The sequence below is a fragment of the Fructilactobacillus sp. X2R1C3 genome (genome assembly GCF_059901425.1).
In genome coordinates this window covers 1-115,343 of the sequence record NZ_JBWXUW010000001.1, presented here as the reverse complement: position 1 = coordinate 115,343, position 115,343 = coordinate 1, and the positions used below count along the sequence as shown (strand labels likewise).

Sequence of the window (115,343 nt, the reverse complement as noted above, 5' to 3'; positions counted from 1 at the left end):
GATTGGAATGTACACAGCGTCGTTAAACGCCTTATACAAAAAAGACTTTAAGTTCAAATCTATTTCTCACTTTCGTTTTGAATACAACTTAATGTAAGTCTTGGGCATCATGAAGGCCAAAATAATTGCAATGACGTACTTTTTGCTCAATTCACTTAAAGCTGACGCATTAATTAGGGGCCGCAGGATCAACCGCTGCGATTGAGCGTCCCAACTAGGATTATTCAAAATATTTCGATGAACGTAAAACAAGTCAATTCGCGACTTAAAGCTTCTGAAGTATCTCACCAATTCGGGGTGATTTGCAATTAATTTATCGACCTTATCAATGTACTCATTACACTTCTTAAGCAACTCAGGATCATATGTATTCGTGGTTGATCCCTCATGCTTATTCAACAGATACATTGGTTGATTGATGTAACCAATCTGTTCCCAATTAATTGACAACAGGTACTGCAGTACAAACAAACTGTCCTCAAAAAAGTTTTTGTTGCTCATCTTAATCTGATTTTTATCAATAATGGCTTTAACAAAAATCTTATTCCAAAGTCCAACGTCCATTTCCTGATTTTTAGTCAGGTAGTCTCCAAGCAACTGTGCGTCACTAGTGGCGGATTCCATTACAGAATGATCCTCAACCTCGACCCGACCGTTCGGAAATTTTTTCTCGATTCCGGCAATCACTAGTTGCATGTCTTGAATTTTCTCACCCATGGCCTGAATGTATCCAGGTAAATATTCGTCATCATCATCAGAAAACATGATGTATTTGCCCGTCGCGTGCTTAAGCCCCTTATTTCTGGCTTCAGCCTGATACTGATGGTCGGTATAAAAAAGATGGATGCTCTCATGATGGAGCATCCGTGACTTGATAATATTTACAGTGTCGTCGGAGGATCCATCATCAATAACTAAAAGTTCAAAGCTAAAATCGGTTTCCTGATTGAAAATCGAATCAATCGCGTTCCCAATTGATTTTTCCGAATTAAAGCTTGGCATGATGATACTAATGTCATAGTCAGTCATTAACGACTCCTCTTTCTAGTAGTGTGTTTCGTCTTTTCCGACGTTACTGGAGAACTTCCGTTTTACAAAGCCCCACGCCTTTTTCACCAGGTGCCGGTCACCGATCTGAATCCAGTTACACTCGGTGTACTTAATGTGGTTCTTCTTAATCCAAACGTCCATCAAGACCTCAGATAGATAACCAAAGACCCGGGCTTCTTGAACCGAATAGTTTGAGATATCGATTCGTTTTTCGACGTTAAACAAAATGTTAAAGAGCCACTCACAATAGTCGTCAAAGTAGTTTGTTTTCATGATAAACATGTTGAACATGTGGGCTGAACGACTGTGCATGACATGGTCAAAACTGGCTAAATAATCAGGATCGATTTCTGAAATGACCTTACGAGTCTCCTCTAATGGCTCTTTGTAGTGAGAGTGGACATAATGCGAATAAATGGTTTCAACGACGTAGTAACGTTTTCGTGGCAACACAACCGGAGCCTTTTCTAGCATCTTTTCGGCCTGCTCCTTAGTAAGTACCTTATCAAGCGAACGCTTAAGGTACTTACTGAAAAGACGACGATAGTGAACTAATCCAATCGCGTCAACGTCATGTAAGTTCTTCCATGCCCAGTAAATGGCAGTTAATTCATTGTAATTGGGATTTTTGGCCGAGATGTTTTCACCCTGATTATCCAGTTGAAAACCCCTTTGGCCCTTGTAATTTTTGTCAGCACCAACTAAAACCGGTCGGTACAAATCATGATCTTTTGGCATCGGCGCGTCTTTATGGGACGCTACCAAAATCGCAATTTTCATCCTTTAACCTCTTTAATAAGCAGCATTTGGCACTACCATAATCTGAACCGTCTTGCATATGATCTTCAGATCAAACCAGAAGCCACTGTTCATAATGTAGACGATGTCTAAATAAACCATGTCATCAAAACCGACGTTGTTTCGTCCCGTCACCTGCCATAGACCAGTACAGCCAGGCTTGACTAACAGTCTTTGGCGGTCATATTCCGTGTATTCGGCAACTTCTTTTGGAAGCGGTGGACGTGGTCCAACAAGTGACATTTCACCAATTAAGACGTTCACTAACTGGGGCAGTTCATCCAAACTATATTTTCGAATGAAACGTCCGACCTTGGTGACGCGGGGGTCATCCTTCATCTTAAACATGGCCCCGTCCACTTCATTAAATTTTTTAAGTTCAGCTAATTTTTTGTCAGCGTTAGGGATCATCGACCGAAACTTATACATGTTGAAGACGTCCCCGTTACAACCAACTCGTTCTTGCGTGTAAAAAACCTTACCGTGCGACCCATCACACTTGATTAAGATGCTAAGCACTAAGAATAAGGGACTTAATAAGATAAGCCCAATTAGACTGGCAGTGATGTCAAATATTCTTTTACACGTAAAGTAGACTGGGCGATCCTGGACTTTTTTGGGATCAAGCCAGATCGTCTTTCTCTTTATGTTCTCTTCCATTCATCATGACTCCCTCATACTTAGTTCTAATTACCCTTTACGCTAAAATGTTCTCCTCATAAACTTAGGAGAACATCTCGTTGCTATTTAAATCTAGTGATAAGCTGCGGTTCCAGTCTTGGCGGCAGGCAACCCTAGATTCTTCCGAATGAAGTTGGTAGTCTGTTGCAGTTGACTTTCCGTTGGAACTTGCATTGCCGAGTTCTCAATCATCTGGTTCTCACCCTGGAGATGATTATCAACAAAGTCACCATGTTCACGGTAACTAGTAGCAAGTTTCGTCAAATCACTTGAGTCCAAATCAGTCTGACTGGACTTGGCAATTGAACTAATGAAGTCGTTGTTCATTAGATGGGAGACTGAACCACCCTTGGCCGCAATCGCTTGAAGAACTTGACGTTGACGCATCGTTCTTCCGTAGTCTCCAGCTGGGTCAGAGTATCTCATTCGAGAGTAAGCCAAGGCTTCTTTTCCATCCATCTTAGTTGGTTGACCCTTCTTAAAGGTATAGCCTTCATAGCTAAAGGACAACGTTGGTGTGATAGTAACTCCGCCAACTTGGTCAACGATTTCTTTTAAGCCACCCATATTAATGAGGACATAGAAATCAATTGGGACGTTTAGCAGTTTCTCAACGGTCTGAATGGCAGTCCCAGCACTTCCATAGGTGTATGCAGCGTTGATCTTAGATGGTGAATACTGTGGATAGCCAGGAATGTTAACGGCAGTATCACGAGGGATACTGGTAAGTGTCATCTTCTTGGTCTCCGGATTAAGGGTAGCAACCATTAAAGTATCGGTTCTACCCTTATAATTACGGTCAAGTGCACCAGTATCAGTTCCAAGTAAGAGAATTGAGATTGGTTTCTTGTGATTTAACAGCGCGTCAGTATCTCGTTGTTTCTTGATCCCTGCACTCTTGTAAGCTTTGTTAATTTCATTTGATGCAGATTTATACTTGTAAGCACCATACCCTAAAAACGCTAAAACAATCGCTACGATCACGATTACAACTAGAATAATGATGTTACGAGTCTTATGAGATTTCTTCTCCATGTGACGGCTTCTCATATTATTTCTCCTTAGAATAAAATCGATTTTGAATTAATCATAGTGTAATAATATCATAAGCTGCTAACGATGAAAACTTTATACGGCGATAAGTTACCTTTTGTTACCATTATTTAAACTATATTATGTTAAAATTTGGGCGAAAAAAAGACTGAGGTGAACTAAGTTGGCTACATACTTTAATAAAATGACACGCAACGGGTACAAGCAGATTCAAGATGAAATCAAAAAGCTGCAAAAAAATCGTCCGGGCAAAATTCAAGCCTTACACGATGCCGCTGCTCTGGGTGACCGTTCTGAAAACGCGGAGTACAGCACGTCTAAAAGAGAACTCCACCACTTAGAGAATCGCTTGCGCTACTTTAAGAAGCAAGAACAGTACGCTGAGGTGGTAAAAAAACCAAGTGACGACCAAGTTGGCATTGGTAGTACGGTTCGGGTGAAATTTTTAGAGGATGGCGATTCTGATTCCTACATTATTGTAGGAAAACAGGAAGCTGAATTTTCTAAGTTAGATGAAAATAAGATTTTTTATAATTCTCCGCTGGGAAAATCATTACTAGGTCATCATGTTAATGAAATAATTTCGGTAAAAGCTCCTGAAGTAAACTATAAATTAAAAATCTTGCAAATCGGCACCAGCCTAGGAAAATAGTTTGACCAACGTTGACCAAACCCGGTAGATATGAGCAAATTACTATGCATTCGATTCAAAACTGGTATAATTAGAATTGGAACTTGAGATATGTTCCTATTATTTATCTTACGTAGTTATAAACTCACCAAGTGGTGAAAATAGGAAAGAGGGAAATTGCACATGGCAGACAATTTTGGAAATGATCCATTCGGAAACGGAATGGACGATTTATTTAATAGTCTAATGAATGGAGGAATGGGTCAAAACCCTAATGCTCGTTATGTTGTTAACGGTCACGAACTTACTCCTGAAGAAGTTGAAGCAATGAGAAAATCAGGTCAAATTCCTGGTCGACGTGGTAGAAACGGCGGAGGCAACAACGCCAAGCAACAAAAGAAAGCTGAAAGTTACTTGGATAAAGTTGGTCGAAACCTAACTGATGAAGCTAAACAAGGTTTACTTGACCCAGTTATTGGACGTGACAAAGAAATCCAAGAAACCGCTGAAATTTTGAGTCGTCGTATCAAAAACAACCCTATTTTAGTCGGTGACGCTGGTGTTGGTAAGACTGCCATCGTTGAAGGTTTAGCTCAAAAGATCGTTAAGGGTGATGTCCCTGGCGCAATCAAAGACAAGCAAATCATTTCAATCGATTTATCTTCTCTTGAAGCCGGTACCCAGTACCGTGGTTCATACGAAGAAAACATTCAAAAGTTAATCAAAGAAGTTGAAGAACGTAAAAACGTTATCCTATTCTTTGATGAAATTCATCAAATCGTTGGCGCCGGTGCTTCTGGTGATGAATCAGGAAGCAAAGGTTTAGCCGACATGATTAAACCCGCTTTGAGTCGTGGTGAGATTTCAGTAATCGGTGCTACTACTCAAGACGAATACAGAAACACCATCATGAAAGACTCTGCTCTTGCACGTCGTTTCAATGATGTTACCGTTGACGCCCCAAGTAAGGCTACTACCCTTGAAATCTTGAAGGGCATCAAGAAGGCTTACGAAGATCATCACCAAGTTACTTTACCTGACGATGTTCTAAAAGCTGCCGTTGACTACTCAGTTCAATATATCCCTCAACGTTCATTACCTGACAAGGCAATTGACCTGATCGATATGACCGCTGCTCACTTGGCCGCAAAGCACCCTGTTACTGACAAGGTTACCCTTGAAAGTGAATTAAAGGATGCTAAGAAGGAAAAAGAAGACGCAGCTAAAGCTGAAAAGTATGAAGATGCAGCTAAAGCTAAGACTAAGATCGAAGATATCGAAAAGAAACTCAAGAGTGACGACACTAACACTGACCGTCCTGTTGCAAAGGTATCTGACATTGCCGACTCAGTTGAAAGATTAACTGGTATTCCAGTTTCACAAATGAGTGCTAACGACCTTGAAAGATTGAAAGGCATGGACACTCGACTTAAGGGCCGTGTCATTGGCCAAGACCAAGCTGTTGACCTAGTTGTTAACGCTATCCGTAGAAACCGTGCCGGATTTGACGAAGGTAACCGTCCAATCGGTTCATTCTTATTCGTTGGACCTACTGGTGTTGGTAAGACTGAATTAGTTAAGCAATTGGCCAAAGACATGTTCAACGATGAAAACTCAATCATCAGACTTGATATGTCAGAATACCAAGATGTAACTGCTGTATCCAAGATGATTGGTACTTCAGCTGGTTATGTTGGTTACGGTGACAATGGTAATACCCTTACTGAACAAGTAAGAAGAAACCCATACTCAATCGTATTGCTTGATGAAATTGAAAAGGCTAACCCACAAGTAATTACCCTATTACTTCAAGTTATGGATGATGGTCGTTTGACTGATGGTCAAGGTAACGTGGTCGACTTTAAGAACACTGTTATCATCGCTACTTCAAATGCCGGATTCGGAAACGATTCAATGAGCAAGAACAACAAGAAGGACATGTCAATCATGGACCGTTTGGCTCCATACTTCAGACCTGAATTCTTGAACCGATTCAATGCCATTGTTGAATTCTCACACTTGACTAAGGATGACTTAAGCAAGATCGTTGACCTGATGATCGGTAACTTAAACGACACCTTAGCTCAAAAGGGCATGGAACTTTACGTAACTCCAGATGCTAAGAAATGGTTGATGGACCAAGGTTACGATGAAGCCATGGGTGCTCGTCCATTACGTCGAGTAATCGAACAACAATTAAGAGATAAGATTGCGATGTACTACTTAGATCACCAAGATGTAAAACACCTCAAGGCTGATCTTAGAAAAGACACCATCGAAATCACTAAGAATACTGACAAGACTAAACTTGCTAGTGGTGACTAATTAAGTTAGTTGCATTTTTAAAAACATCTACCAGTTCTGGTAGATGTTTTTTTGTGCCCAAAATCTTTTTCTTAAGATTTGCTGAAACCCGTATACAGTGCGGCTTTTGCGTGCTAGACTTGCTATTATACAAACTAATAATTAGGGATCCAATAATATGAATAATAATACAACAAAACGTCGGTTTATTACCGGCTTCACCGGCTTACGGGCACTTGCCGTTATCTGTGTCATCTTATATCACCTGTCACCTAGTGTATTTACCGGAGGATACCTAGGGGTTCCGGTGTTTTTGACGTTGTCAGGATATTTGGTTACCGATCATCTGATTACCGAGTACCATGAAACGAACCATTTCCGCTACGGCTACTTTTGGTCAAAACGATTAAAGCGGCTGTATCCCACCCTCATTACGATGTTATTTGCGACAGCTGCATACATAACATTGTTTCAACGTAATCTACTCGCAAATCTATGGCAAAGCGTCGTATCTAACTTAGCTTACGTATATAACTGGTGGGAGATCATGAATGGTCAATCATACTTCCAGAACTTTGCCGGAAGTGCTTCTCCATTTACCCACCTTTGGACCCTTGCAATTGAAGGTCAATTCTACCTAATTTGGCCCCTCATTGCCTACTTCTTACTTAAGAAATTTCACGGAAACAAACATTCCATCTTCTACACCGCTATTCTACTATCAGTCCTTTCAGTCATTTTAATGGCCGTTCTGTACCATCCTGGTAGTGATCCTAGTCGGGTTTACTACGGGACTGATACCCGGATGTTCTCAATTCTTTTTGGCGCTGCCCTCGCCGTCTTTTGGCCAAGTACCCAGAAACGCGATAATGACAACCAAAAGTCATTTCTACTGGACGTCTTTGGTCTAATTGGAATGGTGGGAATGGGTTGGATCATCATTACCACCGGTTCACAATCACCGTTTTTGTATCGTGGTGGCATGGCACTATTCTCAGTCTTCACCGTGATGACCATGATGGCGGTTGTTCATCCTAATAGTCACTGGAACCGTATCCTAACCAACAAGTTATTTGATTGGATTGGTTCTAGAAGTTATGAAATCTATGTTTACCAGTTCCCCGTTTTTGTCTTCTTTACCGACAAATTCAAGGACGTGGCCGATCATCAATGGTTGTATGCAATTATCGAAATTGCGATTATCATCGTCATTTCTGAATTATCGTACCGTTTCATCGAGGTCCCCCTCGCCAAATACGATTACCACAGCGTCCCAGAATTCTTTAAGACCCTCTTCAACGTTTACAAGATGAGTCTTGACCAGGTTAAGGATTGGATTACCTCGTGCTTTAAGCATCACATGGTCCTAAAGGTTTTAGCAATCATTGTCCTAACCGTTGGTACGGTTGGCATCTTCCAATCAACCACGGTTAATCCAAAGGCTGCAAATCACACGCAACTGGCTAACCGAATTCAAAAGAACTCTAAGGCCCAGGATAAACATAACGAAAAACTAGCCAAAGAAATCAAATCCGGTAAAAAATCCAAAAACACGAAGGTCAATAAGAAGCTGGAAAAAGACGGATTAACCAAGCAACAGTTACAGGAAGCGCAGAACCTTTCTGGAAGTGCGATCGGTGACTCAGTTATGCTGTCTGGACGCGATAATCTCCAAAAGATCTTTCCAAAACTGTACATTGACGCTGCTACTTCGCGTCACCCTCAAGATGGAGTTGCCATCATGAAGAGTATGCAACAACAAGGTTTGTTGGGTAAAAACGTCATTATCGGCCTTGGAACTAACGGTGACATCAGTGACGAGACGATGAAGCAATATATGGAGATTGCGGGAAAGAATCGGCACGTCTTCTGGATTAATACTTACGTTCCGACCCAGCCATGGCAGAATCAAGTTAACTCATTTCTAAATAAGGCTCAGAAGAAGTATAAGAACCTGTATGTGATTGACTGGTATGATTATGCCAAGTCGCATCCACAGTACCTCTATCAGGATCAGACGCACCCTAACGTGCAAGGAACCCCGAAGTATGCTTCCTTCATTGCCCAAAACGTTTTAAAACACGCTGAAAAATAATTAATAAACCAACCGTTTAAGGGTTGGTTTATTTTTTTCGAAAGAATAGACGTGGCCCAGATTTTCTTATAAGATATAGCTATAACATTTGGAGGAGTCTTTTATCATCGTAGAATTCATTAAAGAACATCGCATGGACATTTTAAAATACCTTGGCATTGTCATCGCCGTCCTCTTCTTTTACATCCTATTCATGGATTACTGGCCAGAGATTAAGATGATGTTCAATCCCGCTACTCGTGGCACCGCGATTCAAGAAATCCGTGACCACGGTCTTATTGATGCTGTCTTATTGATCTTCTTGTTGTACATCTTGACCATGATTCCAGGAGCACCAGTTGCAGTTGTCGGCGTTATCACGGGGATTTGTTTTGGCAAATGGATTGGCATTATCATCAACGTGATTGGGCTTTCGGCCGGTAACTTTGGGACGACTAAGATTGTTTCATCATTTAAAGGGATCGCCAAAAAATACGAAAATAACAAGTACGCCAAACACTTTAAACACCTAAAACATCCCCTCCTCGGTCTGATCATCGGCTATTCGATTCCCCTCATTCCAACGTTTCTGGTCAGTTTTCAGGCCAACCAGGATAAGAAGCGGTTTCCAGACAAGAAAGTGAAGATTGCGACGATTTTGGGAAGCATTCCCATCTCAGTCATTTACTCGCTTGGTGGTGACACGATTCTGCAAGGGAGTTTTAAGAAGCTGATGGTGTTAATCGGTATCATCGTCGTTTTTGCCCTCGTGGTGTTCTTTTTAATTAAGCGACTGGTAACCGATAAACTCTAATCAAGGTACCCGTTTCAAATTGTTTTTAAAAATGGTAATATAGTAGAGTATAGTAACAATTTATTAATGGAGGTTTTACCATGGCTAAGCATGACAAAAAGGATCAAATTAAAAACTTGCTTGACTTGGAATCCGATAACGGTCCAGTTTTAACAATCACTGTACCCTTGGATCCTAAGGAAGACAATACTCGTAGAGACAACACCCAAATCAACAGTTTGGTTGACACTGCTAAAAAAGCATTTCAAAAGCAATACAAACCAGAACTTTGGAACGCCTACGATTTTCAAATTAAGAACTACTTAAAGACTTTACAACCAAAGGCAACTATCGCTAAGGGTATCATCATGTACGTAACTAACGATTCCATCGAAGTTGCTCAATTGAACTACGCTCCACAAACAGCATTCTCATTCTCAGACAAATTGCAAATCTTACCAATCGTAAGACAATACCAATTCGTTCCTGATTTTGACATGTTGTTCTTACAACGTGATGACTTCAAAGTGTTTCACGTTAACGACTTGAGCGTTGTTGATGACGATACCGACACTCCAGATCCATTTGACTCAGACAAAACCGAGACTGAGACCCAAGACGATCCTAGAAAGAACGGAGCTAAGTGGGACACTCACGAATACTACGAATTGGTTGACAAATATGTTCAAAAGCATGTTTCAAACAAAGACCACAATCCATTAGTAGTTGTTGCAAACGCCGAAGACGAAGGTCGTTTCAACCGTGCTACTCACAACCCATACGTAGTTGAAGACAAGCACGTTGAAATGGATGCTGCCGTTAAAAACGCTGGCGAAAACGTCCAAGAAGTTGCTCAAACCATTCACGATAACTTCGTCTCAGATGGTGAGAAGTCAATGAAGGACGTCTACGACAAAGCCGACGGTGCTAAAAAGACCACTGACGACTACGATGAAATCTTGAAGGCTGCCATTGACGACCGCATTGCTAACCTAATCATCCAACAAGATGCTTACGTTCAAAGTAAGGACAATGGTGAAGACATTGAAGTTAACGCCGAAGGTTCACGTCCATCTAATGAATTAAACTCATTAGCATTGACGGTTCTTGGCCTTGATGGTGACGTTACTGTATTGCCTGCTGACGATATGCCAACTGACAAGAAAGTTTCAGCTATCTTAAGATGGTAATTAAAAAAAGGGCTTGGTAATCAAGCTCTTTTTTTATGCGCAAATTTAACGTATTTTTAGCGCACTTATATTAAGGAAATTTAAATATGTCAATAGACGATCAGTTAAATCGGGAATTACCTCAAGCTTTAATAATTACAAATTATCAAAACAGTAAAACAGAACAGATTAATGAGTACAAAAAGTTATTAAAAAAAACACTTAACATAAAAGAAATAACAAAAATTAATCTTCATTTTTACAAATCAATAACCAATGAAAAAATCGCACTTAAATTATCACTTTTTAATGTCCATAATCATTTAACCGATAGGTCAGTTCTAACTTTGCCACAATTTAATTTATGTATACATGAAATGAAAAACATCAATAAACAAGCCGAAACCCTAATTAAAGAAAAAACTATCTACGGTTTAAAGGATCGGGCAGGCTTAGAACGAGTTTTAGGACAGATCAATCAATATTTATTTAATAAAGATCTCCACCCTACTATCATTGATAAAGCAACTTATATTTGGTATTCCATAGCTACTTACCAATTTTTTACAAATGGTAACAAGAGAACCGCCATGTTAGCTGCTCTCACTTTTCTTAGTAATAATTATTATACATTTGATATACATGATGACATGATTCTCTATAAAATTTCCGTTGCAATTGCTCAAAAAAGTTTGTCACAAACTGAATTAAAAGAATACATTACCTCCCATTGTTATTTAAACTTAGATTTAATGCAATCTACGCTTGGCGTTTGACAAAACTAAATTTATAAAATAACATACATCGAAAGTATAGATAGTGGTTTAAGAAAGGAGAAATTAACGTGAATATAACCGATAAAGAACTAAATCAATTATTCGATAAATTAATGGATCCCAAAAACCGTAAAAGAATTAACGAAGAAGCCAATAAAAAAGTAACAGATAACCCCAAGGTAATAAGGGCACTAAAGATGCTTTCTAAAATATAAAGTCCAATATAAAGTTAGATATTTATCCAAATTTATAATTTTAAAGATTCATACCGATATTCAATCGGCGTGAGTCTTTTTTCTTACTCGAAATTCGTTTGGTATTAATATATTCTTGAACCATTAATTTAACATAGTTAAAAACAATAATTTAGTTCGATTCAAACACTCTCGTTTTAAGAGATTAAAATAACTTTATGTGGGAACATTATCTGAAGTGCTCCCATAATTATCAGACATAATCTAATAATTATGGGTATTCATCTCGTATGAGGTTTCTTTTACTAGCACTCTTCAACATTAAGTGCTAAACTAAATGTGTTAAATAGTTAGCGCTTTCATTATTTTATACGTAAAATAATTGAAACTAATAATACTTTTATAAGGAGAATACAACATGTTTGATAAAGAAGAACTTAAAGGCACATTAATGAATGGACCAACTGTAGGTGCTCAATCATATAGTGATTTAAAGGAAAAAGATGAACCAAACATCAAATGGGCCAATTGGGGTAATAACATCCATGTTTGTTATTCTCATAGTCTTTCCAGAACACAAATGGAAAATAAGATAATTAGTGATAATGGATGGGAAAACAAGCTGATCCAAAAAAGTTAAACAAATTTTCACTTATGGAAGTAAATGTTGATGTAGGAAAATCTACTGAATTTAATGTCATCATTCTTATTAATGGTGATATTACACTTAATGACACACCACTTATAAATAACATAATTATAAAACAGATAAAATTAATTTAGACCGCACAAAAAGGCCTTGAACTCCACAGTTCAAGGCCTTTATTTTTACTTTTTTTCAAAGAAATCGTTCGCAATATCCTGATAAGCATTAATCGTATCGAGATAACTCGAAAGTGTCGTGTACTCGTTAATCTGGTGTGACGTGTTGTTCTTGTCAGGACCCAACAAGATGACTGCCATCTTGTCGTTTTCCTGAACGTAAACACTGGCATCAGTTGCCCCGTTATTTACGATTAACTCGGGCTTGCGATTCTGATAATCCTTTTTGGTAACCTCATAGGCATCCTGAACGAACTGATTATCCTTATCAGTCTCAATTGGATAGAAGTTATGAACCAACTTAAATTCCAGATGATAGGGGGTCTCATCATTAATTTTATCAACGGCTGTTTGAATCAATTCAATCACGTTGTCGTTATTAAATGAGGGCGTCGGGCGGACATTTCCAAGCAAACTAGCCGATCCAGGGATGATGTTGACCTGTTCTCCACCGTTAATGACTGTAATACTGTGCTGGACCTTGCCTAACACTGGATCAACCGGAAGGTCTTTAAACAGTTCGGGCTCAGCCTGAATGTATTTAACCAAACCAGTGATGGCGTTCAACCCTAAGTCAGGAGTCGAACTGTGCGCCGGTTTCCCGGTACTCGTGATCTGATAGTTCAAACTACCGGAGTGAGCGTAGGTGACATCCCCATCGGATGGCTCACCCACAATCATAGCGTCCACATCGTCAATGTACTTTGGTTCAATCTTATAGGCACCAGGAGCACCGAACTCTTCGCCAGAAGTCGCAATCAAACGAATCTCACCGTCAGGAACCTCGCCCTTATCAGCCAGTTCGCAGAGGGCAATTACTTCAGCGGCTAGCCCACTCTTCATGTCAGCGGCACCGCGACCATAGATTTTGTCACCCACGATTTCACCTTTAAAGGGATCGTGTTTCCAATTTTCCGGATGAGCAACTGCCACCGTGTCTTGATGTCCCTCTAAAGCCAGCACCTTATCAGATTCACCAGTTCCAAGTTCAGCAATCAGGTTGGAGCGGCCGTCGCCAAACGGAAAAATCTTACTGTCAATGCCATGCTTTTTCAGCAACTTTGACAAGTACTCTGAGATCTCAATTTCATTACCATTGACGGACTTAATCTGAATTAAATCCTGTAAAATTTTGATTTTCTCTGCTTTTTCCATTCTTAAACACCCTTCTTTAAATTCTTATTTGTTAACCTTGATCAGCGTGGTTAGCGAACTTGGCCCAGACATCACCAACGACTTGAATAATCAGAACCATGATGACAACTAAGATCGTTGCGACCAAGGTCGTGTCGTTTGCGAACCGGTTGTACCCGTATGAGATGGCCATGTTACCAAGACCACCAGCACCAATGGCACCAGCCATTGCGGTTAAACCAACTAAACTAATCAAAGTTACGGTTGATACTCGAATCAACTCTGAACGCGCTTCACTGAGGTACACGCCGAAAATTAAGTCCCAGTTCGTGGCCCCTAGTGATTCCGCCGACTCGATGATACCATGATCGACACTCTCAAGTGCGACTTGGACCTGCCGCGCATAGAACGGAAAGACCCCGACTGATAGAGGAACTAAAGCAGCCGTCGTCCCGATTTGGGTTCCAACAATCTTCTGCGTCACTGGCGCAATGAAGGCCAGCAAGATGATAAATGGAACGGCCCGGAACAGTGAAACGACTTTGTCGATGATCCAGAACAGTGGGTGACACGGCATAATCCCGTTATCCGCAAATATTACTAAACAAACTCCGAAAATGATCCCCGCAATGCCACCAAAGATTGCGGACCAAAACGTCATATAAATCGTCTGATTAACGGCTGTAATCCAGCCTTCTTCACCATTTAATCCCTGTGATACCACGTTAGGAAAATGAGTTGCAAACCAAGCTCCCATTATTCTGCCTCCTTCAATTCAGTCACCTTGATGTTTTGATCTCCAAGGTACTTGACCGCTGCCTCTTGGTCCTCTTGACTTCCAAGCAAGTCAACAATCAACGTTCCAACAACCTGCTCACCGAGTTTTTCGATATTACTGTAGATGATACTTGCCGAAATATGGAACTTCTCGTACAGGCTCACAATGATTGGATCGCTAATGTCATCAGAGAGATACGTCAACTGAACCAGATTTCGTTTATTAACGTCAATGTTCATCGACTTCAAGATTTCAAGCGCATTGAAACTGTTCCCGACAATCTTTCTCGTGGTTGGATTCTTTGAATCAACGAAGATGTCGAGCAGATTCCCAACGTCAACGACTTTTCCTTGACTCATGATGGCAACTTCCTGACAAATCCGTTTGATGGCTTCCATCTCATGGGTAATCAAGATAATCGTTAAGCCGTACTTCTCGTTTAGTTCCTTTAGTAAATCCAGGATTTGATCGGTGTTCTTGGGGTCGAGTGCGGAAGTAGCTTCATCAGAAATCAAAATCTTGGGATCGTTTGCGAGCGCTCTAGCAATCGCTACTCGTTGTTGTTGACCACCAGAGAGTTGGGATGGATAGGCTTTTAGGTAGTCGCCTAACCCAACAATGTCAAGCATCTTCTTGGCCTTGGCTTCACGCTCTTTTTCCTTTAAACCACTGTGCTTCAATCCGAATTCAACGTTTCGTTGGACGTTTTGTTCCTCAAGTAAGTTGAAGTGTTGAAAAATCATCCCAATTTGACGACGCTCGTCACGTAACTCTTTCGTACTAATTGAAGAAACTTGGTCCCCTTCTTTTTTATAGAAGGTTTTCCCAAATACATCGACTTCTCCGTCGGTTGGTTTTTGAAGCAGGTTAATGGTTCGAACTAACGTTGATTTACCGGCACCGGAGTAGCCAGCAATTCCGAAGATTTCACCCTTGGGGATGCCAAGTGATACGTCTGAAACGGCGTGAATCACATTCTTTTTTTGTTTGAACGTAACTGAAACGTCCTTGAATTGAACAATATTATTACTCATTAGTTCCTCCTAAAATTTACGATTCCAAGCAGGAATTTCGGTGTTTCCATAATACTTCTTGACCAGTTGCTCGGTCTTCTTGGTCTGGAATGATTTTACAACGTCTTTGTAGTTCTTGTTGTTCTTTTGGTCCTTGTTAGCAGCAATCAAATTAATCCACTGTTTCGAATCATTGTTGAGTGGTTCGGTAAAAATCGTTTCCTTATCACCTAGGTGAGCGGGGACGGCGTAGGTGTTATTAATAACGGCACCATCAACACTGTTTAGTACTCGTGGGGTTTGTGATGCGTCAACTTCTTTGAAATTCAAGTGCTTGGGATTACTCTGAATGGCGTTTAATCCTAAAAAGCCCTTCTGGTTTTTCAAGGTGATGAGTCTCGCGTTCTTCAGTAGGTAGAGCGAACGGCTCTCATTAGAAGTATCGTTTGGAACGGCAATCGTCCCACCAGCTGGAATGTCCTTAACGTTCTTGTACTTCTTTGAATAAAGTCTGATAGGAGCGATGTAGGTGTTACCAACGGAAACAATGTCAGAATGATTTTGCTTATTCCAATTATCTAAGAAGGCATAATGTTGAAATGAGTTCAAATCAATCTCGTGCTGAGTCAAAGCCTTGTTTGGTTGCGTGTAATCAGTGAAGTGGGTGAACTTAATGTTAACCCCATATTTCTTCTTAGCGGTCTCAGCGACGGACTTCCAAATCTCATCGTCTGATTTAGATCCACTCATTAACCCAACGTTAACGGTCTTCTTACTCTCAGCCGAGTGTCTGGCAAAACTAAACCAGCCTAACCCGACGATCACAACCACAATGACAATTCCAATAATCCACTTTGTACTTCTCTTCATGATGTCCACTTCCTAATTTCTATTTGATTGCTTAATCCATTAAATTAAATAAAAAAAGCATCCACCCTTTAATTAAAAAGGACGAATGCTTTCGTGTTACCACCTTAGTTTACAGCTACTCTTACAAATAACTGCCTCAAAGACTGCTCTAGTCGACGTCTGAACTAGAAGAGCCTTGCGATGATATCGGTAGCAACCCCGTCACTGGTTTGAAAATCTCGCCAGCAAATGATTAAAAGTCCATATTCCCCGAATGCATCTCATCTCTTCACACCAACCAGAGACTCTCTTCGAAAATTCAACGGGTACTCAGCTTTTCCATCTCGTTTATTTAATTTGTTGTAAGTATACTAATCCGTCGACCAATATCTGTCAATACTAATTTTAATTATTTTTTAAAGTTAGCAAGTGAGCCCATTGGGTCCCAAGGTTCTAGCATCTTAGGGGCCTGTTTTTGTTCCTCCAGTTGCTTGTCTGACATGTACTTCTTGTTGATAACGGTTTGGTAAACAAATTCGTTGAACCAGTCGTCACTCATAACAAAGTAACCCTTCTCACCGACTTTTTCACCCCAGCTGTTTTCAACCTTCCACTTGGTTGGTTGATCGTCAACTAGGTCAACGCCGGTAATAACCATGGCGTGCGTCATCATGCTTTCCTTGTAGTCAAGCCGATCACCCTTACTCATCTTTAAGTCAGTGCTAAAGAGGGCGTCCTTGTGGTACAAGTGCGTATCCATGATTCCCTTTTTTCTGTCGGAATCTTGGACAACGTCACAACCGAACCAAACGGCTTCACCGTTCTTTAGCTGTTTTACGGCTAAGTCTTTCAATTCATCGATTTTCAGGTTTAAATGCTTTACCTGTCTGCCACCAACGACGTTCCCTAACATTTCAATCGTGTAAGTCTTGTCAAAGGGCTTGTCACCGGTTGGCGAATTAATCAATGAAACGTAGTCTTCCAGGTTGATGTTGACGTATTTATCAAAGAACTCTTTCGGAGTCAGATCCTTGTCAATGTGGTACTTGTTGTCAGTGTCGCGATACTCGAAATCAAAGCGCTTCGTTGGGCGACCCAAAGAGTATGCCAAGATGCGGTAAACATCATTTAGCATCTCACTCTTAGTGGACTCAAGTTTTTCTTCCGTCGCACCGTCTTTCACCATCTTACGCAATTCTTCTGCGTCCCGCCGTAATTTCAGGTTTAAAGTCTGATTCAATTCGTCAGAGCGATTACTATTGTAAGTTTCGACCATGGTTGAACTTGGAACCACCCCATACTTTTCGATGATGGCACACAGCATGTCCCATTGGCCCCCGTCTTGTTGTGGGGTTTCCATTAAGAAGTCGATCTTGCGTGAACCTAATGGTTGATCAGCGGTGTTAATCACGTTTTCTAAGAAATAGTTGGACTTTTCAAACTTGTCCCAGAAGTTAACGTAGTTCTGCGATAACTCAAATTTTGGTGAAACCTTGTAGTTTTCGGCAATCTTAAAACGCATGGTGTTAAGTGCTGAAAACATCCAACATCTTCCACTTTGCTTCTGATCAGCAACGTGTTGTTCGGGAACTTCGACTGAGAAAACTCGTTTCATTTTTTCATCGGCCTTGTAATCAGCAGCACTGTTGTTAATTCCGTTATGAGAAACGGCTCGTTCTAAGATCAAACTATCGTCTTTGTCTTCATAACTTTTCTCGTACCATTCCAGGTCTTGCGGATTAATTGCTTTCTTATCCAAAATGATCACTCCTTAATATTTTTCTTGTCAGTATTGTATCACTTGTCATCGCGATTGAGACATTTTTAACTTGACCAATCCTAATCAAATCCCAATTTCATTCTTTAATCAAAAACTTGCATAACTAAATCCCATCACAAAGGGATTCTCATCCACTAAAAGTTACACAATCAAAAATGTGTATCATTTTCATTATTGAGCCACCATTGCCCATGTCACAAGTTTTGTAACGTCAAGTAAAAACGTTGATATAACGTCACTTGCTTTAAAGATTTATTAAGGTTCTTAAGAAAAATATAAAAAACATATTTACTTTTAAAGAACACGCGCGTATATTCGACAAAAAGCAAAACAGCAAACATGGAGGTGTTTCATTTGAACCATAAGAAGATATTTTCAGTAGCATTTATTGGTGCCGCTTTGGCACTGATGCTTACTGGTTGTTCTTCTGGAAGTAGTAAATCGGGGAGTAAGGACATGGCAGTCAACTCCAGCGATATTATTTCTACGATGGACTCAAGTATGGTAACGGATAGTATTGGAGCGCAAAACCTAAACAACACGATGGAAGGTCTTTACCGCTACAATAACCGCAAGATTGAACCTGGCATTGCGACCAAGGTCGTTACCCCAACCAAGGGTGGAACTCAGTATAATTTCGATCTGAGAAACGCCAAATGGTCAAATGGAGACCCCGTGACCGCGTATGACTTTGTCTACGCATGGAGAAGAATCGTCGATCCTAAGACGGCTTCTCAGTACTCCTACATTTTTGAAGGAGTCAAAAACGCTGACAAGATCACCAACGGAAAGGCCTCACCCAAGACTTTAGGTGTTAAAGCCATTGGCCCCCACAAGTTGCAGGTCAATTTGTCGCAACCAATTCCCTACTTCAATTCTCTACTGACTGGTGCATCGTACTTACCACTTAATCAGAAGGTCGTTGAAAAAGCGGGTAGTCAATACGGGCTGAACAGTAAAGACATGGTATTCGACGGACCATTCAAGTTAGACAAATGGCAGGTTGGAAACACCGCCTGGACTGAAAGCAAGAACAACTCGTACTGGAACAAGAAAAACATCCGGTTAAACGCCGTTAAGTACTACGTTGTTAAGGATCCTAACACCGGCTTGAACCTATACTCTAGTCACGTAATTGACCAGTACAACGGCCTAACTGGTGATTCAGCTAACCAACTGAAAAACGAAAAAGACTTCTCAACGAAACCAACCTCAAGTACTTTCTACATTGAGATGAACGAGAAGAAGGATCCGTTCTTCAAGAATACCAAGATTAGACAGGCCATTGGCCACTCCATCAATCGTCAACTCCTTTCTAATCAAGTGTTAGGTAAAACCGCCACACCAGATTCAAGTGTTGTTCCTTCTAAGATGACCTGGAACAAACAAACGGGAGTTGACTTTAAAGACGAGGCTCAAAGTAAACAGGACGCAAGTTATAACGACTACAATCCTAAGTTAGCTAAAAAGCTTTGGACTGAGGGTCTAAAGGAGACCGGGAAGAAGAACCTCAACTTAACCCTGTTGGGTGACGATACGGATTCATCCTTAAAGCAATCCGAATTCCTGCAAGCTGAACTGCAGAAACTACCAGGATTGAAGGTCACCCTTTCAAACGTTCCGTTTAAGAACCGACTTCAACGTTCATCTAGTGGTGACTTCGACATGGTTGTCTCAGCTTGGAACGCCGACTTTCCAGATCCAGTAACATTCTTGAACCTCTTTGAAACCGGTGGCGCCATGAACGATGGTCACTGGTCTAACAAAGCGTTCGACCAACAGATCAAACAAGCATCTGATAAAAACGCCGGTAACTATCAGGCCCGTTGGCAGAACCTCCTGAACGCTCAGACCATCTTGACTAAGCAAGAGGGAGTCGTTCCACTTTATCAACAAAACACCGCAGCTCTTACCAGAAGCGACGTTCACAATTACAACCTGTCACCAAACGGGAATTTCAATCTCGCGGCTACCTACAAGAAATAAAGAGAGGTAAATCAAAATGACAAAATACATCATCCGTCGAATTTTCTACCTAATCCTCACTTTATTCATTGTTGCTTCGGTTACCTTCTTCCTGATGAAATTTTTACCTGGAACGCCTTACTCAAACCAGGCAAAACTCCAGCCAAGTCAAATCGCAATAATGAACCAAAAGTACGGATTAAACAAACCACTCTGGGATCAGTACCTGATCTACATGGGAAATCTACTCCACGGAAATCTGGGAACTTCATTTCAATTTAACAACCAACCAGTAACCCAGTTGATTGCCCATGACATTGGTCCTTCAATGCAGATTGGTACCCAAGCCATGATCGTTGGTTCAGTCCTTGGAATCCTACTTGGTGCCGTTGCCGCCATCAAGAAGAACACCTGGGTTGATTCCGGTGCAACCTTCATCTCAATCCTTGGAATCTCAATCCCAAGTTTCGTTTTAGCCGTTTTACTTCAGTACTACTTCGGCTACAAACTGCAATGGTTCCCAGTTGCCCTCTGGCAAAACTTCAGTTCCAGCATCCTACCGACGCTAGCACTTGCGGCCTTCCCGCTCGCAAATGTCGCCCGGTTCATGAGAACTGAAATGGTCGATGTCTTAGACAGTGACTACATTGAACTAGCGAAAGCCAAGGGTGATTCGGAAAGAAAGACGATTACGCACCACGCCCTAAGAAACTCATTGATTCCGGTCATCACCATCGTTGGTCCCATGGCCGTCTCAATCATGACCGGTTCACTGGTAGTTGAAAACATCTTCTCAATTCCCGGAATCGGTAATCAATTCGTTCAGTCCATTCTGACGAACGATTACCCCACCATCATGGGACTCACAATTTTCTACTCATTCTTATTAGTTGTCATTATCTTGGTTGTCGATATCCTCTACGGAATCATCGATCCACGAATCAGACTAGGAAACGGAGGTAAAGAATAATGGCCGAAAACTTACCACCACTTGAAGATCAGTTCCAGTTCGCAAGTGACGACCTTTCAAACTTGGACACTGAATCCGAATCAATCAACACCCCTTCTCTAACGTACTTTCAAGACGTTAAACGAAGATTAGTTAGAAACAAGGTTGCCATGACTTCTTTGATTCTGTTAGTAATAATCGCCCTAGTCGCAATCTTCGCACCGATCCTTTCACCACACGATCCAAACGCTCAAAACGTCCTGTACGCGAACTTACCACCAAAATGGGGCTCACTTAACATCCCCGGTCTAAACGGAATTCACGAAGCCGGTGGCCACATGGTCAACGCATATCAAGCAGAACACGTTCCAAAGGGAACCTACTACATCATGGGAACCGATTACTTAGGACGTGACCTCTTCTCAAGAATTCTCTACGGGACCCGGTTATCACTGTTTATCGCGGTCGTTGCGACAGCCGTTGACCTCCTAGTCGGTGTTCCTTACGGTTTAATCTCTGGTTGGGTCGGCGGTGCCGTTGACACCTTCATGCAGAGAATCGTTGAAATCCTCTCATCAATTCCTAACCTAATCGTCGTAGTCTTATTACTACTAATCTTAAAACCCGGAATCACTTCAATCATCATCGCCATTGCCTTTACCGGATGGATCACCATGTCACGTTTGGTTCGTGCTCAGACCTTTAAACTAAAGGAGTCCGAATACGTCTTAGCCGCTCGGACGCTTGGTGAATCACCATTCAAGATTGCGATGAAACACCTGATTCCAAACCTCAGTTCCACCATTATTATTCAAACCATGTTCACCATTCCATCGGCCATCTTCTTTGAAGCCTTCCTAAGTTTCATTGGAATCGGGATCCCAGCACCAAACGCATCCCTTGGTACACTTCTAAACGATGGTCAGAAGGCCTTTCATTTCTTGCCATATCAAATGTGGGTTCCAGCAATCGTACTGTCTGTCATTATGATTACAACCAACCTGCTTGGAGATGGATTAAGAGATGCGTTCGATCCAAAATCTAAGTAAAGGAGACAGATAAGATGGCTCAAAAAGTATTAGACGTTAAAAACCTGTCAATTGATTTTGCTACGCTAAACGGAACCGTGAAAGCCATTCGTGACGTTAGCTTTCACCTTGACAAGGGAGAAACGTTAGCGCTCGTTGGTGAATCTGGCTCAGGTAAGTCAATCACCGTGAGAACGATCATGCGTCTCCTAGCTGATAACGAAACCATCACCAACGGTACAATTGATTTTGAAGGCAAAGATATTTTAAAAGAATCCAAAAAACAAATGGATAAGATTCGGGGCGGCAAGATTGCCATGATTTCTCAGGATCCAATGACCTCACTGGACCCCACCATGAACATCGGTAATCAGGTGGCAGAACCACTCCGAGTTCACGAGGGAATGTCTAAGAGTAAGGCCCTCGAACAGGCCGCTGAAGTCTTAGAAGAAGTTGGAATTCCCAACGCTAGGGAACGAATGCGTGACTATCCTCACCAATTCTCCGGTGGGCAACGACAAAGAATCGTAATTGCGATGGCAATCATCGATAAACCCGATATTCTGATTGCCGACGAACCGACTACCGCCCTGGACGTTACGGTTCAAGCCCAAATCATCAAGTTATTAAGAGACTTAAAGGATAAGATTGGAACTTCCATCATCTTCATCACCCATGATTTAGGGGTGGTTGCCAACATCGCCGATCGCGTAGCCGTCATGTATGCCGGCAAGATTGTCGAGTACGGAAACGTTGACGATATCTTCTACAATCCGCAACATCCTTACACCTGGGGATTGCTTGACTCCATGCCGACCCTCTCAATGAAGAGTGACCGCTTGAACACGATCCCAGGAACGCCACCCAACCTGATTAACCCACCAAAGGGCGACGCTTTCTACGCCCGAAACAAGTACGCTTTAAAGATTGACCACGAAAAACAACCACCCTTCTTTAAGGTAAGTGACAGCCACTACGCCGCCACCTGGTTGTTAGACAAGCGCGCTCCAAAGGTTACCCCACCGGAATCAATTCAAAAGCGCCAGGCTGAATTTAAGAAACGAGGTGAAAACGACCATGACTAAAAAAGATCCCATTGTTTCAGTTAAACATTTAAAACAATACTTTAACGTCGGAAAGCCTGACGAGGTTAAGGCCGTTGACGACATCTCATTTAACATTTATCCTGGTGAAACACTGGGTCTGGTTGGTGAATCCGGTTCGGGTAAAAGTACAACCGGAAGAGACATCATTCGTCTCTACGACCCAACTGAGGGTGAAATCGACTTTGAAGGACAAAACATCTCGAAGTTAAAACGCAAACAAATGAAGAACCTGCGTAGTCAGATGCAAATGATCTTTCAGGATCCATATGCCTCACTGAATCCCCGAATGAAAGTAGAAGACATCATTGCTGAAGGACTTGACATCAACCATTTAGTTAAAAACGCTGATGAAAGAGATAACCGAGTGCGAAAACTCCTTCACCTCGTCAACCTAAACGAAGAACATGCCAGTCGATACCCATATGAGTTCTCTGGTGGTCAGAGACAACGAATTGGGATCGCCCGTGCCCTAGCGGTTAAACCGAAGTTCATCATTGCCGACGAACCCATCTCCGCCCTTGATGTTTCCGTTCAAGCTCAGGTCGTAAACCTGATGCAGGATATCCAGGAAAAAGAAGGCTTGACCTACCTGTTTATCGCCCACGACCTTTCAATGGTGAAGTATATTAGTGACCGAATCGCCGTTATGTACGCTGGTAAGATTGTGGAGATGGCTGATACCGACGAGTTATACAACCACCCTCTTCACAAGTACACCCAGAGCTTATTATCAGCTGTGCCAGTCCCTGACCCTCACTCAGAAAAACAGCACAAGATTATCAAGTTCGACCACAGTCAACCATTTAAAGAGGACCAATACCTTCAAGAAGTGCGTCCCGGTCACTGGCTGTACTGCAGTGATGAGGAAGCTAAACAATACAAATAACCGTTTCAAAAACGTTCGATTGAAAACAAATTCAGTCGAACGTTTTTTATTTCTCTTAATTCAGCCCTAGATTGCGGGAGTAGTAAGGGAATGGTATTATTAATGTGAATAATGAATTCAATCACAAGATGGAGGTTTATCTCAATGAATAACACTAACGAAAAATTCTGCGTTAAATGCGGCAAGAAGATTCCTAAAGAAACGAAGTTTTGTCAATATTGTGGTGCCAAACAACCAGAAATCAATTCGACCCCGCATACTAATTCACAACCAAGTCCAGCAAGTATGCGACCTCAGACTGCTAGCAATCAGGGCAATCCTGAAACCATCAGTACCCTATTACTGGTATTTGGTTGGATTTCCGCCGTTTTGTCGACCCTCTTTGTCCCCATCGTGTTTGGAATTATCGGAATTGTTCTTGGCGCAATCGAACTTAAGTATCACCAAAATGCTGGAATTATTTTGATAATTGCGTCGGTCGTTTTGATGATCATTGGAATTATTTTCGGGATGGTCATGGGTTCACAAGTATTCTGAAGGTAGGATGAAGTCTAATGAATAATACAAAATTTTGTGTCAACTGTGGCAAAAAGATTAAAAAAGACGCGCGCTTTTGTCCGTATTGTGGGGCTGAACAACCCCAAACGACCAAGCAACAACCCAAAACCAGTCCAACTGAGAATCATCCCCAAAATAATAAAAGTAACTTGAAAAAACTGCTGGGTGGGATTGGAACGGTCGTGCTTGCCGTTATTTTCGGTTTGAACTTCTACTTTAGGGCACGTCACGTTTTCCCTAATCAGGATACAAATGCTAGTAGCGTGATTAAGTCGATTAATCACACAGCCCGTCCCGACAACGATGCACCTAATGGATTTTCATTAAGTGATGAACTTAATGAAGCACATGCCACGTTAATGTATAATACGAAAGACAAATCATATAAATTTTACATAAAGCATCCAAACGATAAAAAGAATGCAAATTACGGCAGCTTTTATCTGATCAAAGCCAAACTACCACACCAAAATCAGTCATTTTACATGTATAAAGTTCTAAACAATGACGATTCTAACGAAGACCCTAAGAAACTCCCATTACAATTAGCTGGTAGTCTCACTGATACTTTCCACCTGACCAAGACCGCTATTAATGTCAATTGGGGAGACAATATGAAACCGGGAAAACAATTTATTATGGGTCCACAACAATAATAATCTGTATACAAAAAACACTGCCGATTAAGCAGTGTTTTTTTACTGACTATTTTAATTTTTTCAAATAACTAACATCTGGTCCGCCAAAACGATTGCCCTCGTCCACAGAGCTAAACAGCATGAAGATGAAAACAATGATGCTTCCAACAAATGGAATCAGTTGTAACCACCAGAAACCAGCTGAATAATTGATGTCATGAAATCTACGACACATGGAAGTGATGTTACCGATATATAAAAAGATATACAAAATGATAAATATTATGGCAAATAATCCTGCAATCATATTCCCAGCGGAAGTATTTGTAGAACTAAAAATCGCAATAAGTCCCCAAGTAACAAAAACAATTAAAGCAACATCCAAGCTTGACCACCAATATGATGCCCTACTCATTCTTCCAGAAATATGAAACATGTTCCCAAAGTAATCTTTAAACGAGGTAATCATGTTAGGTGATGAATATTCAGAACGAATATCCGCTCCAGTATTGGATTCTGGCCGATAAGTCTGCTGCTCATTATTAGTTTCTTGATAACCATAATTAGCCTGTTGACTATCAGTACCTTGACTACTTTGTGCATCAGCCATCTCTGGTTGAGCTTGACCACAATAAGGACAGAATTTCACATCCGCCTTTAACAATTTACCACAATTAGGACAGTGCTTGGTGTCATCCATCGTAAAACCTCCATAGTATGTATTTAAATCGATGTTAATGTAACATCTACTTTTATTTTACACTATTTGCCATGTCAAAATAGGCGAAAATGAACATTTTTGAACTATCTCCGTCAATTTGAGTCTGAATTGCCAGATTAAAGGCACCATCACAATTATTTTCTTTCACAATATCTCTCATTTTATTAAAAGCTTCCTGTTGAAATTCACGCAAAATCTGGTCATCATCTGGAATATAGTGGCCGCTTAACGCCACTGACCCATTTTGATTGAATTCATATCCATCAGGAATGGCACCAGCTGAAACAGGAATCAAAATTTCAGGTTGGCCTTCGTCTTGTTTTTCATTTGGATCAACCTCAACCGTAGTTGTCTCCTCTTCCTGATTCATTTCCTCTAATTCATCAATACTGGGTTGTTTATATCCACATTTCGTACAGAACTTTACGTCAACTGGAATCTCAGCTCCACAGTTAGGACAAAATCTTGTTTTTAATGCCATTTTTCTTTCTCCTTTTCGTATGTATTAAAAGAACTCCAAATAGGACCAGAATTCAAGTTAATTTTATCACATAAAAATCTTAATTAGCTACACAAAATGAGAAGCCATCTCACGGCTTCTCATTCATTAATTATTCTTCATTTTGCAATCGAGAATGGTGAATCCCGTAAACAAAGTAGATCACAATTCCCAGTGCTAACCAACCAATTACCGCAATTTTGGTCACGTTCGGTAACATGATGATGAAGTAGATACTCATCAGTCCGGCTAGAATTGGCAGGTACGGGTAAAGTGGCATCTTGTAACCAGTATTCTTGATGTCCTTTCTTCGTCTCAATGGAATAATCCCAAATGAGATAAAGGCAAACGCAACCAAAGTTCCAGCGTTAATCAATGAAACTAGTTGGGTTAAAGGAACGACCCCGGCAAAGATGGCCTGAATGATGACGGCTAACCAAACTGCGTAAGTCGGAATTCCGGTCTTGTGGTTAATCTTTCCCATTTTCTTAGAAATTAGTCCGTCACGTCCAAGTGAGTAAACCAGTCGTGAACTTCCGATGACCATGGTGACCATGGCGGTGAAAATCCCAAACAGTGCTCCGATCGTGATGGCCTTGTTCATGAAGTTTAAGTGCACCATGGAGAATGCCAAAGCGGCTGGATCGTCAACGTTTAGTAGTGAGTAATGAACCATTCCGGTCAGGACCAAGGAGAATCCAACATACAGTACGGCCGCAATCAGAACGGTTCCAAGAATTCCCTTGGCCATATTCTTATTAGGATTAATGGTTTCAGCCGAATTTGATGCCAACGCGTCAAAGCCCATGAAAGCAAAAAAGACGGTGGCAGCGGCGGTCGAAATCCCACCTAAACCAAACGGTGGAGTGTGAAACTGCTTGGGGTAAAACGGAACGTAGTTGCTTGACTTGATGTAAAAAACACCCACAACGATAAACAAGACGATGATGCCAATTTTGACCAGCACGGCAACGTTCTCAATCTTCTTGGAAAAATTAGTTCCCATTAAAGCGAGTAATCCAACTAACAGGGTAATGACAACGGCACTGATGTTGACTACGCCACCCTCCATCGGGCCACTTTGAAGAAACTTCGGAATGTTAATCCCAATGGCAGCTAAAATGTTGTTATTAAAGTACGAAGCAAATCCGGTGGCCTCAGCAGAAACCGCCAAGAAGTACTCTAGGATTAGTCCCCAACCAAGAATCCACCCGATGATCTCGCCGTAAACGACGCTTCCAAAGGAGTATGCTGAACCAGCAACGGGCATCGCCGACGAAAACTCGGCATACGCCATACCCACGACCCCAGCTAAGATGGCAGCAAGCAAGAATGCCAGTGCAACCGCTGGTCCTGCGTGTAAAGCTGCTTCGTGTCCTGGAAGAATAAAGATCCCAGTTCCGACAACGGCTCCGACGCCAAGACCAATTAAGTCTTTAGCGGTCAGCGTTCGCTTTAAGCCGGCATCGGCTTTGACGAAACTAGCAACCGATTCTTTCTTGAACATATTATGCATATGCATCCCTCCTTTTCATTTGTATTGCATTGAATTGTACCGTGAAAAAAAGATGATGACAATTACTTTTTTAAGATTTCCTTAAACAAAAAAGAACTGGGACCATTTCATCCCAGTTCTTAGTTAATTTTTTTTACTTTTTAACCGCCCACTGTGGTTGTTCACCATTTAGGACCTTCACGATCTCACTGGCGGCATCGTGAGCCATCCGGTTCATGCATTCCACCGTGTTAGAGGCAATGTGCGGTGTCAACAAGACGTTATCCAGCTTGTATAGTGGACTGTCCATTGGTAGTGGTTCAGAATCAAACACATCCAGGGCAGCGGCCTTGATTTCGTGACTCTTTAACGCGTCGATTAAATCATTCGTATTAACGAGCGCACCCCGAGCTAAATTAATGAGAACCGCCGAGTTATCCATCATCTCAAACTCACGTTTACCAACGCTTTGCTTAGTCGAAGGTAGCACTGGCATGTGTAAAGTGACGATGTCTGAATCAGTAAAGATAGCATCGCGATTAACCGCTTTACCGTATTCAGAGTCTTCAGCATGTGGTGAATTGTAGATGACATTCATCCCCAGTCCGCTCACCTTCTTAGCTACCATCTTGCCGATTCGGCCGTAACCGAGAATGCCGAGGACCTTGCCCTCTAAATCAAAACCCATGTGATCCTTCTTGTAGTTCCAGTTACCGTCACGCATCTCGTGCGAATCATTGGTAACGTTCTTTGATACATCAAAGATTTCGGCTAACGTCGTCTCAGCAACCGTTGAGGCATTGGCGAGCGGCGTAATTGTTACATATATGCCATGTTGTACCATAAAGGGAACGTCGATGTTGTCATAACCCACACCGTTTCTAGCGATGATCTTTAAGTTCGGCATCTTTTCAATGGTGTCATTTGGAAATGGAGTCGTCCCAATCAGGATGCCATAAGCATCGGCGGCCATATCAAGCAACGTTGAAATCTTCTTGTCAGGTAATTCCACAACATCAAAGCCACTGTCTTTCAGTAGCTGTTTTCCATCTGGAGCCAAACTTGCTTGTACTGCAACTTTTTTAGCCATCATAATCTCTCCCATCTACTTACGATTCACTAACGTGTTCTTTTTTATAAAAATCTTTTAACTCGCTTGGAGTAGGATAGCCATCGTTATCACCGGGCGTCTGAACTTGAAGCGCCCCAACGGCATTTCCCCGCATGACCGCACTCTTTAGATTTTTGCCCTCTAATAGTGCGGTAATTACCCCAAGCGCAAACCCATCACCGGCACCAACCGTGTCGACGACGTGATCGACCTTAAAACCGGAGACTGTGTACGAATCTCCATCTTTAGTCTTCACATACGCACCATCCGGGCCCAACTTAATGAGCACTGCGTTCGTGCGTTCACCATTCTGGAGGTAAAAGTCAGCAATTTTTTTCGGGTCATCACTTCCCATGAGGACCTTGCCCTCGTTTACACCTGGCATCACAATGTCAGCGTTTTTAGCTAATTCGTTAATCGTTTTAATCATTCGATCATGATCACCCCACAGTCCGGGACGCAGGTTTGGATCAAACGTTATCTTGATTTCATTATTAATCAATCGGTCCATTAATGCACGATATGAGTCTTCTGCTTCTGCTGACAAAGCCGGGAAGATCCCCGTTAGATGAGCCATTTTGACGTCATCAAGATTAATCTCGTCAATGACCCCCCGCTTTAGATGTGAAGCAGCCGATCCCGTGCGATAGTTGAACGTCTGGGGATCACCGTGCGTCACCATCTGTTTTAATTGATGACCCGTCCAATGATCGGGATCGTCTTTAACGTAGTCAATCCCAACGCCGTGGTCGATAATCACTTCCTTGGCGTATTTACCCAGCGGATCAGTTCCCACTTGAGAAACGTACTGGGCGGAATGTCCCAGTCGTTTTGCACCAATGGCCACGTTTAGCTCCGCCCCTCCGAGGATTTTTAGATAGTGGGTCGAATCAGCTAAAGTAGCGTCAGGATCGGTTGAGGCGAACGTCACCACCGGTTCACCAATTGTCAGAAATTCACTCATAATTTTCACCTTTCTTTAATCATCTATCCGAAGAATAAGTACACTAATATTTCGTTTAAAATGGAGACAATCCACATGACCGGAACTCCCAGTTTCAGTAGTTGCTGAGGACGAACCTTCATGTAGTCAAGACCCCAGACGTTCCATGACTGAGTAATATCAGTTGAAACCGCCATCAGGGTTGGAACGTACATTAATGGTAAGAGGAACATGTCGTTAAACATCCCAGTAGCGGAAAGGACGGCGGCCGTCGCAGCTCCAGCACCCCAGACCTGAAGTGGTCCTCTAAACAATGCCAACGGAGCAAGAACTCCGATTCCAAGTGCTAAAAGTAAATGACTGTTTGGCAGGATGGCACTGAAGATTCCCTTGAAACGACCAGCGTTTAACTGAGCCGCACCGGCAAACATAACTAGTGCCATAAGGAACATGATTAAGCCCGAAATATCGTTAATGGACTGTTTAATCGTGGTATTAAGAAATTCCTTGAATTTTTTGTAGCCCTTCATCTTACCGGTCACAAGCATCGCTAGGATACTAGAAAGGATCAATGCTGGAATGGCATCCCAGCCAAGCGCCATGTTCAAAATAACGGGAACAACTGGGATAGCGTACGCAATGTACGGGATCTTGTCAACGTCCCCGGGATCAGTCGCACCAATCTCTTTCAGGTTGGCCTCGGCATTCTTTGGATTAAACGTGTGGCGTTTCATTACCAGAAACAAGATGACTGCGATTAGTTGCACCGCCATGGCGGCCCAACCAAACTCAAGATAGTGCAGATTGTACTCAGCTTTTGGGAAGAACGCCTTAATCTGATTAAATAACACGACGTTGACGTACATGGCTGAACCAATCGACAAGGCAAACGTCGTTAGGGCCACGTCTCGAGGAATTCCCAATGACAAGAGGATTGGTAACAAAATGACACCGATGGCAATGACCGAACCCACTCCGTAGGAACTGACAAACAACAGCGCTGTAACTAAGACAATCAAAATAGCGGCCAGTAAGGGATGCGATTTCCCAACCTTATTCGTTTTCTGCGAAATTGATGGCGCAATGCCACTGTCAACCAACACTCGTCCGAACCACGAACCAAAGACGATGTAGATAATCGTCGAACCGTACTTCAAAGCGGGCGTTGAGAAGACCGCCGTCAAAGCGGTGTGATATGGGATCAGGCCGATGACGGTCCAAAGAATCGCCATGACGAAGAACCCAATGGTCAGGTCTCCACCTTTAATAATGTAAAAGATAAAGCCAGCAAAGGTAACTAGTAACAGAATCGCAATAATGGTATTCATCAACTACATCACCTCATCTCTCAGCAACTTGATCTGCCGTTCAACGTGTTCGTCGTCTTCCATCGGAAATTCAAGCGCTAAATCCGCTGTTTTCGGTAACTCGTTCAGGATGTTTTTCCAATCAAACATGCCGTCGTTTAGATCGTCCGCAGTCTGTAAGTCATCCTCGTCAAACTGGTTGACGTTCTTTAAATGAATGTAATCGGTATACTGTCCAAGGGAATCAGCCGCATAGTCCGCACTTTGATGGGTAAACGCCCAGTTACCAAGGTCGTACACGTACTTAATGGGAAGACCATTCTTTTTGGCTTGGTTTAAAAAGTGCTTGATGTTGGCAATCTTGCCACTCACCTTGGTTTGATCATTTTCCACGTTTAATTGAATCCGATCGAGGGGCAATCCGTCAAAGGCATGGGACAAATCACCGTCAAACGCCCGAAAGTTTCCCACGTTAAACTTGATTTTGGTAATTCCCATTTGTTGACCCTCATCAAAGTATTGCTTCAACTTGGGATTAACTGAACCGTCCTTTAAAAACAGCTCATCGGGAACACTATAATTGACCAGTAATCCCGTTCTCAATCTGGCATTATCAATCTCATCAAGTTCTTTAGAAAAATCCTTGATGTATTCGCGTCGAACCTCAATCCCGTCAACGTTCATCTGCTTCACGCGCGGAAATAACGCTGCCTGACTCGTACCGGCTTCGATGTCATTTACAAAGATCCATGTATTTAAAAACAATCGCATCAGTATTCACTCCTTTTTTAATTTGATACCGCTTTCATATTTATGATTATGGTAATCGTTTACATAAAAGTAGTCAATACTGTTTGGCAATCTTTTTTCTAAAAACATGTAATCGTTTTCCATGATGCCATAAAAAAAGACCAGCCGCACTGGCTCGTCTTACTCTTTTAAAATTGGGCTGGAATCTCAATTTTTTTCGCAATCGGTTGGGAATCACTCTCAATCCCTTCAATCAGGATCTGAGCGGCATTCACGCCAATCTGAAATGGGTCCTGATTAATCACCTTAATTCCCGGATCAATATTATCAATCAGTGAAGTGTCAGAGAAACCCGTCATGTGAACTCCATCGGACTTCCGAATGACCCCATCCCGAATCAACTTGGGCAAAAACTTCAAGAGCCATCGTTCCTTTAAAGCAAAAATCAGACCCCCGTTCGTTTCACCGATGTCATTTTTCAGTTTGGCGTATGCCTGACGAAACGAACGCTCATCGTTTCCAGGAGAAATGACAGTGACGTCGTCCCCATAGACCGCTTTAATCCCGTTCAGTCGTTGTTCTCGGGTAGAAACGTTTTTCACGTTATTTGTAATCACAAAGACGTGGCTTAATCCCTGATCTTTAAAGTATTGAGCCGCCTTCTTACTGACTTCGTAGTTATTGGTAACCACACTCGGCCAGGGACTGCCCTTAATCTGCCGGTCTAACATGACCACTGGCACGTTTTGGGGAATCGAACTTTGAAAGGCGTCCAGGTCGTTACTTAACGGCTGAATCAAGACGCCACCAAACATCTGCTGGTTAAGTGACGATAACGTATCAAGTTCCCGCCGTTCATCACTATCGGAGTCCATTAAGACCGCGATGAAGCTGTTCTTTTTTAAAACCGAATTAACACCCTTAAAAATCTCCGTAGAAAAATAGTCGTCAACATCCGCCGCAATGACAGCCACCAACCGACTTTGCTTGGTAATGAGCTGTCTAGCAGATTCGTTTGGCACGTAGTTCAACTTCTTGATTGCTTCGGTGACCCGCTTGGCAGTAGCATCGGACATGTGGTTGGTTTTTCCGTTTAAGTAGCGTGAGATGGTGGCGGTTGACACCCCTGCTTCTGACGCAACGTCTCTAATCGTAGCTACTGAACCCATTTGGACCCCTCCCATCGTTTTTTTCATTCTACCATTTATTGAACTTTTGTTTCTAGTCAAAAAAGAATTCATCAATTAATTGATGAATTCCATTCTAGCTATTTAAATTTAAGGTTCCAAGCCGCCTGCTGGTTAATCCCGGACTCTTTTTTAATTAGTTTAGCGGTCTTTTCGGTCTGATATGCCTTCACTAATTCTTTGATTTTCTTACTATGCTCGTCGCGCTTCTTTGCGGCAATGAAGTTGACCCACTTATGAGAATCCTTGGTAAATGGTGCCGTATAAATGGCTTTCTTGGGGCTCAGGTTCGAACTTTCAGCGAAGTTCCCGTTAACGACGGAAGCTCCAGCCGAATTCAAAAGCCGTGGAGTCTGAGAAGCGTCCACTTCTTTAATCTTCAGGTTCTTCGGATTACTGGTGATGTCCTTGACGGTGGTAAAAGCCTTTTTCGGATTTAACTTAATCAATCCTGCACTCTGGAGGACGTGTAAAGCCCGGGACTCGTTGTTAGTGTCGTTTGGCACCGCAATGGAAGTTCCACTGGAAATTTCATTAACCGACTTAAATTGATTGGAGTAAATCCTCATCGGTTCAATCACGGTATCCCCAACCGGCACGATGTCCGTGTGGTGAACGTCATTCCAATTGTCCAAAAATGGGTAGTTTTGGTAGGCATTCACGTCAATGTCCCCGTTGGTTAAAGCGTTGTTAGGCTGTGAATAGTCGGTAAACGTCTGAAACTGAACGTTTAGGCCATACTTATCCTTGGCGTCTTTAGCTACCTCGTTCCAGATGGCCTGTTCCTGTTTGGATCCGGCCATGATGCCAACGGTAATGGTGTTCGCTTCAGCCTCTGATTGGTGGAAAAAGCTGAAGTATCCGGCGATTCCAATAAACAATATAATTCCAATCCAAATTAAGTATTTAACCCATCTTCTCATTTGCGTTCCTCCCATTATTAACCAAACAAAAAAGCATCCATCCTGTAAAAAGGACGAATGCTTCCGCGGTACCACCTTAGTTCATAGTCGTCTCACAACGACTACCTCAACAGTTACTTGTAAAAATAACCGGGCCATGATATCGGCGGCATCCCGTCACCAGCTCACGATTCACTGGTGAAAACTCCAAGTCCATCTTCAACAGCGTTAACTCATCTCATCGCACCAACCTGAGACTCTCTTTGAGTTTCTTCTGCCTACTCAACTTTTCTGTTTAGTTAATTTATTGTTTTTAATGGTCGTTACTTTACATGCTTTAAAACGGAATGTCAATCATTTTTGAGAAAAAATAGAATAACTTTTAAAGTTATTCTATAATAACGGTATTAACTCACAAGGGGGAATTACTATCTCGAAGTTTATACATAAACATTTCACGTTACTTTCACTGCTTCTGTTTTTAATTTTAAGCGTAGCAGTCGTCAGTCCCTATTTCTTTGGCAATCCAGTCCTACCACGCGAAGACATGCGGTTTCATCTGGCCCGGGCGTACGAGAGTTACATCCAGGTTCAACACGGTGGCATCTTACATATGATACCGGGAATGATGACGAAAACTTTCGTCAAAGTTGGTTACCCGCTAAATGGGTTCTATCCGATTTTTGCCGTATTACCTGAGGCCATAATTCATTTAGTCATTAAGAATCCATACACATCCTACTTACTTTACCTCATCCTAATCAACTTTCTGGTGTTTATCTCCATGTATCTAGCAACCTGGAAAATCACCAATCGAAAACTGACCGGACTCGTATCCGCCATCATCTACGGTTTATCGACGTATCTAACGTTTGACCTCTTTGTCCGCTTTGATGTGGCGGAAGGAATGGCGTTTGTCTTTCTACCAGTTATTCTCTACGGAATTTATCAGGTATGTATCAAAAACGATCGCCAGTGGTGGGTCTTAAGCGTTGGATTAACCCTGCTGGTATTAACCCACCTACTGTCGTTTTTGATTGCCGGTGCCTTTTCTGCCATGACGATCATTATTATCATGTTAAACCATGATTCATTGAAACTTAAAGTAAAGCGGATCTTAGCGCTAATCGCCGCTGCCGTCGGGACTTTCTTCTTATCGGCTTTCTTTTTACTGCCATTAATTCAGAATTACCATTACGACCAAGAAATTTCCATCATGAAGTGTCGCCTCCAAGACATGAGCATCCCGGTCACCAATCTGTTTTTTGGCCCCACTCCAAATGGACCTTGGCAGTACGGTGCTAGCATTGGCATTATCGGACTAATGATCATCATCTTGCTGTTCGTCTTCTGGCATCGACTTGACCTATTCTCCAAATCAATGACAGTCCTCTCACTGCTCTTTCTGCTTTTTAGTTCCAATCTCTTTCCGTGGGACCTTTTGCAAAAATGGGTGGGAATGATCCAATTCCCATTCCGTTTTCTGATCATCACTACTGTCCTACTAGCGTTTTTAGGCGGAGAAATCATTACCAAGATTTTTGCCAAAAACAATTCTACGGGAACCCTCTTGCTTTTAGGCGTCTTAGTACTTAGCCTCTGTTCATCACTTGCTACCAATTTGCAGCTCAAATCCTGGGAACCCCAGGCTTCTTCACCACAGGCGTTTGAAAAAGTGGGGAAATCAGCCGTTTATTGGGACTACCTCCCTCACGCTTCCGATTCTTTAGAGCCCTTACTCAAAAAGCATTCTACCTTAAAAATGAATCCAGGTCAGAAGGGTTTAAAACAAACGAAACGGACTACCTCGTACAATCAAATTGAGTACCAATTAGACGCTGAAAGTACCACCAGGGTTCGTTTGCCAAACGTTTACTTCCCTGGCTACGCCGTGACCGTTAACAATCAACCAGTTCCCATCAAGGTTGACCAAGAGCGTGCCATCAATATTCCCGTTAAAAAAGGTACAAACACCATCAAATTGACGTATCACCGCACCCGCGTTCACATCATTGGCATTTGGATCAGTGTCATCTCCTGGTTACTTTTACTGGGATACCTTGGGCTAGCATTTTATAAAAAACATTTTAAATAAACGAAAATGGGACTCACGTGACGTGAATCCCATTTTTTAATAAAAAAGAACCGAAGCAATTACTCCGGTTCTCCCCTGGCTTATTAATCTCTTATTCTATTTTTCAACCTGGTTGTTGGTCGTAACTTGACCATCAATCATTTCACCATCATCTTTTAACTGCAAGAAGTTATTCTTGAAATCAAGCTTTAGACCTGGTCCAAAGAAAGTCATATCATTCTTACTGGTTAAAACGTCAGCGTCTTGATTGTTTTCGAGCTTAACATCGTAGTCTGATGGTGCTTTTGAAACACCAACAACTTGAAAGGCATCTCCAACAGTGCAAGCACCACCGGCACCTTCAGAGAAGTTATTTGATCCGTCATTTGCGGCCAACAGGTATGCGTTAGCACCTGCTAATCTTTTCTTCATGTAGGCCATTGCGTCATCAGTAATTGTTAATTTCATATTTATAACCTCCTATAAGTGATCCATAAATGAACCTCTTCAAATCTTCACTATTTATGATAGCAGGAATTCACCATAACGCAAGTAAAATGTACACAATTTAATTTTAAATGGTCAATAAGTTTTTTCACTTTATATTAGGGACTAGATAGGTTATTATAAAGTCACAAACAAGTTTAATCCGCTTAACAGGATTAGAAATATAGAGGTGTATTTTATGGTTATGTATAAAGATCTTGAAGGTAAGACAGCCGTAATCACTGGAGGAGACTCCGGGATCGGTGCTGCCATTGCTGAACGTCTAGGTCAGGAACACATGAACGTGGTTATTAACTACCACAAAAACGAAGAAGCAGCTAACCAAGTTGTTGAAGTCGTTGAAAAAAACGGTGGACACGCTGTTACTAAACAGGGTGACATCGGTGATGATGCTGGTGCCGAATCATTAGTACAAACTGCCGTTGACTCATTCGGTGATTTGGACGTTTGGTTCAATAACGCCGGAATGGAAAAGAAGACTCCTACAAATGAAATCTCCCTTGAAGAGTGGCAAGGAGTTGTAAACGTTGACTTAACTGGTACTTTCTTAGGTACTAAAGCCGCATTGAACTACTTCTTAAAGCACAACAAAAAGGGTAGTATCGTTCAAACTTCATCAGTTCACCAACAGATTCCATGGCCTACATTTGCTAGCTACGCCGCAAGTAAGGGTGGAGTTAAATTATTCACCGAAACTGCCGCAATGGAATTCGCTAAGCAAGACATTCGGGTTAACTCGATCTGTCCAGGTGCCATTAACACCCCAATTAACGCCAAGAAATTCGCTGATCCAAAGACCTACGAATCAACGGTTAACATGGTTCCAATGCACCGAATTGGTAAACCTTCAGAAGTTGCAGCTGCCGCTGTTTGGTTAGCTTCTGATCAATCCAGTTACGTTACTGGAATTTCACTTTACGTTGATGGTGGGATGACATTATACCCATCATTTCAAAATGGTAACGGTTAAAATTACCAACCAAAAAGACTACGAATTTAAATTCGTAGTCTTTTTTTTATTGCCTAAAACACCTTTAAAATTCTTCTGATTAATTCTTTTAGACCGTGCCAACCAAACAGGACGCAGGCGGTCACTAGTAAAACTCCCTCAAAAAAGAGGACCAGCTGTTCTTTTTGGTCCAGGATAAAATACGCGGCAATTACCCCGATTACGAGTAAATACGCAACCGTTAGTCTAATTTTGGCTTTGATTGGTCTTCATCTCCTCAGCAGTACTGTTTTAATTCTACCAATCATTTTACCAAATTCAACTACTTAAAATACTGTTGCGAAAAGCTTACGACTTTTTGCGTATACGTATCAGGATCCTGACTTCGACCCTCAATGTGACCGGCACCCTTAATGATCCACAACTGCTTCGGTCCCGCATCATTTCTGTAATTCTCATAGGCATTCTTAACGGGAACAAACTTATCGACGTCACCGTGAATGACAAACAACGGAATCTGGTTGTGCTTTAAGGTCTTCTTCGTATTGCCGTCGTTCATGTTATACTTCGCAAACATCCGCACGTAAAGATTAACGGTCGGAACCAGTGGAAAACTGGGAATGTTAAACAACCGTTTTAGTTGGCCACCTAATTCCCCTTCGACACTAGCATAGCCACTGTCCTCAATCGCAAACTTCACGTTACTTGGCATTTTTGGTAGAGAGTACATGACGGCCGAAGCCCCCATACTCGTCCCAAACAGGCCTAATTCACCGTCGGGGTGGTCATAATTGAGCACTCTGGCCCATTTTTCCAGGTTAGTGGCGTCTTTGACACCGTACCCGATGTACTTACCACCACTGCCACCAAACGACTGGTTATCGGGTGCGAGGACGTTATAACCGGCATCATGAAAGATTTTAATGAATGACTCCATCTCTTCACTATTACTACCGTAGCCATGAACAACAATCATCGTCTTGTTGGTCGGCTTTTCGGACGGAACGTATCTAGCAACTAGATTGGTGCCATCACTCGCTTTTTCGTGTAAGAACTGAGTGTGATTGTCACTAAACCACTCGGTGTCGGGTGTTCCAGCATTCTCGTTGTACAAACTGGCCAGCCCGGTCTTTCCAAAAGCAAAGTTAAACAGCAGGTATCCAACCGCTAAATCAAGGATGACTGCGAAAATGACAAAGAAGAAAGCCGTCACCCCGGTCCATTTCAGTATTCTTTTCATTGGCCTTGCTCCTTTCTAATTAATTTTAACTTTTAAAAATTGTTTTAATGCGTCTACGTACTATCTTAGTGGATGTTAGATACAATGACACAAAAAAAGTTAGTTTTAGCGAAAAATTAACGAAAACAAATACACTTATGAAAATTCATAAGTGTATTTGTGCTTGTATAAAGATAAAATTATTAATTAGCTAATATGTTTATTTATTAGAATTGCTATCTGAACCTTGCTGGCTCGAATTCTGCTTCTCAGAATCTGGGGTAACATCTTTCCAATCACCCTTAGCTCCATCATCGTTAATCAAATTTGTCTTAAGCGTACTGATGTTAGTAAACACCTGCCACATGATAATAGCCATCACAATGTGTGAGATCCAACCCACAATTGGAATTACCGCGATTATCGACAAGACAATTCCGACGATGAACTTGGGTTTGATGTTATCAATTTCGGCCTTAACTTTACCATCACTTAGGGAACTCACCATCTGAGAACTGATGATAAAACAAGTAATGTAGAGACCTAATAGTACCAAGAGTGGAACCCACAGCATGCTAACAATGATGATGCCACCAAGGATTGGAAACAACAGAACCGTTTCAATGATTGAAATTACCAGGGTTAGAACATACAAGAAGTCTAACTTTTGAACAATATCTGATTTCTTCATAAATTCCTCCAATTAAATCTTTTCTATACTATTATTTTACCCTAAAATCGAATTTATTTGGGAAAAATAAACGTGATACAATTAATGTAATTGCTTAATGGAGATGAAGAACTTGGCGAAACGCACACACCACATTGATTTTTCAGACATTCGATACGTTCTCTTTGCGACCATTATTGGAACGCTGACGGGCGCCGTAATTGCGTCCTTTCGTTACCTAATCCAGGTCGCCTTAAAATGGTCGCTTACAATTTATCATGGACTTGACCACAATCTCAACCTTCTGTGGTTGGTAATTCCAACCTTCTTACTCATCTCAATCGTGACTGGTCTCATCATGAAGGGCGATCCTGACGTTAAGGGTTCAGGAATTCCACAGGTCGAAGCTCAACTAGCTGGAAACATTGAAACCAACTGGGTCTCTGTCTTGTGGCGCAAGTTTGTCACCGGTGTCCTAACCGTCGGGACCGGAATCTTCGTCGGACGAGAAGGTCCCTCGGTTCAGTTAGGGGGTGCCATTGGTCAAGGAGTTGCCCAGGGCTTTAAAGAAGGTGGTTCCGAGCGGCGATTGATGATTGCAACCGGAGCTGCTTCTGGACTATCGGCTACCTTTAGTGCGCCATTAGCGGGCACGTTCTTCGTCATGGAAGGTGTTTATCGCAATTTCTCTCCCGCCGTCTGGCTTTCGTCTCTCACGGGGTCAATCTGTGCAAACTTTGTTTCCCTCAAGGTTTTTGGCCTAAAACCCATTCTGCCCATTTTCTACAGTCACATTTTTCAACTGCAGAACTACTGGCAACTGATTATCCTGGGCATTATTCTGGGTGTCCTAGGCTATGTCTACAACTTAGGTCTACTGGACCTGCCAAAGTGGTTCGCTAAAATTAAAATTATTCCATGGTACTTCATGTGTGCAATCCCGATTTTACTGGTTATTCCCGTTGGAATGTTCTTCCCGACCACCATCGGAAGTGGTAGTCGAGTCATCATGACCGTCGCCACTCACAACGTGCCATTAACCGCCATCTTTGTCTTTCTAATCGTCCGGTTTGTCTTCGGGTTAATCACGTATGGTGCCGGAATTCCTGGTGGTTTCTTCATGCCAGTCTTAGCCGTTGGATCACTGATTGGTGCGGCCTACGGTGGTTTTATGTCACAGATTGGACTACTCGGTACCGGATACGTTAACAACTTGTTGATTTTCGGGATGGCCGGCTACTTTGCGGCCGTCAGTAAGGCGCCTTTCACCTCAATCATGCTAATCACCGAACTGGTTGGCAACACCAAGAACTTCATGGCGTTAGCGCTCGTGGTCCTTATCTCCTACGTCGTGGTCGACATGCTGGGTGGTCAACCAATCTATCAAGCCTTAGCCGAACGATTAACTGCCATCAAGACATACTTCAACGCTGACAGTAAGACGGACAAAATTCAAGTCCCAGTCTATGAATTCAGTTCGATTGAAAACAAGTTAGTCAAAAACATCCATTGGCCGAACCACTCTATTCTCATCACGATTAGCCGGGGTAATCTCCACATCATTCCCAATGGAAACACCCAGATTAAAGCCGGTGACACGCTGATTGTCCTTGCCCATCGTGATAACATTGGACCAGTTAAGAAACAGCTGGTGAAAATGGCGATGGAAATTGATGAATAATATTAATCTTTAACAACTAACCATTCTGGTTAGTTGTTTTTTCTTTGCAATCATTAAATTAATATTCATTGAAAACGATTACATAACCTGCTAACCTTAAATTAAGAGACGTAACTACAAGGAACATTTATGAAAGTTGGTGCACACATGGAAAAGAACGTTTTAGGAATCGACCTCGGCACGGGATCGGTCAAGGTCACGGCTGTCAACAAGCTTGGTGACATCGTGGGACAAGAGTCAACGTCATATCCAAATCCCCAACCAAAACCTGGTTGGAGTGAACAAAATCCCAATGATTGGGTCAATGGCACGATTGCGGCGATCAGAAAATTAGTCAACGATGATAATGTTGATCCAGAGTCCATAAGTGGAGCTAGTTTCTCGGGTCAAATGCATGGACTGGTACTATTAGACAAAGATAACAAGGTCATCAGACCAGCCATCTTGTGGAACGACACCAGAACCACGAAGCAACGCAAAGAAATTGAGGATAAACTGGGCAAGCGGTTCGTCGAAATCACCGGTAATCAACCACTAGAGGGCTTTACCATTACCAAACTCCTCTGGGTCAAAGAAAACGAACCAGAAAACTGGGCCAAAGTGAAGACCTTCCTCTTACCAAAGGATTACCTCCGTTTCAAAATGACCGGTAACATCGCGGTCGACTTTTCTGATGCTACCGGAACCACCCTCTTAGACATCCACGACAACAAGTGGAGCCTTGAAATCTGTAAGGCACTCGGAATTCCCGAAAAAATTCTGCCGCCACTAATTCAGTCCATTGACTACGTGGGAAATGTCATCCCCGACTTCGCCGATCAAGCCGACATGTCAACCATTACCAAAGTCTACGGTGGGGCCGCCGATAACTCAGCTGGTGCGGTTGGTGCTGGCATCATGTCACCCAATAACGCCCTGGTCAGCGTCGGAACCTCTGGCGTGGTCCTACATCACGAGGTCGACCTCTCCACCGACTACGGTGGTCGCCTACAAATGGAGGACCATTCCATTCCCAACACCTACTATTCAATGGGCGTCACGCTTGCTGCTGGTGATTCTTTGACCTGGTACAAAAACACCTTCGTTAAAGATGAGGACTTTACCGAGATGACTAATGAAGCCGGTAAATCTCCGATTGGAGCCAACGGCCTCTTATTCACGCCGTACATTGCCGGGGAACGAATGCCCCACGCTGATTCGCAAATTCGCGGGAGTTTCATTGGGATTGACCGCACCCAGGTCCGACGTGACTTTACCAGAGCCGTGATGGAAGGGATCACCTTTAGTCTCAATGATATCTTAGCCATCTACGACCAAATGGGAGCCACCATCGACCACGTCACTTCCATTGGTGGCGGCGCTAAGAGTTCCGTCTGGACCCAAATGCAGGCGGACATCTTCAATAAACCCGTCATCACCCTCGCAAACGAACAGGGACCTGGCATTGGAGCGGCCATGATTGCCGCCGTCGGTCTTGGCTGGTTTACCGGCTTTCCGGCCTGTGCCGATCAGTTCATCAAGTTTGGTAAGACCTACGAACCGATTGCCGCTAACGCAGCTAAATACGCCAAGATTTTTAAAATTTATCAACAAATTTATCCCCAAACGAAAAAGATTAGTCACGAATTACAGGATTTACGTTAACTACAACGCCAAAATAAAAGGACGAAACCTAAGCTTCGTCCTTTTTGCTAGTAAAACGAGTTTTAATTAATCCGATCAGAGCCGGAAGTAAGGTAATTAAGATAATTGATAAAATCACGGCCGAGAAGTGTTCTTTAACGAACGGGATGTTGCCAAAGAAGTATCCGCCACCACAGCACAGGACGACCCATGCCACGCACGCGGTAACGTCATACTTCACGAATTTTTGGTAGCTGTAGTCACTACTGGCAGCAACAAATGGAACGAACGTCCGCACAATCGGCATAAACCGTCCCAGTAGGATGGCCCATGACCCGTACTTATCAAAGAACTGATGGGCTTTTTCAAAATCCTTGGGCTTAATGAATCGACTCAAATATTTATTGTCAGTAATGGCCAGGCCAACTTTTCTTCCCAAGAAGAAATCCAGTGAGTCCCCCAAAGCGGACGCCATAAAGAACAAAATCACAAAAATCCAGATGTTTAAATCATTGGTACTAGCGGCGGCCAGGGCTGCGGCCGCAAACAAAAGTGAATCACCCGGCAGAAATGGCATGATTACGGCGCCGGTTTCAATGAAGATAACCGCAAACAGGATCAGATAGGTCCAATTGCCAAACATGTTGACGAGTGTGACTAGGTGGTGGTCAATGTGAAGCACAAAATCGACTAAAAAACTCATATAATTAATCCCCACTTAAATTTAGTTATTTTACAATTTTACCAAAATGCCGCTAGCAAGGATAGTCGCAGAACCCTAGGAGTCCTTGATTTAAACTAAAATTAATGAATATAAAAAAGACGATTGAACTAATTTCAGCTCAATCGTCTTTTAGTTTTTCTAAATTTAATTACAGTTTCGGTTGAATCAGTAAGATGACCCCAATGACGGCCACCACTAGAATGGCAATGGCAAAGTAACGCTCGTACTTCCCAAAGATTGGCTGTCCTGGTGCGTACTGTTTTCGAGCGTACATAAACAGTGGAATTCCCAAAGCATAGATCACAAAGGCAATCGTCAGGTATTCCAGTCCAGCGGCGTAGCCCATGAACAGGGTGCCAAGGATTGCCAAGACTGACACGAAGTAGGCACTCTTTCTTGAGACCGACAGCTTGTTGCCATCCGGATTGAACGTCTTCTCGTTGCGACTAATCTTGAACAGATACATCATCGAAATCAGGTACGGTGGCACCGTCATCGTTCCCACGATGGTCAGCGTGAAATTGAAGGCCCGCCCCGCAAAGTGAGTAAAGATAATGATTAATTGAATAACGATAACCGTCATGAACAACGAGTGAATCGGAACGTTGTTCTTGCCCATCTTTCTAAAGAACTTCGGGAAGGTTCCGTCCATCGAAGCTGCTCGGGGCATCTCAGACAAAACTAAGACCCACGTCAACCAACTGGATAAGACGGCGACAATGACACCAAAGGTGATGATTAATCGTCCTAGTGGTCCCAAAACAATCTGCATCAAGGCCCCAGTTGAAGGACTTTGTAGGTTCGCCAGTTGACCGTAACTGCGTAAGCCCAGTGGCAAAATTGACACCAGCGCGTACAGTACCAAACAGATTAAGAAGCCGTATTTAGTCGCCTGACGCACGTCCTTTTGACTCTTGGCGTTACTTGACAAGACGACGGCCCCTTCAACTCCAGAAAAGACCCACATCGTGGTCATCATGGCATTTCGGACCTGGGAGAACAAACCGCCCATGGCCTTGTCATCAACCTTTGGTAACGTCTGGGACGCAAACATATTGGTAGTAAAGGCGTGCCAGTTGAAGACCACAATCATGGTAATGATGAAGATCGCTACAATCGTCAACATGCAGATGGTCCCAAACACATCGACGTGACTGGTAACCCGGATGCCTTTTAAAATCAGGTAGGTCATGAGCCACAACACGATGGTTCCACCAATAATCGAGATCCAGTTATTGCCACCCGTAAACGTCCCGGGCCAAAACGCGTTTAACGTCGACATCAACAGGACTGAATATGCGGCAACGGCGAACGACTGACAGATCCAGTACCCCCAACTTACAAAGAAGGCGGTAAAGTTACCAAACCCGGCGTGCGCATAGTGATACAAACCGGTGGTGTATTGTGGTCGAACCTCCGACAAGGTCATAAACGAACGCACAATAAACCAAATAATTAATCCGGATAGTGCCCAAGCGATGATTTGGGCAATTGCTCCGGCATGCAGTGCCATGTTTTGTGGCAAATCGTAGATTCCACCACCAACCATCGCTGATAGTACAAACGCGGTCAGACCAATGGTTCCGACCTTTTCTTTTTTACTACTCAAATCCTCACTTCTTTCATCTTGAATTAAAAGAAAAAGGCGATTTCATTCGCCCCATCTTTATAATTAATCCATTCGCATAATGTTTTTACTGTTTAATTTCTTGGCTTCTTTAATCTGACTCTTCATGCTTCGACTCTGAAAATTGACTTCAACGGAATTCCCGTCGTTACGCAAGTCTTCAGCGGTCTTCAGGGCCTTATCAAGGATCTGATTTTTAACGTCCGCTTCCTTATTTTTCACGTCGGTCGCAATGAAGTAGTCAATCGAGTTGCTGTCGTCGTTAGTGTTCACGATCGTTGCCAACCGTTCTTCACCAAAGGCAAAGCCTACGCCACCAGTATCTTCTGGTCCACCAAACTCTTCTACCATGTGGTTGTAACGACCACCGGCACAGATGGTGGTGTAATCGTCTCCGAAGCTTGGATCCTTGGCCATGATTTCAAATACCGTATCGGTGTAGTAATCAAGGCCGCGAACCAGACGATCATCAACAGTGTACGGAATGTCTAAAGCATCAAGGGCGGACAAGACATCATTAAAGTACTGTTTCGATTCATCAGTCAGACTGTCTTCTAATTTCGGAGCGTCAGCAACCAGCTGCTGGTCCCCCTTGTCCTTACTGTCCAAAATCCGGAGTGGATTCTGTTTTAAGCGCCGTTTGGAGTCTTCACTTAATTGGTCCTCATACTTTGAGAAGTAGGCTACTAGGACGTCATGGTAACGCTTCCGACTCTCTTCGTCACCCAACGTGTTGATTTCAACCTTTAAGTCGTTGATGTCGACACCCTTGAAGATGTCCAGGGCTAACGCAATCGTTTCGGCATCAATCTGGGGACTGGTAGCTCCGATTGATTCACACCCAATCTGATGGAACTCCCGGTTATGAGTCGCACCCGGACGTTCGTATCTAAACATCGCCCCCATGTAGAAGACCTTAACGGGCTTGGGATGCTCTGGTCCAAACAGCTTATTTTCAACGAAGGAACGTACTACTCCAGCGGTTCCCTCTGGTCGTAGTGAGATGTCTCGCCCACTTTTGTCCTGAAAACTGTACATCTGCTTGGTGACGATATCCGAACTATCACCAGAGGTTCTGGTAAAGACGGGGGTCTTCTCAACTAGCGGAGTGCGCATCTCATGAAAGTCGTATCGAGCGAAAACGTCGCGCGCCGTATCTTCGATTCGTTGCCAAACACTGGTCTCATCAGGCAAAATGTCTGACATCCCTCGCACTTTCTTAAATTTGTCATCCATAATATTCCCATCTTTCTATTAATTTAATTGTTTAATTAAAATTCTGTCAAAGATATATACGTAGATTTTACCATTATTGAATTCGCCTGTCTTGTCCGTCTTTATAAATCAGTCAAGCGTAAACCACATATGATTAAAGTTAACCAAAGAAAAATTGTTCGAGTTGTCATTGATGTTACAACGTTTTTTATGGTATTCTATTAACAATTTATATAAAACTGAACAATAGGAGGAGTACGATGAAGGATTGGAATTATAAATTCGGGAAACAAGGATTAACATTTGATGATGTTCTCTTAATTCCTGCAGCAAGTGACGTGTTACCAAACCAAGTTGACTTAAGAACGACCTTAGGCAAGAACTTAAAGTTAAACTTACCCGTTCTAAGCGCAAGTATGGACACTGTCACAGAGGCACCTTTAGCGATTGCGATGGCTCAAAACGGTGGACTCGGCGTAGTTCACAAAAACATGAGCGCCAAAAAGCAAGCAGCTGAAGTTAAAACGGTTAAAAATGCTGAAGTTACCGGTGCCAATGCTGCGGTTGATGACAATGGTCATTTATTAGTAGCGGGGGCCGTTGGGGTAACTAACGATACCTTCGATCGAACTCAATTATTATTTGATGCCGGAGCAGACGCCGTCATCATCGATACTGCCCACGGTCACTCCAAGGGTGTACTAGAAAAAATCGCTAAAATCAGAGATAAATTTCCGGACAAGACTTTGATTGCGGGAAACATTGCCACTGGTGCTGGTGCCAAAGCTCTCTTTGACGCTGGTGTTGACATTGCCAAAGTCGGCATTGGTCCTGGTTCCATCTGTACCACTCGGATCGTGGCCGGCGTGGGTGTTCCCCAAATCACCGCTGCCTTTGACGCTGCCCGAGTTGCCGCTGACTACGGCAAGCAAATCATCGTTGACGGTGGGATGCAGTACACCGGAGACATCGTTAAGGCGCTCGCAGCGGGCGGGAGTGCCGTCATGCTAGGAAGTATGCTGGCAGGTACGACGGAGGCCCCTGGAGACGTTTATACGGGTGCTGACGGCAAGAAGTACAAGGCATACCGTGGTATGGGTTCACTGGCAGCCATGGAAAATGGTTCCTCTGACCGATACTTTCAGGGCAAGGTCAAAGAAGAAAAGAAACTCGTCCCAGAAGGAATTGAGGGGCAAACCCCGTACAAGGGTGACGTCTCAACCGTTCTCTTCCAGATTGCGGGTGGTCTTCGTTCCGGGATGGGTTACACCGGCTCTCACACCATTTCCGACTTAATTAATAACGCTCAATTTGTTAGAATTACTAATGCAGGACTACGCGAATCACATCCCCACGATGTGCAAATCACCAAATCCGCACCAAACTATTCAATCGATAAATAGGAGGAATTTGATGGCAACTGGTACAAAAAAACGTGATTATGATGAGATTTTAGTTCTCGACTTTGGGAGTCAATACAACCAACTAATCACCCGTCGCATTCGTGACATGGGCGTTTATTCAGAACTAAAACCACACACCATCACTGCCAAAGAAGTAAGGGAAATCGCACCAAAGGGCATCATCTTTTCTGGCGGTCCCAACAGTGTCAACGGCAAAGACGCCCTAGACGTCGACCCCGAAATCTTAAACATGGGCATACCGATTCTGGGAATCTGTTATGGCATGCAACTATTAGCACACGACCTAAAGGGTGGTCAAACCACCACCGCTGACGACAGTCAGTACGGTCCCGCTAAAATTAAGGTCACAAGTAATGACTCCGGTACCTTTAAGGGACTAGACCCCAATCAAACCGTCTTAATGAGTCACGGGGACTTTGTAACCAAGGTCCCAGACGGTTTCAAAGTAACTGCTACTAGCGAACAGTGTGCCATTTCTGCCATGGAAAACCACGACAAAGACATCTACGCCGTCCAATTCCATCCCGAGGTTAACCTCACCAAACAGGGGAACCAAATGCTGCATAACTTTGTCTTTGACATTGCCCACGCTAAGGACAACTGGTCCATGGACGACTTCATTGAAGATGCCATTGAAAACATCAAGGAAGAAGTTGGCGACAAACGTGTCTTACTGGGTCTCTCTGGTGGCGTTGATTCAAGTGTGGTTGCCGTCCTCTTACATCGGGCAATTGGCGACCAACTCATCTCCGTCTTCGTTGACCACGGTCTGTTGCGCAAGAATGAAGCTCAACAGGTCTTACACACTTTAGGCGATGAATTTGGCTTAAACATTGACTTTGTCGATGCCAGTGACGAATTCTTATCCAAACTAAAGGGCGTAACCGACCCCGAAAAGAAACGTAAAATCATCGGGAAAGAATTTGTCGACACCTTCTCAAAGGAAGCCCGGAAGTTCAAGGACGTTGATTTCCTGGCCCAGGGAACCTTGTACACCGACGTGATCGAATCCGGAACAGACACCGCGCAAACGATTAAGTCCCACCATAACGTTGGTGGACTGCCCAAGGACCTCAAGTTCAAGTTGATTGAACCCTTAAACAAACTCTTCAAGGATGAGGTCCGAGAAATCGGGGAAAAATTGGGAATGCCAGACGAGATGGTTTGGCGGCAACCATTCCCTGGTCCCGGTCTCGCCATCCGTATTATTGGTGACGTGACTCCTGAACGATTAAAGAAGGTTAGAGATTCTGATGCCATTCTGCGTGACGAGTTCAAAAAGGCCGGTCTGGACAAGAAGGTTTGGCAGTATTTCACTGCCCTACCTGGCATTCGGACCGTTGGTGTCATGGGTGATGAACGAACCTACGATGAAGCCATCAATATCCGAGCCGTTAATTCGGTTGATGGAATGACCGCTGAATTTGCCGAAATTCCATGGGACGTCTTGAGTAAGGTATCATCACGAATCGTCGATGAAGTGCCCGGGATTAACCGTGTACTTTACGACATTACTGGGAAGCCACCGGCAACGATTGAGTATCAATAAAAATAACTTTTAAAATAAAATGCTCTATAACTAATAGATAATCTAGTGGTTATAGAGCATTTTTTTGTGTTTGAAATTTAAAATTTTCAAATCAATTTAATTGTGTGTATAATGTAGTACGAAAGTAAACATTAATAACGATTGGAGGAATATTATAATGAGTAACGCAATAATTAAAGATAAAACCGTATCAACTAGGGTCACTACAAACGTTGGAAATCGCGCCAAAAAGAACTTAGCCAAGCAAGGATTAACTATTTCAGAATTTATGAGACTTGCTTTAGTTAAAGCGGCTAATAATGAAGTCCAATTAGTTAGTTTCCTTGATTCCCCTGAAGCTAAAAAAGCTAAAAAAGATGCTGAAAATAATAATGTAACAACAATTGGATCGTTAAGTGATTTTGATGCTTGGATAGATAAAATAAATGAGGATTAAGACGACCAAAAGCTTTGAAAGAGAAGTAAAAAAATTAGCTAAAAAACATTTCCCAATCAAACTTTTAAAACCTTGCCTAAAAGCAATAATAAATAATGATACTGTTACACTCAATAAAATAAAAGATCATTCTTTAAAGGGAAAATGGAGAGGATATCGAGAATTTCATCCATCACGATACAAAAGTTCCCAAAAAGCATCTGATAACTGGATTGTCATATATAAACTGAATAAAAATGAATTAATACTTTTACTAGTAGCAACAGGAAGACATAATATTTTAAACTAAATATTCCATTAAGGGAAAGACCTTTCACCTGAATAAACAACGTCAAGTGAAAGGTCTTTCCTTTAATTATAATAAGTTATGGTCTCAACACCGCATACGCCTTGCCGATGAAGTCTTCAATTGCTTGAGAATCTGGTAATACAAATGAAACTTTCGGATAAAATGCAAAATCAGTCAAAATATCAAAATGCCATTCATAGACATCGCTCGTCGTTCCATTGGTGGTCGTACTAGCACCACCGACCGCAAAGTTAATATTTTTAATTTGTAGTGGTATTGCTCCACCAACCGTGCCAGAGTTAGAAGTGGTCTGCGAACCAGTATGAACCCGCTCACGACTGACTTCTTTAATGTTATCTTTGTTGTAGATTACTAACAGGTCTTTATCCAATTCAAAATACATAAATCCCTTATCATAATAAATAATGGTCTGATTATCAGTTTTAAAGCTACGCCAAAAACCGTCATTCAATCCTAATTGATTTACCAAATTATTAATCAATTTATCCATATATTGATAGTAATAATCCAAATAAGTGTTTCTAGCATTGGCTAAGTTTTTTCTCACCATGTTAGGAAAGAGTCCCTTTTTACGCATTAAAAAGGCTAAAATCCAGAACAGAATTCCCAAACCATCTGCCACCAAAAAGAAGAATCCTAAAACAATCATTATCCATTTAACGAAGTTTAAAAGCACCAAGTAAGTGCCGTCTTGTGATTCAGTTTGAACATAATTCCTGGTGATTTCCTCGCCCTTTTTCAGAATGCGCAAAATCTGGAAGTCCGGTGAATTCAAATAACTTGTATTTGCCGGGTATTTTTATTTTTTTGTCCATTTCTCTCTTCCTTAGTTGCCACTCCGTCCATAAACCACCGTGTGATTGTTATTACTGGTCCAAATCACAATCATATCAGTGTCATTGGTTTTGCCGTTAGACGTGTAAGAAGTTGTGGTTCCCTTGGGAAAGAAACTGACTGACCAATTAATTGGTGTGTCTTCGTCTTGAAGCGAAGCAACCAACGAACCATTATTTTCCTTATAAGTTAATGAATGTGACCCACTATTGTCGGTTAACGAATTAGCGTTCATCTTGATATCACTGTTTGAAATTTCATCTTTAGTAACACTCAAGTTGTCAGTTCCACCAGGTTGAACAGTTGGTCCTTGAGTACCAGAACCACCCACATTATTTTCAATGTGACCGACTTCTTTCCACTGACCGGAAATGCTACTGTAATCACCGGACTGAATCTGACTCAGGTTCATTGCGGCCACTTTAGGAGCTGCAGTCTTAGTATCAGACTTACTGGTCGTTGCCTTTTTAGGCGCAGTCTCTTGCTTGTGTTTAACCACCCTGGAAGAACTCGACGATTCCTTTTTAGGACTGTCCTTTTTAGAAGCACCACATCCAGCAAGGGTTAGAACACTCAAGGCGGTGATACCCATTAACATAATTTTTTTAGTTTTCATCTTTTATATACGTCTCCCCCGAAACTTTAATTGATTTTTTATTGTTGAAAAGTCTTCCAGTTCCAGTAGTGCCTTCATTTTCAGAAAATTTAATCTTATTCCCATCAATAGTGTAGGTTCCAGTTCGACCGTTTTGTTCAGTAAAATTTGTTCCCTTAAACGTAAATCGCGGTCTAACTTTAACAGCCAAATTATTATTACGATCCGTGTAAGTACCACTTAGCTGAGGTATATGAGTTCTATAATAAGAATAGATGGCCAATCCGACCATTCCAGCTAATAACAATGCCGAAGTAATCCAAACGAACTCGATTTCATTTGTTTTTCTCTTAAACTTTTCAGAAGTAGCACCACTACTGGTTGAATTGGCTAACCGATAACCACAGTTAGGACAGAATTCAGCATCACCACTAATCGGCTTACCACAATTGGGACAAAATTTTTTATCATTATTCATCTTTGGTATATTTCATCCCCATCACATCTAACAACTTCCGATTATCAGATAACTTCCCTTCAACCGTACTGTTTTTGCCATTATTCTTTTCGGTCAACTCAATATTATTACCATCAATCTTATAAGTTCCCTTTTTGCCGTCATCTTCAGTAAAACCGTTGCCTTTAAAGGTAACTCTACTCTTCACGTTTGTAATTAGAAGATTAGTATTATGCGTATAAGTTCCGTTAAGATGAGTTCGTTTTAGTATTATGCGTATAAGTTCCGTTAAGATGAGTTCGTTGATGATGATAAATCCCGAATCCGAATCCAATTATCACAAGAGCAACCATTACAAAGGCCGGAATATAAATCCAGTTGTATTTGAGTTCATGTCCAGTGTCACCACTGACCTTTTTTGAGATGTTTTCAAAGGCATGGTTCACTGACTGAGAAACATTCTGAAAGGTCTGTTCTCCCTTAGTTTGATTTCCCTGATTACTGGAATTGGTCGAACCCGTCAGTTTACGCCCACAGTTTGGACAAAAGTCAGGATCACCCTCAATGGGCTTGCCACAATACGGGCAAAAATGATTGTGATTTTCCATAATATTTTTAAACTCCTAATCAGTAAAAAGGGCTAACGTCAGTTAGTCTTTTTTAATTAAATTAATTACTATTTAGCTTCATATTCGAGTGTGAATTCGGCATGTACCTGTCCATCCGAGCTAGAAACCGAAACACCTTGCAATGTAAGACCAGTAATACGACTTAAGGTGTTTTGAATCAAAGAAGCATTACTATTTTCCCACATCAAATCAGCTAATTGTTGATCAGAAGTAATCATTGATAATGAACCATCGACACTACCGTGAATTGTTCCGTGAGTAGATTCAAAATCATTATCAACTTGTGGCTTACCAAATGAAGCTACCTTAGCTTGTAAAGCAGCTCTGACACCAGCTTCATCAGGAGTGAAAGCTGGTTTTGGTGTATTGCTTCCATTATTTGTTGAGCCACCGTTGTTAGATGGATTAGTAGGCGTAGTTGAACCGCCATTGCCAGTACTTCCACTACCGTTGTTGTTAGCAGGTGGAGTCACTTGGCCGCCGTTGTTAGTGTTTCCACCGTTATTAACTGGATTGGATGGAGTTGTGCTTCCACCATTGCTGGTCGAACCACCATTACTTGTGGAACCTCCGTTTTGTGACGGTGTAGTTGTTCCACCATTATTAGTAGATGGAACTGGATTAGTGTTCGCGCCCTTTGATGGTGCTACCTGTCCACTGTTATTTGAGGGAGTATTTTGATTACCATTACTAGTACTTTCGCTATTTTGTGATGGTGTTACTGAACCACCGTTGTAAGTTGGAGTGGCTGAGGTACTTTGACTTGTTCCGTTATTCTTTTGTGATTGAGTTGGAATTTGTGCGTTAGAAACCGTTTTGCCAGCTGTTTTTGAACTAACTGCTGCTCCGTTACCAGTGGTTTGACCAGCATTTTTGGCTGGAGTTTTAGTAGTTGCCGCTGAATTTTGGCCATTAACTCCGGCTTTCTGACTAGCTCCGACAACTGGTCGAGCTTGGACGTTTCCAGCCCCATTTTGGAGGTTGTTCCAACCGGAATAAATGCTTTCGCCAGGTTTACGGGAGTTTACTGGAATCACAATCTTTGACCCAGCGTAAATCAGGTTAGCATTTTGTAAATGGTTGGCGTCGGCAATGTCCTTTACAGTACTGTTGTACTCTTGAGCGTAACCAGATACCGTATCTCCCCATTGAATGGTAATAACCTTTTTGTTACTAACTTTTGACGAACTAACTTGATTGTCAGTCGTGGTTGAGGCATTCGTTGAAGCGGTGTTAGCTGTTACAAATACTCCTAGTGCTAATGAACTAAGTAATAGTCCTTTAAGAACGTTCTTTTTATTAAATTCCATCGTTAATCTTCCTTTCAAAACTTATCTCTAACCATAAAGCAACTTTTAAGTGATTCGCTTATTTAAATACAACAGGGAAGCAAGCTTCTATCCCATTAACTTTTCACCATCTACCTTTACGTCAAAATTAGAATTGTTAATCAACATAAAACATCCCCCTCTTGTACCTCCCACTCTGTTTTAGAAAAAATAATTACAAAAAGCACGAGTGGCTTTATTAAAAATTAACAATTTGTTTTATTATTTACAAACTCCCAATTTTTGAACAAGGTGTCTAAGTATTGTCATAATCGGCTTTTAGGGTTGAACATTCGTCATAAAAGTGATTATCATTTAGACATAATGTATATTATTTAACAATAATATTCTTAACTAAATCTTAATATTTGAGGAGTCGGTACCGTGATTGCTTTAAACACGAAACACTTAATTGCACAAGCATTTCTAGAGTTATCTGTCACAAAGCCACTTTATGAAATCAGAATCACCGATGTAATCCAAAAGGCAGACTTGTCTAGAGGAACTTTCTATAATAATTTCAATAGTATCGACGACATCTTGGTTTATATCGAACGTGAAGTAGATAATCCTATTATCAGTGGCCTAAAGGCCATGGCTACCCCCCCCCAGCAATACCGAGCGTTCTCCATTTGAGTTGATTGCCGATTATTTACTACCTGCCTTATACGATAAAAGAGAGATTTTAAAAATTCTCTATAATCCCAATCTACGTGGTCATTGGACTGAATTTTTAAAAAAGCGTTACAAGGAATGGGCAATGAAAAATATTTTTAACAAATCGTCATCAAACAACAAAAATATTTCTACCAATCTTTCGTGTGAATTTTGCGTCAATATGTATCTCTCCATCATTGAAATTTGGATGACCCAACCCATTCCAGAAGACCCAGAGCATTTTAAAGTGACCTTTCTTTTCTTTGTGAATACCCCGATAACCTTAATGATTTAAAAAGGTAAGTAGCTTATGACTAAAAAAGAACTATTTCCACTAAAATTGGAAATAGTTCTTTTTTTCACTGTACTAGTTACCCCCCCCTATTTTGATGTATACTTATCCTTGGATTTTATATCAAAATACATAACGAGGATGGTTATTATGAATATCAAGAAAATCGCTCTTTCACTTCTAGTCGGTACTACCATGTTTGCCGGTGGACTGTTTGTAACCCATCCAAACATGGTTTACGCTGACTCAAATGTCGCGGCAGGTACTGTGCAAGGTCAAGTTGTCGTCCAGTACGTCAATGCTTTAACTGGTCAACCAATTCGTGCCAGTAAAGTTATCTATGGTGCTCCTAACAGTATGCTTGACCTATCAAACGACGTTCCAAACATTCCCGGATACGTTGCCGGAAGTAACCGAGCTGATAACGGTGGTAACACCTATCCTGCTGCCGGTCAGTCAATGACGGTCACCATTGCGTACCAACCACTCAATAAGCCACAACAGAGTGGGAATTATCAGGGTGGAAACGCAACATCTCCTTCAAACGGCACGACCACAAATGGACAGAATAACGGTTCAAGTGGCGGAAACGCAGCGATAAATAAAAACGGTAATTCTCAAGCAAATAATAACCAGGGACAAACCGCTGATAGTAACGAACCCAACCAAGCAAATAAAACCAAGCAACAAAATAAAGAACAAGCTACTAAAAATCGTAACAATCAAAATAAAACCAAAGACCAGCAAAAGCAGAAGAATAAGCATCATAATGACAAGAACCAAAAGACTAAAAGAGACAAGCGGAACCACAAATCAACCAAGAAAGATCACACTGGATGGATGATCAGTGGTATTATTGTCATTCTAATTGTCGGAATTGGAACTTTTGTCTGGTATCGCGTAAGAAAAGCACATCATTTTAGACACTAACAATTAAAAATTAAGATAACTAAAAAAGGAACCCCCAAATCTTTTGACTTGGGAGTCCCTTTTTGGATACCTAACGTTAGAGTGTCTTACATATAGTGTGACTTATTAGTTTTCGACTTATTTCGTTAGATACCACTATTCAATAGTAGAACTACGTAATCGTGACTTAATTTGCTTCTGACCACTTTCGTTTCTTCTTCTGCATACCAGCACCATTGACTAACCCGTCAATTCGCTCAAATGTCTCGCAGATTCCACCTGTTACTGGGAGTGTTATTGGCCGTGAAACCTGCTTAAGCAATGCATTTCCCACCACCCCGCGCAAAACGAAAAAACTCCAATAATCGCTACCAAACTAATCAGTGACAGCAATCCTACTATTAAAACAATCAGGCCATAAATGCCCAATTGTCGGTAATTGATACACATCTTCCACAAGTATTAATTCCGAAATGGCCCACCCGAAAATTAACTCATTTGATATTAAAGAAACCGCCAGGATCTTTTTATCATTATGTGTTTAATATTTATTTATGTTTATATCCCTCAATACTTGTGGCCTGACATGTATACATACGACAATCTAAGTTGTTGTTATTAGTTATTTTTGACTAATATGAAATACTTTTCTCACATTCAAAATTCCCGCAAACGAAACTTGATTTATCTTTAATTATAGAGATGAAACCACCTTCTCAATCTTTAATTCCACAAGTTATTTCATAAATAACGGCCTTTTATGGCGTAAAAATCTAATTAATTAAGTGGTTAAGCGTTTGCGCAAATTGTTTAAATTAAGTTGATCAATTACAGCTAAAGTCACTCAAACTTCTTGACCCCTTCTACAAGCGATACATGTTATTCAAACTGTAAACAATCCCACTAATCTTTAAGAACGGTTAAAAATAATGGCCCCGTTGCCTGTCATACCAGCCCTTCAATTGATTTCATGTTTATTTTTTAAAATAAACATGTTTCTCATTAATCCTCATACAGGCATGCTCGGTTAACCGTTTTCTCAATTTTATAACAACAATAACCTTAATTTCAATCTTAATTGAGATCGTTTTGCTTTTTATAATTTTATTAGATATGATAATTCCATGCAGTTAGCAGTTATGAAATAAAATTTGAGGAAATGAGAAATGAACAAAAAACGAGTCACCATTAAAGAAGTTGCCAAACACGCCAAAGTTTCAACGGCCACCGTGTCACGGTTCTTAAACAACCATCTTAACTCGATGTCCAAGAACACGGCGAATCGCATTAAACGATCAATCAAACACCTCGGGTACGTTCCTAACTCAATGGCGCGTGGCTTAAGCCGCCAAAATGACAGTGGGAGCATCATTGCGGTAGGAGTGTCAGACATCGAGGATCCCTTTTCAATCAGGATGTTTGAAGGAATCCAGGACCAACTGTCCATTTACAAGTACATCCCCTTGCTGATTAATTCCGCCAGTAAGTACAAAAACGAACGCGACCTCTTTCTAGCCTTAGATACTAGCCTCATCAGGGGCGCCATCATTCATCCCGTCAACAGTCACATCAAGGACATTGCCGAACTTTTAAAACCGCGTTTCCCCGTTATTTTGACCGATAAATCCATTAACGATGGCTTTTTTTATAATATCGTCATCAACAACTTTGCGATTTCTCAGAAAGCCGCCGCCTACTTTAAAAATAACCTGGGGCTTTCCAAGTTAATCTTGGTTACTAACGCCGAAAGCGAGATGAAGGTCGTCAGAGAGCGCGTTGCCGGGATTAAATACGTCTACCCCGAACCTGATATTACAATTGTCAAGCCCGGTTATTCCAAAACGTCACTTCATCGTGCCTATCATGAAATCGTTCGCCAATTAAAAAGGCAACCCAACAGTTTGATTTTCTGCCTAACGGAAAAGTGGTTGTTAAGCTTTTTGCCCCGGTTGTTGCGTAACAACATTATTGACCGCGACAAGATTCCAAACATCACTGGATTTGTGAGTTCCAACATCGTTAACCTAATTCAGCCAAAAACGAAGTGTATCAGGACAGACGCATACACCATGGGAAAATACGCCGCGCAACTCATGTACGACATCTTAAACAAAAAAGTGGACCCAAGTAAAAAACGCTACATGGTCCACGCCAAATTTGAATAATATCTGTAACCGACTAAGTCCATGCTGAGCCGGTTTTTGTCTAATAAATAAAAAGTGCCACTTCTGAGAAGCAGCATTTTTTGGAGTTTGAAGCTATGTGTGCTCCAGAAGTAGGAAGCATTGTGAAAGTATCTTTTTTGGAGCGACTAAAGAATAACACGGTAAAATGCCTTACCATAGGTCGTTTAAACCCCACTCAAAGTAATAATGAAAGATTTACTGCCAAAACGCCACCCATCACGTTTAGTTAATCGTTTACGAAACTTATCTTAAGCCTAATTTTGGCTCAAAAAAACTTTAGACCAGCGCCAAGCTCATCTGCGCCAATCACTTCAGCTGTCCTAACTCTTGTTTAATGATTATTTTAAAATCATAATTAGTCTCTTTTTATTATTTTGGTGATATACTCCTCTCATCGACTAGTTAAGAAACATTTTTATCGGACTCCCTAACTAATATAGATACTTTTTAAACCTCGATAACTCACAAGCGTCAGGCATCCACAAACTACTATACTGTCAACTTGACTAGCCGAATCTTCCTAATTGCTCTGACTTCTTCAGCGAAGCCAGGGTTTTTTCTTTTGGATTCTTGGTAATACTTAGATTATTCTATTTAAGGGAGGGAAAAAGATGATAAATTGGTTTGATTTATTCTTTATGATTGGTACTTTGTTGTTAACAGTACTTCTAATTTTACTAGTTATCTTAGTACTATACTTGTGTATCCGCCTAGGAATAAAACTAAATAGGTTCTTAAATAGAGCGAAAGAGAATCATGAAAAAAGGCATTAAATTATTAGTCATTAATACTATGCCATTAGCTTCTGAATCAAAACTAGCAAATTATTTATAAATATAATTTGCTAGTTTTTTTGTTTATTTAAAATACTCTTCAGCGAACGCCCTCGTCTTATTAACGTAGACCTGTCCCTCTTTGTTCAAAGAATCGGCGTGTGTCGCGTGGTTCACAATCCACAATTTCTTAGGACCGTGGTCGTTTTTATAATTGATATAGGCGTCTTTTACGGGAACAAACTTATCAGCATTGCCATGAATGATGAATAGTGGAATTTGATTATGCGCTAACGTCTGCTTCGTGTCGGCATCGTAGAAGTCGTACTTGGCAAAAATATCACCGTAGATGCGGGCAATGGGTAAGATTGGGAAGGTCGGCAGGTGAAACAACGTTCCCAGTTCATATTTCAACTCATCATAGATACTGTTATAACCACAGTCGGTAATCGCAAAGTCAACGTTGTGCGGGACCTTTGGCAGGGTAAACAGAACGGCCGCCGCTCCCATACTGATCCCAAACATGCCAAGTCGTCCATTCGGTATTTTCTGGTTAATCATGTTCATCCATGTCACAATGTCAGACCGGTCTTTCCACCCGTAACCAGCGTACTCACCCTGACTGTTCCCAAATGATTCGTCATCGGGTGCGAGAACGTTATAACCATCGTCATGAAACATTCTAATGTAGTTATTCATTTTGTGCCCGGTACTTCCGTAACCGTGGATTACGATCACGGTCTTATTCGTCGCTTGATTAGCTGGTAAGTAGTAAGCCGTGAGTTTTAGGCCACCCTTGTTCGTTTGGTGCCAAATCTGGGGCTTTTGTTCTTTAATCCAAGTGGTGTTAACCTTTTCGCCGACTTGCGTGCTGTATCCACCCCGCTTAAATGCGAAGTTAAACAGGAAGTAGGTTCCCACAAAGATTAAAATAATCACGGTAATTACGATGGCAATTGTAACTTTGTGCCAGCGCTTCAGCTTTCTTTTTTTCATAATTTCGCTCCTTTTTGCAACACTTGCCATTATACGGGTAGAGCGATTCAAATCATGATTAATTTTTAAGCGTCGCGTGGCACCGGTAACTAGCTAGCTTCAGACGAGTTACAGATTAATTTGAATGTCATTATATTAATCACAAATCGTTTTAGTTTGCTTCAAGCTAACTTTCAACTAAAATGTAAGATATAACTAACTAATAATAAGTAGGGAGTAATTAAATTGAAAACAAGTCCAATAACTAAAACGCTTGGAATTAAGTATCCAATCATTCAGGCGTCACTCAACTGGCTAACTGACGCTAAGTTTGTCGCCGCGGTCTCAAATGCTGGTGGTCTCGGGACGTTTGGCCCAAACGCTGGCAAGACTAGTCCCACTCAAGATGCCACGGAAACGCTGAAAAGGCAGATTAAAGAGGCCAAACAGCTCACCGACAAACCCTTTGCTGTCAACATGATTGTCGGAAGTGAAGATGAGTTTGATTACCCAGATAAGACCTTTAGAGCTGCTTTTGACGCTGGGGTTAACATCTTCATCATTTCTGGTGTCATCAATCCAAAACTTTTTAAAGAAATCAAGGAATCCGGTAGTACCCTAATCTTTCGCGAACTCAATCCGTCCGTTAAGGGCGCTCAAAGAGCTGAAGAATTAGGCGTCGACATCCTGATTGCCACTGGTTACGATGAAGGTGGCATCATTCCAACGACCGGCCTTGGGACGTTTACCACCATTCCACGCATTGTGGATGCCGTCTCCATTCCCGTCGTTTGCGCTGGTGGTATCACGGACGTTCGTGGTGTGCGCGCTGCCTTTGCACTGGGTGCTCAGGGAGTCTACGTTGGAACTCGGTTCATTGTGACTGACGAAAACCGGACTTCGGACGCTGCCAAAGAAAAAATCATCAACTCGACGGTTGATGACGTAGTATTAGTATCTCCTAACCAACGTTCAATCAAGAATCCGCTAGCTGATAAGTGGGCCAGGGAGTTTCAAAATGGCGTCAAAGACACCTACGAACAAACCCGCAAGGCCGGTGGCGTTCGTCCTGCCATGCTTGACGGCAAACTTGATGACGGTGTCATTTCAATTGACGTTGGTATTGATAACATTCATGACATCAAGAGTGTTCAAGCAGTAGTGGACGAAATGATGCGGGATTTTGAAAAATAAATCTTAATAAAAAGCTTCAAGTGGCGTGTCTATCAGCCATTTGAAGCTTTTTTATTCTACTTTGCTAATTCTTAATGTGATAAGATGTTTCCTATGTGATAAATTACATAAATTCTTACAAAGGAACGTTCAATTTGAAAATCATTAAGAAAATTCTCAACATCTTTAATACCCGCATCGGGTTCTTCTTGTTACTAGTGGCTCTGTTCTGGTTCAAGACCGTCTACGCTTACTACCACGTCTTTTACCTCATTCCAGCGAGCCGCATGCAGCACATCATTTTACTGATAAATCCTCTGGCCGCAACCATCATCACGTTGAGTCTGGCGTTGTATTTCAAGCCCGCGAAGCTCTTTTATCCTTTTATCATCTTCATTGACTTCTTAAACACCGTCTTACTGTACATAAACATCGTCTACTTCCGGGGTTTTCTGGGCTTTATGACCGCCGACACGATGACAACCGGTCATTCCAACTTAAACGGTGGATTAATTACCAGTGCGACCGCCCTTATCAACAAATGGGACGCCTTATACTGGATTGATTTAATCGTGATTATCCTGTTACTGGTATTTCGTGTTATTAAAATCGACAAAAAGCCTTTGAAGCTTAGGTTTAGCTTACTAACCACCCTGGTCGGAATTATCTTTTTGTTTCTCAACCTTTTTCTTACTCACATCGATAATCCCAACCTGTTCGCTCAGTCAAGTACGCAAAGCAAGCAGAATGACATCGTGAAATACATCGGAATCGACAACTACACCGTCTATGACTGGACCAAGTCCATTCAGACCAACATCGCGCGTTCGACCGCTAAGAAATCAGATCTAAATGACATTTTAGGCTTTACAAAAAAACACTATGCTGCCCCGAATCCCGAAATGTACGGGAAAGCTCGCGGTAAAAACGTGATTGTCATTCACCTAGAAAGTTTTCAACAGTTCTTGATCGACAAAAAGGTTAATGGCAAGGAGGTAACGCCTTTTCTGAATAAAATTTACCATAGTCAGTCAACTGACTCATTTGATAACTTCTATCACCAAGTCGGGCAGGGACGAACGGCCGATGCCGAAAACATGCTTGAAACCAGCACGTACGGACTTCCTGAGGGCTCCTTGTTCTCTCAGTACGGAAACGACAATACCTTTCAGGCGGCTCCCGCTATTTTGAAACAGCAGCAAAACTACACGTCCGCCGTTTTCCATGGTAACGACGCCAATTTCTACAACCGTAACAACACCTACAAACGGCTTGGCTTTCAATATTTCTTTAGTTCCAAGGACTACAACATGAAGGGCGATCGGACCGAAGGCATGGGCTTAAAGGACAAGTATCTGTTTCAAGATTCCAACAAGTACTTAGAGAACCTTCAACAACCCTTCTACGTCAAGTACTTGACGGTCACCAATCATCTCCCGTACGTTCTGGACCAAAAAGACCAAAAACAGATGCACTTTAAGACCACCAACACTGACAATCCCGAGGTCAATAACTACTTTGTCACCGCCCACTACCTCGACCAGTCCGTCAAAGAATTTTACGACTACCTGCATCAGACGGGACTCGACAAGAACTCAATGATTATCATCTACGGTGACCACTATGGTTTGATGGACCAAGATGAACGGAGTTTGGCACCGCTTTTAGGCGTCAAACCAAACGACTGGAATGCTTTTGATCACAGCCAAATCCAGAAGGTTCCATTTATGATTAACATTCCAGGAACTACTGGTGGGAAAATCCACCACACGTACGGCGGTGAGATCGACGTGCTACCAACGGTTCTCCATCTTCTCGGAATTAATTCCAAGCCATACGTTCAGTTTGGAACCGACCTCTTCTCCAAGCAACACGATCAGGTAGTCGCCTTTAGAAACCGTGACTGGGTCTCACCCAAGTACACCTCCGCAAACGGCACGGTTTACGATAATAAGACCAAACGACCAATTCATCCGGATAAGCAGCAACAATCCCAGATTAACCAAAATCAGAATAAGGTTAACACTGAACTGGAACTGTCGGACAAGTTAAACAAGGATAACCTATTGCGTTTCTATCATCCCAAGGGCTTTAAGCCAGTTAATCCAAAAGATTACCACTACAACCATGAATTGAACCGGGAAAAACAACTTGAGAAACAGTTGGGCTAAAAGTCAACGAGTTTAGCTTCCCTGGACAAATAAAAATAGCATTTAACTCACATGAGTTAGGTGCTATTTTAGTCTTTTATTTATTTAATACCTGTGAAATGGCCGTTGCCATCCGTTTAATTCCTTCATCGATCTCATCGTCATTCATGTTAGAAAAGTTTAAGCGGAAGGTCCCTGGTTTCACCTTACCCGCGTAAAAGGAGGACCCAGGAACAAACACCACGTTGTTTTTTAAACAAGTCTGATACAGTTCCTCCGTGTTCACTCCGGGAACTTCAACCCAGATGAACATTCCACCTTCAGGATGACTATGGCGCACGTTCTTTGGGAAGTACTTATCAATGCGGTCCATCATCAGATTAGCCCGATGCTCGTAGGTATCGGTAATCTTCTTGATGTGGTCGTTAATATCCACGTCATCTAAGTACTGGGACACGATGTACTGGGTTAAGTTATCCGTATGTAAATCGGCATTTTGTTTAAACAGGATGAACTTGTCCATAAAGTTTAATGGTGCATCAATCCACCCCAGACGAAGTCCCGGTGCTAGAATCTTGGAAAAAGAACTCAGATAGATTACCCCACCGTCGTGGTCAAAGTGTTTGAGTGGTGGTAAGTACTTTCCTGCGTAACGAATGGCACCGTATGGGTCGTCTTCTAGGATTGGAATCCCAGCCTCTTTACCAATCTGAACTAACTTCTTCCGCCGCTCTTCCGTCATGGTCCGTCCAGTTGGATTCTGGAAATTGGGAATCGTGTAGATAAACTTGGCCTGCGGGTATTTTTTGATTAACCGTTCTAAGGCATCTGTCTCCATCCCGTCCTCGTCCATGGGAATGCCAACGATTTTGGCACCATAGGACTTAAAAACGTCGATGGCTGAGAGGTAGGTTGGATCCTCGGTCAAAACCACATCACCAGGATTAATCAACATCCTGGAAACAATGTCAATGGCCTGTTCCGACCCCGTCACGATGCCAACGTTAGCAACCGTTGTGTCAACGTGGCGTTCTTTCATAATGGCCACAATCTGCTGTCTTAGTTTTTCGTAACCAAGCGACTGCGAGTACTGCAGAACCGTTTGCCCATACTGTTCAAAAACCTGGTTTGCGGCCTTTTGGATCTCTGAAACCGGGAATAACTCCGGAGCTGGCATTCCACCACCTAATGAAATCACCTTGGGATCGGAAGCCGCCTTAAAAAGATCTGAAGTTACCGTACTAACATGAGCTGGCACACCGCTTGCGTATCTAAATTCCATTTTAATCGCCTCACCGTACTAAACATTTGGTAGTTATTATTTAAAAGTTCACTGTAATTAAAGCATTACACTATTAGTGCATTACACTATTAGTATAGTACATTCAGCTTAAATGCGTCGCTATCACGTATCTAAATGACCTAATGCGTGCGGTGTCTCAAACCTTAGATTCGTTGGGATTTTTCACCCAATCATTTTCGTCATGGCCTACGCCGTTAATGAGAATTCCATTGGTAATGACCCGTTCCAGCCGAAATCCAGCACGTTTTGCAACAGCATTACTCCGCTTATTATCAACGGCCACTTTAACATGGATCTGATTCAACTGATAATCACGAAAACCTAAGCCAATCATGAAGTTAAGCGCCCGGTAAACGATCCCCTTCTCGGTAAATTGATTGCCCAGCCAGTAACCAATCTCCGTGCTTTTTTGGTCATGATCAAACGAATTAAAACTGATCATCCCAGCAATTTGATCCTGATAAATAATTAATAAGTTAACTGACTTTCCTAACCGATAATGGGTTAAAGTTTGGTGTAAAAATTGCTGCTCCTGGGCAACTGATTGCATCGAATCAGCCCACGGCAACCACTTTGAAAGGATTGCGCGTGACCCCTTTACTAACTGATAGACCAATTTTGCGTCTTCTGGATGGTCTGGAAGACGCAACTCAATCTCTTTATCAACCCGGTAGGTTCTCATTTCATCACTTCCCTACTTTCCGGCCTTTGAAATTGAGCCGTTTAAATCGTCGTATTCATTCTGACTCAGTTGGCCGGTCTGCATGGCAACTCGCAAGCGGTCCACTTCTTTTCCGTGGTCAACGTTTGTGAGGTAATTACTTTCACCACGAATCGTATGGTCGTATTTGGCAGCCGTCAGCTTTCGTTTTAAAATGGACTGCGTAAAATCGTAGACACGGCCATATCCAACGTTTTGGTAGTTAAACTTTTGATTTTTAATCTGAAACTTCAAGGCGCCACTGGGTACTCCGCTTACAAACGTCATCTTTTCAATCATGGCTTGGGGATAGCAACGGTCTGAGAAAGTACCAGCTGCGTTTATAAAAATCATCAATTCGTTCCCGGTGGTGACCAGGACGGTCGTCTCGGAATCTTTCTGATTAACCAATAATCCTCTGACCCGTTTCTTTGCCAAATGGTCAATTAAATATTGGTCAAACTCTGAGCCAATCATCGCTTTTAATCCATGAAACTGATTTAAACCAGTGTGCATTTTTATTACCTTTCTCTTATATACATAAATAAGGAGTAAATCATGAAAATTGAAGAACAACTCTTTACTAATCTCAAACCCAATTTTTCTAAACTGATTCGGTTTGGTTTTAGGAAACAAAATCACTCCCTAAAGTACACCACCCATCTCCCACAAACCAACTTTTCGGTCACCATTACCGTTAAGCAAAATGGAGAAGTCCGTGGAAAAGTAATCGACGATGATTACCACGCCGAATACACTAACTTCCGGGTCACTAACCCAGATGGTGGCTTTGCCAGCATCATCAGGCAGAAATACACTGCCATCTTAAAAAAGATTGCACAACAGTGTTTCGACTACGCCCCAGTTAAAACGGGGACGAAGTGGCTTATCCCCGCCAATCAAAAATACTTTGACTTAGAAAAAGACTTCGCCAAAACCGGTACCATCATGTGGAAACAAACCACTCACATTCACGTCGGTGACCTAGTTTACATCTACGTGACGGCACCAGTGGCCGCCATCACGTATAAGTGTGTGGCCATCGAGGTGAACCAGCCTCACTACTACCACGATGAAAACATCACCATGCACTACGTTATGTCACTTCATTTACTTACTAGATTTAATCCTGATGAATTTAACGCGGACGTCCTAAAGAAGCACGGTGTCAAGGCCGTCAGGGGACCGCGCCACGTTCCTGAATCTCTAAGTCGGATTCTCAAATAACCGCAACATTAATACTGAATATTTTGATCTGCGACAATTGACTGGTAGTTCATTTTTTCAAGCCATTTTGGCAGACTCAGGTCTTCCATGATTTTCATGTCAACGTCTGGAGTCAAAATCGAACCGCCAGGAACCGCATCAACTGGGATCGAAAAGTAAGGTCCGACAGTGATCGCGTTGCCAATCTCACCTGGTTTCATCATGACGTGGGCAAAGCCAATCCACGAACTGGCAAATGATGTCCCAGCGTCTTGACCACACTGGGCAATGGAACGAGCGATGGCTTCTCTTCTTCTGCCCAAGAATTCACCGAGGTCGTCCTCGTTGGGCGTGTTCCAGGTTCCGGCATCCTCAATGAACATAGAGGAATTATGAACGGGATCCTTCGCAATTGAAATGGCAATGGCGGACCAAACTCCGTAACTTTCACCCGGTTTTAGTGGACGGTCTTCAATTGGTCGTTCGGCGGTCACGCCCTTGTTGGCACAAATAATGAAGCTCCCCGGAGCCGGGTAGTGCCGACGATTGTCGGCCGTCCCAAAGAATTCTACCAGGGAATCCTGCAGTGGTTTGCCGTCGTAGATTGGTAGCTTCGAACCGTCCCACTGGGTCACCTCAAACAACGGTTGCGCCCGATCGACTTCCGGATTTCTCAACAAATCATATCCCAGAATGTGACCCTGAACGCCCGTAAAGCTGGAGGCCGTCATCATGTTAATCTGGCCGATGTAGGCGTTCTTACACTCGGCTCGGTCGTATGACACGATTCCATCTAGGATGCCATCGTCCGTCTTTTCACGGGTCCCGGCGTCAACCTTTAGGCCGGTAACATAACCAGTCCCCAGATTACCTGGCTCCATGTAACCCCGTGAGTATTTTTGATAGGGACTAATCGCAATGCGGTCAATGCCCTCTTGATTTAAAATTTTGTCAATTTTAGCCATTTTGTGCTCCCTATAAACGGAAAATTTATTTGCTTTTGAAACTACGTTCATAATCACCTAACTCAAAATTACTTGCAAGGATCATCACCTATTAATGCCCAAACGACGGTTAGAAAACGGTTTCATTTTCCGTTCTTATTAACCAATTAATATTTTCTTAAAATTTCTTCACAAAAAGAGTGACACAATGTCAGCATTAGCGTTAAAATAATGTTAAGATTTACACAATAATAGGTGTGTATTGAAAGGAGATCCTAATAATGAAAAAAGTCTTAATACTAGGCGGTGGATTCGCTGGATTAAGGGCTTGCAAGCTTTTAGCTAAGAGTAAGGCCGATCTAGACATTACCTTGGTTAATAAAAATGCTTATCATTATGACTCTACCGGCCTCTACAAGGTCGCATCAGGAGATGAAGCACCAGAACGACTCATGTTTAGAATTACCGACATGATCAATCCTAAGGTTCATTTCATAGAGGATGAAGTTATTAAAGTAAATGGTAAAGATAACACGGTTCAAACGAAAAACAACGGGGATTTAAGTTACGACTATCTGTTTAATGCGCTTGGATTTGAGCCCGAAACGTTTGGCACCCCTGGTGCTGACGAGTTTGGGCTTCAGATCAGTGACATTGATAACTCAGTTGCTGACTACAAGAAGATTCAAACCACCCTGGATGCCTACGATGAGTTTAAGGACGCTAAGCTCTTGAACATCGTGGTGGTCGGCGGTGGTTTTACTGGTATCGAACTTTTAGGGGATCTCGTGCACATGGTGCCAAAATGGGCCAAAAAGTATGGTTTCAAAAAAGAAGAGTTCAAAATCACCTGTATTGCTCCGGGCTTTTTGCCAATGTTTAACAAAAAACTCGGTGACTACGCCCAACACTTCCTTGAAAAGAAGGGCGTTAAGTTCATCATGGGTGACACGGTGTCAAAGATTACGGCCGATGGTGCTTATTATGGTAAAGATAATAAGTTTATCCCGTCTCACTTAGTCTTCTGGACCGCTGGAGTAAAGGGATCTGACGTTATTCCTGATTCACAGTATCCAAACGAAAAACGAAACCGGGTTGCCGTTAACACGAACATGAGCTTAGACGACTTCCCTAACCAGTACATCATTGGTGACGTCTCAGCCGTTAAAGATGATAAGTCCGGTCGGATGTTTCCAACGACTGGTCAGATCTCCATTTACGAAGCCGACGTTGCCGTCAATGATTTCTTAAACAAACTAAATGGTAAACCCGCCATTAAGTTCGACTACAAATCAATGGGAACCGTTTGTTCACTTGGACCATACAGTGGGATTGCCGAAATTTACATGTTTGGTATGACCTTTAAGTTAAAGGGATGGATTGTCCCAATCTTTAAGAACATGATCTTTAAGAAGAACGGCCTTGAACTCGGAAACATTCGGACCATGTTAGAAAGTTAAATTGATTTAAGGAGGAACTATTTACAATGCTTAATTTAGGTTTAAGTGTTTTGCCGCTAGCGCGGATTCAGTTCGCTGAAACCACGATTTTCCATTTCTTCTTCGTCCCAATGTCAATTGGATTGGCACTGATCGTTGCAATCATGGAAACCTTCTATGCGGTGACCAAAAAACCAGTCTATAAGACGATGACGAGATTTTGGAGTAAGATCTTTTTACTTAGTTTCGCGGTCGGAGTTGTAACTGGTTTGATTCAAGAATTCCAGTTCGGGATGAACTGGTCTGATTACTCAAGATTTATGGGTGACATCTTCGGGGCGCCGTTAGCCATCGAAGCTCTGTTGGCCTTTTTCTTGGAATCAACGTTTATCGGGGTTTGGATGTTCACCTGGGACAAATTAAAACCAGGTTGGCATGCCCTGATGATTTGGTTGGTCTTCTTTGGTTCAGCCATTTCAGCACTTTGGATTCTATCAGCCAACAGTTTCATGCAACACCCCGTTGGTTACCGGATTGATCCTAAGACCGGTCACGCTTTAATGACTAGTTTTAGCGCCATCCTGACTAACCAACAACTCTGGTACGAATTCCCTCACGTGATCTTCGGAGCCTGTGTTACCGGTGGATTCATCGTTGCCGGTGCATCAGCTTGGATGATCTTTAGAAAGAAATGGCCAGACTTCTTCAGAAAATCAATGCGAATTGGTTTGACCGTCGGCTTGATTGCCGTCTGCGGTAGCTTCCTTAGTGGAGACCAACAGATGCTTTATCTAAGTCACCAACAACCAATGAAATTCGCCGCTGCTGAAGGTGAATTTGAAAACGTCAAGAGTCCAGCTGCTTGGACGGCCGTTGAATTCGCTCATACTAACGAACACCGTGCTAGTTTCAAGATTGAGATTCCATACATGATGGACATCTTGACGTACCACAAGCTAAGTGGATCAGTTACCGGTATGAATGAAACCAACGCTAAGCTCCACAAGAAGTGGGACAATCAGTTCGGCAAAGACATGAACTACTATCCACCAGTAAATACTTTGTTCTACTCATTTAGAATCATGGCATTTGGTGCAATGGTCTTAGCCTTCTTAGCCATTTGTGGACTTTGGTTCTCAAGGAAAAAGAAGAATACGATTGGCAAGCAGTGGTGGTTAACGTTGCTTTTGACGGTTGCAACGTTTGGACCATTCATTATTAACACCTGTGGTTGGCTGGTTACTGAAAGAGGTCGTGACCCATGGGTTGTCTACGGATTACTGCCAATTGCCAAGGCGGTTTCGCCAAGTACGACGGCAGCGTCCGTGCTCTTTACCATCATTATCTACTTCTTCTTATTTGCTACCTTGGGTGTCTTCATGTTTATGTACTCACGAAAAGCACTTTACAAGGGTCCAGAAGGTGTCGGCGATCACGAGAGTTACGATACCGAAGATCCATTTTCAAAGGAGGCTTTTGAGAAATGAGTTTATTACAACTTTTATGGTATTTCTTAATCGGATTACTGTTCGCACTGTTCTTAATTCTCGATGGAGCTGATTTTGGGGCCGGAATGTCAACAAGACTGCTGGCTAGTAACTACGGGGAAGCAGCATTAGTGCTTCGAACGATTGGACCCCACTGGGGTGGAAACGAAGTCTTCTTGGTTGCCGCTGGTGGTTCAATGTTTGCGGCCATGCCAATGTGGTACGCTTCGTTGTTCTCCGGATTCTATCTCCTGCTGTTCTTTATCCTGGTGGCCCTGATTTTTCGGGGAGTCTCGTTTGAATTCTCCGAAAACGCGGAGACCAAAAAGGGCCGAAACCGATGGATGTGGGCCAACTTCTTCGGAAGTGTCTTCATTCCCTTCCTGTTCGGGATGCTCTTTACCGACATGATTCAAAGTTTGCCAATGGATGGTCAGGGTAACATCTACGCCACCTTCTTCGACGTCGTTAACCCACTTTCAATCCTTGGCGGAATTACGGTAACTGCTTTATGTCTCTATCAGGGGCTGCACTACATTTCCCTGCACACGGCTGGTTTAATTCGATACCATGCCTCAGCAATGGCATCCAACCTGTACTGGTTGGCATACCCAGTGGAAATCCTAGTTGTGATTGCCTTATATTTCCAAACCAACTTTTTCGAGACACATTTGGTCTCAACTGTAGTAGTATTAGCATTAATCGTTGCTACAACTATTTGGGGTCAAATTGCTAGTGGCTCTGGTCATGAACTACAAGCTTACTTTGCAAGTACCAGTACCATTGCTTTACTAGTAATCCTGATCTTTATTGGTTTATTCCCTAACGTATTGGGTGCCAATGATCCAGCCCACACGATTTCAATCGCAAACGCTTCTTCATCACCATATACGCTAGTTGTGATGACCATCGTGGCATGTATCCTCCTACCGATCATCGCGATCTACTTTACCTGGAGTTACGTCTCACAATGGCAACGCATCTCGCTTAAAGATATGGAAGACACCAATTCTGGATACTAAAAATTAAGGATTGATAAAACATGTTTGATAAACAACTTCTATCAATTCCTGGGGTCAAAAAATTAATTGCCAAGCTAAGTATTCTAGCAGTCGTTCAATCGATCGCTATCATTTTAGAAGCCCTCTTTCTTTCACAGGCAATGGTGCTTACTTGGGAACAAAAAAAGATAGCAGCGTTAACCATACCCGTGCTATCTTTTTTTGTTGCTTTCGCATTAAGATACTTGATCACAAGAATTGAAAATCAAATTACCGATAAATTTGCCAGTCAGGCTAGTAGTCAGTTAAAAGAACAACTCCTACAAAAAGAATTCGAACTCGGACCCGCCATGGTCTCAAACATCGGATCAGGTCACATGGTAACGCTCGCCCTTGAGGGAATCGATAAGGTGGAGAACTACCTTAACCTCATCCTGCAGAAGACCATTAACCTGGCCATTATTCCATGGATCATCCTTTTGTACTGTTTCTTCGTTAACTGGCTCTCAGCGGTCGTAATGCTACTGGTCTTCCCGGTAATCATCTTGTTCATGATTATTCTAGGACTCGCCGCTCAGTCTAAATCTGACCGACAGTACTCTGGCTTTAAAGAGATGTCCAATAACTTCATTGACAGTATGCGGGGACTTAAGACCCTCAAACTCTTTGGCCTCAGTAAATCTTACGGGGACAACATCTATCGGGTTAGTGAAAACTACCGAAAGAGCACGATGAGCGTGTTAAGAGTCGCCTTACTATCGACATTTGCTCTCGACTTCTTTACGACCATGTCAATTGCCATCGTGGCCGTCTTATTAGGTGTGAAATTAATTAATGGTACCGTAACCCTGCTTCCGGCCCTAATCATCCTGATTCTCTGCCCTGACTACTTCCTACCGGTCAGAGATTACGGAAATGACTATCATGCCACGTTGGACGGTAAAAATGCCCTAATTGACATCAACAAAATCTTGGATTTACCAAGTCCAACAAGTCAAATTAAACTAACAAACTTTCATAACTGGACTAAGGACAGTACTTTAAAGGTTAGTGATTTAAACTTCAGTTACGACCAAAAGGAGGACAACATTGCCGATGCCAACTTCAATCTGAACGGATTCGTTAACATCGGTATCGTGGGTCGATCTGGGTCGGGAAAATCCACACTCTTAAACCTACTGGGTGGTTGGCTGTCACCAACTAACGAAAACGGTCATCTCCCATTCAACGTTGACGGTCAAGCAATTGACAGCCTGGCTCAATCGGAATGGCAGAAGCACATCAGTTACATCCCTCAGGATCCATACATCTTTGCCGGAAGCATCGCGCAAAACGTCGCCTTTTACAAACCCGATGCTAAGGCTGATGCCATTAACTCTGCCATCGAAAAAGCGGGACTATCCAAGTTTGTCGCCAGTCTCCCAGATAAGGCGAACACCAAGATTGGTGAAGGTGGGAGAGGCATTAGTGGTGGTCAGGCCCAAAGGATTGCCCTGGCCCGAACCTTGCTTGATACCGAGCGAACGATTCTCCTGTTAGATGAACCAACCGCCCATTTAGACATTGAAACCGAATATCAACTGAAACAAACCATGGTTCCCATCTTCAAAGATCACCTCGTTATCTTTGCGACCCATCGACTGCACTGGATGAACGAAATGGACTACATTCTAGTCATGGAAGACGGCAAGATCGTTGAACAGGGAACTCAAACTGAATTATCGAAACAAAACGGAGCTTACAAGCAATTGATTAGTGAGATTCGAGGTGGGAACAATGCGTAAACTACTTAAAAACGATACGTGGATTAAACCGTACCTGACCAAGTACAAGGTCCTGTTATTCTGGGTTTTCTTTCTCGGCGTCTTGACCTTTGGGTGTGGGATTGGGTTGATGTTCGTTGCAGGCTACTTGATTAGTCGTTCGGCCACCCATCCCTACAACATCCTGATTGTCTACGTCCCGGTCATCTTGACGCGGGCCTTCGGAATCGGTCGACCAGTCTTTAAGTACTTAGAGCGACTCAACAGTCATAACTGGGTCTTAAAGGTCACGTCCGCCCTCAGAAAACGACTCTACACCACCCTGGAATCATCCGCCCTCTTTTTGAGTGAGAAATTTCAGACCGGTGATTTACTCGGAGTCCTGGCTGACGACATTGACCACCTTGAAAACCTGTACCTGAGAACCATTTTCCCAACCATCGTGGCCTACATCACGGGTATCATCATCATTGTGGCCTTAGGCATCATTAGTTGGCCATACGCCATCTTCATGTTCGTGGCGTTTACCATCATCCTGTTCTTTGTCCCACTTGCCTCTGAGGCCATGCGGGGCGCTTCTAAGGAATACCAGAAGTCGCTTCTCCACCAGTCATATGAAAATCTGACGGATTCGACCCTTGGCATTGCGGACTGGATGATTTCAGGTCGAGAAAAGGGTTTTATCAATCACGTCAGAAAAAATGACCCGAAGATTGCCAAGTCTAACGACAAGACCCACCTATTTGAGTGGAACCGTGAATTTCTCATTAAAGTGGTCTTCGCAATCGTCATCATCGGGACGCTACTTTGGTCCAACCTGTACTTCAAGGGCTCCCAGGAACTCGTCAACTACGCGGCCGCCTTCGTCATGGGAATCTTCCCACTGATGGACGCCTTCGTGCCGGTCTCTCAAGCCCTAGAAGAGTGGCCAATGTACAGTGATTCGGTGGTCCACTTGAATCAACTTTCAAATGAAGAGAAGCAACCGTACGTCTCAGACGAAAAGTTGCCTACCCCTTCTGACTTTAATTCCATTAAACTCGATCACGTTACTTTTCACTACCAGGACGACGCAAATGACATCATCAAAGACGTCTCGTTTAAGATTGATCAACACCATAAGTTAGCAATCATCGGCCCCAGTGGAGTTGGAAAGACGACCCTCTTGCAGCTTTTAACCGGAGCGCTTACACCAACGACCGGACACGTCTTAATCAACAACGTCGACGCCTATAAGTTTGAGTCCGACAGCTACAAGTGGTTCAGTGTGCTGGACCAGAGTCCGTTTCTATTTGACACGTCGGTCTTAAACAACGTCCGGATTGGAAACGAAAATGCCACTGACGAAGACGTCAAAAGGGCCATCAAGGCCGTGGGGTTGTCTGACTACATTGAATCACTGCCAGACGGCTACGACACGAACGTCAAGGAAAACGGAATCAGGTTCTCTGGCGGACAACGGCAACGAATTGCGCTGGCTCGGATCCTCCTGCAGGACAACCCAATTGTCCTACTTGATGAACCCACCGTGGGACTGGATCCGATTACCGAAAATAATCTGATTAACACCATCAGTCGGGTTCTAAAAGACAAGACCGTGATTTGGGTTACCCATCACCTTCAAGGCTTAGACGAAATGAATGAAGTCATCTTCCTTGAAAACGGCGTCATCAAGATGGAAGGAAACCCACAAGTATTGTATAAAAATAACGCCCGTTATCGTAGACTGTACGCAATGGACGTTGGTAAGTAATTATTCGATTATTTAGAGTACTGAAACAATTCCGAAATGATGGTTTTAAGAACGGCAGTACTTTCAGATTGTGGCAACTGCGCAATTAGGTCAAAAGCGTCGTCTAAGTACTGCGTATAAATCTGACGCGCCGCTTTCATTCCGCCACTGTCACTCACAATTTTAGCAATTTCTTTTAGATCAGCTTTTTTAAGCTGGTCTTTTTTTAGGATCTTTTTTAACTGCGGACCGTCGGAAGTCTTTAAGGTCTCAATGACGGGCAGGGTATACACACCCTCACTGGCATCGTGCAGGGTAGGCTTTTCGGTCTCAACGTCTGGCTCAAAGTCTAAGAGGTCGTCTCGAATCTGAAACGCCATCCCAAAGTTCAATCCAATCTTTTCGGCAATCTGGATGGTGTCATCATCGGCCATCGACAGAATGGCACCTTCCCCCATTGCCACTTTGAAGAGTTCCGCCGTCTTTCCCTGAATCGAGTCAAAGTAGTCCTGTTCACTTCGGTCTAAGTCGTACTTGCTTTCGTCCTGGGCCAATTCACCAAACAAGACGTCCTTCATGCTTTCAACGTTGTAACGCAAATTATCAAAACTCGGAGCGTAGTCCAAAAGCATCTCAAAGTATTTCGTGAACAGGTAATCACCAAGGTAGATGGCTTCGCGCTGGCCAAACTGGGCGTTTAACGTATTCTCACCCCGACGAAGGTCTGATTGATCGATGACATCATCGTGGACCAAAGAGGCCAAATGAATGACCTCAATTGAAGCGGCGGCCTGTAAAAGCTTCTTTCTTTCCACCGCTTCCGTGCCAAAGTTACCTGCGATCAACAGGAGCGCCGCCCTTAGCATCTTGCCGTTTCCGTTAATTAATTCTTCGATTCCCCGTTCAAACTTGGCCTCAGGAACCTGAATCTCTTTACTTATGAGTGATTGAACTTGAACCAGTTCAGATTCAATTTCAGGAAATTTATTCCAAATGGTTGTTTTCATGTCTTTTCCTTTTTATGGTAACTTTACGATATTTTCATGGTACTATAATAACAGCATTATCCTTAATAATAATAACATTAACAATGACTTTCGGAGGCAAAACAATGAAGTGGAAATACTTTTATCAACTAACCGAGATGTACACCACCCCGGTCGACGTCTTAATCCTACTGTTCTGTGCCAGCTTTTCGTACTACTTTTACGGTTCTTTCAACTGGCTGTACGCCACCTGGGCCTTCTTCATCGTGTTCCTGATGCACCTATTTTTAAACCTACATAACAACCTTGAAGACTACGAACACGCGACCGACGTGACCGACTACAAGCACGCCACCAGTATCATCGGCAAGTATCATCTGAGTACCCGGATGATCTGGAAATGGGTCGTCTCAATGGGGATAATTGTTGCCATCCTTGGACTCACGCTCGCCTACCTCACTGGTTGGCCCACGTTAATCATTGGCATTATTGGCTTTGGCCTCGGATTAGCCTACTCGGCGGGCCCCAGACCAGTGGACTCCACTCCGTTTTGTGAACTTGCGACCGGCATGCTCATCATGTTTTTTGACCCGCTAGTCTACGTCTATCTGGGAAGCATTCATCGCTTTCGCTTCTCCTGGGACAGTGTCATAGACGTCTTCTTGGTCACCATGTTCCTGTTTGTGTTGGCCTACATTACCCAACTCGCCAACAACACCTGTGACCTAAGAGAAGACATCGGAAATCAACGTTACACCCTGGTGTATTACATCGGACCGTCAGACGCAATTAAATTATTTACAATTGTTTTCTGGTTGACAATCTTAATCATACCAATTTTATCCTTCTTTGGATACGTCCCAGTCATCTCAAATTTAATTATTTTGGCTTATCCGCTGGCCTGGAAGAAAGTCAAAATTTTTCAAACCAATCAGAACAAGCAGGAAGTCTACCACCAAATTGTTGGTGGGGTGACAATGTTGATGGGATTGTATATCATTACTTACATGATCGGAACCCTTATCAAAATCTTTCTTTAATTCATTTACACTGGAGGTAAATCATGACCTGGAAGTATTTTTATCAACTAACTGAGATTTACACAACGCCGCTGGACGTGACCTGGCTCATACTTGCGGCTAGTTTTTCTTACTATTACTACGGCTCGTTTAACTGGCTGTACGCCATCTGCGCCTTCGTGATTGTCATCGCCCTGCACCTCTTTTTAAACATGCAGAATAACCTTGAAGACTACGAACACGCCACCGACAAGACGGACTACAAGCACAGTACGAGTACCATCGGGAGTAACCACCTGAGTTTGACGATGATTCGTCACTGGTTGTACGGTTTTGCGGCTTTTATTATCATCGCCGGTTTGATCCTGAGTTACTTTACCGGATGGCCGACCCTAGTGATCGGTGTGATTGGCTTTCTGTTAGGACTGGCGTACTCGGCGGGACCAAAGCCTTTAGACGCGACGCCACTCTGTGAGTTAGCGGTGGCCACGTTAATTCCGTTCTTTGTTCCCCTCATTTACATGTACATGGGAAGTATCCACCGCTGGAACTTCACCCTTATGAGCGTGCTGGACGCCTTTTTGGTGACACTATTACCGTTTATCCTCTTCTTCATCATTCAACTCGCAAACGACACGTGTGACCTCGAACAAGACATCGGTAATAACCGTCACACGCTAGTCGATTACATCGGGAAAAAGAACGCCATAAGGGTGTTTGACTGGGTCTACTGGCTCTCAATCATCGTAATTCCAATTCTTTCTTTGGCAGTCGGCATCGTTCCCTACTTTGCCCTACTGACCATTCTAATCTATCCATACGTTTGGACCAAAGTCAAAGTGTTTAATGTCAATCAGAACAAGGAAGAAATTTATAACGTCATCGTTAAAAACACTTCCCTGATCGTCATGTTGTACATTTTGACCTACATGATTGGCACCATCATCATCTACCTATTTAAATAAACTAAAAGCACTTCAGAAAATTCTGAGGTGCTTTTTTGGATTTAGAACTAGTGCTGATTACTAACGTACCACGCTAGTTGATTCAGTAATTTATTTTGGTACTCATCATACAGACTTCTCAAGGGATGCAGATGATCCACCTTGACAATCCATGGCTTATCGAAATTCGTGTAGTGAACGATAACGGGATGGTCCAATGCCTCTACTTGAGAACGCTGCCCATCCGTTGTCTCACTTTTACGGTATTTGCCCTTCACCAGGTTACTCTGCACGTTGTACTTGGAGGGTAGTGACTGCCAGTCACCGTTAAAAATGGCATTTAAGGCATCTTGGTCCTGAAACCGCAACATTTCCGGATGGTCATTGGCAAGTTCACGAGCTTTTTGAGAAATACCGTTTTCCCGCCATTTCTTGGTGTCAATTAGTAACAGGCCGGCGTTAAAGTAATGGTCAGCTTTCTCACTGACTCCCATCTCACGCAGGCGGTCCAAATAACCAGCGTTTTCGACGGCCCCAATCACCTTTCCATTTAGATCAGCGTGATAAAGCCCCGAAATGTCACCGACACAAATCATATCAGCGTCAAGATAGAGAATTCTCGGCCGGTCAATCTCCTCCGGAATGTCAATGCGATAGTAAGTATTGCGCTTGATGATGCTGTTTGGGGCATCCGTGTTGGCCTTTTGGTAGCGGTCCTCGTGGGGTTTTAAAAATTTCACCGTTTGACAGTTTTTAAAAAGCTTCGGAAGCGTGGCAATTAAGTTCTGATTTTCGGGACTTAAATGATCGTTAACGACAAAAAACTCAAAGTCCGCGTCAGGATTGTTTAAAAGGATAGAAGTGTAATTAATCGCCAGCGGCAGCGCCATGTTGTTGTCAGTGGTGGACGCAATCGTGAGCGGATGAGCCACTTCAGTTGGTTTTTCCACTAGGCCCAGTCTCCGTTACGAAAGACGGGAATGACCGTCCCATCAGCCTTAACCCCGTCAATGTTCATGTCGTCAGAACCCATCATGAAATCAACGTGTTCTTGACTGCTGTTCAAGCCAGCCTGATCTTGTTCTGCTGGACTCATCTCTGTCCCTCCAACAACACTGAATGGATAGGCCGCTCCAAGTGCCATGTGATCACTAGCATTTTCGTCGTACAGGGTGTTGTAGAAGATAATGCCCGATTGTGAAATTGGACTAGGATCCGGCACCAGTGAAACTTCGCCGAGCGAACGAACTCCCGGATCGGTGGCAAGGAGGTGGTCAAGTGTCTTTTGCCCCTTCTTGGCGGTGGCCTTTACAACCTGTCCGTCCTTGAAAATGAATTCCATGTCTTCAATCAAAGTGCCAGAATAGCTTAACGGTTTCGTTGAAGTGACGTGACCGTTAATCCGGCGTTTGTCAGGAGCCGTGAAGACCTCTTCGGTTGGCATGTTGGGCATGAACTTAATGCCGTCAACACTGGTACTGCCAGCCCCGACCCAGACGTGGTGCTTGGGTAATCCGACCTCCATGTCAGTTCGTGGAGAGTGGTACTGCAGTGTGTTAAACTGTTCCTCATTTAACCAAGCTGCCTTTTCCTGAAGCTTGTCTTTGTGGTCCTTCCAAGCCTGAATGGGGTCATCGTTATCGACTCGAGCGGTTTTGAAAATCTCGCGCCACAACTTGTCAACGGCTTCGTCATCCGATAAATCAGGAAAAACCTGTTTTGCCCAGGCGGTGTCAGCGGCACCCACGACCGTCCAGGTTAAGTCGTTATTCTGTGTGGCAACCCGAACCGCGTTCGTGGCCTTCCCCATGGCCGCCGTGTTTTTGGCCACTCGTTTGGGATCGATTTTGGCAAAAGCAGCCGGGTCCTCCGACAAAACTGAGATCCGAGCGGCGTGCTTATCAACGATGTAGTTGGCTTCATCAATCATGTATTGGGGAATCTTTTCTAGGCGCTCTTCACTAGCGTGTTCTAAGAACTGCTTAGAAACTAAGGTATCATCCCACTTAACCATTACATCGGCGGCCCCGGCTTCATAAGCTTCTTTGACAATCATGTGAGCCAAGTCCTGGTGATGATCAGAGATATACAGAACGACCGTCTGACCCGGTTGGACGTTTACTCCGACCTTGACAATCAATTCCGCATACTTTTTTAAATTACGCTCTAATTCTTCCTTCTTCATGCAATCATCCCTTCTTTTCTCGTTGCGTCCATTCTATTGATTTTTATTTCCAATTACAATTAATAAGTGTAACGCTTTGCAATCAAAATTTAACTTACGGAATGTAAGTCCGAAACCACGGCTTTTCAACTTATCTGACTTCACAATTTCTCAGAATGGGACTGGAGCAAGCGCGTGATACCGTGCTAAAATGGATGATATTACTTAACGAAACGGGAGGGGACGACGTGTCAAAAGCTGCCAAACGAGCAATTTTCATCCTGATTATTGCGAACTTTATCATTTGTTTAGGGATGAGTCTGGTAATTCCAGTCGAACCCTTCATTAAAAACGAATATCATTTAACCACCGCTCAGATGGGAACCATGACTTCCCTGTACGCCCTAGCTCAGTTCATCGGATCGCCATTTGTCGGCCGGATCTCTGACAAGATTGGTCGGGCGCCGATTCTGGCTGGGGGTCTAATCCTTTATTCAGTCTCAGAAATGATGTTTGCGGCCTCTAATACACTGCTGTTATTCGATATTTCCCGACTAATTGGTGGAATTTCGGCCGCCATGGTGGTGCCAACGTCCATGGCAATGGCCGCTGACCTGTCGTCTTCAGAACAACGGGCCAAGGTCATTGGCCTGCTATCGGCCGCTTTTAGTGGTGGCTTAATCATTGGTCCCGGAATTGGTGGTGCCCTTGCCAAGTTTGGGTACAAAACCCCGTTCTGGTTTGCGGGCGTTCTTGGCATCATTGCCGTCATCTTCTTCGTGGTGGGACTTCCCAAGCACATCAAACAGACCAATCAAAAAAATCCCGTCATGGAAGAGGTCCACATTACCGAAAAGGGCCTGAAATCCATCCTAAACGGTGCCATGATTGCCCTCTTCGCCATGATTTTAATCTCATCATTTGGCCTGCAGGGCTTTGAAAGTATCTACACGATCTACGTGAACCAGATCTTTCACTTTACCCTTGATAACATTGCCGTTGTCCTAATCATTAACGGAATGATTTCCTTGGTTCTTCAGGTGGTCTTCTTCGACCGCTTAGTCCGAATGCGCGGTGAACTGGGTCTCATCCGTGATTGTTTCATCCTCAGTTCCATCTGTATCGTCTGGATCCTGTTTGCTCACAGTAAAATCGAAGTCATCATTGCCACCCTAGTCGTCTTCTGTGCTTTTGACGTGCTAAGGCCCGCCATCACGACCTTGCTGACTCGTTTTGGCAAGAATAACCAGGGTTTAATCAACGGCTTAAACATGTCACTAACCAGTGTCGGTAACATCATCGGACCCATTTTTTCCGGAGTCCTAATGGACATTAATCCGCACTATCCGTACACGATTGTCGCCATTATTTTACTGTTTTCGGCGTTCATAACATTTGTAGTTCGTTACGAAATGCGTCACACTAAGGGCGTCAAAAGTGATGAATAGAAACGGAGGAATTGCATATGGCAAAAAAAGTACTAATCTTAGGTGCCGCGGGACAAATTCCTAGCATCGTAATTCAAAAGTTATTAAAGGACACTGACGTTGACATGACGCTACTAGCTCGTAACGCTAAAAGTCGGTTAACTGTCAGTGACCCCAAACGAGAAACTGTCGTTGACGGTGACATCAATGATGATGAAACTTTGTCCGACGTCATGAAAGGCCAAGACATCGTCTTTTCAGATGTTCCCCACGCTGAGGCAATGAATTCCGTTATCAAGGCCATGGACCAGGCAGACGTTAAACGTTTAATCGTCGCTGGTCTCCTGGACGTTGACGATACGGTCGTTGGACCATTTAAGAAGTGGAACAACGAGATGATTGGCAGTACCTACGCTGATCCCAAGAAAGCCTATAAGGAACTGCTTGACTCCGACATCGACTACACTTACTTGAAGATGACCTGGCTGTATAACGACAAGAATAACGAAAAATACGAAGTTATTCCCGCCGGTAAGCCATTTAAGGGTGCTCAAGTCACCCGGGAGGCCATTGCCAAGTTAATCGTCAGCATCATTGAAGACCCAAGCAAATACCAACGTGAAGACATTGGTGTAGTTGAACCTGGTACTGAGGATCTTTCCAAACCTTCATTTTATTAAAAATTAAATTCTAACAGTTGGCATGAAGTCAGCTGTTTTTTATTTTCACCATTCCCTACAAACTACGTTATAATTAACCACGTAATAGCTTTAAATAAAGGGAGCGTTTTATATGTTTAATGAAAAAGAAAAAGGGTTTGATGGATGGGCCTTAATTGCGGGAATTATCTTTGTTGCCGCCGGACTCTTTGTCTTCATCAAACCATTTGCCACACTGCAGGCACTAGCCGTTATTTTAGGAATCGTGGCACTCTGCATTGGTCTGTATCACTTGGTACTTCATCATCAACTGCAAAAGAACTTTGATGTTTCGGGATACTTGATTATCATCAATGGAATTATCGATATCATCATTGGTCTGATCCTGTTATTCAGCCGCTCATTTGGCTTCTACCTCATCGCCATCGCCTTTGCGATCTGGTTCATCGTTGACTCTGGTCTAAGCATCTACTCGGCTACCAAAGCACAACAGAAGTCAGCCAAACGTTACTACTGGTTAATCGTAACGGCCGGCATCATCGGAATCATCATTGGAATTATCTTATTGTTTACTCCATACCTTTCAAATGCCGTTGTTATTATCTTCATCGGCATCTACTTCATCGTTGAAGGAATTAAGTTGTTGGTAATGGCATTTTAAATTAAGTATTAATTAAAAGGGATTTACATGAAAAATGATGATAAAAAAATTCAACATTTTTGGAATAATCTGTTGAGTAAAAATCTGGCTCAAAAAACTAAAACTAATGATATGGGTCAAATTATTATCAATCCCGATTCAGACGACCAATTGCTAATTGATTGGTATCTCAAAGGTTAAGCAAACCAAAAATGACCTCACGTACTCAAATACGTGAAGTCATTTTATTTTGTCAATTTTATTTAAATTAATGAGTTACCCAGAAGCAGCATGATAAACACGAGCACTAGGTCCAAGTAAACGAAGCTACTTACGACCTGCCACTTGCCCATCGTGTAACTGGACCAAATCGAATTAATGATAATAAACACCAGTTCAATGTAAATCAGCAGGGCAATCAAACTACCGCCGACCATCGTGAAACCACCAATGACGGAATGCGGACCAAGGTGAAGGTTGAACGGTCCAAATTTCAACCAGAAAACCACGACCGCCGACTGAATGACCAGTAGAACGCCCAACACCACGTTAATCCAGAACATGATGCTGTTTTTAATAAGTAAGGGTTCTAACTGCCGGTGAATCAAGTAGTAGCCGATTGCCGTCAAAATCACCATCACTAACAGGGTAATTCCAATAATTTCGAGATTAGCGCTCAAAAGTTGCTTATGACTCTCGGTCACGATATTAATCTTGCGTCCCGTCCACGTGATGATGTCGCATCCCAAGATGAACACCATCCAGTAGATTAACATCATCCAAAACTTGGGATACAGACTAATCGGGTGATAAATCATGAAGGCGTAGACGGCGGTGAAGAACAACACGGCCAACACAAAGTACGGTCGATTCATCACCGAAGCGGCTGCTCCACAAATCAAGGTTGAGGCCGCTAACCACGACCACTGATAGCCCTTCCCCTTTGACTCAAAGAAGGCCATTGGAACCGCCATGAAAATGAAAATCAGACTGATTTCAGCCGACAGGTGAAAAGCTTCATAATAGAGTAAGTCTAAAATGACGAAAGCATACGCCACGAACTCCAGCGATAATGTTTTGAATTGACGCGTCTTGACAAGTTTTTTTAACATGAAATTCCCCTTTATTAGTTCTTCTGGTATCTATTTTACACCCAATTAAACTCAATTTTCTAAATGTTTGTACTATCGTGAGCGTTTGGGTATGATGAGATTGAGCCCAGGAGGTGAATGAAATGGAAGACATTGATATTGATGAACTCAGTCCCACCACGATGGTGGAATATTTTGAAAATGAACGGAAAAACAAATTCGACGTTGGTTACGTTTTAAAACATAACGACAAGTATGCGCTGATGAGGACCATTGACCTCGAAGGTCGCCTTGATAACTACGAATTAATCGATCTGACAAAAGAAGTTCCGGTCTTTAACACGGGAACTCCATACTTAAAACAGATGATCGAGTATCGGACCTTTGCGACTGAATATGGGCTTAAGGATACACCACAAATTAAAACAATTGAAGACCTTCCTTTTAAGAATCCACTTCAGGAAGTCCTTGATTATCTGTCACGGAGTGAAGTGAATTTTGAAATCGTCACAATTAACAAGAAGAACCAGAAAAAAGACCGCATTGGCTACATGAAGAATCGAGAACCGTCCAAGTTCTCACTGATTTCACGAGCCGTTGACGATCCGTTTGACCCCATTTTAAATGAGGAACACAAGATCAAACTCAAAAAGATTGAGATTGTGTGTTTCAATTCATGGGAGCTCATCTTTTTGACTGATCTAATCAAAAATGATTAGGAGGAAATTATGCCCAAGTCAACTAAGATTATCATTGGGATTGCTGTTGTACTTGTAATTGTACTACTCGTCTGCATGGCGTTAGTGCTGTTAATTCCCGGTCCAATTGGTGAAATTTCAAACGCAGTTTAAGGTTCAAACTAAAAAGGTGACCACGCGATTCGATCGTGTGGTCACCCTTTTTTGTTAAATTAATTATTCTGTTTACAATAATTAATCACCGTTTGAGCCATTTTTTCTGACTGGTGATTAAAAAAGTGCGGTAAATTATCTAAATCAAAATATCGTAATTGACTAGTTTCTTTGGTTGGATGTTCTAGTAAATGGCCGCCAACTTTTTTAACTAAAAATAAATTAGTAATCGGTTGAGTTTGGTCTCCATTAGGATAAGTATAAATATCATCGTCAAATGTTGCGAGTAATGATACTGGCTCAACTTTAAGTCCGGAATCTTCCTTAAATTCTCTTTTACATGTTTCAACTAAAGTTTCACCAAATTCCATAAATCCACCAGGAAAACACCAATCATCATTTCCAGTTCTTTCCTGAAGCAACAACTGATTCTTAGAATTTAACAATGCCCCAGCTGAAGTGTTTAAAATCAATGGACGATGTCCGACTAACGAACGGAGTTCCTTAATATAATCTGCCATTTTTCTCCTTTGAGTTCCAAACTAGTCCTGTCGCTCCTTGAGTTTCCCCCGAAAATCAGACAACTGATGATAACCCTTATGAAGCATGATATCTGTCAGTTCAGAATCCAAACGTGAAAAGATTTTCGGACCTTCCTTTAAAAGGGCCGTTCCAACCTCAACGACATCAGCCCCACACAGAATTAACTCAAAGGCATCCTTCCCGGTGCTAACGCCGCCAGTTCCGATAATCTTGATATCTGGCTTCAAACGCTTTCTGAAGGCGCGTACGTTAGCTAACGCCACGGGCTTGACGTATGAGCCACCGATGCCGCCAAAACCACCCTTGGGGGCAATGACCGCTGATTCGGTGTCAGCGTCCACAATTAAGCCGTTACCAACACTGTTAATAGTGTTGATGTAGGTCAAAGGGTACTGGTTTAAAATCTTACTTATGGCATCGTATTGTTGTAGGTCAAAATATGGCGGCAACTTAAGACCCAGTGGCTTGGTGTAAAAACTAAAGATGGCTTCCATGGCCGCGTGAACGGCCGCAAAGTCGTAACCAATCTGCGGCTTGCCAATCACATTGGGACACGACAAGTTAAGTTCACAGAGACCGGTAAAGCTACTGTCTTGAATCTTTCTTAACGCCGTGATGTTGTCACCAAGGGAGGTCCCTGAGATTGATAAATCGATTGGTTTGTCAATCTGATTTTGTTCGATGTAATCGAGATAGTATGTCAGTCCCTTGTTTGGCAGTCCCATGGAATTGATACTGCCAAATTCTGTTTCGGCGTAACGTGGTTTAGGGTTTCCCTCACGTGGTTTTAACGTGGCACTCTTGGTCGTCACGCCACCTGCCTCTGAGTTCAAGATTTGATTCATCTCTTCGACGGTTTCGTCAAAGACTCCGGCAGCGTTTAAAAAGGGATGGGCAAACGTCTCGTTACCGATCTGTGCTGCAATTGAAATGTGATCCATTGTAATAACTCCTTTGGTATATAAAAAGTCACAACTACTAGTGGGCATTCAGAGAAGTTCCCATTAGTCATAGTTGTGACCGCGATTAGTTTAGTTAGGATTAATAATCTTTTGGATTCTCTGAACCAATTAAAGATTGATTGTTATTATCATAACGACCCTCACCCACAATTGTCAACTGAGAAAACTTGCCTAAAAAATAATTGACTTTCGGCGTAAATTTAGTTAGAGTAATTATCAAATAAATCGAGACTACTTTAATTCAATCCAGAGAGATTGAAAAGTTAACTGGTCATGTCAAAAAGTGGGCGTGCTACGTTAATTTGTAGTAGGCCCTTTATTTATGCAATTCAACCAAGTAAAAATCTAGGAGGATCAAATGGCATATTCATACAAGCATGACTTAGTGACAGTCTCTGACATGGACGAGAAACAGGTTTTACATAAGATTAAACTGGCACAGCTATTCAAAGAGGGCAAGTCGGTGCACCTAAACCGCCCCACCTACGCAATGAACCTCTTCTTTGAGAACAGTACCAGAACTCACACCAGCTTTGAGATGGCGGAACGCAGACTCGGAATCCAGGTCCTTCAGTTTAACGCCGATACCAGTTCAGTTACTAAAGGTGAGACCCTCTCTGACACCATCAAAACGCTTCAGGCGATTGGCGTTGACATCGCGGTGATTCGCCATCCCGAAAACGAATACTATCGACAATTACTGGATGACAACCTGAAAATCAGCGTCGTCAACGGTGGTGATGGAAGCGGTCAGCACCCATCGCAATCGCTGCTTGACATGATGACCATCTACCAGGAATTTGGCACCTTCAAGAATTTAAACGTCGGAATCATCGGCGACTTAAACCACTCCAGAGTGGCTCGTTCCAACATGGAACTTTTAACTAAACTCGGAGCGCACGTGTCGTTTGCGGGTCCTGACCAGTGGTACGACCCGAAATTTGAGGAGTACGGTAAGCACTTAACCGTTGACGAACTGGCTCACGATTCCGACATTGTAATGTTACTCAGGGTGCAAAAGGAACGCCTCGGAAAAGAACTGGCGGACTTTGACGCCACCAGTTATCACGAACAATTTGGATTAACTAAGGAGCGCTACCAAACCATGAAGGATAATGCCATCATCATGCACCCCGCTCCCGTCAACCGGGGAATTGAGATTGATTCCGACCTCGTTGAAGCCGACAAATCGCGAATCTTTAAGCAGATGACGAACGGGATGTACATGCGCATGGCCATTTTGACCGACGTCCTGGTCAACAAGGGCATCGTCAATCAGGCCGATATTAAAGGAATTGACTAACGATGAAAATTTTAATTCAAAACGGACAAATTTTTCAAAATCAAGCTTTAAAACAGCGTGATTTACTGTTAGATGATGGTGTTATTAAACAAATTAAACCTCAAATTGAGCCGACGCAGGCCGACAGGGTCATTGACGCCAAGAATAAGGTGATACTGCCCGGTTTGGTGGACGTGCACGTTCACTTCAGAGACCCTGGTCAAACGGATAAGGAAACCGTTAAAACCGGTAGTGAAGCGGCCGCTCACGGTGGTTACACGACCGTCTGCGCCATGCCAAACGTTACACCCGTCCCCAACACCCCCGATAAACTAAAGACGATGATTGAACATAACCTGCAACAGGGCGTTGTCAACGTGAAACAGTTCGCACCCGTCACCTACAACGAGCGTGGCGACCAACTCGTAAACTTTGCCGCAATGAAACAGGCTGGAGCGGTGGCCTTCAGTAACGATGGGATTGGGATTCAGAGCGCCCAGACCATGTACGCGGCCATGAAAGAAATCGCCCAAACCGGATTGCCTCTGGCCGCCCACGTCGAAGACCGTTCGTTAATGAACGGTGGCGTCATTAATGAGGGATTAACCGCCAGAAAACTAGGCCTAAGGGGTATCTCCGAAGTGACGGAAACCAGCCAACTAGCCCGTGACCTTGAACTAGCACGGGTGAGCGGCGTTCACTACCACGTCTGCCACGTCTCAACGGCGCGCAGTGTGGAACTGATTCGCCGGGCTAAAGCGGATGGCGTGAGCGTCACCGCCGAGGTCTCACCGCATCACCTCCTACTAGACGACACCATGATTACCAGTGACGACCCCATGTACAAGATGAACCCACCACTTAGAACCCAAAAAGACCGGCAAGCGTTACTAGATGGATTATTGGATGGCACCATCGACATAATTGCGACCGACCACGCTCCCCACACCGTCTCTGACAAGGGACATTCTTTTAACGATTCAGCTTTCGGGATCACCGGCATTGAAACGGCCTTTCCACTGTTATACACGAGGCTGGTTGAAACCGGTCTGGTGACTTTGAGTCAACTACTAGAATGGATGAGTAGCAAGCCAACTGCAGCCTTCAAGCTCTCAAAAGAAAACCAAATCAAGGTTGGCAATCACGCTAATTTCTCAATCTGGAACCTCAATGCTCCGCATCAAATTACAACCAAAAACATGAAATCCAAGGGAACCAACTCGCCGTTTATTGGCGAGCAGGTCGACGCACAAAACCTCATGACCTTCGTTAACGGCCAAATCGTTTATCAACCATAATTAAAAAAATGCTTTACGTAATTAAATACGTAAAGCATTTTTACTACTTCTAGCTTAAATTAAGTCTTCGACAATGGCAGCGTTGAACTGATCCAAATCATCCGGTGTTCGACTCGTAATCAAGTGATGATCCTTTACCACCGGTTCATCTTTCACAATGGCACCAGCGTAGTAAATGTCGGTCTGAACGGTCTTATAAGCGGTCATCGTGCGACCCTTAACCAGTCCCGTCTGCATGAACAATTGTGGACCGTGGCAAATCGCAAACGTTGGTTTGTCAGCTAACAAGAAGCTTCTGGCAAATTTAACGAATCGTGGGTCACCCCGCAGTTGATCCGGTGAAAAGCCACCGGGAACTAGCAAGGCATCAAAACTTTCTGGGATGACGTCGGCAATTCCAGCGTCAACCTTGGTCTTGTGTCCGTGCTTGCCAGTAATTTCTTCGCCAGCTTTTTTATCGATGATCGTGATATCATGACCAGCTTTTTTCAAAGCTTCAACTGGTGAAGTTAATTCAACATCTTCAACGTCATTAGTTACTAATACAGCTACTTTAGCCATTTCTTATCACTTCCTTACCTACAATTTAACATGGAATGAAATTTCAGGGAAAATATTTTGCTTAAAATCTTTCCCACTTGCGGCCAAGACAAACTTAACGGAAATTTGATTTACACTTCTCACGGAAAGCCGCTATAATTAACGTAACTACATTTTCCAGAATTAGAGGGTATTTTATGAACAAGTCTAAACATGACGTTAACCTAGTTTGTGTGACGGTCGCATCCTGCATCATCTTTGTCTTAGTGATCCTTATGGGATGCCTGTTATTCTCAACTCATCACGCCAAGGCCCAAAACCAACAACTTATGACCCAGATTAAGACGACCCGGCAGGAAACCAATACATTAAACGCCAAAAAGACCGCACAAAAAGTCCAGAAACAACACCAGACCGGTGTCGACATCACGGCCATTCAGAAAAATAACGACCAGGTCTACCAAAAGGCCATGAAGATGGCATATACGGCCAAATCGAGCAAACAGCGCCAAGCCGTTAGTAAGCAGTTAAAAAGGGACCGTTTCGATCCAATGCTTACTAAGACCATTTTAAGTACCAAGGGGCACAACGAAAAATACCTAAACCAAAAGATTGAGGATGTCTCTGTGAATAACGCTCGTTACGACAATCAATCGCAATCCTACAACTCGATGATCACCATTACCTTTGCGTCAAAGAAAAACAAGAAACCAAATATCTTGAATTACGTCGTTAACTACAACGTCAAGAAACGAAAGACGACCCTCGTTGGGACTTCATGGACCAGCACGTTCGTGGCGTTAGGAGGCCAAGAAATCAATGGCTAAAAATAACAAATTTCACCTCAATAAAAACGTCAGTGTTCTAGCAATTATGTTCGTAATCATTGTCGTCTTGCTCCTCGCCATCTTCACCCTGATGATTCATAACGACACCATTAACACCCAGGTTAAAACCAATCGGGCCACCCTTTCTGCCGAACAAAAAACGTACAACCAACGGTTTAACTCCCTAAACAAGAGTTATAAGAATCGTCTTTTAAACACCGACAATCAAAAGGCCGGCAGTATTCTGCAAAACCAGCACATGGCTGACACGACCTACAAGAACCTAAACGAATTCTTCCAGATTTTCTATACCTACGACAACGACGATCAATTCCTGGCACGGCCCCAAGTCCTAAAGGAAGCTGGACTCATTGGACCAAATTATGCCAGTAACCAAAAGGTCTTTGGTAAACAGGGAAACAAGCAGACCAAGGATAAGGTCAAAAGCATGGGCGTCAAGAGTAAAATGGTTGGACTACAGATGTACGACAATCCGAACAGTCCCGAAACGATTAAAAAGATTCGCGTTATCGTCACGTACGCAACCAAGTACAACCAAAACGGTGGTGATAACGTCGACAAGCTGGGCGACGTGCTGTACAACACCAAGACCAATCAAGTCTTAAGCTATCAGCCAATCGTGACCGTGGGCCACTCGTTAGTGACGAAGTGGGACCAATGAAAATAACCTTCAGGAAATTCCTGAAGGCTATTTTTTTGAACTAATTTACTTTAATTAAACAAATTTTTCAAACTTCTCGTATTTAACCATGATACCGAGTTATTTCACCCGATGTTTCAAATCGCAAAGTGCCAAAGCCATTGCTGAAGCAATAAAACCAAGACAGATTAACTCGAGGATTAACGAGTCGTTCTCACCAGTTTGTGGCAAGTTCTTGGAATTCTGCTTAGCGTTCGTTTCCGAAGAATTGAAAGCCTGGTGAATGGCTTGTGTACTTTGCGGTTCGACTACCTGGCTACCATGCTGCTTCGTTGAAGCTTCTGGTGTACCGGTCTGACTACCATTATTTGGCACTACCGCAGATCCACCATTGTTAGTTGGTTGACCGGGCATGACAGAATTGCTACTTGGTTGGTTTGGAGTTACCGAGCTCCCACCATTACCGTTGCCACCGTTATGACTTGGTGTAATCGGGTTAGTGCCGTTACCACCATTGTTGCTTGGGTGGTTCGGAGTTGGTGCATTTTTAGCCAAGACAGTGACAGTAACAACCAATGTATCCCCGTTTGAGGCGGTAATGATGACCTTGTATTGACCAGGAACTTGGTTATTAACTTTAGAAGTGTCAATGCTTGTAATGGTAGCTTCCGTACCATCAGCATTGGTTGCTCTAGCACCGTAAGCAGCGGCATTGGTAGGAACTTGGTCACCAACGTGAATGGTAATTCCATGACCTTCAAGGCTTGTCTTATCCGCTAAGACGGTCACTGTTACTACTAATTTCTTGCCATTTGATGAAGTAATGACAACCGGATATTGACCGGGCATCTTGTTATTAACCTTGGAAGTATCGACACTAGTGATACTTGCTTCTGTACCGTCCGTGTTAGTGGAACTGGCACCATATGCTTGCGGGTCAGTTGGGACCTGGTCACCAACGTAAATAGTTAATCCGTGGCCTACTAGCGTTGATTCGTCAGGGAGCACTGTGACCGTGACGCCCAGTTTCTCACCGTTGTTGGCGGTAATCGTTACTGGATAAACGCCAGGAACCTCATTATTTACTTTGGATACGTCAATGTTTGTGATCTGAGCTGGATTGCCGTCGTAATCGGTTGCTTGAGCATCGTAAGCTGCCGGGTCGGTTGGAACTTTTTGACCAACGTAAATCTTGATGTTGTTAGCACTTAAACGTGTGTGATTCTTCAAAACAGTGACGGTCACGGTGATACTTTCGCCGTTATCTGAAGTAATGGTGACCGGATAATCACCGGGAACTTGGTTGTTAACCTTTGAAACGTCAATCTTGGTAATCTTGGCGGGCTTCCCGTTCTTGTAGGTTGCTTTAGCACCGTATGCACTCGGCCACGTTGGAACCTGTCTCCCAATTCTGATGCTGGTTCCGTGAGCGGCAATGCTAATCCGACTTTTAACAACCGTAACGGTGACACCGAGTGTTTCACCATTGTCAGCGTGAATCCAAACTGGATAAACGCCAGGGACCTGATTGTTTACTTTCGACACATCAATCTTAGTGATTTTAGCCGGATTGCCATCATAATCGGTTGCCTTGGCGTCATATGCTGCTGGGTCGGTTGGAACCTGGTCGCCGGTGTAGATGGTCAGGTTATGCGCACTTAAACTCGTGTGGTTAAAGAGCACGTGAACGTAGACCGTCTTGGTTAAACCATTTGACGCACTAATGACAACCGGATAATCTCCCGCCTTAGTGTTATTGACTTTGGAAGTGTCAATCCCAGTAATCGTTGCCGGACTTCCATCTGGGTTAAGAGCTGTCGCACCATAGGATTTAGCGTCGTCTGGAACGGCTTGCCCAATTCGAATACTGATGTCGTGACCGGTAACCGCGTCAGCGGGAATCGGAACAACGGTAACAGTTCTACTGAGTTGCGGACCATTGGGATCACTAGTTCCCATTATTATGACGTTATAAGTTCCTGGCTTGTTAGCATCTACACCACCGTAGACACCCCAAATGGCCATGCTAGGCCACGTTGGGTTCCCCATAACTGCGTCATAGCTATCTGGATCGGAAAAATCAATGTTAGTTGGATTGCCTTGATAGACAACAAGATTATTAGCGGTAAAATTAACCACTTGAACAATTCCAGTGGTCCAGACACTGCCATCAGAAAGCGTGAAACCATACTTGTATGTTCCAGGAACTTCATTATTAACATCTGAAACATCGATGGAAGTAACCGTTAATGGAGTACCATTTACACTAGCAGTAATACTGTAGTCAGCGGGATCAGTCGGAACTGGCTGACCTTTCATAACATCGATGGCACCAGCCGTTATGTTATAAACCTTATTGCTAAACTGAACGTTTTTAGTTATCTGTTTTGCTTGCTGATTAATTACCGCCGGTTGGTTAGTCTGAACGTTATTAGTGGTTTTCGGTGTCTGCTTTTCTGGAGCAACTACCTGTTTATTAAAATTGGCACCTTGATTATCTGTTTTTTGACTAGCTTGATTAGCTGAAACCTGGTCATTCTTTTGGTCATTTGCGTTTTGTTGACCGCTATTTGGAGCTGGTTGAGTCGTTTGATTTTTACTTTGTGCATCGTTCTGACTAGTAGCGGCTTGGTTATTAGTCGGTTGTGAATTTGACTGAGCTGCTTTTTCGGTTTGACCGTTACCATTCTTTGCTGACGATTGGTCCACTTGCGCATTGTTTGTCGTCGGTTTAGACGAGTCAGTTTGTCCTGCTTGAGCACTAGCCATTGAAGCTGTCCCAGTGGTCTGACTAGTATTAGCTTGAGCTGGATTATCCTGCGTTTGAGTTACGGCTGGATTCGACTTATTTTGATTGTCCGGTTGCGATTGAGCAGAAGTCGTGACTAGGTCACCCTTTACTGGTTGACTGGACGCTGCCTTTTTAATAATTTGTACATTGTGATTATTATTATTAGATTGACCATTAGTGTCAGCACTGGCGCCAACCGTCAATCCTCCGACAGCAGCGACGGTCACAATCGCTGCGACCATCCACCGCTTTCCGGCTTTATACATCTTGTAATGTTTCTTGGTATTGTTCTGCATAAGGTTTCCCCTCTCGTTCTAAAATACATCTTGTGAATTATCAGAATATATAGTAAAACTGCTGTTTATATATTCACAATTCACATTGTAAACACGATGATGTCGGCATTCAACCCTCTAACATGTTTCACAATCTCTGTAAAGCGTACTAGTAGAGAGGGGTTACAAAATAATAATTACTACGTAAAAATAGCGTGCAAAATATAGCAAGCCGTATGCTTTATCGAATTTCCGATATTTGAATTTCCTCTTACAAATGGTTAGTTAATTTGTCATTGGTCTAACGGTAATTGTAGCTAGTATCGTCAAAAAATATTTATCATTTAATTAATTGATTAAAATAACACAAGCATTATCCAATTGTTCACAATTTACCTATTGTCAATTCTTTTTTGACCGATTTTGTGTGAGTAAAATTCACAAAAATATTTGCAAAAATTTTTTTATTTCCAACCAAATTAATTTCAAAAACTCCATTAAACCCGGTTTTTGTTAAATAACTTTCCATAAATTAGCCACAAAAAAATGGCCAACATCCATTTCATAGATGTCGACCATTCAATTTAATTTAAAGCTTATTTGGTTTCTTTTTTATCTTTAAACCATTTTCCTAATCCAAAGATACCAAGAATTGAAAGTAACATAATTCCAATGGCACTTAGGACACCGTTATCTTCTTGACCAGTTTGTGGCAACTCACCTTTTTTATTAGTGTTGGTTGCATTTTCTTTAGCTTCATTATTCTCATGTTTTTGTGACTTAACATGGGGATTATTTTCTGAAGTAGAGGATTCTGGTGCGGTTGTTTCTGAAGAATTCGAGTTGTTCTTATTTGAACTTCCATTACTTTCAGGAACCGCATTGCCATTGTGATCATTTGGTGTCATTTCGCCATTTCCACCATTGTTATTTGGTGTGTTTGGTTTAGTGTTGTTCCCACTTTCACCATTGTTTCCGTTAGTTGGATTCTCTGGTTCCGTTGGGTTACTACCGTTATGATCTGGTTGTTCTGGCTCAGTTGGATTTCCACCGTTGTGGTCCTCTGGATGATTTGGGGTTGGGTTAGTCTCACCAGTTTGTTCCTTAGAGTAGGTAACTTTTTCTGTTCCCATCTCATCTGGACCGATGGTTCCATCGACAACCGCTTGATCGGGAATCATATCAGTAACATTTGGTGATTTAACACTATAAGTGTTGTCATCACTCGTCCAGTCGTTCCATGTGACTTCGCCCGTTGCCAAATCCTTAGTTCCAGTTCGAGTAAAGTGAGCGGTAATCGTCTTTGATGGTGCTACTTGGTTACCATCCTTATCAACATAGTGAATGGTAACCTGACCAGTTGTCTGATCTGATACTGCTTCAGTGTTATGAGTGTAAGTAACCTTCACTGAATCATTTTCATGTGGCGTAATGGTTCCACTGATTGAATTTTGATCAGGCGTCATGTTAGCAATCTTCGGTGAATCGACACTGTAAGTATCGTCATCACTGGTCCAATCGTTCCATTTAACTTCGCCCGTTGCCAAATCTTTGGTTCCAGTTCGAGTGAAGTGAGCAGTAACTGTCTTGGATGGTGCTACTTGTTTACCAGCTTGGTCAACGTAATTAATGGTCTTTTGACCAGTAGCTTCATCTGTTACTGCTTGGGTATTATGCGTGTAAACAACGTTTACTGAATCATTTTCATGTGGCGTAATTGTCCCGCTAACTGAGTTCTTATCAGGTGTCATGTTATCAATTTCTGGTGAGGCAACGTTGTAAGTATCACTACCGTCGCTCATCCATGGTCCCCAAGTAAGTTCACCCGTGGCAAAGTCCATCGTTCCATTTCTAGTGAAGTTAACGGAAATAGTCTTTGAAGGTGCCACTTGGTTACCATTTTGATCAACATAGTGAATGGTTCTTTGACCAGTAGCAGTACCAATTACTGAAGCCGTGTCATGTGTGTAGTAAACATTAATTGTATTATTTTCTCCACGAACAACGTTTCCAATAACTTGATATTTATCAGGGGTCATGTTGTAAACCTTAGGTGAATCAACGTTGTAATGAGCATCATCACTTGTCCAGTCATTCCAAGTAACATCATTCGTTACTAAATTCTTAGTCCCAGTTCGGGTGAAATGACCAGTAATAACCTTTGATGGTGCCACTTGATTACCACCAGTTTTGTCAATGTAATTGATGGTTGTTTGACCAGTGGCTTGCTCACTCACTTCCGTAGTGTCATCAGCATAAGTAATATTTACTTCACTGTTATCACTTGGGTTAATCGTTCCGCTGACTGATTTCTGACTAGGAGTTCTGTTAGGAACACTTGGTGATGTCACGTCGTAAGTGTTGTCAGTACTTGTCCAATCGTTCCAAGTAACATGACCACTCACCAAATCCTTAGTTCCAGTCCGAGTAAAGTGGGCAACAACTGTCTTCGATGGTGCAACCTGCTTGCCATCTTGGTCAACATAGTTAATGGTTACTTGTCCAGTGGTTTCATCCTTTAAATCTTCAGTATTATGAGTATAAGTAACTGTTGTTGAACCATTTTCGTCAGGACTAATGGTTCCACTAACTGAATTCTGACTAGGAGTCATATTGTCAAAACTTGGTGATGGAATGTCATAAGTGTTATCGGTACTTGTCCAATCATCCCAAGTAACATTATTTGTCAATGGGTCTCTTTGACCAGTCCGAGTGAAGTGCGCGGTAATGACCTTATCCGGTTGGAAGGTATTACCATTTTGATCAACGTAATGAATGGTAAATGTTCCAGTGGTTGAGTCTGTAACTGCTTGACTGAGAACGACCGTGACACTCACCGTCTTATAACTCGTCAATCCCTTCGAATTGGTTGTCTTATAGGTAACGTTATAAACGCCGGCCTGCTTGTTAGCAATGGCTTCTCTTAAAGCGGCATCATCGGAGATTTCAACTTTATCGCTGGTTCCATCTTGAACGTCATTTGAACTTACGCCATCTAGCAAGTAGCTGTCTAAATCACCAATGTTGAAGGTGTCCGCATTTAATGACTTATCACTGGCCGTAATGGATGGGAAGAATCCTTGTTGGTCATTGGTTTGATAAACAAAACCCATGGGAATACTATTATTTCTCGAAGTTCCCTGATCATCATGATAACCAAAGTTAACGGAATATCTGCCACCAGTATTGGGCGCAATAAAATTACCAGTAAACTGTAAGTATTGAATGGTTACCCCATCTGGGAAAGTAATCGATAATCTAGCATGGTTCGCATTAATCTGGTCAACTTGAACCTGAACACCAGGAAGGACTTGTCTTAACTGATCTAGCGTAATCCACTGACCAGCATACTGTCCGGCCCATCCAGGAGAATAAACTCCTGGACTAGGAATTCCAAAACGAAGTCCGTTTAAATCAAACGAAGCCCCGTCACCCTGAATATCAACGGTCCAGGTTCTGCCAGTTAGGTTATTCAAATTAGGGTCAGGATTTCCATTTGGGTAAAGCACGTTAGCAAAACTAGGTTGATCTCCCTTAGCCGGATTATAAATTGAATCACCATAAGTAGGAGTTGAAACCGGGTTATTAGCAGTTGGGCCATCGTATGGTGCTGCGACACCCGCATAGTTATTTCCGATTCCAGATCCTAGGTTAGGCGCCTGAACTCGGTCAGGTGATGGTTGATTATTATTAGAAGCAGAGTATCCATAGTAAAATTTGTTTATCAAATAAGTGGAATTACCCTGCTGAAATTCAGTTGAGAAGTTAACTCCAACTAGTGGAACAGTTGGGTCAGCTTGAAACGGAATGTTCAAAGTAAACGAGAACGAACCCGTTGTGAAGGCAATGTTTTTATCAAAAATGTAATAAGCTTGACCATTTGCGGCATCGATTACTAAATGACCATATTCTGAACCACCAGTCATTGAAATATTCTTCCAATTGATAACCTTTTTCATCATGACATCACTACCGGGATCAGTACTGTTGGCAATGTTAAACACGATTCTGTCACCAGCATTGATGGTAGCGTCAGCATCGGTAATATTAATGTCGGTTCGAACTGACATACTCCCAAACTGGTTAAAGTTAGTATTGTCTGGAGATGCATCACTCGTGATGTTGATACCCTTTGGCAGAGTACTGTTGTCACTAGTGGTATCGGCATTCATTTGTTGATTATTTCTTACAACATCCGGATTAGGCTGATTAGCCTTTTTGGCATCATCGTTTTTAGCCTGATTTGTATCATCCGGTTTGGCTTGGGTGTCAGTTCCTTGATTCTTCTGGTCATCAGTTTTTGTCTGATCAGTTTGTGAATCAGATTTAGCTGTTGCATCATTTTGTTTTGATGAATCCTGCGTCTGATGTTGATTGTCAGAAATAGCGCTTGGTTGACTATCATCTTGCTTCTTTACATCACTGGACTGGTCAGTCTTCGATTGATCAGTTTTACTATCTTGTGATGATTGCTCAGTTTTCTGGTCCTGAGTTGCTTGATTAGAATTATTCGTGGATGATTGTGATTCTTGATTACTATCATCCTGTTTTGACTGGTCATTTTGCACCTGAGTTTGTGAATCAGTCGTTGGTTGAGTTGGTTGATCCGCCTGCTTTTGCGAATCAGCTGTTTGACTCTGGTTATCCCTTGTCTGACCATCTGTTGCACTGACAGCTTGGTCTGAACTACTTGGGTTTGCATCATTTTGATTAGATGATGTGGTTCCCGGTTGTGTCGTCGTACTCGTCTGGTCTGCTTTTTGTTCAGACGGAACGACTCCTGCATTGGCCTGCGTTGAAGTGGTGTCAGCACTTGCCCCTAGTGTCATTCCACCGATTGTGAAAGTGGTGACAAGGGCAGCAACCATCCAACGTTTCCCAGACTTATACATCTTAAAACGTTTCTTTGAATCCCTAAACATAAATAAACACTCCTTAGTACCATGGCGGTTACAAAATAATAAATCACAAACTATACTTATTATTCATTATTACGGAGACTTATTATACATAAAAAATACGATAACTCAATCATCCTGTTTATCAAACTTGTCAATTAATTAGGTAATTCAAGTTGTGAATTTTTAAATCTAAATCTCACTATGCTAGTGCCAACACGTTTTCAGCAATTTATTCATTTCTTAATAAATTGCTGAATTTTTTAATTATTAAAAATATATAAAAAAAGGCTAACACCCAAAATGGATGTTAGCCTTTAAACTTATTAATCTCGCATATTTTTTAAATCACAAACTTACTTGGTTTCTTTCTTATCTTTAAACCATTTTCCTAATCCAAAGAAACTGAGAAGTGACAGAAGCATGGTTCCGATAATGCTTAAGAAGTTATCAGAACTTTGACCAGTTTGTGGTAACGTCGTCTTCTTTTCAGACTTTTTAGCTGGCTTAGCTGCTGGAGCTTTCTTTTCTTGTGGTTTAGCTGGTTGAGCCGGTGCTTTAGCAGGAGTTTGTGGTGCTTGCTTAGCCTTCGGAGCTTCCGGTTGTGCGGCCGGAACTTCCTTTGGTGCACTTGGCTTAGTTGGTTCTGGTTGTTCCGGTTGTGCTGAAGGTTTCTCTGGCTTGTTTGGAGTAACCGGAGTTTCTGGTTCAGCATTCTTCACATAATGAATTGGAGTATCTTTTCCTAAATCATTGTGATCAATCGGATAAGGAGTGCCAGGTACCAACTTGTTCCCGTTCTTATCAACTGGAGTGTATCCAGGAATGTCAGGGATAATTGGGTTACCAGCATCACTTGGATTGTTTGGATCATTTGGATAAATGATTGGGTTACTGCCTAGAACATCAGGAACTAAGTGACCTAATGCGTAGTAAATGACCGTTACTTCGGAGTCGTTAGAATCAGCGTTAACCGTTTCTTGACCAACTGAAGCAGTGTTAGTGTAGTAACCATTGATAACTGGAGAGTTAACTCCACTCAATACATCACTCTTAGTCGTCCATGCGCTGTAAGTTACCTTACCAGTAACTTGATCAAACGTTGCCGTTCTAGTAAAGGTAGTTGATTGAACCACATCATCAGCTAACTTGTTACCATTCTTATCAACGTAGTGAATGGTTCTAGTAACGTTCTTAGTCAGGTCAGTTTTGCTGGTTCCATCAGGATACTTTGGTCCAGTTGGGTTATTTGGATCAACTGGTTGACCTGGGTTTCCTGGGTTATCAGGTGTAACTTCCTTGGTCTTGTGTTTCAAAACAACCTTGAAAGTTGGGTTATCAGTATTGAAGGTATAGCCGTCACCTGGGAATCCGTCGGATACTAGTTCGTATCCTTGGGCCTCTAGTTTAGCAATCTCGTCCTTCGTACTGTAATCAGACTTAGAACCGAACTTCCCGTTTAAGCCATCAGTATGAATAACCTTATTACCATCGTCTTGGTCGATGTACTCAACTTGAGCCTTTTCATCGTTGGCGTTGTAGGTAACGGTAACACTAGAATTCGTTGCGTCAGGACCAATTGTTTCTGAACCAACGCTTGCCTTATCTGGAGTGTAACCAGTAATTTCAGGTGAGTTGATTTCACCAAAGACGGCGTTAGTTGAAGTCCAGTCACTATAACTAATAATCTTGCCGGTAACTTCATCAAAGGTTGCCGTTCTTGTGAACGTAACTGTTTCAACTCTGTCATCGGAAGCTTTACTACCATCGGCATAGACATAATGCACGGTTCTAGTAATATTCTTAGTCAAATCAGTTTGACCAGTTCCATCTGGATACTTTGGTCCAGTTGGGTTGTTTGGATCAACTGGTTGACCTGGGTTTCCTGGGTTATCCGGTGTAACCGTCTTGGTTCTGTGCTTCAAAACAACGGTAAAGGTTGGATTATCAGTATTGAAGGTGTATCCGTCAGTAGGGAATCCATCGGATACTAGTTCGTATCCTTTAGCTTCTAGTCTAGCGATTTCGTCCTTCGTACTGTAGTCTGACTTAGAACCGAATTTTCCGTTTAGGTCATCAAAATGGATAACCTTGTTACCATCGTCTTGGTCAACGTAGTTAACTAATGCTTTTTCTTCATTAGCATTGTAGGTAACGGTAACAGATCCGTCTGGTGTGTCGGCAGTGGCAGTTTCTGAACCAACACTTGCCTTATCTGGTGTGTATCCAGTAATTGCTGGGGAGTCAATTGAACTAAAGACCGCATTCTTAGTAGTCCAGTCGCCATAACTGATAATCTTACCAGTAACTTGGTCAAAGGTTGCCGTTCTTGTGAACGTAACCGTTTCAACTTTGTCATCGGAAGCTTTACTACCGTCAGCGTAGACGTAGTGAATCGTTCTGGTAATGTTCTTAGTTAGGTCATTTACACCAGTTCCATTAGGATAATGAGGTCCGTCTGGATTATTTGGATCAATTGGTTGACCAGGTTGACCAGGATTATCTGGTGTGACTGTCTTGGTCTTGTGTTTCAAGACAACTTTGAAAGTTGGGTTGTCGGTATTAAATTCGTACCCATTTGGATAATCGTCAGTGACTAATTCGTAACCTTGAGCTTCTAGTTTAGCGATTTCATCTTTCGTACTGTAGTCTGACTTAGAACCAAATTTACCAGTTAAGTTATCAGTCTTGATAACCCGATTGCCATCATCTTGGTCAATGTACTGAACATGGGCCTGTTCATCGTTGGCAGTGTAGGTAACCGTATCAGTTGAGTTCTCTGAATTAGGGGAAGTGGTGAGTGAACCAACAGTTGCTTTATCAGGAGTGTATCCCGTAATTTCAGGAGAATCAATTGCGCCGAAGACCGCATTCTTAGTGGTCCAATCGCCGTAACTGATAATCTTACCAGTAACTTGGTCGAATGTTGCAGTTCGAGTGTAGGTAACTGTCTCAACTTGATCGTTAGCGGCTTTACTACCGTCAGCGTAAACGTAGTGAACGGTTCTCGTAATGTTCTTGGTCAAGTCATTTACACCAGTTCCGTCTGGATAATGAGGTCCATCTGGATTATTTGGATCAATTGGTTGACCTGGGTTTCCTGGATTGTCCGGTGTAACCGTCTTAGTCTTATGTTTCAAGACAACGGTGAAGGTTGGGTTATCAGTATTGAAGGTGTAACCGTCGCCTGGGAATCCATCGGATACTAGCTCGTATCCTTGAGCCTCTAGCTTAGCGATTTCGTCCTTCGTAGTGTAACCAGACTTACTACCAAACTTACCAGTTAAAGCATCGGTATGAATAAGCTTGTTACCTTCGTCTTGGTCGACGTAGTTAACTTGTGCTTTTTCTTCGTTAGCGTTGTAAGTAACCGTATCAGTCGAGTCGGTTGAATCGGCAGTAGTAGTTAGAGCACCAACGGTTGCCTTATCAGGTGTGTAACCATTAATTTCAGGTGACTTGATGGAACCGAAGACCGCATTCTTAGTAGTCCAGTCGCCATAACTGATAATCTTACCAGTAACTTGGTCAAAGGTTGCCGTACGAGTGTAGGTAACGGTCTCAACCTGATCATCAGCGGCTTTACTACCGTCAGCGTAAACGTAGTGCACCGTTCTGGTAATGTTCTTGGTCAAATCATTTACACCAGTTCCGTTAGGATAATGAGGTCCATCTGGATTATTTGGATCAATTGGTTGACCAGGTTGACCAGGGTTATCTGGTGTAACCGTCTTAGTCTTATGCTTAAAGACAACTTGGAAAGTTGGGTTATCGGTATTAAATTCATACCCATTTGGGTAGCCGTCAGTGACTAATTCGTAACCCTTAGATTCTAAGAGGGCAATCTCGTCCTTTGTACTGTAATCAGATTTGGAACCAAACTTACCAGTTAAGTCGTCAGTCTTGATAACCCTATTGCCATCGTCTTGGTCAATGTATTGAACGTGAGCCTGTTCTTCATTGGCAGTGTAGGTAACGGTAACGTTTGAGTTAGTTGAATCGGCAGTAGTAGTCAAAGCACCAACGGTTGCTTGATCAGGTGTGTATCCCGTAATTGTTGGAGAATCGATTGAATCAAAGACGGCATTCTTGGTAGTCCAGTCACCGTAGCTGATAATCTTACCAGTAACCTGGTCGAATGTTGCGGTCCGAGTGTAGGTAACCGTTTCAGTACGATCGTCGGAGGCTTTACTACCGTCGGCGTAGACGTAATGAACCGTTCTCGTAATGTTCTTAGTTAGGTCATTTACGCCAGTTCCGTCTGGGTACTTAGGTCCAGTTGGGTTATTTGGATCAACTGGTTGTCCTGGTTGACCCGGATTATCTGGTGTAACCGTCTTAGTCTTGTGCTTAAAGACAACTTTGAAAGTTGGATTGTCGGTATTAAATTCGTAGCCATTTGGATAGCCGTCAGTGACTAATTCGTAACCTTGAGCTTCTAAGCTAGCGATCTCACTCTGAGTGCTGTAATCGGACTTTGTTCCGAATTTACCACTGAGGTTGTCAGTCTTGATAACACTGTTGCCGTTATCTTGGTCAATGTACTGAACGTGAGCTTGCTCTTCGTTAGCATGATAGATAACGGTGTGAACGTCATCTTTTCCTTCAGCTGCATCCCCAGTTACACTTGTTTGATCAGGGGTGTAACCAGTGATTGCTGGTGAATCAATGACTGGGTTAGCGTTTCCGGCTGGCTTCCAGTCACCCCATTTAACGTCACCAGTTTTTTCGTTCTTAGTCCCAGTTCTAGTAAATGGAACGGTGACCTGTTGATCAGATGCAATGGTGTTGCCATTAGCGTCCTTGTAGTGAACGGTAACGGTCCCTTTACCACTATCATCAGTTACAGTAGTAAGTGTGTCACTGTAAATGACAGTGTGAACATCATCTTGACCTTCAGTGGCACTTCCAGTAATAGTTGCATGATCTGGTGTCATGTTAGGAACAGTTGGTGAGGTAATCACTGGGTTGGCATTGCCAGCTGGTTGCCAATCGCCCCAGGTAATGTTGCCAGTCGCATTATCTCTAGTCCCGGTTCTAGTAAATGGAACGGTGACCTGCTTGTCTGGTGCAACGGTGTTACCGTTAGCGTCTTTGTAGTGAACGGTAACGGTACCCTGACCACTGTTATCGGTTACCTGACTTGTGGCGGGGCCATAAGGAACCTTAGTGTCAGAACCTGGATCAGTGATTGGGTATGGGTAAGTTCCATCAGAATTTGGCTTTAATGGCTTGGTTGGATCGTTTGGATCCATTGGAATCATACCTGGAATGTTTGGTAATTGAGGTTGCGTTACCTTAGTTGGATCGTCTGGTTGAGTCTGGTATGGCACATCATCTGAACCATTATTAATTGGATCACCATTGGAATCAACTGGGATTAATTTTCCAAGTGGAGCAACCTGATACTCAATTTTACGGGTCTGTGGAACGTAAATTGGTGAAAGAACCACAAGTCCGTATCCAGGAATATCCCAAGAGTACTGTCTGGTAGTTGGGTCATAGTTGTAACTGGCATCAATATGATAAGTCGTTTGACCGTCAGTTCCGGCAACTAAGTTTCCATCTTTATCAGTTAATTGAACGTCCATACCACCGTGATCATCAGTTTCAGTGTAAGTAGTGGTGTAACCACCCTTTAAATGGGACTTCCACTGAGTACCAACGACACCGAAACTTGAAATAGTTCCGGAAGCATTGGATGGTTTAGTAGAAATGTAATAGGTCGTTGGAATTTCTGGTGGCATTCCAGTAATTTCATATGTTTGACCTGACATTCCAGTAAACTGGTGGGTTGCCATTACTTTACCAGTGTCTTTGTTGGTCCAAGTAACGGTCTGAGTAACCAAATCAGGGGTAAAGGTATTCAAGGCTCCAAGCGCAGTATCACTTAATCCTTGTGGGTTATTGTAGAACCAGTTTTTTTGAAAACGGTAATCGGAATCAGTGTCAAAGCCCATTCCGGTCGTCCGATCATCCCATCGTTGGTAATGAAGACCATCGATGTTATCTGAATTGATGATTTGACCATTCTGGTTAAGAATGTAGGTTTGAAGAAGGTTTCCGTCAGCATCAATTTCATTAACATAAACAACGTCATCACCGGATCGGTCAGTTGACCAAACAATCCATTTTACCTTGGTTGTTGAATCCTTTGGAGTTTGGATAACCGTAGCAAAACCATAGGTAAAGTGTTGTGCATTTGGATCAACCCATGGAACATTGTTGGCCTTGTAATCTGGGTCACTAACCTTGACGTTAAACGGTTCAGCTGCAAAGTTAGTTGTCACATTTTTTAAGTTATTTTGGTCGTTGTTACTAGCCAAAACGGCATTATTAGACTTACTTTGAAGGTCATTGTTCTGATCAGAAGCATCTACCACAGCGTCTTGCTTAGTTGCTGCGTTATCACTTGTAGCTGCTTTCTTATCAGAAGCCTGGTTCTTTTCGGAATCATTCTTCTGGTTTGAAGCATCGTCACTCTTAGTGGCGTCTTGGTCAGTCTGTTTGTTACTTGCTTGGTCTTTTGCTGAATCGGCCTTTTGACTTGTAGCGTTGTCATTTTTAGTGGCATCAGCGTCAGCCTGCTTATCTGATGTGGTGTCATTGTTTTTTGCTATGTTTTGATCAGAATTAGTTGAATCGGCTTTTTGACTAGCCGCATCATCACTCTTAGTCGCATTTTGATCAGTTGTCTGATTTTGTGATGAGTCGGACTGCTTAGCTGAAGCGTCATCATTTTTGGTAGTGTCCTGAGCACTGGCAGTTTGCGTGTTTGCCGTGTCGTCGCTCTTGGTGACGTTCTGATCAGCTGCCGTATCATTGGTAGTCTGCTTTTGCGGTGCTACAACTTGTTTATCAGACGAATCACTATTTTGTGAATTCATCTGAGTGTTGTTAGTAACATCCGCTTTCACATTATGTTGGTTAGACATAAGGATTCCGCCTGAAATCCCGGCTGAAAACATCGTGACTGTAATTGCACTGAACAGCCATCGTTTACCAGCTTTATACATCTTATAATGTGTTTTGCTATCACGATTAAACATATAAATAAAAACCTTCCCTTCTAATTTCAAATTAATCTATACTTACCGGCTAACTAAGCCTGAAGTAATTATTGCACAAACTGAAATTGAATTGAACACAATTGTATTTTACACAATGTGTGTAAAATACCGTCATGATAGGCTTTTATTTGGTCGAATATCCCGGATTTGGTCCCACATACTACTCATTATGTGTAAATAATCACCAAAAAATGTAATATTTTTGTAACATTAATACTATATATTTAGAAACTGTAATGTAACTCGCTTTCATTCTATGAAGTAAGTTAAAAAGTACATAGGTATTTTTGTGTCATCCAAACCACAACTAGCACCAACGTAACCAGTAGATCAGATAACCAGCTAAACGCTGTTAGAATAGGCATGTGAAAACACTCCAAAATTAATTTATTATCAGGAATCATTTAAAAAGATCGAAATGGTTTCTTGTGATGCGTAAAAAAACTGATCTACAAGGCTTACATTGGTACTCATGCAGGAGAACTATAAAGGACATCATATTGTAATCACTATAATATAATTCACATTCAATGGTCGCTTAATGTGTAAAAAGCCTTAATTATCCAAAAGAGTTAGAACAACTCTCGCTAGTGAGTAACTCTCTTAGAATGATTTATATCAAAATTCTGGAGAAAAATATGGCAACCAATGTAACAAAGAACTTAATTGCAAACGAATTTCTAATTCAAGCTAGTCATAAAAGTATCTTTGATATCAACGTGAAGTCACTAACAGACTCGGCTGGCGTATCAAGAAAGTCCTTTTATAATAATTTCGAAAGCATTGATGATTTAATCACTTACATCCAAACCACATTATGCGATCAAATTGATGAAGAATTTAATAAGGAAAGAGATCCCGACGATACCTACGTCAATAATTTGATTAACTGTCTACCGGATCTTGTATATAAGTATCGCGATCAGATTCGCGTCCTGCTTAAACCGAGCCTCAAGGGCATCTTCATGGCTTTTTTAGAGAAAAAGTATAAAAGTAACATCATGAACAATTCTCCCAACTTTCACGTTAAACAAAAGATTCCCAAACATATGATCATGAATCTGCAGGATCAGGCCTTTTTCTTTATCTTGGAGATGTGGATCACCAGCCCGATTCCAGAGGGACCCCAATCCTTTAAAAAGAAACTTCGCGAATACTTTCAAAACAACTGATATTATCAACTCACGACACAAAAATACCGTGTCGTTATTAGATTAATAACGATACGGTATTTTATTTTGAACTATTTAATTAATTTACCGGACACAATCAAACGTTTGGTTTCACCTGGATTTCCAGAAGCACACGTGACCAGCGTGATTTCTTTTTGGTTACCATTATCATTAATCACCGAGATGTCATCTTCAGAGACGATCTTCTTACTGGTAATCTTGTAGGTGTACTTCTTACTAGGATTGGAAAGGTAGATTTTCTGTCCGACCTTCGCTTTTGACAGTGGCGAGAACAACACGTTCGGGTCCTTCATGTGATGACCCGCCAGTACGTAGTTTCTCTCCCCCATCTTCTCGTCCATCTTCATCGTTCCGGCTCCGATCGTTAGATCATCGTCGTTTAACCCCTTAAAGATGGGCAAATCAATCTTTAAATCCGGAATCTTGATACGGCCGATTGCGGGTGACTTCTTGGCCTTTTGACTCTTCATAATGGCGTTCTCGTCGACCGCCTTTACGTTACTAAAATCGTAATCACCCTTACGCTGATTACCTCGTTTAGCCTCCTGTTTGGTGATACTGTTAGCCTTCTGTCCGCCTTGGTATCCAACCCACCAAGAAGTAATCTGGGAATTGAAAACCAGACCAAGACCGACGACGACCAGGACCACAATTAAGAGGTTCCAAAAAAATTTCTTCATTTTCCTACCGCCATTTCGTAAACGTACTCCACTACTACATACGCTTATTCTACCTTATTTCTACTTAAAATCTAAAGTTTCGAACTGGCTTTGATAATTCTTATAATATTCTCGGTGGTGCGTTCGATGTTTTCGGGTCCCCTTTTTAGGGCTTCCTCTGTCGACGTCACTCCGCCTAGGATGTCAATCACGGACGACACCCCGGCATCGTACAGGTCACTAATACCTTCACCGATGTGACCCGTCTCAACAAAGACCGGCTTATGGTACTTCTTGGCTAGTTTAGCCACTCCAAACGGAACCTTTCCAAACTTAGTCTGGGCGTCAATGCTGCCCTCACCAGTGAAAACGCAGTCGGCGTGCTTAATTTTTTCTTCTAGCCCGACCGTCTGTTCCACAATCTCAATGCCGGGACGCAACTTGGCCTTTAAAAAGACCATCAGTCCGGCACCAACGCCACCAGCGGCACCACTGCCAGGGACACTGGTAACGTCCATCCCTAATTTATCGTTAATCACGTGCGCATAACTTCTTAAATTGTTATCCAGTTGCACGACCTGACTGGAGTTGGCGCCCTTCTGCGGACCAAACACCGGCGCTGCTCCGTTCTTTCCGACCAGTGGATTGGTCACGTCTGAGGCGACCACAAACTCGGTCTCGGTGATCCGATGATCGAGTCCGGCAACCGAAATATCGGAGATGCGGCCGATTGAAGCCCCGTTGGGAATGATAACCTTCCCGTTTTCGTCCATGAACTTGACTCCAAGAGCGGTTGCCATCCCGGCTCCACCGTCAACGGTCGCACTCCCACCGATCCCGATAATGATTTTTTGAGCGCCAAAATCCAAGGCAGCTCTAATCAACTCACCAGTCCCAAGCGTGGTCGTAACCATCGGATTGCGGCGGTTTTCGGGAATTAACTCGAGTCCACTGGCCTTGGCCATCTCGATGACTGCGGTCTTGCCGTCACCCAGCATCCCAAAGAATGAATCCACCTTCTGACCAGGAATCGGACCATCAACCGTGACGTCAATCTTTCTGCCGTGAGTGGCGTCAACCAGCGTGTCAACGGTCCCTTCGCCACCATCAGCCATCGGAACTTTATCAATGTGGGCCGACGGATCAACGTTAATGATGCCCGCCGCCATTGCGCCTGCCACTTGTTTGGCTGACATACTGTCCTTAAATGAATCTGGCGCTAAAACAAACCGTAAACTCATGCTCTTCCTCCTTTCGAACTTGTTCATCCATTAAATCGATTATAACGCACAAAAAAAGCACTTCATACACAATGAAGTGCTTTAAATTAATTAACTTGGTAGTGATACTGCTTTTTAAAATTAGCCCCAGTCACCACCGTCATCGTCTTTTTGGAATTATTGTAAAGAACGGTCCACTGGGTCGGACTATCGTCTTGATACGGCATGTGAGGTCCATCGTGCACGTCGTCTAACAACTGCATCCCCTGCTTCTCGGTCTCAATTCCGTGACTTTGATTCAACTTACCGTTGGCCACGTTGTACCGGTCAAAACCAATTCCCTTATGGTACTTACTTCCTGGAGTCTCGTAAAAGTTAGTCAGAACCTGATGATTTCCGGTCTGCGGAATTACCGACATCTTGTTATTTTCGTACTCAACCACGGCACTGTGACCCTTGGCGTCGTTGATCTGGAAGTGGTAACAGCCGTCCGCCGACGCATGCATGTCGTACTTTTTAAGGAGGCTAATGGCCTGATTCGTGTCTTTAGCGTGGTCCAAAATCATCCGAATGGCCACACTGGTGGTGATGTCCGGCTTACTGGTTTGTTGATTGGTGACCTTGTCAGGGACCCACAACACAGCCGCGCTCACGCCCTTTTCGTTAATCCCGTCAAACGGAATGTACGGTGCCGCTAGAGAAATCACCTTGTCAGAAAACTTGCTCATCGACTGTCGATTAAGTCCCAAAAACTTCAAGTCAACCATTGAGATACTCTTGTAACCGTCTTTCGGCGCCGTCTTGACCACCATTGACGGTGAATACTGCAGGTCAAAATTTCTGCCAAACAGGTGTTGACCGTTGGGTGTCGTGGCCGAAAACGTCGTGCAGGCCACCTTGGGAATGTCAATCTTAAGTGGCAGTCCTTTTAAAAGTTGCTTGGACGCAAACTGAACCAACTCCTGGTCGTTTGAGGCCCCCTGTTTTAACAATTTATCTAGGCCATAGTCATTTTTGTACGTCATCTCGTACATGGGATAATTGTTGACCTTTTTCACGGAGTTCAGGGTCGATAATTCGTCGTGAAACATGAAAAAGAGTCCCAACCCGATTACAACTAGTACCGCAACGATTCCAAGTAATCCATATTTAATTATTTTCTTCATTGATTTCGCTCCTCACATGGTATTTACACTATCAAAATGAGCGACCTTTTAGTGACCGAAAATTTCAGCACCAATTAAAAACCAGTGGGCACGCCATTTCGGAAAATGAACCCCTGTGACGTAATTCAAACAATGTCGCAAACAAAAAAGCACTTCATCCGAGATGAAGTGCTTTTTCTGAATCCGATATTTACTTAACAGCTGGGACCACCGGTGCTTGGTAGATCGGGTACTTCTTAATTTCCACGTAACGCGCACAAACTGGTGTGTTGTACAAGTTCACGCCGTCCTTTTGAAACATCTCAAGTTTGGCGATCCGATCCATGGCGTTCTTGACCACTTCTTCACCCAGAGTGCTTGAAGCGTAGTTCAACTTAATGGTCTTAACCTTGTTTTGATCTGATTTAAAAACTAATTCTAAATTTCTCATGTTCATCCTCCTAATTATTCAGCGTCTAAAGTGTCAGTGGAACTCAACGTTGCTTTTTTAAATGAGTCACCGGATAATTCCGCTAAAATCGTACCGAACTGCTTGATCTGATCTTCTGAAACGTTTTGCACCAGGTTGTTAAAAGTGTGTTTGGCGTCAGCGTGACCCTCTCCTGCAAGTGTGTATGTTGCGCTAGTCTTCATCCAATTTCTTTTCATTTTTTCCATCCTCTTCAGTTTATTTTGTTAAGGCAGTTGGCCAACCCCTTACACCTACTAGAAACGAATCACCTAGTCAATGTGTTACCCCAATTGACCTTTTTGATAATCTGCTTTTTCCACTGGTAGAGGGTCTTCCTTGAAACATGCAGTTCTTTCGCAATCACTGTCATCGACTGGCCACGATACCGTCGCATCACCAGCTGGCACTCTTTTTCGTTCAATCGGTTCAGGACTTCTTTAAACATGATGCGTGTTTCGACGTCTTCATCGCCATCGGAAATAACATCCAGATCGGTACTATTTTCCACGTCAATTTTGGAGTTCTCCCTAGTTTCCTTCTTTAAAAGGTCTAAAATGTGCCAGTACACTCCCTGATAAATGAAGTTCAGTCGACTTTTTTCGTCGGCCGGATCACCCGGATAGCGTTGATACGCACTTACAAATGCCAGCCGTCCTTCTGACACCAGGTCCTGATATTGGTCGTAAAATGGTCTGATACCCAGACGTTTTAGTACGCCAAAAATCATAACCTCGTGGTCGCCTGCCATTAAGAAACGAAACGCCGCTTGTTTATTATTCATAAAATTGAATCTCCCTATAGTAGTTTGATCCAAAGGCCTTTGTATCAAGAACTAGCATAAGGTGAGATGAGAATCAGCACCATCCCGGTAAATGGCGGAATTTTGCCGCAAAAAAAGACGCTAGTGAGGCTAACTTCGAAATATCAAAGTTAAAGATGGAATCCATCTTCCACCTTACAGAGATTAATTTAAAAAAGAGCCACTAACAGCTGGCATAATGCTGCCAAAATCAGCGTTAACAAAATTGAAAAGCTGTTTTTGACAGAAAGAATGAACGTCCGTTTTTTGTCCTGAACACGAATAAATTCATGCACATGACGATAGACCACAGGAATCGTTAGCAACACCAGTAACGTACTAACCGGAAGTAGCCGCAACCAGACGGTTACAACTACCATGATGTAAGTCATAACATAATTACCAATGAAAACCACTAAAGACCACTTTTTCCCGATAATCGACGCTAAGGTATGACGGTTTAACTGAATGTCCTCTTTTACGTCACAAAGATTATTGGCAAGCATGATACTAGCCAGTGGAAACAGAGCAAGCGTAGACACCAAAAAGCCATTCAGAAACAGGTGCCAACTAAATTGTACTACCGGCACATTTACCATAATGACGGTGTAAGTAATTCCTACTCCCATCGTCAGCGAACATGCAATTTCACCAAATGGCGTGTGGGAGATTGGCAATGGTCCACTAGAATACAAATAGCTGATGACAAAACCAATCACACCAATTGCTAACAGCCAAATCGTGGACGCAAAGAGCAAGTATATTCCCAAGATGGCCGTTAGGAGCGCAAAGATTAGAGTCGTAATCACTGCCGCCTTAAATGAAATATCATTAACTCCTAGTGAGTTAGTTTGCTCTCGAAACTTTTTGGCTGCTTTTTTAGAAGTCTTAAGGGCGGAGTGATAATCAGCCAGATTATCCAACGAGTTGGCCATAAGCTGGATTAAAAGACACGCTAGTAACAAAATAATAGAATTAAAAACGTCGACTTTCCTGTAATCATAGCTGACAAACATTAATCCCAATAAAAAGGGAATCACGGTTGACACAAGCGAACTCGGTTCCGTTAGGGCAATTAATTTATGAATATTCATTTTAACCTCCTGCTGAATCCGTTAAAGAATCCCGCAAAAATTAATTTGTTGAGAAAAGATGTAACATAGTGAATTTAGTAACAAATGTTAACTATTTAATAAAAATAGCTTTTGCTTTGTCAAATCATCTTTTCTAATAAATACTATTATAATAGCACTTTGTAACCATATTTACATAAAACATTTTTGCTCTACTTCATGTTAATTTATAAACAATATGTTAGACTTTCACGGTTCAATCCTGCTATATTGAGTGGCACAGAAAGGAGGAATACCATGAAACTAAACGAACTTAGAGACGCCCAGTACGTGATCGATCTCGTCCTGATGTATCAGGATGCCTATATCAAGAAGCAACAAAAAGAAGAACTGTACTCATCGCTACCAGTATGCGAACTTAACGATCATGAAATCATCCGCTTAAATCCATACAACGTCACCCCAACCTTCAAAGACAAACGCTCAATTTGGGACTTTGTGCCAAATCACAGTCAACTAAACAAAACTGATGATAACTTTCAGGTCCAAACCGACCAGGTCAAGGACCGAGATGAGGCCAACCGACTGGGATTTATCCGCAACCAATTCTTCAAGCAGAAATGCTACAACGGGGTCAACACCATCGGTGACGAATTCTCAGGAAACATCACCACGGTCTCAGACGACGAGAGTCAGTTCCATGACCTAATCGACAATCCAACCATGTTATTGGAGTATGCGCTCAGTTTTATCTCTGAGCTAAACCTCTCCAAACTTGAAAACGCCATTGACGACAACGTGGCCTATCACGTCGAACACTACGACTTAGGTCAGGTCTTTAACTTTGAGATTTTTGCCGATGACGATGATTTTCGCATCATTAGCTTTCAATAATTAATTTTGTAATCACAATTTAATTTCCAGAGACTAGCACCCAGAAACGGGCACTAGTCTTTTTATTACGGTTCATAGTACCTCATTATGAACTAAAAATACGTTTAATTTTCTTTTAAAATAATGTATTATTTTTACATATGATCTCAATTAATAATTGGTTCCTGTTAGTATCTTAGATGAATAAAATATTGCGGAGTCTGGTAACTTTTAACAACGGGAGTTCGATTCTTCCCTCTGCACTTAACTACTTATTATGTTTAAATTTTAAAAGTTTAATTACGATCTTTAATATATATGATTTGTACATTCCTCTGGCGGGGCTTTTATAAATATAAATCATACATAGGTAGTTAATTCCAAAGAGAACTAATCGGAAAGGGACCTTTGATTAATACTTGCTTATTAATCAAACCAATTTTCTTATTTTTTCTCTTACCTTAGTCATGGTAGGTCAGCGATGGCTCGGATCATCTGGGTTCGATTCCCAGACTGACCATATTTAACAAAACCGTTATCGAAAAAGTAGTATACTTATAATGTTCTAAAAATTTAGGAGTAGGACCTTGCGCGTTAAGTGTCGGCGGAACGGAATGTGAACGCTGAACGAAAAACTAACAGTTTGCGGTGCTTGGTCCGCATTCGCCACTTTAATTTATGCCAATTTTGGTGGCAGCTCCACTAAGGAGATGTCAGTATGAAGAAAGAATTAGAACATTGGGGGATGCGCCCCCTGAGCACCAAGGGATTAACCTATTTAGCGGTCTTGATGGCCATTAAGATTGTGCTAGGTAAGATTCAGTTTCAGACCAGTTATCTGGAGATTGGTTTTGGCTTTATTGCAGCGGTCTTTATCGCATGGTGGTTTGGTCCGTTCTGGGCCTCTATCTCGGCGGTGATCTTAGATATCTTGCAATCCTTGATTAATGGTTACGGATTTTTCATCGGTTACACTTTTACCGCCGTGTTAGCCGCCCTGATATATAGTTTTGCTTTTTATCACCACCAAAAAATCGGTTGGGTGCGCTTGACGATCACGATGGTAATTGTTACGTTAGTGATTAACGTCTTTTTCAACACCCTCTGGATTTCAATCATGTCCAACACGTCGTTTTTCTATTACCTGCCAATCCGGATTGTCAAAAACATCATCGCAACCCCGATTCAAATCGTAATCCTTTACGTGTTAATGAATAACAGAGTCATTCAGCACATGAAACCAAACGTTTTTAAAAGTAAATAATTAATGAAAGGGTCCCTGAAGTTTAAACTTCAGGGACCCCTTTTTTAGTCTTATCACATACACAAAAAGCGACCAAATTCATTTCGAATTTGATCGCTTAATGTTAACAGATATTAAAATCTTTTTTATTTATGGTTTTAATATCTAGCTAAAATTGCTTATTGGTTCTTCTTACGTCTCTTAAGTCCGTTAAGAATTCCCCAAAGTCCAACCATTGCGAGTTCAATAACACCTGCAGCAGTTACTAGGTCATTGTTACTTTGTCCGGTTTGAGGCAATTTGTCTGCTTTATTATTCTTCTTTTCAGCATTTTTACCGTTGTTACCGTGATTATTAGTAGCATTACCGTTGTCTTCTGAGGTATTCGTTGAATGGTTGTCACTCGTTGAAGTGCTAGTTGAACCATTAGTGTTGATAGATAAACTATCGCTCGTCGATTGAGAACCACTTAATGAAGAACTAGCACTTGTACTGGCAGAGTTGACATCACTCATTGAAGTGCTAGTTGATTCACTGGCGCTGGTACTTGCCGAATGATTTGTACTCATTGAAGTACTCATCGAACCACTGGCACTTGTCGATAAGCTATCGCTGGTGGATTGACTGCTACTCAATGAAGCACTGGCACTTGTACTTGCGGAATGATTGTCATTCATTGAAGTACTGATTGAGCCACTTGTGCTGGTACTTAGTGAGTCACTTGCACTAGTAGAAATACTATCACTAGTACTGGTTGAGCCACTCACACTTGTGGAATTGCTTAAGCTACCACTTGTGGAAGCACTGCCACTTACTGAAGAACTAGCACTCGTACTTTCAGAATGATTTGTGCTCATTGAGGTACTAGTTGAGCCGCTGGCACTCGTTGATAAGCTGTCACTCGTCGATTGAGAACCGCTCAGTGATGCACTGGCACTCGTACTTTCGGAGTGATTTGTGCTCATTGAAGTACTAGTTGAGCCACTGGCACTCGTTGATAAGCTATCACTCGTCGATTGACTACCACTTACCGAAGCGCTGGCACTCGTACTTTCAGAATGATTTGTGCTCATTGAAGTACTTGTTGAACCACTGGCACTTGTTGATAGGCTATCACTCGTCGATTGACTACCACTTACTGAAGCACTAGCACTTGTACTTTCGGAGTGATTTGTGCTCATCGAAGTACTAGTTGAACCACTCGCACTTGTTGATAGGCTGTCGCTTGTCGATTGACTACCACTCATTGATGC

General features: G+C 42.6%; 102 protein-coding genes, 1 riboswitch and 2 other annotated features (1 of these 105 running past the window's edge). Of the genes, 48 read left to right on the top strand and 54 right to left on the bottom strand.

Annotation, left to right across the window (positions count from 1 at the left end):
* From AC6UDD_RS00510 to AC6UDD_RS00490, 5 genes are all read right to left on the bottom strand, one after another.
* A protein-coding gene (locus tag AC6UDD_RS00510) for a GT-D fold domain-containing glycosyltransferase (RefSeq protein ID WP_500717434.1) crosses the window boundary here: on the bottom strand, window positions 1-57 show its start. It extends 783 nt beyond the left edge of the window; 57 of the gene's 840 nt are visible here — the first part of the coding sequence; its start codon is at window positions 55-57; its stop codon lies beyond the left edge, outside the window.
* A gap of 9 nt (window positions 58-66) precedes the next feature.
* Window positions 67-1,029, bottom strand: a complete 963-nt coding sequence (locus AC6UDD_RS00505; protein WP_500717432.1) for a glycosyltransferase family 2 protein — start codon at window positions 1,027-1,029, stop codon at window positions 67-69.
* A gap of 15 nt (window positions 1,030-1,044) precedes the next feature.
* A complete protein-coding gene (locus tag AC6UDD_RS00500; protein WP_500717430.1) occupies window positions 1,045-1,830 on the bottom strand; it encodes a DUF4422 domain-containing protein in 786 nt (261 codons plus the stop codon).
* Window positions 1,831-1,842: 12 nt separating this feature from the next.
* Window positions 1,843-2,508 carry a sugar transferase gene (locus tag AC6UDD_RS00495; protein ID WP_500717428.1) on the bottom strand — a complete coding sequence of 222 codons (666 nt, stop codon included), beginning with the start codon at window positions 2,506-2,508 and terminating at the stop codon, window positions 1,843-1,845.
* 93 nt (window positions 2,509-2,601) lie between these two features.
* Window positions 2,602-3,579, bottom strand: coding sequence for an LCP family protein (locus tag AC6UDD_RS00490; RefSeq protein WP_500717426.1), 978 nt, complete (start codon window positions 3,577-3,579; stop codon window positions 2,602-2,604).
* Between the two features lie 166 nt (window positions 3,580-3,745).
* Here AC6UDD_RS00490 and greA point away from each other — a divergent pair, with 166 nt between their 5' ends.
* The 8 genes from greA to AC6UDD_RS00450 all read left to right on the top strand — a co-directional run bounded on the left by greA (window position 3,746) and on the right by AC6UDD_RS00450 (window position 12,163).
* Window positions 3,746-4,234, top strand: coding sequence for a transcription elongation factor GreA (gene greA / locus AC6UDD_RS00485; RefSeq protein WP_500717423.1), 489 nt, complete (start codon window positions 3,746-3,748; stop codon window positions 4,232-4,234).
* A 162-nt stretch (window positions 4,235-4,396) separates the two neighbouring features.
* Window positions 4,397-6,538 (top strand): ATP-dependent Clp protease ATP-binding subunit, encoded by a 2,142-nt coding sequence (locus AC6UDD_RS00480; protein WP_500717419.1) that lies wholly within the window; start codon window positions 4,397-4,399, stop codon window positions 6,536-6,538.
* A gap of 157 nt (window positions 6,539-6,695) precedes the next feature.
* Window positions 6,696-8,612, top strand: coding sequence for an acyltransferase family protein (locus AC6UDD_RS00475; protein ID WP_500717415.1), 1,917 nt, complete (start codon window positions 6,696-6,698; stop codon window positions 8,610-8,612).
* A gap of 133 nt (window positions 8,613-8,745) precedes the next feature.
* Entirely contained in the window at window positions 8,746-9,405 is a 660-nt protein-coding gene (locus tag AC6UDD_RS00470) for a TVP38/TMEM64 family protein (protein WP_500717413.1), read from the top strand.
* A gap of 80 nt (window positions 9,406-9,485) precedes the next feature.
* A complete protein-coding gene (locus tag AC6UDD_RS00465; RefSeq protein ID WP_500717411.1) occupies window positions 9,486-10,574 on the top strand; it encodes a baeRF3 domain-containing protein in 1,089 nt (362 codons plus the stop codon).
* An 86-nt stretch (window positions 10,575-10,660) separates the two neighbouring features.
* The gene (locus AC6UDD_RS00460) at window positions 10,661-11,329 is read left to right on the top strand and encodes a type II toxin-antitoxin system death-on-curing family toxin (RefSeq protein WP_500717409.1); all 669 of its coding nucleotides are present in this window, start codon (window positions 10,661-10,663) and stop codon (window positions 11,327-11,329) included.
* Between the two features lie 68 nt (window positions 11,330-11,397).
* Window positions 11,398-11,544: a hypothetical protein gene (locus tag AC6UDD_RS00455; protein WP_500717407.1), complete on the top strand. Its 147-nt coding sequence runs from the start codon at window positions 11,398-11,400 to the stop codon at window positions 11,542-11,544.
* A gap of 397 nt (window positions 11,545-11,941) precedes the next feature.
* On the top strand, window positions 11,942-12,163 hold the full coding sequence (locus AC6UDD_RS00450; RefSeq protein ID WP_500717405.1) for a hypothetical protein: 222 nt from the start codon (window positions 11,942-11,944) through the stop codon (window positions 12,161-12,163).
* Window positions 12,164-12,351: 188 nt separating this feature from the next.
* Here AC6UDD_RS00450 and AC6UDD_RS00445 read toward each other — a convergent pair whose 3' ends face one another.
* The 5 genes from AC6UDD_RS00445 to AC6UDD_RS00425 form a co-directional block, all read right to left on the bottom strand.
* Window positions 12,352-13,500 carry an ArgE/DapE family deacylase gene (locus tag AC6UDD_RS00445; RefSeq protein ID WP_500717403.1) on the bottom strand — a complete coding sequence of 383 codons (1,149 nt, stop codon included), beginning with the start codon at window positions 13,498-13,500 and terminating at the stop codon, window positions 12,352-12,354.
* A gap of 31 nt (window positions 13,501-13,531) precedes the next feature.
* Complete coding sequence (locus tag AC6UDD_RS00440) at window positions 13,532-14,236, bottom strand: methionine ABC transporter permease (RefSeq protein ID WP_010022396.1); 705 nt, start codon at window positions 14,234-14,236, stop codon at window positions 13,532-13,534.
* Window positions 14,236-15,291, bottom strand: a complete 1,056-nt coding sequence (locus AC6UDD_RS00435) for a methionine ABC transporter ATP-binding protein (RefSeq protein ID WP_500717399.1) — start codon at window positions 15,289-15,291, stop codon at window positions 14,236-14,238. Before AC6UDD_RS00435 ends, AC6UDD_RS00440 begins: the two co-directional genes overlap by 1 nt.
* Window positions 15,292-15,300: 9 nt before the next feature.
* Window positions 15,301-16,140, bottom strand: coding sequence for a MetQ/NlpA family ABC transporter substrate-binding protein (locus AC6UDD_RS00430; protein WP_500717396.1), 840 nt, complete (start codon window positions 16,138-16,140; stop codon window positions 15,301-15,303).
* Between the two features lie 74 nt (window positions 16,141-16,214).
* Window positions 16,215-16,471: a binding site (T-box leader), on the bottom strand.
* A gap of 57 nt (window positions 16,472-16,528) precedes the next feature.
* Window positions 16,529-17,878 (bottom strand): C1 family peptidase, encoded by a 1,350-nt coding sequence (locus AC6UDD_RS00425; RefSeq protein WP_500717394.1) that lies wholly within the window; start codon window positions 17,876-17,878, stop codon window positions 16,529-16,531.
* A gap of 366 nt (window positions 17,879-18,244) precedes the next feature.
* Here AC6UDD_RS00425 and AC6UDD_RS00420 point away from each other — a divergent pair, with 366 nt between their 5' ends.
* The 7 genes from AC6UDD_RS00420 (at window position 18,245) to AC6UDD_RS00390 (ending at window position 25,047) form a co-directional block, all read left to right on the top strand.
* Complete coding sequence (locus AC6UDD_RS00420; RefSeq protein WP_500718088.1) at window positions 18,245-19,885, top strand: peptide ABC transporter substrate-binding protein; 1,641 nt, start codon at window positions 18,245-18,247, stop codon at window positions 19,883-19,885.
* 16 nt (window positions 19,886-19,901) lie between these two features.
* On the top strand, window positions 19,902-20,834 hold the full coding sequence (opp3b, locus tag AC6UDD_RS00415) for an oligopeptide ABC transporter permease (protein ID WP_010022390.1): 933 nt from the start codon (window positions 19,902-19,904) through the stop codon (window positions 20,832-20,834).
* On the top strand, window positions 20,834-21,862 hold the full coding sequence (locus AC6UDD_RS00410; protein ID WP_500693317.1) for an ABC transporter permease: 1,029 nt from the start codon (window positions 20,834-20,836) through the stop codon (window positions 21,860-21,862). The genes opp3b and AC6UDD_RS00410 overlap by 1 nt, the downstream gene beginning before the upstream one ends.
* 14 nt (window positions 21,863-21,876) lie before the next feature.
* Entirely contained in the window at window positions 21,877-22,926 is a 1,050-nt protein-coding gene (locus AC6UDD_RS00405; RefSeq protein ID WP_500717392.1) for an ABC transporter ATP-binding protein, read from the top strand.
* Window positions 22,919-23,833: an ABC transporter ATP-binding protein gene (locus AC6UDD_RS00400; protein WP_500717389.1), complete on the top strand. Its 915-nt coding sequence runs from the start codon at window positions 22,919-22,921 to the stop codon at window positions 23,831-23,833. Before AC6UDD_RS00405 ends, AC6UDD_RS00400 begins: the two co-directional genes overlap by 8 nt.
* A 144-nt stretch (window positions 23,834-23,977) precedes the next feature.
* A complete protein-coding gene (locus AC6UDD_RS00395) occupies window positions 23,978-24,370 on the top strand; it encodes a zinc-ribbon domain-containing protein (protein WP_500717386.1) in 393 nt (130 codons plus the stop codon).
* A 17-nt stretch (window positions 24,371-24,387) separates the two neighbouring features.
* The gene (locus tag AC6UDD_RS00390) at window positions 24,388-25,047 is read left to right on the top strand and encodes a zinc ribbon domain-containing protein (RefSeq protein WP_500717380.1); all 660 of its coding nucleotides are present in this window, start codon (window positions 24,388-24,390) and stop codon (window positions 25,045-25,047) included.
* Window positions 25,048-25,096: 49 nt separating this feature from the next.
* Here AC6UDD_RS00390 and AC6UDD_RS00385 read toward each other — a convergent pair whose 3' ends face one another.
* The 9 genes from AC6UDD_RS00385 to AC6UDD_RS00345 all read right to left on the bottom strand — a co-directional run bounded on the left by AC6UDD_RS00385 (window position 25,097) and on the right by AC6UDD_RS00345 (window position 33,965).
* Window positions 25,097-25,729 (bottom strand): DUF805 domain-containing protein, encoded by a 633-nt coding sequence (locus AC6UDD_RS00385; protein WP_500717375.1) that lies wholly within the window; start codon window positions 25,727-25,729, stop codon window positions 25,097-25,099.
* 52 nt (window positions 25,730-25,781) lie between these two features.
* Window positions 25,782-26,231, bottom strand: a complete 450-nt coding sequence (locus tag AC6UDD_RS00380; protein ID WP_500717373.1) for a zinc-ribbon domain-containing protein — start codon at window positions 26,229-26,231, stop codon at window positions 25,782-25,784.
* A gap of 130 nt (window positions 26,232-26,361) precedes the next feature.
* Window positions 26,362-27,765 carry an APC family permease gene (locus AC6UDD_RS00375; protein ID WP_500717371.1) on the bottom strand — a complete coding sequence of 468 codons (1,404 nt, stop codon included), beginning with the start codon at window positions 27,763-27,765 and terminating at the stop codon, window positions 26,362-26,364.
* Window positions 27,766-27,898: 133 nt separating this feature from the next.
* Window positions 27,899-28,834 carry a phosphoglycerate dehydrogenase gene (locus tag AC6UDD_RS00370; protein ID WP_500717369.1) on the bottom strand — a complete coding sequence of 312 codons (936 nt, stop codon included), beginning with the start codon at window positions 28,832-28,834 and terminating at the stop codon, window positions 27,899-27,901.
* Window positions 28,835-28,853: 19 nt separating this feature from the next.
* Window positions 28,854-29,819: a sugar kinase gene (locus tag AC6UDD_RS00365; RefSeq protein WP_500717366.1), complete on the bottom strand. Its 966-nt coding sequence runs from the start codon at window positions 29,817-29,819 to the stop codon at window positions 28,854-28,856.
* Between the two features lie 23 nt (window positions 29,820-29,842).
* A complete protein-coding gene (locus AC6UDD_RS00360; protein ID WP_500717364.1) occupies window positions 29,843-31,129 on the bottom strand; it encodes a Na+/H+ antiporter NhaC family protein in 1,287 nt (428 codons plus the stop codon).
* Window positions 31,130-31,876, bottom strand: a complete 747-nt coding sequence (locus AC6UDD_RS00355) for a sugar phosphate isomerase/epimerase family protein (protein ID WP_500717361.1) — start codon at window positions 31,874-31,876, stop codon at window positions 31,130-31,132.
* A 167-nt stretch (window positions 31,877-32,043) separates the two neighbouring features.
* Window positions 32,044-33,024 (bottom strand): LacI family DNA-binding transcriptional regulator, encoded by a 981-nt coding sequence (locus AC6UDD_RS00350; protein WP_500717359.1) that lies wholly within the window; start codon window positions 33,022-33,024, stop codon window positions 32,044-32,046.
* A 98-nt stretch (window positions 33,025-33,122) separates the two neighbouring features.
* Entirely contained in the window at window positions 33,123-33,965 is an 843-nt protein-coding gene (locus AC6UDD_RS00345) for a MetQ/NlpA family ABC transporter substrate-binding protein (RefSeq protein ID WP_500693301.1), read from the bottom strand.
* 46 nt (window positions 33,966-34,011) lie between these two features.
* Window positions 34,012-34,245 (bottom strand) — a binding site (T-box leader).
* 246 nt (window positions 34,246-34,491) lie between these two features.
* Between AC6UDD_RS00345 and AC6UDD_RS00340 the strand changes: the two genes are divergently transcribed.
* The gene (locus tag AC6UDD_RS00340; protein WP_500717356.1) at window positions 34,492-36,039 is read left to right on the top strand and encodes a YfhO family protein; all 1,548 of its coding nucleotides are present in this window, start codon (window positions 34,492-34,494) and stop codon (window positions 36,037-36,039) included.
* A gap of 96 nt (window positions 36,040-36,135) precedes the next feature.
* On the opposite strand, the gene AC6UDD_RS00335 is transcribed toward AC6UDD_RS00340, so the two are convergent.
* A complete protein-coding gene (locus AC6UDD_RS00335) occupies window positions 36,136-36,486 on the bottom strand; it encodes an iron-sulfur cluster biosynthesis family protein (protein ID WP_500717353.1) in 351 nt (116 codons plus the stop codon).
* A 223-nt stretch (window positions 36,487-36,709) separates the two neighbouring features.
* Between AC6UDD_RS00335 and AC6UDD_RS00330 the strand changes: the two genes are divergently transcribed.
* A complete protein-coding gene (locus AC6UDD_RS00330; protein ID WP_500718086.1) occupies window positions 36,710-37,495 on the top strand; it encodes a glucose-1-dehydrogenase in 786 nt (261 codons plus the stop codon).
* Window positions 37,496-37,796: 301 nt separating this feature from the next.
* Here the strand turns inward: AC6UDD_RS00330 and AC6UDD_RS00325 are convergent, their stop codons facing one another.
* Both AC6UDD_RS00325 and AC6UDD_RS00320 read right to left on the bottom strand, forming a co-directional pair.
* Window positions 37,797-38,714, bottom strand: a complete 918-nt coding sequence (locus tag AC6UDD_RS00325) for an alpha/beta hydrolase (protein WP_500717351.1) — start codon at window positions 38,712-38,714, stop codon at window positions 37,797-37,799.
* A gap of 199 nt (window positions 38,715-38,913) precedes the next feature.
* On the bottom strand, window positions 38,914-39,384 hold the full coding sequence (locus tag AC6UDD_RS00320) for a hypothetical protein (protein WP_500717349.1): 471 nt from the start codon (window positions 39,382-39,384) through the stop codon (window positions 38,914-38,916).
* Between the two features lie 112 nt (window positions 39,385-39,496).
* Here AC6UDD_RS00320 and AC6UDD_RS00315 point away from each other — a divergent pair, with 112 nt between their 5' ends.
* Both AC6UDD_RS00315 and xylB read left to right on the top strand, forming a co-directional pair.
* A complete protein-coding gene (locus AC6UDD_RS00315) occupies window positions 39,497-41,044 on the top strand; it encodes a ClC family H(+)/Cl(-) exchange transporter (RefSeq protein WP_500717347.1) in 1,548 nt (515 codons plus the stop codon).
* A 147-nt stretch (window positions 41,045-41,191) separates the two neighbouring features.
* Window positions 41,192-42,688 (top strand): xylulokinase, encoded by a 1,497-nt coding sequence (gene xylB / locus AC6UDD_RS00310; RefSeq protein ID WP_500718083.1) that lies wholly within the window; start codon window positions 41,192-41,194, stop codon window positions 42,686-42,688.
* A 28-nt stretch (window positions 42,689-42,716) separates the two neighbouring features.
* On the opposite strand, the gene AC6UDD_RS00305 is transcribed toward xylB, so the two are convergent.
* From AC6UDD_RS00305 to hisS, 3 genes are all read right to left on the bottom strand, one after another.
* The gene (locus AC6UDD_RS00305; RefSeq protein ID WP_500717344.1) at window positions 42,717-43,370 is read right to left on the bottom strand and encodes a VTT domain-containing protein; all 654 of its coding nucleotides are present in this window, start codon (window positions 43,368-43,370) and stop codon (window positions 42,717-42,719) included.
* Between the two features lie 169 nt (window positions 43,371-43,539).
* Entirely contained in the window at window positions 43,540-45,000 is a 1,461-nt protein-coding gene (locus tag AC6UDD_RS00300) for an amino acid permease (protein WP_500717341.1), read from the bottom strand.
* A 63-nt stretch (window positions 45,001-45,063) separates the two neighbouring features.
* Entirely contained in the window at window positions 45,064-46,254 is a 1,191-nt protein-coding gene (gene hisS / locus AC6UDD_RS00295; RefSeq protein WP_500717339.1) for a histidine--tRNA ligase, read from the bottom strand.
* A gap of 239 nt (window positions 46,255-46,493) precedes the next feature.
* Here hisS and guaB point away from each other — a divergent pair, with 239 nt between their 5' ends.
* The 4 genes from guaB to AC6UDD_RS00275 all read left to right on the top strand — a co-directional run bounded on the left by guaB (window position 46,494) and on the right by AC6UDD_RS00275 (window position 49,931).
* Window positions 46,494-47,636, top strand: coding sequence for an IMP dehydrogenase (guaB, locus tag AC6UDD_RS00290; protein WP_500717337.1), 1,143 nt, complete (start codon window positions 46,494-46,496; stop codon window positions 47,634-47,636).
* A gap of 10 nt (window positions 47,637-47,646) precedes the next feature.
* Window positions 47,647-49,206 (top strand): glutamine-hydrolyzing GMP synthase, encoded by a 1,560-nt coding sequence (gene guaA, locus AC6UDD_RS00285; RefSeq protein ID WP_500717336.1) that lies wholly within the window; start codon window positions 47,647-47,649, stop codon window positions 49,204-49,206.
* Window positions 49,207-49,363: 157 nt separating this feature from the next.
* Window positions 49,364-49,642, top strand: coding sequence for a type II toxin-antitoxin system RelB/DinJ family antitoxin (locus tag AC6UDD_RS00280; RefSeq protein WP_500717335.1), 279 nt, complete (start codon window positions 49,364-49,366; stop codon window positions 49,640-49,642).
* Entirely contained in the window at window positions 49,632-49,931 is a 300-nt protein-coding gene (locus tag AC6UDD_RS00275) for a type II toxin-antitoxin system YafQ family toxin (protein WP_500717332.1), read from the top strand. The genes AC6UDD_RS00280 and AC6UDD_RS00275 overlap by 11 nt, the downstream gene beginning before the upstream one ends.
* A gap of 76 nt (window positions 49,932-50,007) precedes the next feature.
* Here the strand turns inward: AC6UDD_RS00275 and AC6UDD_RS00270 are convergent, their stop codons facing one another.
* The 6 genes from AC6UDD_RS00270 to AC6UDD_RS00245 form a co-directional block, all read right to left on the bottom strand.
* Complete coding sequence (locus tag AC6UDD_RS00270; protein ID WP_500717329.1) at window positions 50,008-50,727, bottom strand: hypothetical protein; 720 nt, start codon at window positions 50,725-50,727, stop codon at window positions 50,008-50,010.
* Between the two features lie 51 nt (window positions 50,728-50,778).
* Window positions 50,779-51,402 (bottom strand): hypothetical protein, encoded by a 624-nt coding sequence (locus AC6UDD_RS00265; protein WP_500717327.1) that lies wholly within the window; start codon window positions 51,400-51,402, stop codon window positions 50,779-50,781.
* The gene (locus tag AC6UDD_RS00260) at window positions 51,392-51,859 is read right to left on the bottom strand and encodes a zinc ribbon domain-containing protein (RefSeq protein ID WP_500717324.1); all 468 of its coding nucleotides are present in this window, start codon (window positions 51,857-51,859) and stop codon (window positions 51,392-51,394) included. The genes AC6UDD_RS00265 and AC6UDD_RS00260 overlap by 11 nt, the downstream gene beginning before the upstream one ends.
* Window positions 51,852-52,046: a hypothetical protein gene (locus tag AC6UDD_RS00255; RefSeq protein WP_500717322.1), complete on the bottom strand. Its 195-nt coding sequence runs from the start codon at window positions 52,044-52,046 to the stop codon at window positions 51,852-51,854. Before AC6UDD_RS00255 ends, AC6UDD_RS00260 begins: the two co-directional genes overlap by 8 nt.
* Window positions 52,047-52,086: 40 nt before the next feature.
* Window positions 52,087-52,446: a hypothetical protein gene (locus AC6UDD_RS00250; RefSeq protein ID WP_500717320.1), complete on the bottom strand. Its 360-nt coding sequence runs from the start codon at window positions 52,444-52,446 to the stop codon at window positions 52,087-52,089.
* Window positions 52,447-52,514: 68 nt separating this feature from the next.
* On the bottom strand, window positions 52,515-53,777 hold the full coding sequence (locus AC6UDD_RS00245) for a LysM peptidoglycan-binding domain-containing protein (protein ID WP_500717317.1): 1,263 nt from the start codon (window positions 53,775-53,777) through the stop codon (window positions 52,515-52,517).
* A gap of 655 nt (window positions 53,778-54,432) precedes the next feature.
* Here AC6UDD_RS00245 and AC6UDD_RS00240 point away from each other — a divergent pair.
* The 3 genes from AC6UDD_RS00240 to AC6UDD_RS00230 all read left to right on the top strand — a co-directional run bounded on the left by AC6UDD_RS00240 (window position 54,433) and on the right by AC6UDD_RS00230 (window position 57,818).
* Complete coding sequence (locus AC6UDD_RS00240) at window positions 54,433-54,747, top strand: TetR/AcrR family transcriptional regulator C-terminal domain-containing protein (protein WP_500706157.1); 315 nt, start codon at window positions 54,433-54,435, stop codon at window positions 54,745-54,747.
* A gap of 147 nt (window positions 54,748-54,894) precedes the next feature.
* A complete protein-coding gene (locus AC6UDD_RS00235; protein ID WP_500717315.1) occupies window positions 54,895-55,674 on the top strand; it encodes a hypothetical protein in 780 nt (259 codons plus the stop codon).
* A gap of 1,145 nt (window positions 55,675-56,819) precedes the next feature.
* Window positions 56,820-57,818: a LacI family DNA-binding transcriptional regulator gene (locus tag AC6UDD_RS00230; protein WP_500717313.1), complete on the top strand. Its 999-nt coding sequence runs from the start codon at window positions 56,820-56,822 to the stop codon at window positions 57,816-57,818.
* 878 nt (window positions 57,819-58,696) lie between these two features.
* Here the strand turns inward: AC6UDD_RS00230 and AC6UDD_RS00225 are convergent.
* A complete protein-coding gene (locus AC6UDD_RS00225; RefSeq protein ID WP_500717311.1) occupies window positions 58,697-59,608 on the bottom strand; it encodes an alpha/beta hydrolase in 912 nt (303 codons plus the stop codon).
* 225 nt (window positions 59,609-59,833) lie between these two features.
* Here AC6UDD_RS00225 and AC6UDD_RS00220 point away from each other — a divergent pair, with 225 nt between their 5' ends.
* The gene (locus tag AC6UDD_RS00220) at window positions 59,834-60,781 is read left to right on the top strand and encodes an NAD(P)H-dependent flavin oxidoreductase (RefSeq protein WP_500717308.1); all 948 of its coding nucleotides are present in this window, start codon (window positions 59,834-59,836) and stop codon (window positions 60,779-60,781) included.
* Window positions 60,782-60,915: 134 nt separating this feature from the next.
* Entirely contained in the window at window positions 60,916-62,931 is a 2,016-nt protein-coding gene (locus AC6UDD_RS00215; protein ID WP_500717306.1) for an LTA synthase family protein, read from the top strand.
* 76 nt (window positions 62,932-63,007) lie between these two features.
* On the opposite strand, the gene AC6UDD_RS00210 is transcribed toward AC6UDD_RS00215, so the two are convergent.
* From AC6UDD_RS00210 to hdcB, 3 genes are all read right to left on the bottom strand, one after another.
* Window positions 63,008-64,192, bottom strand: coding sequence for an aminotransferase-like domain-containing protein (locus AC6UDD_RS00210; RefSeq protein WP_500693281.1), 1,185 nt, complete (start codon window positions 64,190-64,192; stop codon window positions 63,008-63,010).
* 157 nt (window positions 64,193-64,349) lie between these two features.
* Window positions 64,350-64,895, bottom strand: coding sequence for a GNAT family N-acetyltransferase (locus tag AC6UDD_RS00205; RefSeq protein ID WP_500717304.1), 546 nt, complete (start codon window positions 64,893-64,895; stop codon window positions 64,350-64,352).
* A gap of 12 nt (window positions 64,896-64,907) precedes the next feature.
* Window positions 64,908-65,429, bottom strand: a complete 522-nt coding sequence (gene hdcB, locus AC6UDD_RS00200) for a histidine decarboxylase maturation protein HdcB (RefSeq protein ID WP_500717302.1) — start codon at window positions 65,427-65,429, stop codon at window positions 64,908-64,910.
* A gap of 42 nt (window positions 65,430-65,471) precedes the next feature.
* Here hdcB and AC6UDD_RS00195 point away from each other — a divergent pair, with 42 nt between their 5' ends.
* The gene (locus AC6UDD_RS00195) at window positions 65,472-66,140 is read left to right on the top strand and encodes an MmcQ protein (RefSeq protein ID WP_500717299.1); all 669 of its coding nucleotides are present in this window, start codon (window positions 65,472-65,474) and stop codon (window positions 66,138-66,140) included.
* Between the two features lie 8 nt (window positions 66,141-66,148).
* Here the strand turns inward: AC6UDD_RS00195 and hdcA are convergent, their stop codons facing one another.
* Window positions 66,149-67,084, bottom strand: a complete 936-nt coding sequence (gene hdcA, locus AC6UDD_RS00190) for a histidine decarboxylase, pyruvoyl type (protein WP_500717296.1) — start codon at window positions 67,082-67,084, stop codon at window positions 66,149-66,151.
* A 260-nt stretch (window positions 67,085-67,344) separates the two neighbouring features.
* Here hdcA and AC6UDD_RS00185 point away from each other — a divergent pair, with 260 nt between their 5' ends.
* The 5 genes from AC6UDD_RS00185 to cydC are packed head-to-tail and all read left to right on the top strand — an operon-like array spanning window position 67,345 to window position 74,506.
* Window positions 67,345-68,523, top strand: a complete 1,179-nt coding sequence (locus AC6UDD_RS00185) for an NAD(P)/FAD-dependent oxidoreductase (RefSeq protein ID WP_500717293.1) — start codon at window positions 67,345-67,347, stop codon at window positions 68,521-68,523.
* Between the two features lie 26 nt (window positions 68,524-68,549).
* Window positions 68,550-69,989: a cytochrome ubiquinol oxidase subunit I gene (locus tag AC6UDD_RS00180; protein WP_500717291.1), complete on the top strand. Its 1,440-nt coding sequence runs from the start codon at window positions 68,550-68,552 to the stop codon at window positions 69,987-69,989.
* Window positions 69,986-71,011 (top strand): cytochrome d ubiquinol oxidase subunit II, encoded by a 1,026-nt coding sequence (gene cydB / locus AC6UDD_RS00175; RefSeq protein ID WP_500717289.1) that lies wholly within the window; start codon window positions 69,986-69,988, stop codon window positions 71,009-71,011. Before AC6UDD_RS00180 ends, cydB begins: the two co-directional genes overlap by 4 nt.
* 20 nt (window positions 71,012-71,031) lie before the next feature.
* Window positions 71,032-72,774 carry a thiol reductant ABC exporter subunit CydD gene (gene cydD / locus AC6UDD_RS00170; RefSeq protein ID WP_500717286.1) on the top strand — a complete coding sequence of 581 codons (1,743 nt, stop codon included), beginning with the start codon at window positions 71,032-71,034 and terminating at the stop codon, window positions 72,772-72,774.
* Window positions 72,767-74,506 carry a thiol reductant ABC exporter subunit CydC gene (gene cydC, locus AC6UDD_RS00165; protein WP_500717284.1) on the top strand — a complete coding sequence of 580 codons (1,740 nt, stop codon included), beginning with the start codon at window positions 72,767-72,769 and terminating at the stop codon, window positions 74,504-74,506. The genes cydD and cydC overlap by 8 nt, the downstream gene beginning before the upstream one ends.
* A gap of 8 nt (window positions 74,507-74,514) precedes the next feature.
* Here the strand turns inward: cydC and AC6UDD_RS00160 are convergent, their stop codons facing one another.
* Window positions 74,515-75,492, bottom strand: coding sequence for a polyprenyl synthetase family protein (locus tag AC6UDD_RS00160; protein WP_500717282.1), 978 nt, complete (start codon window positions 75,490-75,492; stop codon window positions 74,515-74,517).
* A gap of 104 nt (window positions 75,493-75,596) precedes the next feature.
* On the opposite strand from AC6UDD_RS00160, the gene AC6UDD_RS00155 reads away from it, so the two are divergent.
* The gene (locus AC6UDD_RS00155; protein WP_500717280.1) at window positions 75,597-76,511 is read left to right on the top strand and encodes a prenyltransferase; all 915 of its coding nucleotides are present in this window, start codon (window positions 75,597-75,599) and stop codon (window positions 76,509-76,511) included.
* A 23-nt stretch (window positions 76,512-76,534) separates the two neighbouring features.
* Window positions 76,535-77,455, top strand: coding sequence for a prenyltransferase (locus tag AC6UDD_RS00150; RefSeq protein ID WP_500717278.1), 921 nt, complete (start codon window positions 76,535-76,537; stop codon window positions 77,453-77,455).
* Between the two features lie 47 nt (window positions 77,456-77,502).
* Here the strand turns inward: AC6UDD_RS00150 and AC6UDD_RS00145 are convergent, their stop codons facing one another.
* Both AC6UDD_RS00145 and AC6UDD_RS00140 read right to left on the bottom strand, forming a co-directional pair.
* Window positions 77,503-78,384 (bottom strand): glycosyltransferase family 8 protein, encoded by an 882-nt coding sequence (locus AC6UDD_RS00145; RefSeq protein WP_500717275.1) that lies wholly within the window; start codon window positions 78,382-78,384, stop codon window positions 77,503-77,505.
* Window positions 78,384-79,619, bottom strand: coding sequence for an aminopeptidase (locus tag AC6UDD_RS00140; protein WP_500717273.1), 1,236 nt, complete (start codon window positions 79,617-79,619; stop codon window positions 78,384-78,386). The genes AC6UDD_RS00145 and AC6UDD_RS00140 overlap by 1 nt, the downstream gene beginning before the upstream one ends.
* Window positions 79,620-79,846: 227 nt before the next feature.
* Here AC6UDD_RS00140 and AC6UDD_RS00135 point away from each other — a divergent pair, with 227 nt between their 5' ends.
* From AC6UDD_RS00135 to AC6UDD_RS00125, 3 genes are all read left to right on the top strand, one after another.
* A complete protein-coding gene (locus AC6UDD_RS00135) occupies window positions 79,847-81,046 on the top strand; it encodes an MFS transporter (RefSeq protein WP_500717271.1) in 1,200 nt (399 codons plus the stop codon).
* Between the two features lie 17 nt (window positions 81,047-81,063).
* A complete protein-coding gene (locus AC6UDD_RS00130; protein WP_500717269.1) occupies window positions 81,064-81,705 on the top strand; it encodes an NAD(P)H-binding protein in 642 nt (213 codons plus the stop codon).
* Window positions 81,706-81,817: 112 nt separating this feature from the next.
* Entirely contained in the window at window positions 81,818-82,345 is a 528-nt protein-coding gene (locus AC6UDD_RS00125) for a DUF308 domain-containing protein (RefSeq protein WP_500695492.1), read from the top strand.
* A 242-nt stretch (window positions 82,346-82,587) separates the two neighbouring features.
* Here AC6UDD_RS00125 and AC6UDD_RS00120 read toward each other — a convergent pair whose 3' ends face one another.
* Window positions 82,588-83,436: a hypothetical protein gene (locus AC6UDD_RS00120; RefSeq protein ID WP_500717267.1), complete on the bottom strand. Its 849-nt coding sequence runs from the start codon at window positions 83,434-83,436 to the stop codon at window positions 82,588-82,590.
* Between the two features lie 122 nt (window positions 83,437-83,558).
* Here AC6UDD_RS00120 and AC6UDD_RS00115 point away from each other — a divergent pair, with 122 nt between their 5' ends.
* Window positions 83,559-84,134, top strand: coding sequence for a hypothetical protein (locus AC6UDD_RS00115; RefSeq protein ID WP_500717266.1), 576 nt, complete (start codon window positions 83,559-83,561; stop codon window positions 84,132-84,134).
* A 9-nt stretch (window positions 84,135-84,143) separates the two neighbouring features.
* Window positions 84,144-84,266: a hypothetical protein gene (locus AC6UDD_RS00110; RefSeq protein WP_500717264.1), complete on the top strand. Its 123-nt coding sequence runs from the start codon at window positions 84,144-84,146 to the stop codon at window positions 84,264-84,266.
* Window positions 84,267-84,325: 59 nt separating this feature from the next.
* Here AC6UDD_RS00110 and AC6UDD_RS00105 read toward each other — a convergent pair whose 3' ends face one another.
* Both AC6UDD_RS00105 and AC6UDD_RS00100 read right to left on the bottom strand, forming a co-directional pair.
* Window positions 84,326-84,787 (bottom strand): NUDIX hydrolase, encoded by a 462-nt coding sequence (locus AC6UDD_RS00105; protein WP_500717262.1) that lies wholly within the window; start codon window positions 84,785-84,787, stop codon window positions 84,326-84,328.
* A gap of 21 nt (window positions 84,788-84,808) precedes the next feature.
* Window positions 84,809-85,750, bottom strand: a complete 942-nt coding sequence (locus AC6UDD_RS00100) for a dihydroorotate oxidase (protein ID WP_500717260.1) — start codon at window positions 85,748-85,750, stop codon at window positions 84,809-84,811.
* A 379-nt stretch (window positions 85,751-86,129) separates the two neighbouring features.
* Here AC6UDD_RS00100 and AC6UDD_RS00095 point away from each other — a divergent pair, with 379 nt between their 5' ends.
* Both AC6UDD_RS00095 and pyrC read left to right on the top strand, forming a co-directional pair.
* The gene (locus AC6UDD_RS00095; protein ID WP_500717258.1) at window positions 86,130-87,074 is read left to right on the top strand and encodes an aspartate carbamoyltransferase catalytic subunit; all 945 of its coding nucleotides are present in this window, start codon (window positions 86,130-86,132) and stop codon (window positions 87,072-87,074) included.
* Window positions 87,075-87,076: 2 nt separating this feature from the next.
* Window positions 87,077-88,351, top strand: coding sequence for a dihydroorotase (pyrC, locus tag AC6UDD_RS00090; RefSeq protein WP_500717256.1), 1,275 nt, complete (start codon window positions 87,077-87,079; stop codon window positions 88,349-88,351).
* A gap of 54 nt (window positions 88,352-88,405) precedes the next feature.
* Here the strand turns inward: pyrC and AC6UDD_RS00085 are convergent, their stop codons facing one another.
* The gene (locus AC6UDD_RS00085) at window positions 88,406-88,912 is read right to left on the bottom strand and encodes a type 1 glutamine amidotransferase domain-containing protein (RefSeq protein WP_500717254.1); all 507 of its coding nucleotides are present in this window, start codon (window positions 88,910-88,912) and stop codon (window positions 88,406-88,408) included.
* A 176-nt stretch (window positions 88,913-89,088) separates the two neighbouring features.
* On the opposite strand from AC6UDD_RS00085, the gene AC6UDD_RS00080 reads away from it, so the two are divergent.
* Complete coding sequence (locus AC6UDD_RS00080; protein WP_500717252.1) at window positions 89,089-89,718, top strand: hypothetical protein; 630 nt, start codon at window positions 89,089-89,091, stop codon at window positions 89,716-89,718.
* Window positions 89,711-90,400, top strand: a complete 690-nt coding sequence (locus AC6UDD_RS00075) for a hypothetical protein (RefSeq protein ID WP_500717250.1) — start codon at window positions 89,711-89,713, stop codon at window positions 90,398-90,400. Before AC6UDD_RS00080 ends, AC6UDD_RS00075 begins: the two co-directional genes overlap by 8 nt.
* Before the next feature lie 99 nt (window positions 90,401-90,499).
* Here the strand turns inward: AC6UDD_RS00075 and AC6UDD_RS00070 are convergent, their stop codons facing one another.
* From AC6UDD_RS00070 to AC6UDD_RS00060, 3 genes are all read right to left on the bottom strand, one after another.
* Window positions 90,500-93,466 (bottom strand): bacterial Ig-like domain-containing protein, encoded by a 2,967-nt coding sequence (locus tag AC6UDD_RS00070; protein WP_500717248.1) that lies wholly within the window; start codon window positions 93,464-93,466, stop codon window positions 90,500-90,502.
* A gap of 575 nt (window positions 93,467-94,041) precedes the next feature.
* Window positions 94,042-98,367, bottom strand: coding sequence for a mucin-binding protein (locus tag AC6UDD_RS00065; RefSeq protein ID WP_500717246.1), 4,326 nt, complete (start codon window positions 98,365-98,367; stop codon window positions 94,042-94,044).
* Window positions 98,368-98,699: 332 nt separating this feature from the next.
* A complete protein-coding gene (locus AC6UDD_RS00060; RefSeq protein ID WP_500717244.1) occupies window positions 98,700-105,392 on the bottom strand; it encodes a mucin-binding protein in 6,693 nt (2,230 codons plus the stop codon).
* 659 nt (window positions 105,393-106,051) lie between these two features.
* On the opposite strand from AC6UDD_RS00060, the gene AC6UDD_RS00055 reads away from it, so the two are divergent.
* The gene (locus AC6UDD_RS00055) at window positions 106,052-106,585 is read left to right on the top strand and encodes a hypothetical protein (protein WP_500717242.1); all 534 of its coding nucleotides are present in this window, start codon (window positions 106,052-106,054) and stop codon (window positions 106,583-106,585) included.
* 71 nt (window positions 106,586-106,656) lie between these two features.
* On the opposite strand, the gene AC6UDD_RS00050 is transcribed toward AC6UDD_RS00055, so the two are convergent.
* The 7 genes from AC6UDD_RS00050 to AC6UDD_RS00020 form a co-directional block, all read right to left on the bottom strand.
* The gene (locus AC6UDD_RS00050) at window positions 106,657-107,286 is read right to left on the bottom strand and encodes a class A sortase (RefSeq protein ID WP_500717240.1); all 630 of its coding nucleotides are present in this window, start codon (window positions 107,284-107,286) and stop codon (window positions 106,657-106,659) included.
* A 71-nt stretch (window positions 107,287-107,357) separates the two neighbouring features.
* Window positions 107,358-108,506, bottom strand: coding sequence for a glycerate kinase (locus AC6UDD_RS00045; protein WP_500717238.1), 1,149 nt, complete (start codon window positions 108,504-108,506; stop codon window positions 107,358-107,360).
* 86 nt (window positions 108,507-108,592) lie between these two features.
* A complete protein-coding gene (locus AC6UDD_RS00040; RefSeq protein WP_500717236.1) occupies window positions 108,593-109,651 on the bottom strand; it encodes a linear amide C-N hydrolase in 1,059 nt (352 codons plus the stop codon).
* A 190-nt stretch (window positions 109,652-109,841) separates the two neighbouring features.
* Window positions 109,842-110,081 (bottom strand): DUF2922 domain-containing protein, encoded by a 240-nt coding sequence (locus tag AC6UDD_RS00035; protein ID WP_500717233.1) that lies wholly within the window; start codon window positions 110,079-110,081, stop codon window positions 109,842-109,844.
* A 14-nt stretch (window positions 110,082-110,095) separates the two neighbouring features.
* Complete coding sequence (locus AC6UDD_RS00030) at window positions 110,096-110,299, bottom strand: DUF1659 domain-containing protein (protein WP_500717231.1); 204 nt, start codon at window positions 110,297-110,299, stop codon at window positions 110,096-110,098.
* Window positions 110,300-110,367: 68 nt separating this feature from the next.
* Window positions 110,368-110,850, bottom strand: a complete 483-nt coding sequence (locus AC6UDD_RS00025; protein WP_500717229.1) for a sigma-70 family RNA polymerase sigma factor — start codon at window positions 110,848-110,850, stop codon at window positions 110,368-110,370.
* 221 nt (window positions 110,851-111,071) lie between these two features.
* Window positions 111,072-111,995: a prenyltransferase gene (locus AC6UDD_RS00020; protein ID WP_500717227.1), complete on the bottom strand. Its 924-nt coding sequence runs from the start codon at window positions 111,993-111,995 to the stop codon at window positions 111,072-111,074.
* 276 nt (window positions 111,996-112,271) lie between these two features.
* Here AC6UDD_RS00020 and AC6UDD_RS00015 point away from each other — a divergent pair, with 276 nt between their 5' ends.
* Entirely contained in the window at window positions 112,272-112,868 is a 597-nt protein-coding gene (locus AC6UDD_RS00015) for a hypothetical protein (RefSeq protein WP_500717225.1), read from the top strand.
* A 552-nt stretch (window positions 112,869-113,420) separates the two neighbouring features.
* A riboswitch (THF riboswitch) is annotated at window positions 113,421-113,518 on the top strand.
* A 47-nt stretch (window positions 113,519-113,565) separates the two neighbouring features.
* On the top strand, window positions 113,566-114,111 hold the full coding sequence (locus AC6UDD_RS00010) for a folate family ECF transporter S component (RefSeq protein WP_500717223.1): 546 nt from the start codon (window positions 113,566-113,568) through the stop codon (window positions 114,109-114,111).
* Between the two features lie 158 nt (window positions 114,112-114,269).
* Here AC6UDD_RS00010 and AC6UDD_RS00005 read toward each other — a convergent pair.
* Window positions 114,270-115,343, bottom strand: a 1,074-nt coding sequence (locus tag AC6UDD_RS00005; RefSeq protein ID WP_500717221.1) for an LPXTG cell wall anchor domain-containing protein, incomplete at its 5' end; no start/stop codon positions are given.

Bases quoted from the DNA above. Each gene is read 5' to 3' on its own strand.
- AC6UDD_RS00505 (WP_500717432.1), bottom strand. From the start codon at position 1,029: ATGACTGACTATGACATTAGTATCATCATGCCAAGCTTTAATTCGGAA.
- AC6UDD_RS00500 (WP_500717430.1), bottom strand. From the start codon at position 1,830: ATGAAAATTGCGATTTTGGTAGCGTCCCATAAAGACGCGCCGATGCCA.
- AC6UDD_RS00495 (WP_500717428.1), bottom strand. From the start codon at position 2,508: ATGGAAGAGAACATAAAGAGAAAGACGATCTGGCTTGATCCCAAAAAA.
- AC6UDD_RS00490 (WP_500717426.1), bottom strand. From the start codon at position 3,579: ATGAGAAGCCGTCACATGGAGAAGAAATCTCATAAGACTCGTAACATC.
- AC6UDD_RS00480 (WP_500717419.1), top strand. From the start codon at position 4,397: ATGGCAGACAATTTTGGAAATGATCCATTCGGAAACGGAATGGACGAT.
- AC6UDD_RS00475 (WP_500717415.1), top strand. From the start codon at position 6,696: ATGAATAATAATACAACAAAACGTCGGTTTATTACCGGCTTCACCGGC.
- AC6UDD_RS00470 (WP_500717413.1), top strand. From the start codon at position 8,746: ATGGACATTTTAAAATACCTTGGCATTGTCATCGCCGTCCTCTTCTTT.
- AC6UDD_RS00465 (WP_500717411.1), top strand. From the start codon at position 9,486: ATGGCTAAGCATGACAAAAAGGATCAAATTAAAAACTTGCTTGACTTG.
- AC6UDD_RS00460 (WP_500717409.1), top strand. From the start codon at position 10,661: ATGTCAATAGACGATCAGTTAAATCGGGAATTACCTCAAGCTTTAATA.
- AC6UDD_RS00450 (WP_500717405.1), top strand. From the start codon at position 11,942: ATGTTTGATAAAGAAGAACTTAAAGGCACATTAATGAATGGACCAACT.
- AC6UDD_RS00445 (WP_500717403.1), bottom strand. From the start codon at position 13,500: ATGGAAAAAGCAGAGAAAATCAAAATTTTACAGGATTTAATTCAGATT.
- AC6UDD_RS00440 (WP_010022396.1), bottom strand. From the start codon at position 14,236: ATGGGAGCTTGGTTTGCAACTCATTTTCCTAACGTGGTATCACAGGGA.
- AC6UDD_RS00435 (WP_500717399.1), bottom strand. From the start codon at position 15,291: ATGAGTAATAATATTGTTCAATTCAAGGACGTTTCAGTTACGTTCAAA.
- AC6UDD_RS00430 (WP_500717396.1), bottom strand. From the start codon at position 16,140: ATGAAGAGAAGTACAAAGTGGATTATTGGAATTGTCATTGTGGTTGTG.
- opp3b (WP_010022390.1), top strand. From the start codon at position 19,902: ATGACAAAATACATCATCCGTCGAATTTTCTACCTAATCCTCACTTTA.
- AC6UDD_RS00410 (WP_500693317.1), top strand. From the start codon at position 20,834: ATGGCCGAAAACTTACCACCACTTGAAGATCAGTTCCAGTTCGCAAGT.
- AC6UDD_RS00405 (WP_500717392.1), top strand. From the start codon at position 21,877: ATGGCTCAAAAAGTATTAGACGTTAAAAACCTGTCAATTGATTTTGCT.
- AC6UDD_RS00400 (WP_500717389.1), top strand. From the start codon at position 22,919: ATGACTAAAAAAGATCCCATTGTTTCAGTTAAACATTTAAAACAATAC.
- AC6UDD_RS00395 (WP_500717386.1), top strand. From the start codon at position 23,978: ATGAATAACACTAACGAAAAATTCTGCGTTAAATGCGGCAAGAAGATT.
- AC6UDD_RS00390 (WP_500717380.1), top strand. From the start codon at position 24,388: ATGAATAATACAAAATTTTGTGTCAACTGTGGCAAAAAGATTAAAAAA.
- AC6UDD_RS00385 (WP_500717375.1), bottom strand. From the start codon at position 25,729: ATGGATGACACCAAGCACTGTCCTAATTGTGGTAAATTGTTAAAGGCG.
- AC6UDD_RS00380 (WP_500717373.1), bottom strand. From the start codon at position 26,231: ATGGCATTAAAAACAAGATTTTGTCCTAACTGTGGAGCTGAGATTCCA.
- AC6UDD_RS00375 (WP_500717371.1), bottom strand. From the start codon at position 27,765: ATGCATAATATGTTCAAGAAAGAATCGGTTGCTAGTTTCGTCAAAGCC.
- AC6UDD_RS00370 (WP_500717369.1), bottom strand. From the start codon at position 28,834: ATGGCTAAAAAAGTTGCAGTACAAGCAAGTTTGGCTCCAGATGGAAAA.
- AC6UDD_RS00365 (WP_500717366.1), bottom strand. From the start codon at position 29,819: ATGAGTGAATTTCTGACAATTGGTGAACCGGTGGTGACGTTCGCCTCA.
- AC6UDD_RS00355 (WP_500717361.1), bottom strand. From the start codon at position 31,876: ATGCGATTGTTTTTAAATACATGGATCTTTGTAAATGACATCGAAGCC.
- AC6UDD_RS00350 (WP_500717359.1), bottom strand. From the start codon at position 33,024: ATGGGTTCAGTAGCTACGATTAGAGACGTTGCGTCAGAAGCAGGGGTG.
- AC6UDD_RS00345 (WP_500693301.1), bottom strand. From the start codon at position 33,965: ATGAGAAGATGGGTTAAATACTTAATTTGGATTGGAATTATATTGTTT.
- AC6UDD_RS00340 (WP_500717356.1), top strand. From the start codon at position 34,492: ATGCGGTTTCATCTGGCCCGGGCGTACGAGAGTTACATCCAGGTTCAA.
- AC6UDD_RS00335 (WP_500717353.1), bottom strand. From the start codon at position 36,486: ATGAAATTAACAATTACTGATGACGCAATGGCCTACATGAAGAAAAGA.
- AC6UDD_RS00330 (WP_500718086.1), top strand. From the start codon at position 36,710: ATGTATAAAGATCTTGAAGGTAAGACAGCCGTAATCACTGGAGGAGAC.
- AC6UDD_RS00325 (WP_500717351.1), bottom strand. From the start codon at position 38,714: ATGAAAAGAATACTGAAATGGACCGGGGTGACGGCTTTCTTCTTTGTC.
- AC6UDD_RS00320 (WP_500717349.1), bottom strand. From the start codon at position 39,384: ATGAAGAAATCAGATATTGTTCAAAAGTTAGACTTCTTGTATGTTCTA.
- xylB (WP_500718083.1), top strand. From the start codon at position 41,192: ATGGAAAAGAACGTTTTAGGAATCGACCTCGGCACGGGATCGGTCAAG.
- AC6UDD_RS00305 (WP_500717344.1), bottom strand. From the start codon at position 43,370: ATGAGTTTTTTAGTCGATTTTGTGCTTCACATTGACCACCACCTAGTC.
- hisS (WP_500717339.1), bottom strand. From the start codon at position 46,254: ATGGATGACAAATTTAAGAAAGTGCGAGGGATGTCAGACATTTTGCCT.
- guaB (WP_500717337.1), top strand. From the start codon at position 46,494: ATGAAGGATTGGAATTATAAATTCGGGAAACAAGGATTAACATTTGAT.
- guaA (WP_500717336.1), top strand. From the start codon at position 47,647: ATGGCAACTGGTACAAAAAAACGTGATTATGATGAGATTTTAGTTCTC.
- AC6UDD_RS00280 (WP_500717335.1), top strand. From the start codon at position 49,364: ATGAGTAACGCAATAATTAAAGATAAAACCGTATCAACTAGGGTCACT.
- AC6UDD_RS00275 (WP_500717332.1), top strand. From the start codon at position 49,632: ATGAGGATTAAGACGACCAAAAGCTTTGAAAGAGAAGTAAAAAAATTA.
- AC6UDD_RS00265 (WP_500717327.1), bottom strand. From the start codon at position 51,402: ATGAAAACTAAAAAAATTATGTTAATGGGTATCACCGCCTTGAGTGTT.
- AC6UDD_RS00260 (WP_500717324.1), bottom strand. From the start codon at position 51,859: ATGAATAATGATAAAAAATTTTGTCCCAATTGTGGTAAGCCGATTAGT.
- AC6UDD_RS00250 (WP_500717320.1), bottom strand. From the start codon at position 52,446: ATGGAAAATCACAATCATTTTTGCCCGTATTGTGGCAAGCCCATTGAG.
- AC6UDD_RS00245 (WP_500717317.1), bottom strand. From the start codon at position 53,777: ATGGAATTTAATAAAAAGAACGTTCTTAAAGGACTATTACTTAGTTCA.
- AC6UDD_RS00235 (WP_500717315.1), top strand. From the start codon at position 54,895: ATGAATATCAAGAAAATCGCTCTTTCACTTCTAGTCGGTACTACCATG.
- AC6UDD_RS00230 (WP_500717313.1), top strand. From the start codon at position 56,820: ATGAACAAAAAACGAGTCACCATTAAAGAAGTTGCCAAACACGCCAAA.
- AC6UDD_RS00225 (WP_500717311.1), bottom strand. From the start codon at position 59,608: ATGAAAAAAAGAAAGCTGAAGCGCTGGCACAAAGTTACAATTGCCATC.
- AC6UDD_RS00210 (WP_500693281.1), bottom strand. From the start codon at position 64,192: ATGGAATTTAGATACGCAAGCGGTGTGCCAGCTCATGTTAGTACGGTA.
- AC6UDD_RS00205 (WP_500717304.1), bottom strand. From the start codon at position 64,895: ATGAGAACCTACCGGGTTGATAAAGAGATTGAGTTGCGTCTTCCAGAC.
- hdcB (WP_500717302.1), bottom strand. From the start codon at position 65,429: ATGCACACTGGTTTAAATCAGTTTCATGGATTAAAAGCGATGATTGGC.
- AC6UDD_RS00195 (WP_500717299.1), top strand. From the start codon at position 65,472: ATGAAAATTGAAGAACAACTCTTTACTAATCTCAAACCCAATTTTTCT.
- hdcA (WP_500717296.1), bottom strand. From the start codon at position 67,084: ATGGCTAAAATTGACAAAATTTTAAATCAAGAGGGCATTGACCGCATT.
- AC6UDD_RS00185 (WP_500717293.1), top strand. From the start codon at position 67,345: ATGAAAAAAGTCTTAATACTAGGCGGTGGATTCGCTGGATTAAGGGCT.
- AC6UDD_RS00180 (WP_500717291.1), top strand. From the start codon at position 68,550: ATGCTTAATTTAGGTTTAAGTGTTTTGCCGCTAGCGCGGATTCAGTTC.
- cydB (WP_500717289.1), top strand. From the start codon at position 69,986: ATGAGTTTATTACAACTTTTATGGTATTTCTTAATCGGATTACTGTTC.
- cydD (WP_500717286.1), top strand. From the start codon at position 71,032: ATGTTTGATAAACAACTTCTATCAATTCCTGGGGTCAAAAAATTAATT.
- cydC (WP_500717284.1), top strand. From the start codon at position 72,767: ATGCGTAAACTACTTAAAAACGATACGTGGATTAAACCGTACCTGACC.
- AC6UDD_RS00160 (WP_500717282.1), bottom strand. From the start codon at position 75,492: ATGAAAACAACCATTTGGAATAAATTTCCTGAAATTGAATCTGAACTG.
- AC6UDD_RS00155 (WP_500717280.1), top strand. From the start codon at position 75,597: ATGAAGTGGAAATACTTTTATCAACTAACCGAGATGTACACCACCCCG.
- AC6UDD_RS00150 (WP_500717278.1), top strand. From the start codon at position 76,535: ATGACCTGGAAGTATTTTTATCAACTAACTGAGATTTACACAACGCCG.
- AC6UDD_RS00140 (WP_500717273.1), bottom strand. From the start codon at position 79,619: ATGAAGAAGGAAGAATTAGAGCGTAATTTAAAAAAGTATGCGGAATTG.
- AC6UDD_RS00130 (WP_500717269.1), top strand. From the start codon at position 81,064: ATGGCAAAAAAAGTACTAATCTTAGGTGCCGCGGGACAAATTCCTAGC.
- AC6UDD_RS00125 (WP_500695492.1), top strand. From the start codon at position 81,818: ATGTTTAATGAAAAAGAAAAAGGGTTTGATGGATGGGCCTTAATTGCG.
- AC6UDD_RS00120 (WP_500717267.1), bottom strand. From the start codon at position 83,436: ATGTTAAAAAAACTTGTCAAGACGCGTCAATTCAAAACATTATCGCTG.
- AC6UDD_RS00115 (WP_500717266.1), top strand. From the start codon at position 83,559: ATGGAAGACATTGATATTGATGAACTCAGTCCCACCACGATGGTGGAA.
- AC6UDD_RS00110 (WP_500717264.1), top strand. From the start codon at position 84,144: ATGCCCAAGTCAACTAAGATTATCATTGGGATTGCTGTTGTACTTGTA.
- AC6UDD_RS00105 (WP_500717262.1), bottom strand. From the start codon at position 84,787: ATGGCAGATTATATTAAGGAACTCCGTTCGTTAGTCGGACATCGTCCA.
- AC6UDD_RS00100 (WP_500717260.1), bottom strand. From the start codon at position 85,750: ATGGATCACATTTCAATTGCAGCACAGATCGGTAACGAGACGTTTGCC.
- AC6UDD_RS00095 (WP_500717258.1), top strand. From the start codon at position 86,130: ATGGCATATTCATACAAGCATGACTTAGTGACAGTCTCTGACATGGAC.
- pyrC (WP_500717256.1), top strand. From the start codon at position 87,077: ATGAAAATTTTAATTCAAAACGGACAAATTTTTCAAAATCAAGCTTTA.
- AC6UDD_RS00085 (WP_500717254.1), bottom strand. From the start codon at position 88,912: ATGGCTAAAGTAGCTGTATTAGTAACTAATGACGTTGAAGATGTTGAA.
- AC6UDD_RS00080 (WP_500717252.1), top strand. From the start codon at position 89,089: ATGAACAAGTCTAAACATGACGTTAACCTAGTTTGTGTGACGGTCGCA.
- AC6UDD_RS00075 (WP_500717250.1), top strand. From the start codon at position 89,711: ATGGCTAAAAATAACAAATTTCACCTCAATAAAAACGTCAGTGTTCTA.
- AC6UDD_RS00070 (WP_500717248.1), bottom strand. From the start codon at position 93,466: ATGCAGAACAATACCAAGAAACATTACAAGATGTATAAAGCCGGAAAG.
- AC6UDD_RS00065 (WP_500717246.1), bottom strand. From the start codon at position 98,367: ATGTTTAGGGATTCAAAGAAACGTTTTAAGATGTATAAGTCTGGGAAA.
- AC6UDD_RS00060 (WP_500717244.1), bottom strand. From the start codon at position 105,392: ATGTTTAATCGTGATAGCAAAACACATTATAAGATGTATAAAGCTGGT.
- AC6UDD_RS00055 (WP_500717242.1), top strand. From the start codon at position 106,052: ATGGCAACCAATGTAACAAAGAACTTAATTGCAAACGAATTTCTAATT.
- AC6UDD_RS00050 (WP_500717240.1), bottom strand. From the start codon at position 107,286: ATGAAGAAATTTTTTTGGAACCTCTTAATTGTGGTCCTGGTCGTCGTC.
- AC6UDD_RS00045 (WP_500717238.1), bottom strand. From the start codon at position 108,506: ATGAGTTTACGGTTTGTTTTAGCGCCAGATTCATTTAAGGACAGTATG.
- AC6UDD_RS00040 (WP_500717236.1), bottom strand. From the start codon at position 109,651: ATGAAGAAAATAATTAAATATGGATTACTTGGAATCGTTGCGGTACTA.
- AC6UDD_RS00035 (WP_500717233.1), bottom strand. From the start codon at position 110,081: ATGAGAAATTTAGAATTAGTTTTTAAATCAGATCAAAACAAGGTTAAG.
- AC6UDD_RS00030 (WP_500717231.1), bottom strand. From the start codon at position 110,299: ATGAAAAGAAATTGGATGAAGACTAGCGCAACATACACACTTGCAGGA.
- AC6UDD_RS00025 (WP_500717229.1), bottom strand. From the start codon at position 110,850: ATGGCAGGCGACCACGAGGTTATGATTTTTGGCGTACTAAAACGTCTG.
- AC6UDD_RS00020 (WP_500717227.1), bottom strand. From the start codon at position 111,995: ATGAATATTCATAAATTAATTGCCCTAACGGAACCGAGTTCGCTTGTG.
- AC6UDD_RS00015 (WP_500717225.1), top strand. From the start codon at position 112,272: ATGAAACTAAACGAACTTAGAGACGCCCAGTACGTGATCGATCTCGTC.
- AC6UDD_RS00010 (WP_500717223.1), top strand. From the start codon at position 113,566: ATGAAGAAAGAATTAGAACATTGGGGGATGCGCCCCCTGAGCACCAAG.